The 90,928-nt window shown below is 67.7% G+C and carries 81 protein-coding genes, 1 tRNA gene, 1 other RNA gene and 2 pseudogenes; 45 read left to right on the top strand and 40 right to left on the bottom strand.

Annotated elements, in window-relative coordinates:
• Window positions 1–37 precede the first annotated feature (37 nt).
• Window positions 38–250: pseudogene (locus LI94_RS00415) on the bottom strand (TetR/AcrR family transcriptional regulator); the annotation flags it as partial.
• Between the two features lie 108 nt (window positions 251–358).
• Between LI94_RS00415 and LI94_RS00410 the strand changes: the two are divergent.
• Genes LI94_RS00410 through LI94_RS00400 form a run of 3 tightly spaced genes read left to right on the top strand, consistent with a single transcriptional unit; the run spans window position 359 to window position 3,704 of the window.
• Complete coding sequence (locus tag LI94_RS00410; RefSeq protein ID WP_046299933.1) at window positions 359–1,450, top strand: Rieske 2Fe-2S domain-containing protein; 1,092 nt, start codon at window positions 359–361, stop codon at window positions 1,448–1,450.
• Window positions 1,447–2,535, top strand: a complete 1,089-nt coding sequence (locus LI94_RS00405; protein WP_024440617.1) for a dihydrodipicolinate reductase — start codon at window positions 1,447–1,449, stop codon at window positions 2,533–2,535. The genes LI94_RS00410 and LI94_RS00405 overlap by 4 nt, the downstream gene beginning before the upstream one ends.
• A gap of 35 nt (window positions 2,536–2,570) precedes the next feature.
• Window positions 2,571–3,704: an acyl-CoA dehydrogenase family protein gene (locus tag LI94_RS00400; protein WP_046299945.1), complete on the top strand. Its 1,134-nt coding sequence runs from the start codon at window positions 2,571–2,573 to the stop codon at window positions 3,702–3,704.
• 12 nt (window positions 3,705–3,716) lie between these two features.
• Here LI94_RS00400 and LI94_RS00395 read toward each other — a convergent pair whose 3' ends face one another.
• The 4 genes from LI94_RS00395 to LI94_RS00380 all read right to left on the bottom strand — a co-directional run bounded on the left by LI94_RS00395 (window position 3,717) and on the right by LI94_RS00380 (window position 8,751).
• On the bottom strand, window positions 3,717–4,379 hold the full coding sequence (locus LI94_RS00395; RefSeq protein ID WP_046299944.1) for an MPT63 family protein: 663 nt from the start codon (window positions 4,377–4,379) through the stop codon (window positions 3,717–3,719).
• Window positions 4,380–4,523: 144 nt separating this feature from the next.
• Window positions 4,524–5,573 carry an MPT63 family protein gene (locus LI94_RS00390; protein WP_052739840.1) on the bottom strand — a complete coding sequence of 350 codons (1,050 nt, stop codon included), beginning with the start codon at window positions 5,571–5,573 and terminating at the stop codon, window positions 4,524–4,526.
• A 167-nt stretch (window positions 5,574–5,740) separates the two neighbouring features.
• The gene (locus LI94_RS00385; protein WP_046299932.1) at window positions 5,741–7,522 is read right to left on the bottom strand and encodes a serine/threonine-protein kinase; all 1,782 of its coding nucleotides are present in this window, start codon (window positions 7,520–7,522) and stop codon (window positions 5,741–5,743) included.
• 116 nt (window positions 7,523–7,638) lie between these two features.
• Window positions 7,639–8,751, bottom strand: a complete 1,113-nt coding sequence (locus LI94_RS00380) for a cellulase family glycosylhydrolase (RefSeq protein WP_024440612.1) — start codon at window positions 8,749–8,751, stop codon at window positions 7,639–7,641.
• Between the two features lie 112 nt (window positions 8,752–8,863).
• Between LI94_RS00380 and LI94_RS00375 the strand changes: the two genes are divergently transcribed.
• Complete coding sequence (locus LI94_RS00375) at window positions 8,864–9,700, top strand: SDR family oxidoreductase (RefSeq protein WP_024440611.1); 837 nt, start codon at window positions 8,864–8,866, stop codon at window positions 9,698–9,700.
• A 17-nt stretch (window positions 9,701–9,717) separates the two neighbouring features.
• The gene (locus LI94_RS00370) at window positions 9,718–11,289 is read left to right on the top strand and encodes a class I adenylate-forming enzyme family protein (protein ID WP_046299931.1); all 1,572 of its coding nucleotides are present in this window, start codon (window positions 9,718–9,720) and stop codon (window positions 11,287–11,289) included.
• Here LI94_RS00370 and LI94_RS00365 read toward each other — a convergent pair.
• Both LI94_RS00365 and LI94_RS00360 read right to left on the bottom strand, forming a co-directional pair.
• Window positions 11,280–11,990, bottom strand: a complete 711-nt coding sequence (locus tag LI94_RS00365; protein WP_052739839.1) for an ankryin — start codon at window positions 11,988–11,990, stop codon at window positions 11,280–11,282. The genes LI94_RS00370 and LI94_RS00365 overlap by 10 nt on opposite strands.
• 45 nt (window positions 11,991–12,035) lie before the next feature.
• Window positions 12,036–13,385, bottom strand: coding sequence for an HNH endonuclease signature motif containing protein (locus tag LI94_RS00360; protein WP_239651116.1), 1,350 nt, complete (start codon window positions 13,383–13,385; stop codon window positions 12,036–12,038).
• Window positions 13,386–13,665: 280 nt separating this feature from the next.
• Here LI94_RS00360 and LI94_RS00355 point away from each other — a divergent pair, with 280 nt between their 5' ends.
• From LI94_RS00355 to LI94_RS00345, 3 genes are read left to right on the top strand one after another with little or no spacing between them, the layout of a single operon-like run.
• Entirely contained in the window at window positions 13,666–16,026 is a 2,361-nt protein-coding gene (locus tag LI94_RS00355; RefSeq protein WP_046299929.1) for a Tex family protein, read from the top strand.
• 6 nt (window positions 16,027–16,032) lie between these two features.
• Complete coding sequence (locus LI94_RS00350; RefSeq protein ID WP_046299928.1) at window positions 16,033–17,424, top strand: FAD-linked oxidase C-terminal domain-containing protein; 1,392 nt, start codon at window positions 16,033–16,035, stop codon at window positions 17,422–17,424.
• A 55-nt stretch (window positions 17,425–17,479) separates the two neighbouring features.
• A complete protein-coding gene (locus tag LI94_RS00345) occupies window positions 17,480–19,039 on the top strand; it encodes an acetolactate synthase large subunit (protein ID WP_046299941.1) in 1,560 nt (519 codons plus the stop codon).
• Window positions 19,040–19,094: 55 nt separating this feature from the next.
• On the opposite strand, the gene LI94_RS00340 is transcribed toward LI94_RS00345, so the two are convergent.
• Together LI94_RS00340 and LI94_RS00335 are read right to left on the bottom strand one after the other, a co-directional pair.
• Window positions 19,095–19,754, bottom strand: a complete 660-nt coding sequence (locus LI94_RS00340) for a cutinase family protein (protein ID WP_046299940.1) — start codon at window positions 19,752–19,754, stop codon at window positions 19,095–19,097.
• A 92-nt stretch (window positions 19,755–19,846) separates the two neighbouring features.
• The gene (locus LI94_RS00335) at window positions 19,847–20,476 is read right to left on the bottom strand and encodes a cutinase family protein (protein WP_239651115.1); all 630 of its coding nucleotides are present in this window, start codon (window positions 20,474–20,476) and stop codon (window positions 19,847–19,849) included.
• A gap of 652 nt (window positions 20,477–21,128) precedes the next feature.
• On the opposite strand from LI94_RS00335, the gene LI94_RS25015 reads away from it, so the two are divergent.
• Complete coding sequence (locus tag LI94_RS25015; RefSeq protein ID WP_046299926.1) at window positions 21,129–22,658, top strand: Hsp70 family protein; 1,530 nt, start codon at window positions 21,129–21,131, stop codon at window positions 22,656–22,658.
• On the opposite strand, the gene LI94_RS00325 is transcribed toward LI94_RS25015, so the two are convergent.
• On the bottom strand, window positions 22,655–23,731 hold the full coding sequence (locus LI94_RS00325; RefSeq protein WP_046299939.1) for an SAM-dependent methyltransferase: 1,077 nt from the start codon (window positions 23,729–23,731) through the stop codon (window positions 22,655–22,657). The two genes, LI94_RS25015 and LI94_RS00325, sit on opposite strands and share 4 nt — an antisense overlap.
• Before the next feature lie 84 nt (window positions 23,732–23,815).
• On the opposite strand from LI94_RS00325, the gene LI94_RS00320 reads away from it, so the two are divergent.
• Window positions 23,816–24,532 carry an SHOCT domain-containing protein gene (locus LI94_RS00320; protein WP_239651113.1) on the top strand — a complete coding sequence of 239 codons (717 nt, stop codon included), beginning with the start codon at window positions 23,816–23,818 and terminating at the stop codon, window positions 24,530–24,532.
• 12 nt (window positions 24,533–24,544) lie between these two features.
• On the opposite strand, the gene LI94_RS00315 is transcribed toward LI94_RS00320, so the two are convergent.
• From LI94_RS00315 to LI94_RS00305, 3 genes are read right to left on the bottom strand one after another with little or no spacing between them, the layout of a single operon-like run.
• Complete coding sequence (locus tag LI94_RS00315; protein ID WP_024440598.1) at window positions 24,545–25,177, bottom strand: MBL fold metallo-hydrolase; 633 nt, start codon at window positions 25,175–25,177, stop codon at window positions 24,545–24,547.
• Entirely contained in the window at window positions 25,174–26,259 is a 1,086-nt protein-coding gene (locus LI94_RS00310) for an S-(hydroxymethyl)mycothiol dehydrogenase (RefSeq protein ID WP_046299925.1), read from the bottom strand. Before LI94_RS00310 ends, LI94_RS00315 begins: the two co-directional genes overlap by 4 nt.
• A 9-nt stretch (window positions 26,260–26,268) precedes the next feature.
• Window positions 26,269–28,074, bottom strand: a complete 1,806-nt coding sequence (locus LI94_RS00305) for an amidohydrolase family protein (RefSeq protein ID WP_024440596.1) — start codon at window positions 28,072–28,074, stop codon at window positions 26,269–26,271.
• Between the two features lie 92 nt (window positions 28,075–28,166).
• On the opposite strand from LI94_RS00305, the gene LI94_RS00300 reads away from it, so the two are divergent.
• The 4 genes from LI94_RS00300 to LI94_RS00285 all read left to right on the top strand — a co-directional run bounded on the left by LI94_RS00300 (window position 28,167) and on the right by LI94_RS00285 (window position 31,923).
• Window positions 28,167–29,249 (top strand): AraC family transcriptional regulator, encoded by a 1,083-nt coding sequence (locus tag LI94_RS00300; RefSeq protein ID WP_046299924.1) that lies wholly within the window; start codon window positions 28,167–28,169, stop codon window positions 29,247–29,249.
• A gap of 86 nt (window positions 29,250–29,335) precedes the next feature.
• Window positions 29,336–30,169, top strand: coding sequence for a serine hydrolase domain-containing protein (locus LI94_RS00295; protein WP_046299923.1), 834 nt, complete (start codon window positions 29,336–29,338; stop codon window positions 30,167–30,169).
• A 135-nt stretch (window positions 30,170–30,304) separates the two neighbouring features.
• Complete coding sequence (locus tag LI94_RS00290) at window positions 30,305–30,826, top strand: DUF3145 domain-containing protein (RefSeq protein ID WP_036457126.1); 522 nt, start codon at window positions 30,305–30,307, stop codon at window positions 30,824–30,826.
• 188 nt (window positions 30,827–31,014) lie between these two features.
• Complete coding sequence (locus LI94_RS00285) at window positions 31,015–31,923, top strand: hypothetical protein (RefSeq protein ID WP_024440592.1); 909 nt, start codon at window positions 31,015–31,017, stop codon at window positions 31,921–31,923.
• A gap of 6 nt (window positions 31,924–31,929) precedes the next feature.
• Here LI94_RS00285 and LI94_RS00280 read toward each other — a convergent pair whose 3' ends face one another.
• Together LI94_RS00280 and LI94_RS00275 are read right to left on the bottom strand one after the other, a co-directional pair.
• Window positions 31,930–32,838 (bottom strand): diacylglycerol kinase, encoded by a 909-nt coding sequence (locus LI94_RS00280; RefSeq protein ID WP_046299922.1) that lies wholly within the window; start codon window positions 32,836–32,838, stop codon window positions 31,930–31,932.
• Window positions 32,835–34,415 carry an FAD-binding oxidoreductase gene (locus LI94_RS00275; protein WP_192830876.1) on the bottom strand — a complete coding sequence of 527 codons (1,581 nt, stop codon included), beginning with the start codon at window positions 34,413–34,415 and terminating at the stop codon, window positions 32,835–32,837. Before LI94_RS00275 ends, LI94_RS00280 begins: the two co-directional genes overlap by 4 nt.
• Window positions 34,416–34,471: 56 nt before the next feature.
• Between LI94_RS00275 and LI94_RS00270 the strand changes: the two genes are divergently transcribed.
• Window positions 34,472–35,050, top strand: a complete 579-nt coding sequence (locus LI94_RS00270) for a TetR/AcrR family transcriptional regulator (protein ID WP_046299920.1) — start codon at window positions 34,472–34,474, stop codon at window positions 35,048–35,050.
• On the top strand, window positions 35,050–36,588 hold the full coding sequence (locus LI94_RS00265) for a glycerol-3-phosphate dehydrogenase/oxidase (protein WP_192830875.1): 1,539 nt from the start codon (window positions 35,050–35,052) through the stop codon (window positions 36,586–36,588). The genes LI94_RS00270 and LI94_RS00265 overlap by 1 nt, the downstream gene beginning before the upstream one ends.
• Window positions 36,589–36,681: 93 nt before the next feature.
• On the opposite strand, the gene LI94_RS00260 is transcribed toward LI94_RS00265, so the two are convergent.
• Window positions 36,682–37,560, bottom strand: coding sequence for a LysR family transcriptional regulator (locus tag LI94_RS00260; protein ID WP_046299919.1), 879 nt, complete (start codon window positions 37,558–37,560; stop codon window positions 36,682–36,684).
• Between the two features lie 107 nt (window positions 37,561–37,667).
• Here LI94_RS00260 and LI94_RS00255 point away from each other — a divergent pair, with 107 nt between their 5' ends.
• Window positions 37,668–38,417, top strand: coding sequence for an SDR family oxidoreductase (locus LI94_RS00255; protein ID WP_046299918.1), 750 nt, complete (start codon window positions 37,668–37,670; stop codon window positions 38,415–38,417).
• Between the two features lie 5 nt (window positions 38,418–38,422).
• On the opposite strand, the gene LI94_RS00250 is transcribed toward LI94_RS00255, so the two are convergent.
• From LI94_RS00250 to aceE, 7 genes are all read right to left on the bottom strand, one after another.
• Complete coding sequence (locus LI94_RS00250) at window positions 38,423–39,844, bottom strand: acyl-CoA carboxylase subunit beta (protein ID WP_024440587.1); 1,422 nt, start codon at window positions 39,842–39,844, stop codon at window positions 38,423–38,425.
• A 55-nt stretch (window positions 39,845–39,899) separates the two neighbouring features.
• A complete protein-coding gene (gene kasB, locus LI94_RS00245) occupies window positions 39,900–41,168 on the bottom strand; it encodes a 3-oxoacyl-ACP synthase KasB (protein ID WP_024440586.1) in 1,269 nt (422 codons plus the stop codon).
• Between the two features lie 32 nt (window positions 41,169–41,200).
• Window positions 41,201–42,454, bottom strand: a complete 1,254-nt coding sequence (gene kasA, locus LI94_RS00240; RefSeq protein ID WP_024440585.1) for a 3-oxoacyl-ACP synthase KasA — start codon at window positions 42,452–42,454, stop codon at window positions 41,201–41,203.
• 2 nt (window positions 42,455–42,456) lie between these two features.
• Window positions 42,457–42,756 carry a meromycolate extension acyl carrier protein AcpM gene (acpM, locus tag LI94_RS00235; RefSeq protein ID WP_024440584.1) on the bottom strand — a complete coding sequence of 100 codons (300 nt, stop codon included), beginning with the start codon at window positions 42,754–42,756 and terminating at the stop codon, window positions 42,457–42,459.
• 81 nt (window positions 42,757–42,837) lie between these two features.
• On the bottom strand, window positions 42,838–43,770 hold the full coding sequence (locus LI94_RS00230) for an ACP S-malonyltransferase (RefSeq protein ID WP_081654432.1): 933 nt from the start codon (window positions 43,768–43,770) through the stop codon (window positions 42,838–42,840).
• Between the two features lie 178 nt (window positions 43,771–43,948).
• Window positions 43,949–45,265, bottom strand: coding sequence for a PucR family transcriptional regulator (locus tag LI94_RS00225; RefSeq protein ID WP_024440582.1), 1,317 nt, complete (start codon window positions 45,263–45,265; stop codon window positions 43,949–43,951).
• Window positions 45,266–45,332: 67 nt separating this feature from the next.
• Window positions 45,333–48,122 carry a pyruvate dehydrogenase (acetyl-transferring), homodimeric type gene (aceE, locus tag LI94_RS00220; protein ID WP_046299917.1) on the bottom strand — a complete coding sequence of 930 codons (2,790 nt, stop codon included), beginning with the start codon at window positions 48,120–48,122 and terminating at the stop codon, window positions 45,333–45,335.
• A gap of 253 nt (window positions 48,123–48,375) precedes the next feature.
• Between aceE and LI94_RS00215 the strand changes: the two genes are divergently transcribed.
• From LI94_RS00215 to LI94_RS00200, 4 genes are all read left to right on the top strand, one after another.
• Entirely contained in the window at window positions 48,376–48,897 is a 522-nt protein-coding gene (locus LI94_RS00215; RefSeq protein ID WP_231383965.1) for a hypothetical protein, read from the top strand.
• A gap of 86 nt (window positions 48,898–48,983) precedes the next feature.
• Complete coding sequence (locus LI94_RS00210) at window positions 48,984–49,406, top strand: DUF3052 domain-containing protein (RefSeq protein WP_024440579.1); 423 nt, start codon at window positions 48,984–48,986, stop codon at window positions 49,404–49,406.
• Complete coding sequence (locus LI94_RS00205; RefSeq protein ID WP_024440578.1) at window positions 49,406–49,867, top strand: peroxiredoxin; 462 nt, start codon at window positions 49,406–49,408, stop codon at window positions 49,865–49,867. The genes LI94_RS00210 and LI94_RS00205 overlap by 1 nt, the downstream gene beginning before the upstream one ends.
• A gap of 46 nt (window positions 49,868–49,913) precedes the next feature.
• Window positions 49,914–49,985: transfer RNA gene (locus LI94_RS00200), tRNA-Val, on the top strand.
• A 642-nt stretch (window positions 49,986–50,627) separates the two neighbouring features.
• On the opposite strand, the gene LI94_RS00195 is transcribed toward LI94_RS00200, so the two are convergent.
• Window positions 50,628–51,218, bottom strand: coding sequence for a TetR family transcriptional regulator (locus tag LI94_RS00195; RefSeq protein ID WP_024440577.1), 591 nt, complete (start codon window positions 51,216–51,218; stop codon window positions 50,628–50,630).
• 74 nt (window positions 51,219–51,292) lie between these two features.
• Between LI94_RS00195 and LI94_RS00190 the strand changes: the two genes are divergently transcribed.
• The 9 genes from LI94_RS00190 (at window position 51,293) to LI94_RS00150 (ending at window position 59,607) form a co-directional block, all read left to right on the top strand.
• Window positions 51,293–52,123: a mycofactocin-coupled SDR family oxidoreductase gene (locus tag LI94_RS00190; protein ID WP_024440576.1), complete on the top strand. Its 831-nt coding sequence runs from the start codon at window positions 51,293–51,295 to the stop codon at window positions 52,121–52,123.
• Entirely contained in the window at window positions 52,120–52,923 is an 804-nt protein-coding gene (locus tag LI94_RS00185) for a mycofactocin-coupled SDR family oxidoreductase (RefSeq protein ID WP_024440575.1), read from the top strand. Before LI94_RS00190 ends, LI94_RS00185 begins: the two co-directional genes overlap by 4 nt.
• Entirely contained in the window at window positions 52,920–53,714 is a 795-nt protein-coding gene (locus LI94_RS00180; protein ID WP_024440574.1) for a carboxymuconolactone decarboxylase family protein, read from the top strand. Before LI94_RS00185 ends, LI94_RS00180 begins: the two co-directional genes overlap by 4 nt.
• Window positions 53,690–55,150 carry an aldehyde dehydrogenase family protein gene (locus LI94_RS00175; protein WP_046299916.1) on the top strand — a complete coding sequence of 487 codons (1,461 nt, stop codon included), beginning with the start codon at window positions 53,690–53,692 and terminating at the stop codon, window positions 55,148–55,150. The genes LI94_RS00180 and LI94_RS00175 overlap by 25 nt, the downstream gene beginning before the upstream one ends.
• A 9-nt stretch (window positions 55,151–55,159) precedes the next feature.
• Window positions 55,160–56,089: an alpha/beta hydrolase gene (locus tag LI94_RS00170; RefSeq protein WP_036457121.1), complete on the top strand. Its 930-nt coding sequence runs from the start codon at window positions 55,160–55,162 to the stop codon at window positions 56,087–56,089.
• 36 nt (window positions 56,090–56,125) lie between these two features.
• Entirely contained in the window at window positions 56,126–56,755 is a 630-nt protein-coding gene (locus tag LI94_RS00165; RefSeq protein WP_024440571.1) for a TetR family transcriptional regulator, read from the top strand.
• 113 nt (window positions 56,756–56,868) lie between these two features.
• Window positions 56,869–58,353 (top strand): aldehyde dehydrogenase family protein, encoded by a 1,485-nt coding sequence (locus LI94_RS00160; protein ID WP_024440570.1) that lies wholly within the window; start codon window positions 56,869–56,871, stop codon window positions 58,351–58,353.
• The gene (locus LI94_RS00155; RefSeq protein ID WP_024440569.1) at window positions 58,350–59,126 is read left to right on the top strand and encodes an SDR family oxidoreductase; all 777 of its coding nucleotides are present in this window, start codon (window positions 58,350–58,352) and stop codon (window positions 59,124–59,126) included. The genes LI94_RS00160 and LI94_RS00155 overlap by 4 nt, the downstream gene beginning before the upstream one ends.
• Window positions 59,127–59,139: 13 nt before the next feature.
• Window positions 59,140–59,607 (top strand): hypothetical protein, encoded by a 468-nt coding sequence (locus LI94_RS00150; RefSeq protein ID WP_024440568.1) that lies wholly within the window; start codon window positions 59,140–59,142, stop codon window positions 59,605–59,607.
• On the opposite strand, the gene LI94_RS00145 is transcribed toward LI94_RS00150, so the two are convergent.
• The 4 genes from LI94_RS00145 to LI94_RS00130 form a co-directional block, all read right to left on the bottom strand.
• Window positions 59,604–60,524 carry a TIGR03619 family F420-dependent LLM class oxidoreductase gene (locus LI94_RS00145; protein WP_024440567.1) on the bottom strand — a complete coding sequence of 307 codons (921 nt, stop codon included), beginning with the start codon at window positions 60,522–60,524 and terminating at the stop codon, window positions 59,604–59,606. The two genes, LI94_RS00150 and LI94_RS00145, sit on opposite strands and share 4 nt — an antisense overlap.
• Before the next feature lie 147 nt (window positions 60,525–60,671).
• The gene (locus LI94_RS00140; RefSeq protein ID WP_024440566.1) at window positions 60,672–62,123 is read right to left on the bottom strand and encodes an aldehyde dehydrogenase family protein; all 1,452 of its coding nucleotides are present in this window, start codon (window positions 62,121–62,123) and stop codon (window positions 60,672–60,674) included.
• A gap of 38 nt (window positions 62,124–62,161) precedes the next feature.
• Entirely contained in the window at window positions 62,162–63,442 is a 1,281-nt protein-coding gene (locus LI94_RS00135) for a cytochrome P450 (protein WP_024440565.1), read from the bottom strand.
• Window positions 63,443–63,493: 51 nt separating this feature from the next.
• On the bottom strand, window positions 63,494–63,697 hold the full coding sequence (locus tag LI94_RS00130) for a ferredoxin (protein WP_024440564.1): 204 nt from the start codon (window positions 63,695–63,697) through the stop codon (window positions 63,494–63,496).
• Between the two features lie 105 nt (window positions 63,698–63,802).
• Here LI94_RS00130 and LI94_RS00125 point away from each other — a divergent pair, with 105 nt between their 5' ends.
• The 3 genes from LI94_RS00125 (at window position 63,803) to LI94_RS00115 (ending at window position 66,052) form a co-directional block, all read left to right on the top strand.
• Window positions 63,803–64,411, top strand: coding sequence for a TetR/AcrR family transcriptional regulator (locus LI94_RS00125; protein WP_024440563.1), 609 nt, complete (start codon window positions 63,803–63,805; stop codon window positions 64,409–64,411).
• 149 nt (window positions 64,412–64,560) lie between these two features.
• The gene (locus LI94_RS00120) at window positions 64,561–65,400 is read left to right on the top strand and encodes a mycofactocin-coupled SDR family oxidoreductase (RefSeq protein ID WP_024440562.1); all 840 of its coding nucleotides are present in this window, start codon (window positions 64,561–64,563) and stop codon (window positions 65,398–65,400) included.
• Window positions 65,401–65,713: 313 nt separating this feature from the next.
• The gene (locus LI94_RS00115) at window positions 65,714–66,052 is read left to right on the top strand and encodes a helix-turn-helix transcriptional regulator (RefSeq protein ID WP_024440561.1); all 339 of its coding nucleotides are present in this window, start codon (window positions 65,714–65,716) and stop codon (window positions 66,050–66,052) included.
• Here the strand turns inward: LI94_RS00115 and LI94_RS00110 are convergent.
• Window positions 66,049–66,567, bottom strand: coding sequence for a hypothetical protein (locus tag LI94_RS00110; RefSeq protein WP_239651112.1), 519 nt, complete (start codon window positions 66,565–66,567; stop codon window positions 66,049–66,051). The two genes, LI94_RS00115 and LI94_RS00110, sit on opposite strands and share 4 nt — an antisense overlap.
• Before the next feature lie 600 nt (window positions 66,568–67,167).
• On the opposite strand from LI94_RS00110, the gene LI94_RS22935 reads away from it, so the two are divergent.
• Window positions 67,168–67,386: a hypothetical protein gene (locus tag LI94_RS22935; protein WP_152664711.1), complete on the top strand. Its 219-nt coding sequence runs from the start codon at window positions 67,168–67,170 to the stop codon at window positions 67,384–67,386.
• Between the two features lie 69 nt (window positions 67,387–67,455).
• Here LI94_RS22935 and LI94_RS00105 read toward each other — a convergent pair.
• A pseudogene (locus LI94_RS00105) lies at window positions 67,456–67,596 on the bottom strand (ArsR family transcriptional regulator); the annotation flags it as partial.
• A gap of 76 nt (window positions 67,597–67,672) precedes the next feature.
• Here LI94_RS00105 and fadD8 point away from each other — a divergent pair.
• Window positions 67,673–69,265: a fatty-acid--CoA ligase FadD8 gene (gene fadD8 / locus LI94_RS00100; protein ID WP_046299915.1), complete on the top strand. Its 1,593-nt coding sequence runs from the start codon at window positions 67,673–67,675 to the stop codon at window positions 69,263–69,265.
• Window positions 69,266–69,268: 3 nt separating this feature from the next.
• On the opposite strand, the gene LI94_RS00095 is transcribed toward fadD8, so the two are convergent.
• Genes LI94_RS00095 through LI94_RS00080 form a run of 4 tightly spaced genes read right to left on the bottom strand, consistent with a single transcriptional unit; the run spans window position 69,269 to window position 72,170 of the window.
• Window positions 69,269–70,129, bottom strand: coding sequence for an LLM class F420-dependent oxidoreductase (locus tag LI94_RS00095; RefSeq protein ID WP_024440558.1), 861 nt, complete (start codon window positions 70,127–70,129; stop codon window positions 69,269–69,271).
• 34 nt (window positions 70,130–70,163) lie between these two features.
• Window positions 70,164–71,000, bottom strand: coding sequence for an SURF1 family protein (locus LI94_RS00090; protein WP_046299914.1), 837 nt, complete (start codon window positions 70,998–71,000; stop codon window positions 70,164–70,166).
• On the bottom strand, window positions 71,000–71,494 hold the full coding sequence (locus tag LI94_RS00085; protein WP_024440556.1) for a low molecular weight protein-tyrosine-phosphatase: 495 nt from the start codon (window positions 71,492–71,494) through the stop codon (window positions 71,000–71,002). The genes LI94_RS00090 and LI94_RS00085 overlap by 1 nt, the downstream gene beginning before the upstream one ends.
• Window positions 71,487–72,170, bottom strand: a complete 684-nt coding sequence (locus LI94_RS00080) for an HAD-IA family hydrolase (protein ID WP_024440555.1) — start codon at window positions 72,168–72,170, stop codon at window positions 71,487–71,489. The genes LI94_RS00085 and LI94_RS00080 overlap by 8 nt, the downstream gene beginning before the upstream one ends.
• 61 nt (window positions 72,171–72,231) lie before the next feature.
• On the opposite strand from LI94_RS00080, the gene LI94_RS00075 reads away from it, so the two are divergent.
• The 3 genes from LI94_RS00075 to LI94_RS00065 are packed head-to-tail and all read left to right on the top strand — an operon-like array spanning window position 72,232 to window position 75,216.
• The gene (locus tag LI94_RS00075; RefSeq protein WP_046299913.1) at window positions 72,232–73,365 is read left to right on the top strand and encodes a Nif3-like dinuclear metal center hexameric protein; all 1,134 of its coding nucleotides are present in this window, start codon (window positions 72,232–72,234) and stop codon (window positions 73,363–73,365) included.
• Complete coding sequence (locus tag LI94_RS00070; protein WP_046299912.1) at window positions 73,362–74,096, top strand: C4-type zinc ribbon domain-containing protein; 735 nt, start codon at window positions 73,362–73,364, stop codon at window positions 74,094–74,096. The genes LI94_RS00075 and LI94_RS00070 overlap by 4 nt, the downstream gene beginning before the upstream one ends.
• Window positions 74,097–74,121: 25 nt before the next feature.
• Window positions 74,122–75,216, top strand: a complete 1,095-nt coding sequence (locus LI94_RS00065; RefSeq protein ID WP_046299911.1) for a bifunctional RNase H/acid phosphatase — start codon at window positions 74,122–74,124, stop codon at window positions 75,214–75,216.
• 15 nt (window positions 75,217–75,231) lie between these two features.
• On the opposite strand, the gene LI94_RS00060 is transcribed toward LI94_RS00065, so the two are convergent.
• Window positions 75,232–75,807, bottom strand: coding sequence for an XRE family transcriptional regulator (locus tag LI94_RS00060; RefSeq protein ID WP_046299910.1), 576 nt, complete (start codon window positions 75,805–75,807; stop codon window positions 75,232–75,234).
• 48 nt (window positions 75,808–75,855) lie between these two features.
• On the opposite strand from LI94_RS00060, the gene LI94_RS00055 reads away from it, so the two are divergent.
• Together LI94_RS00055 and LI94_RS00050 are read left to right on the top strand one after the other, a co-directional pair.
• Window positions 75,856–76,815 (top strand): NAD(P)/FAD-dependent oxidoreductase, encoded by a 960-nt coding sequence (locus LI94_RS00055; RefSeq protein WP_046299909.1) that lies wholly within the window; start codon window positions 75,856–75,858, stop codon window positions 76,813–76,815.
• On the top strand, window positions 76,812–77,453 hold the full coding sequence (locus LI94_RS00050; protein ID WP_082105617.1) for a class I SAM-dependent methyltransferase: 642 nt from the start codon (window positions 76,812–76,814) through the stop codon (window positions 77,451–77,453). The genes LI94_RS00055 and LI94_RS00050 overlap by 4 nt, the downstream gene beginning before the upstream one ends.
• 24 nt (window positions 77,454–77,477) lie before the next feature.
• On the opposite strand, the gene LI94_RS00045 is transcribed toward LI94_RS00050, so the two are convergent.
• Entirely contained in the window at window positions 77,478–78,191 is a 714-nt protein-coding gene (locus tag LI94_RS00045) for a 2OG-Fe(II) oxygenase (RefSeq protein WP_046299908.1), read from the bottom strand.
• A 79-nt stretch (window positions 78,192–78,270) separates the two neighbouring features.
• Between LI94_RS00045 and rnpB the strand changes: the two genes are divergently transcribed.
• An RNA gene (rnpB, locus tag LI94_RS21810) (RNase P RNA component class A) lies at window positions 78,271–78,659 on the top strand.
• Window position 78,660: 1 nt separating this feature from the next.
• On the opposite strand, the gene LI94_RS00040 is transcribed toward rnpB, so the two are convergent.
• Together LI94_RS00040 and panB are read right to left on the bottom strand one after the other, a co-directional pair.
• Window positions 78,661–80,064 (bottom strand): CYTH and CHAD domain-containing protein, encoded by a 1,404-nt coding sequence (locus tag LI94_RS00040; protein WP_046299907.1) that lies wholly within the window; start codon window positions 80,062–80,064, stop codon window positions 78,661–78,663.
• Between the two features lie 99 nt (window positions 80,065–80,163).
• On the bottom strand, window positions 80,164–81,003 hold the full coding sequence (panB, locus tag LI94_RS00035; protein ID WP_024440546.1) for a 3-methyl-2-oxobutanoate hydroxymethyltransferase: 840 nt from the start codon (window positions 81,001–81,003) through the stop codon (window positions 80,164–80,166).
• 220 nt (window positions 81,004–81,223) lie between these two features.
• Between panB and LI94_RS00030 the strand changes: the two genes are divergently transcribed.
• From LI94_RS00030 to LI94_RS00015, 4 genes are read left to right on the top strand one after another with little or no spacing between them, the layout of a single operon-like run.
• Entirely contained in the window at window positions 81,224–82,738 is a 1,515-nt protein-coding gene (locus LI94_RS00030) for an alpha/beta hydrolase (RefSeq protein WP_239651114.1), read from the top strand.
• Between the two features lie 20 nt (window positions 82,739–82,758).
• Complete coding sequence (glnA, locus tag LI94_RS00025; RefSeq protein ID WP_046299905.1) at window positions 82,759–84,099, top strand: type I glutamate--ammonia ligase; 1,341 nt, start codon at window positions 82,759–82,761, stop codon at window positions 84,097–84,099.
• A 17-nt stretch (window positions 84,100–84,116) separates the two neighbouring features.
• A complete protein-coding gene (locus LI94_RS00020) occupies window positions 84,117–87,143 on the top strand; it encodes a bifunctional [glutamine synthetase] adenylyltransferase/[glutamine synthetase]-adenylyl-L-tyrosine phosphorylase (protein ID WP_046299904.1) in 3,027 nt (1,008 codons plus the stop codon).
• A 13-nt stretch (window positions 87,144–87,156) separates the two neighbouring features.
• Window positions 87,157–87,804: a PaaI family thioesterase gene (locus LI94_RS00015; RefSeq protein WP_046299903.1), complete on the top strand. Its 648-nt coding sequence runs from the start codon at window positions 87,157–87,159 to the stop codon at window positions 87,802–87,804.
• A 13-nt stretch (window positions 87,805–87,817) separates the two neighbouring features.
• Here LI94_RS00015 and LI94_RS00010 read toward each other — a convergent pair whose 3' ends face one another.
• Together LI94_RS00010 and glnA (LI94_RS00005) are read right to left on the bottom strand one after the other, a co-directional pair.
• Window positions 87,818–89,215 carry a PE-PPE domain-containing protein gene (locus tag LI94_RS00010; protein ID WP_046299902.1) on the bottom strand — a complete coding sequence of 466 codons (1,398 nt, stop codon included), beginning with the start codon at window positions 89,213–89,215 and terminating at the stop codon, window positions 87,818–87,820.
• Window positions 89,216–89,743: 528 nt separating this feature from the next.
• Window positions 89,744–90,928, bottom strand: a 1,185-nt coding sequence (glnA, locus tag LI94_RS00005) for a type I glutamate--ammonia ligase (protein ID WP_046299901.1), incomplete at its 5' end; no start/stop codon positions are given.

Here is a 90,928-nt window from a genome sequence, read left to right as displayed (position 1 = left end):
TGCAGTATCAGTTCGGCGACGTCGACGGGTTCTGGGCGGCGGTGCGGTGCAACACCGCCGCCCAGAACCCGTCGACGTCGCCGAACTGATACTGCACCGCGCCCCAGGTGGCGCCGCTCTCCTTGGCGATCCGGCTGGCCGACACCGCGCCGGGGTCCCCGGTGGCCAGCGAGCGCACCGCGGCGTCCAGCATCGCCTCGCGGGTTGCCAGCCCCCGCTTATTGCTGCGCCGCGTCTCCGATTGAGCCATCCGGGGAATCCTAACAACGTTTACATAGTGCCCACTATGATTCTTCTTCGAGGCGCACTATGCTGCGACAGTCGGCCCGCTCGGAGACCACAGAGAGGACACGTTGACATGGCCAAACCGCCGTTGTCGATGAACCCGACAGGCTGGTTTCAAGTCGCCTGGTCCGACGAGATCGGCATCGGCGATGTTCACACCATGAAGTACTTCGGCCGGGAGATGGTGGCCTGGCGGGCTGAGTCGGGTCAGCTCACCGTGATGAACGCCTACTGCGAACACCTCGGCGCGCACCTGGGATTCGGCGGCACCGTTCACGGCGAGGTTCTGCAATGCCCGTTCCACGGCTGGCAGTGGAACTCCCAGGGCCGCAACGTCTGCATCCCATACCAGGACAAGCCCAACCGCGGCCGACGGATCACCACCTATCCGGTCACCGAACGCAACGAGTCGGTCTACATCTGGAACGACGCGCAGGGGCGCGCGCCGTTCTTCGACGCACCGGATGTCTTCGCCAGCTTCGACGATCGCAGTGCCGCCGATTACTACCCGCAACAGCGGCTGTACCGCTCGAGACTTGAGCTGCACCCGCAGTACGTGTTGGAGAACGGGGTGGACTTCGCCCACTTCAAGTACGTGCACCAGACCCCCATCGTGCCGGTCTTCACCCGGCACGATTTCGCCGAACCGGTGTCCTACGTCGACTTCACCATCACCTTCGAAGGCGACGACGGCCAGAAGATCGAGGACGTCAACAGTGGCGTGGAAGCCATCAACGGCGGCTTGGGGATTGCGGTGACCAAGAGCTGGGGGATGATCGACAACCGCACCATCTCGGCGATCACGCCCGTCGACGACTCCACCTCCGACGTCCGCTTCATGGTCTACATCGGCCGCTCACCGTCCGGCGGTTCGGCGAGGCCCGACGGAGGAGAGGCGAAGCCGGGACCGCCGCATAAACCCGGCGACCCGACGCGGGCCGAGGCGCGGGCGGCCGATTTCGGGCGTGAAGTCATCCGCCAGTTCGAACAGGACATCCACATCTGGTCGCATCAGCGCTACTCGGATCCGCCGGCGCTGGCGACCGCCGAATACGAGGGCTTCACCGCAATTCGGCAGTGGGCCAAACAGTTCTATCCCGACGGCATCGGTGGCGGTGCCGCTGAGGTCGCTGAACTCACAGCGCAGAGAGGTTCCACCGCATGAACACAACCGCCGCACCCATCCGGGTCTTCCAGGTCGCCACCGGCAACGTCGGAACCGAGATGATCCGGCGGTTCGCCGCCCGCGACGACCTCGAACTGGTGGGCGTGCACTGCTATTCGCCGGAAAAGATCGGCAAAGACACCGGCGAGCTGGCCGGGATCGCGCCCAACGGTGTCATCGCGACCGGGAGCGTCGAAGAGATCATCGCCGCCAAGCCCGACGTCCTGACGTTTCACGGGGTGTTCCCCGACGAGGACCTCTACGTCGCGATCCTGGAAGCGGGCATCAACATCGTCACCACAGCCGACTGGATCACCGGCTGGCACCGCGACACCAACCACCCCCACCCGTCGGGCAAGCCGGTGACGCAGCTGCTGGCCGAGGCGTGCGCGAAGGGCGGTGCGACCTTCTACGGCACCGGGATGAATCCGGGAGTCAATCAGATTCTGGGCGTGGTGTGTTCGGCCGATGTCGCCGAGATCGAGAACATCACCACCATCGAGTCGGTGGACGTGTCCTGCCACCATTCCAAGGACACCTGGATCGAGGTGGGCTACGGCCAGCCGGTGGATGATCCGGAGATCCCGGCCAAGCTGGAGAAGTTCACCCGGGTGTTCGCCGACAGTGTGTTGATGATGGCGGACTGCTTCGACCTGACTCTCGACGAGGTCACGTTCAGCTACGAATTGGGCGCCTGCACAAGGGACGTCGACCTGGGCTGGTACACCCTGCCCAAGGGCTCCTTGGGCGGCAACTACATCAAGTACCAGGGCATGGTCAACGGCGTGCCGCGGGTGGAGACGCACCTGGAGTGGCAGATGACGCCGTTCACCGAGCCGAACTGGAACATCAAGGGCTGCTACATCACCCGGGTCACCGGCGATCCGTGCGTCTACAACAAGCACATGATCTTTCCCAAACCCGGTGTGGACCTTTCCAACCCGGACAACTTCGCCTCGATCGGCATGACCGTGACCGGATTGCCCGCCCTCAACGCGATCAAGTCGGTGGTGGCGGCGCCACCGGGCCTGCTGACCAGTGCGGACCTGCCGCTGCGCGGATTCGCCGGGAGATTTCGCAGGTGAGCAAGCCCGGCGGCCTTGCCGCGCTGGCGCGCGGCATGCGCGAGCTGGTGGCGGCCGAGGCCGTCGCATCCGAGCAGCGTCGCACGCTGACCGATCCCATCGTCGACGAGATGTGGCGCACCGGCTTGATGTCGGCGTTCAATCCCGCCGCCGCCGGCGGCGCCGAGCCGTCGTTCGCCGAGATGATCGAGACCTGGATCGAAATGGCATGGCAGGACGGCTCATTCGGCTGGGTTGGTATCGCCAACATGCCCTCGTCGTTCGCGGCGGCCGCGTACCTGCCCGACGACGGTTTCGCTGAGGTGTTCACTTCCCACGACAATCACGTCACACTGGGCGGCCAATACTTCCCCAACGGCCAGGGCGTTGCCGTCGACGGCGGCTACCGGTTGAGCGGATCGTGGAGCTTCGGCTCGGGTATCGGCCACTCCCAATATGTGGCGGCCGGCTTCCTCCCGATGGACGACGGCGAGATGCGCTGGGTCAGCGACGGAATACCCGACATGCAGGTCGCGGTGCTCCCACGTGCGCAGATCTCCTTCAACGACGGCTGGCATGTCCAGGGGCTCAAGGGAACCGGCTCCTACGACTACAGCGCCCAGGACGTGTTCGTACCAGGGAGCCGGACCTTTCCACTGTTCTGCCGTTCCCCCCTTCGAGGAGCCTCGCCGGCAGCTCGGATGGGCCTGATGCCGGTGACCGCCGCGGGCCACGCATCCTGGGCGCTCGGTGTGGCCAAAAGCATGCTCGACGACGTGACCGAGCTGGCAGCCACCAAGTACCGGATGAGCGACATGGCGGCGTTGGCCAGCCGTCCTACGTTTCAGAAGGATCTGGCACACCACGTCGCCGCGTGGCGGGCCGCTCGCTTGCTGGTGCTCGAGGCCTTCACCACAGCCGAAACCGCCGTCGCGGCAGGCGAAGACCTGACGCCACTACTGCGGGCCGACATGCGGGTGGCAGCCGTCTACGCCACCGATACCGCCAGAAGCTGCGCCGAGTGGGCACATCTGGCGGCCGGAACCACGGCGATCCGCGAAGGCAGCCGCCTCGAGCGAGCATTCCGAGACATCTACACCGGGACCCAGCACGCGTTCATCAGCGAGAAGGTCGCCATTGACGCGGCCCAGATCTGGCTCGGGCTGATCGACGACCAGTTCGGGCTGTGAGCAGCCGCTGAATCAGGGCAGTGGTGTGCCGGAACTGCCCTCGGGCAGCGGAGTCCCCGAGCTGCCGGACGGCGGAGCCGACGGTGCGGGTTGCGCGGGCCGCGACGCCGGGGGGCGAGCCGGTGCAGCGGGGGCCCGGTTGCTGCCACCGCTCGCCGGGAGTTGAGCGCCGCCGGCGGGCGCCGGTGCCTGCGGAGCCGGGGTCACCCAGCGAATCAGGTCCGCGCCGCCGGTTTGGTACACCAGGGTGTTCGGGGCGTCGCCGGTGACGTCGAAATAGACCTTGCCGCTGGTCTTTTGGCCTTGAGTCAGGGCGGCCGGAGCGATGCCCTGCGCGGTGGGCACGGTGAACAAAGCCTGGTAGTTCTGGCCGCTGGCCGAACGGGCGCTGAGGTTGGCGACGATCGGGAAAACGGTGCCCTGGATCGCCTCGTCGGTGGCGGTGGCCTCCCACAGGGCGCCGCGGGGCTGGTAGGGGATAGCGTCCGAGCTGGGGCGCAGATCGGTGATCGTCCAGCCATGCACCCCGGGGCCTTCGGGAACGGTGCCCTGGGTGCCGATCGGGTGGGTGACAGGGGCGGGCGCCGGGTCAGGGTCCGCGCCGGCGATCCCGATGCTGAGGGCGCCCGCGGCGGCCAGTGCTCCCGCGGTCAGGGCGGTCGAGATGGACTTCATGGGACTGTCTCCTCAAATCGGCTGCATGCCGACAAATTGGTACTCAAGTACTGCATCGTAACGGGCTGGGGACCAGGCTACCCAGGAACGAGTGCGGCCCGGCTCGCGGTAGCGAGGCCGGGCCGCACTGGCGATGAACTTCGGTCAGTTCGACGTGGTCGAGCCGTTCGCGCCGTTGGCTGCCGGAGTACCGGCGGTGGCGGCCGGAATCGGCGTGCCCTGGTTTCCGGCGCCGGCCGACGTGGTGCCTTCCGAACCGGTACCCGCGGTACCAGCCGTGCCGGTCGCTTCCGTCGTCGACGCGCCGGGCGCCTCCGCGGGGAGCGGCGTACCCGAGCTGCCGGCGGCAGCCGACGCCTCGGACTGGGCCGGCGTACCCGGGGTCTGTTGCGAGGACGGCGCCGGGCCGCTGGCGGGAGCCGCCGCTTCCGCGCTGCCCGCGCCGGCCTGGGTCTGTGACCCCGAGGTGCCCGTGGCGGCCGGAACCTCCGAGTCGCTGGCCGCGGCGGAAGTGCCGCCGGCCTCGGCCGGCAGTGGGGTGCCCTGGCTGCTCGCGGGCAGCGGGGTTCCCTGGCTACCGGCGGCAGCCGGCGTGGTCTCGGTAGCGGCCGCGGCGCCCTCGGCGCCGGGCTTGGTTCCGGTGGCCGCCGGACCGGAGGCCCGCTGTGAACCGGTGGCCGCCGGGCCCGACGAACCGCCGGCCGGTGTGGTCGGCGCGGCGGGGGTCCAGACCAGCAGGTCTTGGCCGGCACCCTGGTAGACCGCGCTGTTGGGCGCGTCGCCGGTGACGTCGAAGTAGACCTTGCCGGTGGTCTTCTGGCCTTGCGTCAGGTTGGCCGGGTTCACGCCCTGCGCGGTGGCCACCCCGAACAACGCGGGGTAGGTCTGACCGCTCGCTGAGCGCGCGCCGAGGTTGGCGATCACCGGGGTGACGTTGCCCTGGATGGCCACGTCGGTGGCGGTGGCCTCCCACAGGGTGCCGCGCGGCTGGTAGGGGATGGCGTCGGAGCTGGGCCGCAGGTCACTGACGGTCCAGCCCTGGATGACACCGCCGTTCTCCACGGTGCCCTGGGTGCCGATCGGGTGGGTCGAGGGGGCGGCGTCGCCGACGTCCGCACTGGCGGTTGCGGCGGTCACGGCTCCGGCTGCGGCCAACGCGCCTGCGGCTGCCACGGCAGTAGTGAAGAACTTCATTATTGGCTGACTCCTCGGTTCGACTGGATCTCGGGCTTCCTGCGGCGGTTGGCGCTTCGCCTCTCCTTCGTCGAGCCTCGCTGAACCGCCGGGTGATGCAGTGACTCCAAGTCGAAAATCCTAACGGATTTGACAGCCGCGTTTATTGGCCTCTGCAGGATCGACGGTCAGGAGTGCGAACTCCACCAGGTGTAGAACTGCTCCAGGGTGGGCGTGTTTCGCTCAGTCCGCAGTGAGCCGATCACCAGGTTGGTGTCATTGGTCCAGACCAGCACGGGAGACCCCTGCCGCATGCCACACAGCAGTGTTCCGGCGGTCTTGTCCGGTGTGGCGGTGCGATGCCAGGCGCCCGGCGACTGGATCCGGCCCGGGCAGTTGACGACGGTGGTGGCCTGCACGGTGTTGTCGAAGCTCTGGCGCAGCGCAGTGGCGTCGGAGAACAAGGTGTAGGTCGCAGCCGGCGGACCGCCGGGGTCGGTGTTGCGGCCACACGTCACCTCGGCGATGGCCCCGCCCGACGGCGCGGATGCCGTACAGGCATCCTGGGGATAGCCCGACGGCAGCAGCTTGAGCAGGCGAGCCTGCGCCTCGGCCGAGGACACCGTCGTCGTGGGCTGACTCGCTCCCGCGGCGGTTTGCGAGGTGTCGGCGTCGGCGGCCAGTTCGTCAGAACCCGATCGGTTCGTCATCCAGGCGATCAACCCGACGACCACGATCAGCGCCGCCCCGATCCGCAGCAGCAGCCTGCGTTTGGCGGGCTCGGGGTGCAGGCGCAGTCGTCGTGACGAACTGAACCAGTCGTCGGCGGCCGTCGAGACGCGCGGCAGGCCGGGCTGCCCGGCGGGACGGCCCGCGGTCACAGGTTCGGGAATCGGGGCGGGCGGGACCGGCGGCGTGGTCGACGGCACCTCGGGTACCGCCGGCACCTCGCGCACCGGGGCCGGGGGATCCTCGGCCGCCGCAGCGGGGGGCACCGGCGGGGTGGCCGCCGCCACCTCGGCCGCCGCCACCTCGGTCGCCGCCACCGGCGGCGCGCTCGGCTGTGACGGTTCGATCAGCGGCGGGGTGGACTGCTGGCTGGTCTCATAGATCTGCAGCGTCCGGTGCTGGTCGGGCGCGCTGAGCGCCTGATAGGCCGCGGTCGCCAGCTCCGCGGCGCTGGCATAACGCTCCTGCGGGTCCTTGGCCATGCCTTTAGCGACGACCTCGTCCAAGCCGGCCGGGATGGTGGCGCCGGCAAGGCTGGGCCGCGGAATCGGTTTGTTCTGATGCGCGTTGGCCAGCATCTTGAGGCTGTCGGCGCGGTACGGCGGAGAACCCGTCAAGCACTGGTAGAGCACACATGCCAGCGCATAGACGTCGACGGCCGGCCCGAAATCACTGCCGGAGAACAGCTCCGGCGCCGCGTACTTCCAGCGGGCACCGGCGTTCTCGGCATCGGCCGCCTCGGCACCGGGGGCGCCGGCCAATCCGAAATCCACCAGATAGACGAAATCATCACTGGTCAGCAGGATGTTGCGCGGCTTGATGCCGCGGTGGATGACCCCGGCGCTGTGCGCGGCATCCAGGGCCGAGGCCGCCTGCCACACCACGTTCACCGCACGTGAGGGAGGCAGCACCCCGTTGCGCTTCAGCACCGCGGCCAGGTCGTCACCGGCCACCAGCGGCATATCGATGAACACCTGGCCGTCGAGTTCGCCGTAGTCGCGAACCGGCACCACGTGCGGTTCCTGCACCCGACCGACGACCAGCACCTCGCGCTGCAGCCACTCGCGGAACGCCGGATTCCCGCCCAACGCCGGCGCCAGCAGTTTGAGCGCGGCGGTGCGGTCCTTGTGTGTGTCGACCGCCTCGTAGACCGAACCGGTGGTGCCGCGTCCCAGCAGTTGTTTGAGAAGATAACGCCCCACCCGTGACCCAGCCCGCGGACCCGACGCGGTCTCGCTCATCACCGACTCCTCACCACGACATTGCCGCCCATGATTTCATCACTGAACCGCGCCGCTATCAGCCGGTAGCGCCAACATCGCCCGATTCCCTGGTGGCGTGCCGGGTACGTTGCCGGTCAGCGGCCGGTGAGGTTGCTGATCGTCAGGATCTCCAGATTCCGGTATGCGCGCCCGGTTGGTTGCACCAGATCGTGGAACCAGACCTGCGGCTCGGCGGTGTAGGGATTGTCCCAGGAGTCCCACGGCAGGTAGGTCTGGGTTCGCCCGGCGACGAAGCCCCAGTTGTAGGCGCCCACATTGTGGCGCTTCATGATCGGCAGAATCCCGTCGATGGTGTTGCCGCGGGTACGAGCCAGATACTCGGTGCACATTATCGGCCGGCCCAGGGGCGCCAATTCGGCGATGCGGTCACTGAATGTGGCCGGCTTGTCGTAGGAGTGGAACGTGATGACGTCGGAGCTGCCCAGTTGGGTGTTGACGATCGTGCTGCCCTGACGCGAGCCCTCCCAGATCCCACTGGTCAGCGGCTGACGCGCATCGACGGACCGGGCCCAACTGAACACCTGCGGCAGCAGGTCGCTGATGTAATCCAGCTTGTCCGACCGTTCGACGGCGCTGTATTCGCGGGCCATGTTGTCCGGCTCGTTCCACAGGTCCCAGGCCAGGATCCGTTCGTCGTACCGGAACTGGGTCATCACGCCGGTGACGTAGTCCCGCAGGGTGCGGTAGTAGTTGCGGTCACCCAGTCGGTCGGCACCGGGGCTTTGCACCCATCGCGAATTGTGGATGCCGACTCGCGGGGCCAACTGTGGCCCAGCCTTGGGGTGCGGGTCCCAGCAGGAATCGAACAGCACGAACATCGGCTTGATGCGGTGGCGGGCCGCGACCGCCACGAACTGGCCCAGACGGTACTGGAAGCCCCGCTGATCGGCGGCCCACAGCTGGTCGTGCAGGAACACCCGCACCGTGTTGAACCCCGCCGATCGGGCCCAGCCCAACTCGGAGTCGATCCGCCGCAGATCGAAGGTGCCCGGCTGAAACATCTCGAGCTGATTGACCGCGGTGGAGGTGATGTAGTTGGAGCCGACCGGCCAACCCTGCGCCTGATACCAGCGATTAACCCGGTCGATCGACCACCGGCCGGGGTCCGCGCCGGCGAGCGGGAGCCGGCTCAAAGTGGGACCAGCCGCCAGCAGAAGGGGGAGCCCCAGTGCCGTTCGACGCTTCACGAAGTGACCATAGCTTCCAATCCCGTCGGCGGGCGTTCGAACGCCCGGCCTGTCGCCGAGCAAATCGGGCGGTGACACCCGGGGCGACAGCGGCCACCTAAACTGGCCGACTATGTCGCAGCACCTGAAGGATAAAGTCGTCGTCATCACCGGTGCCGGCGGTGGATTCGGCAAACTGATCGCCGAGAAGTGCGCCGCCGCCGGAGCCCACGTGGTCGGCGTCGACATCGGCGCCGAGAACCTTGCGGCCGTCTTCGACGGGATTCGCGCGGCCGGCCTGTCGGGCACCCATCAGGTCGCCGACGTCACCGACATCGAGCAGATGAAGGCCGCCGTGCAGCACGCGGTGCAGACCTTCGGCGCGGTGGACGTCATCGTCAACAATGCCGGCGTGATGCCGCTGGCCTATTTCGCCGATCACGACAAGGCCTGGCAGCACTGGCACCGGGCGATCGACATCAACATCAAGGGCGTGGTGAACGGCATTTCGGCCGTCTACGACCAGATGATCGCCCAAGGCCGCGGCCACGTCGTCAACATCTCGTCGATCTACGGCAACGCCGGTGTGGCCGGCTCGGGGGTCTACAGCGCGACCAAGGCCGCGGTCGCCGTCCTGTCGGACTCGCTGCGCAGCGAGGCGAAGGGGAAGATCAAGGTGACCACGGTCAAGCCGACCGGTGTGCTGGGCACCAATCTCGGCAGCGGCGTGGTCAACGGCTCCGCGATCATGGGCATCGTGGGATCACGCGGTGAGAGCTACATGCGGTCGGTCACCGCGTTCGCCGAGGGCACCTTGGAGCCTGAGCAGACCGACATCGACTCGGTGAAGTACTGGCTGATCACCCCCGAAGACCTCGCCGAGGCGGTGGTGCACGTCATCGACCAGCCCTGGGGCATCAGTATCAGTGACATCACCGTGCGAGCGAGCGGCGAAGACTACATCTACTGACTGATCGGAGGCGGCCCGTGCCTCACTGGGATACACCGGCTTACACCGCCGTCGAGGCCGCCCGGTATCACGCCGTCGGTTGGTGGTCGCAGACCACGCTGTCGGATGCGGTGCGCCGCAACGCCCGACGATTCCCTGCCCGGGACGCTTATCTGGACTATCTCGGCGCGGGCTTGACGTGGCAGGAATTCGACACCGCGGCAGACGCATTGGCGGCGCGGCTGGCCGGAGCCGGAGTGCGCACCGGAGACCGGATCGCGGTATGGCATCGCGACGCCGTGGCCATCCATGTGCTGTTCGTGGCGATCGAGCGCTGCGGGGCGATCGTGGTCGGTATCGGTGCCCGGGCCGGAACTCGTGAGGTGGCTGCGATTCTGGCCGCTTCGCAGGTCCGGCTACTGATCACCGATGAGCAGCGGCACGCCACCGCGGCAGGACTCGAGATCGCGACGGTGAGCATCGATGAACTGCAGGCTGCCGCCGAAATCGGGGTACCGGGTCCGCAACTCGGCGCCGATGACGTCTTCTTGATCAACTCCACCTCCGGCACCACCGGACTGCCCAAGTGTGTGGTGCACACCCAGAACCGTTGGCACTACTTTCACCAGCTGGCCGTCGCCAACGGGCGGTTGAGTCACGACGACGTCTTCCTGCCCGTCATTCCCACGCCGTTCGGCTTCGGGCTCTGGACCAGCCACACCACTCCGATCCACCTCGGCGCCACGGCAATCCTGTTGGACCGCTTCACCGCGGCCGCGACCTGTGCCGCGATAGCTCGTCATCGGGTCACCGTATTGTGCTGTGTCAGCACTCAATTGACCATGATGATGGCGGATCCGGCCAGCCGCGAGTTCGACTTGAGCTCGTTGCGGGTGGTGTTCACCGGCGGCGAGGCGTTGCCCTACCGGCCGGCCGCGGAGTTCGAGGAGCTGACCGGCGCGAAAATCCTGCAGTTCTACGGATCCAATGAGACCGGCGTGCTCAGCGCCACCACGCTCGACGACACGTTGCAGCGGCGGTTGCGCACCGGTGGGCGCATCGTGCCCGAGATGGCGGTCCGGTTGTTCGGCGGCGAGGACGGCAACACCGACGTGACCGACACCGGCCGGGGGCAGCCCGCCTGCCGTGGCCCGGCCACCAGCCTCGGCTATCTCAACGGAGTTGATCACGACAAGCTGTTCACCGCCGACGGCTGGATGCGGATGGGCGACATCTGCGAGATCGACGCCGACGGCTATCTCAGCGTCACCGGCCGGACGTCGGATTTCATTCTGCGCGGCGGCAAGAACATCAGCGCCGCCCAGGTCGAAGACGCGGTGATGACCCATCCGGCGATCGCGGTGGCCGCCGCGGTGCCGATGCGCGACGAGGTGTTCGGCGAGAAGGTGTGCGTCTACGCCGAACTCGCGGAGGTGGCGCGCGCGGGCGCCGGCACCTTGGAATTGGCCGAGCTTGTCGAACACCTGCTGGCGCTCGGGGTGTCCAAAGAGCTGTTGCCGGAACGCCTTGTCGTCATCGACGAGTTGCCGCGCTCATCCGGCGGCAAGATCGCCAAGGGACAGTTGCGCGAGATCAGCGGTCACTCGTAGCCTTCGTAAACCTGCGACGGCCCCTCGGGTGTGATGAGGTAGCCGACCGTCGCGACGTGCACATCGCCGACCGGGTCGAGTTCTCGATAACCGCCGATCACTTCGATGTCGTTATCGTGCAGACCGATCCGAAACCCGCCCCACAGGTAGGGCACCGGGAACCACAGTTGTTTTCCGGGCAGTTCGTGCAGCACCTCGACCGGGGGATAGCGGAGCATCTGGCGCAGGTCGCCGCCGCGAAACAGGTGTTGGATCAGGTCGTCGAGCACGGTGGTGAGCTGGGTGTTGAGCGCGGCGATCCGGTCGTGGTCGAGTGCGGCCGGGGGAGGCTTGAGCACCTCCAGCAGTTCGGCCGACCGTTGGTGCTCGACGGCCAGGTCATAGGCGGTGCGACCGGCGGCATCCGGTTGCGAGCGCAGCGCACCCTGCTCGATCAGCCAGGTCGCCACGTCGGGAGACGCGCCGTGCCAGCCGGCCTGATGCAGCACCGTCAGCCAGGTCTTGCCGCCGGGCCGCCACGACTTGATATCGACCACGTGATCACCGCGGTCGAGTTCCCGGATCACCGTGCTCCACTTGCCCCGCTTGGCCATGTCGGCCAGATACAACGCGGCTTGCGCCTGCCGGTTGCCCAGCAGCGAGCGGTCCATCACGCCCGGCCACAGCGGTGCGTTGTTGCGGATCTCGGCGTAGGTCGTCACGGTGCCATCTTCTCGCGGTTCGGGCCGCGATACCTGAGGTCGCGGCTATGGATCTGGGCCGTCGTCGAGATCGTCGTCGAGCAGTTCCTCCGGGTGATGCAGGTGGTTGATGCGTGGTGGGCTGGTGCCGTCGGTCCAGGCCAGTCGACCTTGCTCGGTGACCACGGTCTCTAGATCGCCACGGGTGGCACCGCCGTGGTCGCCGCCGCAGGCGAAGTAGAGCTCGTCGGCGTCGGTGCGCCCGCCGCGTGCCCAGTCGGTCGAATGGTGAACCTCGCAGTGGTAGCCGGGCTCCGGACAGTTCGGTCTGGTGCAACCGCGGTCGCGGGCGTGGCAGATGATCCGGTGATCCAGGGTGGCGATCCGTTTACTGCGGCCCAGATACAGCGGCCGCTCGGAGTGGTTGTCGAAGACCGCCAGGTAGTGAATCGAGTTGGCTGCCATGCGGATCAGATCACGCATCGGTAGGCGGCTGCCGCCACCGGTGCGGGCAGGTCCCGGCATCGGGATCTCCGGGTTGGCCATGGCGCGGGCCGCCTGGTCGAGGTCGGCGAGTTTGGTGGTGACGATGACCGTCACCGGTACACCGCGGTGAGTGCCCATCGCACCGGACTCGATGCCATGGCGCAGGGCCAGCTTCAGTGCGTCGTGGTCGCGTTGCCCCGACGAGCGGGTATCGCGTTCTTGAGCGCCCTCGGGCTGGCGGTGGCCGGGGCGAACCGCGGCGGTGACTGTCTCGAGGTAGGCGCGGGTTTCGGGGTCGATACAGCCGGACAGTGAGCTCATCCCGTCGGGGCCTTGGCGGCCCAGGACGAGATTGCGCCGCCGTGCCCGGTCTTCGTCGGTGAAGTTGCCGTCGGGATTGAGGTGATCGGCGATCGCGTGCCCTATCGCGGTCACGAAGGCGGCGTCCTGCTCGGAGGCGTGGCGCACCAGGGTGCGTTCGGCGGCCGCGCGATCGGCCGGTGCGACCTTCGCGGGCAGTTCGTCGAGGGCCTTGGTGACCGCCTTGATGTGGTCGTCACCGATACGGCCGTCCTCGACAGCGGCGGCGACTTCGGCAAGCTCCGGCGGGGCCGGCGGTCCGGTCAGGTTGCGCCGCGGCCGGATCCGGGCGGCGACGCGGAATCGGCGTCGGACCTCGGCCCGGGTGATACGCAGGCGCGACCACAGCAGGTCCGTGATCTTGGTGTCAGCGGGCAGTCGGGGGTCCTCGGCGCCGTCGGCGGGGTCGGCGATCTCGCCGAAGATGCGGTAGGACAAGCCGCGATTGACGCGGTGCTGAGTTTCGAGGTGTTCGGCGACTTCCACGCGAAACGCATTGCCGACCAGGTCGGTGTCAGCGCCACGGAGCCGGGCCTGGGCGTCGTCGATCAGAGCCAGGTCCGCGCGGATGGCCGCACGGGCGGCTGCGGCGGGAGGAAGGACCTGATCGGACACGCCTCCAATGTATCGAACAGATGTTCGAATATCGGAGGTCAAATTGTTGTCTGTGGATGAATCGGGCAACTGTGGATAGAGCCGGCCGTCGAGTGCTTCACCGGTTGTAATCCTGTCGGTACCGATGTTCGGCCGAGGCCGACGTGGACGGCATCGTAGCCGCCCTTCGCGCAGTGAAAAGTCGCGCCGTGCCGCACCCAGGAACTGTCAGCGGCGTTCGGTAGGGTCCGTCGGCGTGACCGCGAACGTGACCCTCAAACCGGTGAATGCCCGCCTTGCCGACGAACTGGAAGTAGCCGAACGGCAGGTCGCGGCGGCCGTCGCGCTACTCGACGAGGGGGCGACGGTGCCGTTCATCGCCCGCTACCGCAAAGAGGTCACCGGCAGCCTCAACGACGGGCAGCTGCGCACCCTGGAAGAGCGGCTGCGCTACCTGCGTGAGCTCGACGACCGTCGGGCCGCGGTGCTGTCCTCAATCGAGGAGCAGGGCAAGCTCACCGACGAGCTCAGGGCCGCGCTGTTGTCGGCCGACACCAAGGCCCGCGTGGAAGACATCTACCTGCCCTACAAGCCCAAGCGCCGCACCAAGGCGCAGATCGCGCGCGAGGCGGGCCTGGAGCCCTTGGCCGACCGGCTGCTCGCCGACCCCACCCTGGACCCCCAGCAGCTCGCTGCGGAGTACACCGGAGAGGCGGTCGCCGACACCGCGGCCGCACTGGAGGGTGCGCGCGCGATTCTGGTCGAACGTGCCGCCGAGGACGCCGAATTGGTGGGCGCGGTCCGGGAGAAGTTCTGGTCGGCAGGGTCACTGCGGACCATGCCGCGCTCCGAAGAGGCAGCGAAAAGTGCTGCGGCACAAAAATTCCGGGACTACTTCGAGTTCAGTGAAGCGTTGGAGACCATGCCGTCGCACCGGGTGCTGGCCGTGTTGCGCGGCGAGAAGGAAGACGCCCTGGCGCTGGCCTTCGACGGTGGCGACAACGAGCCCTACCAGGCGATGGTCGCCAAATCGCTGGGCGTGAACATGACCGCGCCCGGCCCGGCCACGCCCTGGCTGGCCGACACCGTGCGGTGGGCATGGGACACCCGACTGGCGTTCTCGGCGGCCGTCGAGGCCCGGATGCGGTTGCGCCAGCGTGCCGAGCAGGACGCGGTGGCGGTGTTCGCCAAGAACCTCAAAGACCTGTTGTTGGCGGCGCCGGCGGGCAACCGCACCACACTCGGTCTCGACCCGGGCTTTCGTACCGGGGTGAAGGTCGCCGTCGTCGACGGCACCGGCAAGGTCGTCGACACCTGCGCGATCTTCCCGCACCAACCGCAGAAGCAGTGGGATCAGGCCAAGGCGGCGCTGGCCGCACTGGTGGCCCGCCATGGTGTGGACCTGATCGCGGTCGGCAACGGCACCGCGTCGCGCGAGACCGACGCCTTGGCCGCCGAGTTGATCGCCGACCTCAAGGCGGCCGGCGCCCCGGCACCGGTCAAGGCGATGGTCAGTGAGGCCGGCGCGTCGGTGTACTCGGCGTCGGCCTATGCCGCCCATGAGCTTCCCGACCTGGACGTGACGCTGCGCGGGGCGGTGTCGATCGCGCGACGGTTGCAGGATCCGTTGGCCGAACTGGTCAAGATCGAACCGAAGTCGATCGGCGTCGGCCAGTACCAGCACGACGTGACACCGGGAACCCTGGCGCGCAGCCTCGATGCGGTGGTCGAGGACGCGGTGAACGCCGTGGGTGTGGACCTCAACACCGCCTCGGCCCCGCTGCTGGCCAAGGTGTCAGGGGTGTCGGAGTCGCTGGCCGAAGCGATCGTGGCGCACCGCGACCAGGCCGGGCCCTTCCGCAACCGGGCCGCCCTGCTCGACGTGCCACGGTTGGGCCCCAAGGCATTCGAGCAGTGCGCCGGGTTCCTGCGCATCCGCGACGGCGACGACCCGCTGGATTCCTCGGGGGTGCATCCCGAGGCCTACCCGGTGGTCCGGCGCATCCTGGACCGCGCGGGCGTCTCGCTGGCCGAGATCATCGGCGACGAACGAACGCTGCGATCGCTGCAACCCGGCGACTTCGCCGACGACCGGTTCGGGGTACCGACCGTCACCGACATCCTCGCTGAACTGGAGAAGCCCGGTCGGGACCCGCGGCCGGCGTTCTCCACCGCGACGTTCGCCGCGGGCGTGGAGAAGGTGGCCGACCTCAAGGTGGGCATGGTGCTGGAAGGGGTGGTCACCAACGTCGCTGCCTTCGGAGCTTTCGTCGATGTCGGGGTGCACCAGGACGGTCTGGTGCACGTCTCGGCCATGGCGGACCGCTTCGTCTCCGACCCGCACGAGGTGGTGCGCTCCGGTCAGGTGGTGAAGGTCAAAGTCGTCGATGTCGACGTCGACCGCCAGCGCATCGGGCTGACCCTGCGGCTGGGGGACAAGCCGGCGAACAAGCCCGCCGCATCCTCCCGGGGCCCGGGTGCCAAACCGGCTGCGCGCAGTGACAACGCCAAGCAGAATCGTGGGCGGCGTCCCGGCAACAGTGCCGGGCGTCGGGATGCGGCACCGGCAGGCGGGTCGATGGCTCAGGCGTTGCGTGACGCCGGATTTGGAAAGTAGGGACGGATGGCCACGGTAGACAGCTCATCCCTTGCGGCCGCGCGCAAGTTCGCCGACATCGTCGGGGCCGGCGCACTGCTGACCGGCGAGCAGATCGGCCCCGACTACGCCCACGACGAGGCGCTGGTCGGAGCACCGGTGACACCGAGCTACGTCGCCCGCCCGCAGACCGCCGAGCAGGTTGCGGCGTTGCTGGCCGCGGCAACCGAGGCGAAAGTTCCGGTGACCGCCCGCGGTTCGGGCACCGGCATGTCGGCCGGCGCGCGGCCGTGCCCCGACGGACTGCTGATCTCCTTCGAGCGGATGAACGCGATCCTGGAGATCGACACCGACAATCAGGTTGCGGTGGTGCAACCCGGCGTCACGTTGGCCGACCTCGACACCGCCACGGCCGAGGCGGGGCTGATGTACACCGTCTTCCCCGGGGAGCTGTCCGCCAGCGTTGGAGGCAACGTAGGTACCAACGCCGGCGGTATGCGCGCGGTCAAATACGGGGTGACGCGGCATAATGTGCTCGGCCTGCAGGCCGCGTTGCCGACCGGCGAGCTGATCCGCACCGGTGGGCGAATCACGAAGCTGTCCACCGGTTATGACCTGACTCAGCTGATCATCGGCTCGGAGGGCACCTGCGCGCTGGCTACCGAGGTCACCGTGCGGCTCTACCCTCGGCTCGGGCACTCCGCCACATTGTTGGCGCCGTTCCGCGATCTGCCCGCGGTGATGCGCGCCGTTCCCGCGGTGGTGCGCAGCGGAGTGGACCCGGTGATCCTCGAATACGTCGACAAGCTCACCCTGGCGGCGATCAGCTACTCGCAGAACCTGAACCTGGGGATCCCCGACGCGGTGCGTGAGAGCGCCGAGGCCTACCTGGTGGTGGGGGTGGAGAACCGAGACCGTGAGCGCCTCGAAGACGACGTGGCCATGCTGGGCGAACTGCTCGCCACGCTCGGCGCCGAGGATGTCTATGTGCTGGAGGGCAATTCAGCGCATGCCCTGATCGAGGCCCGCGAGAAGGCGTTCTGGACGGCCAAGGCCGCCGGTGCCCACGACGTCATCGACGTGGTGGTCCCGCGAGCCGAGATGCACCAGTTCCTCACCAAGGCACAGGGATTCGCCCAGGCGGCCGGGGCCGGTGTGGTCGGCTGCGGGCATGCCGGTGACGGCAACGTCCACCTGGCGGTGTTCTGCGCAGACGACGAGGTCCGCCACCGGCTGCTGCACGACATCTTCGCGGCCGCGATGGACCTCGGCGGTGCCATCTCCGGTGAGCACGGTCTGGGACGCGTCAAGACGCAGCATTTCCTGGAGCTGGAGGACCCGACAAAGATTGCGCTGATGCGCCGGATCAAGGAGGCCTTCGACCCCGCCGGGATCCTCAATCCGGGCGTGCTTCTATAGGCGGAAGATCGCGCCCATCCCGCGTACTTCGGTGCCCATGAAGAAAGGCAACCACATGACTAACGGAGCACAGGCCCTGATCGCCACCCTGGTCGACAGCGGAGTGCAGGTCTGCTTCGCCAACCCCGGTACCTCGGAGATGCATTTCGTGGCCGCCCTGGACTCGGTGCCGCAGATGCGCGGGGTGCTGTGCCTGTTCGAAGGTGTGGTGACCGGAGCCGCTGACGGGTACGCCCGGGTGGCCGCAAAGCCGGCCGCCACCCTGCTGCACCTGGGGCCCGGCCTGGGTAATGGCCTGGCCAACCTGCACAACGCCCGCCGCGCGCACGTGCCGGTGGTCAACGTCATCGGGGACCACGCCACCTACCACAAGAAGTACGACGCACCGCTGGAATCCGACATCGAGCCCCTGACCGACTGGACTCACGGCTGGGTGCGCCGCACCAACTCCGGTGACGACCTCGGGCGCGATGCCGCCGAAGCGGTCGCAGAGTCGATGGCCAGCCCGGCGAAGGTGGCCAACCTGATTCTGCCCGCCGACATCTCCTGGGAAGACGGGGCGCAGGCGGCCGGACCGGTCGAACCGGTTCCCGCGGCCGCCCCCGACGCACAGGCCGTCTCCGACGTCGCCGCGGTGCTGGGCAGCGGCGAGCCGGTGGCGATCCTGATCGGCGGGCCCGCTGTCGCCGATGTGCGCGCATTGGAGGCCACCGATCGGATCGTCGCCGCAACCGGGGCGCGTGCTCTGGTCGAGACCTTCCCGGCCCGGCTCGTCCGCGGGGCAGGGGTCCCGGCGATCGACCGGCTTGGTTACCTGGCCGAGCAGGCCGCGTTCCAACTCGACGGCATCAAGCACCTGGTGGTGGCCGGCACCCGGGCTCCGGTGTCGTTCTTCGCCTATCCCGGCAAGGCCAGCGACCTGGTTCCCGAGGGCTGCGTCGTGCACAACCTGGCCGGCCTCGAGACCGACGTGGTGGCCGCGCTGGAACAGTTGGCCGAAGCGGTGGCTGCCGGGGTGCAGCCGCGGCCCGCGCCCGCGGCCGTCCCCGACCTGCCGAGCGGTCAGCTGACCCCGCAGAACTGGGTGCAGGTGATCGGCGCGCTGCTGCCCGACAACGCGATCATCTCCGACGAGTCCAACACCTCGGGCCTGATGCTGCCCGCGGCCACCGCCGGGTCACCACGCCACGACGTGCTCACGCTCACCGGCGGGGCGATCGGGCAGGGGCTGCCGGTCGCGCTGGGTGCGGCCGTGGCCGCACCGGACCGGCCGGTGATCGCGCTGCAGGCCGACGGCAGTGCGGCCTACACCATCTCCGCGCTGTGGACGATGGCCCGCGAGAACCTGAACGTCACCACGGTGCTGATCAACAACAGCTCGTATGCGATCCTGCGCCTGGAGCTGGCCCGGGTGGGCGCTGAGGGAGGCGGCCCGAAAGCTAACGATCTGCTCGACCTGTCGCGGCCGAACATGGACTTCGCGAAGATCGCCGAGGGCTTCGGGGTGCCGGCCACGGTGGCCACCACCTGCGAGGAACTCGCCGAACAGTTCCGCCGCGCCGTCGCAGAACCGGGGCCGCATCTGATCGATGCGCGCATCCCGACCCTGTTCTGACCGAACGACGCCGCCTTGAACCCGTGCCGGCCGGTGCCGGTCCGGCCGAGCGGTTCTAGTTGACGCTCTGGCTGGCCGTGAGCCGGCTCGCCACGAATGTCGCGGCCTCCACGGTCTTGCCATCCTGCACGTACATCAGGTGCGGGACGACGCTGCCGCTGTCTTCGCAGTAGATGTCGCCGGTCAGGCAGAAGTCGATGGTTTTCGGGCGGTAGGACGAGGCGAGGACCGGCAGGGGACCGCCCCACAACGAGGTGGAGTACGGGCTCGACGGCGGGCCGAACAGGGCCACCGCGACCACGTGGTTGGCGACCGGCGCCGGCAGGGCATTACTGGACATTGCGATGACGCTGGCGCCCTGGGAGTATCCGCCGAGCACGAGCTTGGTCTTGGGGCAGTTGGCGACCGTCGCCTGAATGTGGGCGGTGGCGTCACTCTCGCCGAGCACCGCGCTGTTGCGGTAGTCGGTGCTCGCCGGGTACTCGACCGGGTAGACGTTGAGGTTGACGCCCGCCAGCTGCTCCTGCAACGAGCCGACGAAAGCGTCACCGACGTCACCGAGCCCGACGGGCTGACCGGAGCCGCGGGCGAACACCACTTCGGCGTCCGGGCAAGGCTCTGCGGTTGCGAGGGGAAGGCCGGCCGGCGCGGCCACCAAGGCTCCGGTGAGCGTCACCGCGGCAGCGAAGGTGCGAACAGTGTTACGCAAAGTCATCCTCAAATGCTGACATGTCTCGCTGGTGCCACTGGCCTGCGGGTCACCGATCAGCAAACCGCAAAGTCGGCCGCGTGGAGCGAAAACGGAGGTTAAAGCCGGTTTGCCGCGTACGCCGCGCCCTCGTCCGCGATGCCATCGTAGGCGCCGGGAGCGTGCGCTGAGAAGTTCAGTCCCTCGGAGCAGACCGGGTCCTCGGGCGCACACAGCTGGATGGTCTTGGCGGTGTATGCCGGGCCGATGACCAGGGGCGGTTGGCCGAGGAAATTCATCGCCCGCTCGTTCGGCGTGCCGAAGAGCACCACAGCGGCGACGTGGTCAGCCACTTCCGGGGGCATCGGCCGTGGTATGTCGACCCCTTCCACCCCGTCCGGGATGACGCTAGCGGTCGAGAAACCCATCACTGCGGCGCCCTGCGAGAAGCCGCCGAGCACCATCTTGGTCTTGGGGCAATTCGCCGCGGTGGCCTCGATGTGCGCGGTGGTGTCACGGATGCCCTGAATGCCGGTCGGCCAGTCGTTGGTGGCCGGGTAGTCGATGGCGTAGACGTCGACGGGCCGCTCGGGCAGCCGGTTCCGTAGTGAGTTGACAAATGCTTGCCCGGTCTCACCGAGGCCGACTTCCTCGCCAGTGCCTCTAGCAAACAAAACTTGGACATCGGGACAGGGATCCGCGAAGGCGGGGGGAGGGGTGGCGACGGTGCTGTGCAGCAGCCAAGTCAGGGCCAGAACAACACCGAGGGAGCGAAGGATCCGTCGTGGGTTCACCGGTACATGGTGGCATACGAAGCGCCCCGTGTGCAGCAGACACCCCAGGCAGTGAACATATTCGGTGGTAGCTGACCGAACCTCGTGGACCATGCTGAGTAGCTCATATCCAGGATCTGAGTCGCAACTGAGATAGGTTCAGAAGCGGCTTCCGGTTACCGGCTTGTGACCGTCGGGTGTCAGCGAGATGACCGCCGGCAATGCCTCCCGAGCAAACTTTGAAGCCAGGCTCGACAGGGAGTGCGTGCAGTGAATCCCCAGCATCGACGCGATCAGCGCGCCGACTGACACGTCGCAGAGCCAACCCGTGAGCAGTCCGGCGGCCCGGCCCGGCGCCGAACGCTCGGTAGGGGCTGCCCACCGCGGCACCCCCCGGCAACGCCCCGGCCACGCTCGCGGAAGCGCCGGCGTCGCGGCACCGGGCAACGCCAAGGGGCGGTGGCCCAGCGCTCGCATACGACCAGATGCCGAATGTCGGCCGCAGCGCTCGGCGCGACTTCTCCGGCGCACCAACAGCGCTGCAATACCGGATATATCGAACATTCATCGATAAAATTGCGCGGACCGGTGCGCTCTGACCGCCGGATGACACCGTGGATGGGACAGCATGGCGCAAGAGACAGGCCCCGCGTTGGGGATGTCCGTCGGGGCGACCACATTAGCGGCGGTTACCGCCGATCGCGCGATCACCCGTCGGCCCGTGCTGACGCTGTTCCGGGATCGGCCCTCCCAGATCGGCATGCCGTCGGAGAACTCCGCAGTGAGTTCCGAACTGCACGACCGTGGACTCGTAGTGACCGATTTCGTGGATCGCGTCGGCGGCGGCGGGCCCGTGGTGGCGAGCGACGGATCGACCCACCGTGCCGAGCAACTGCTCGCAGATGGATTGCACGCCTTGGCGTATGCGGTGACCGAGGGACGTCCCATCCCGCCCGCGGTAGCGGTCACCTACCCCGCGCATTGGTCACGCGACGCCGTCGGGGCGCTGCGCACCGCGCTGGCACGGGTTTCGGAATGGGCGCAGCATCCGGTGTCGCTGGTCTCCGACGCGACGGCTGCTTTGACTGCGCTGCAAGCGAATCCGGGCCTGCCCGAGCACGGGATCATCGCGGTGTGCGACTTCGGGGGGAGCGGAACCAACGTCACCCTCGTCGACGCGGAGCGCGGTTTCGAACCGATCAGTGCCACCCGGCGCAGCACCGTCTTCTCCGGCGACGTGATCGACCAGGCGTTGCTGGATCACGTGGTGGCCGATCTGGGTGGCAACGGCGACGGGCCTCCGACGGTGGGGTCGCTGACCCGGCTGCGCAGCCAGTGCCGTGACGCCAAGGAGCAACTGTCATCTGAGACGGTGGCCGAACTCGCGGGGTTCCACGGCGGCGTATGGCTGACCCGTGTCGAACTCGACGAGGCGCTGCGCCAGCCGCTCGAGGGCTTTTTCACCGTCCTGCAGAACACCTTGGCCGACAACGAAATCGGTCCCGATGCGCTGTCGGCGATCGTCTCCGTCGGCGGCGGAGCGAACATGCCGTCGGTCACGACCGGTCTGTCGCAACGCTTCGGGGTCGCCGTAATCAGCTCGCCGCGACCACAGTTGACGGCGGCGATCGGGGCCGCGCTGAGCGTTGCCGGCAATGTGGTGGCCGTTCCGAAGAAGGCGCCGCCGCCCGTGGCGCCGCCGCCGTTCCCGGAGTCGGTGCCGCCACCGGAGCATGCTCCACCACCGGTGCCCGACAGCGTCCCCGAGGCGGGGTTGCAACCGTTGGTGACTCCGCCGCCGCCGGCGAGCCCGGCACCCGCCGCGCCGCCGCAGCTCGCCGCGCCGGAACCCGAAGTGATCGGTGGCGGGCGTGGCGTGGAGTGGTATCGAAGGCCGGTCCCGGTGGTGCTCTTGGCTGCGCTGGTCGCGATGTTGCTGGGTACGGTTGCCGTTTTGGTGCTGCGGCGTGCCGCCGACACCGGACCGGGCACCAGCGAGCTGACGACGGTCTCGTCGTCGACGACGACCACCTCACCGCCAGCGACCTTCGAGCCGCCCCCGGCGTTCGCTCCCAGCCCCGAACCGATTCCGCCGACCGTGCCCGAGATTCCCGAGAGCTCGCCGTCGGAAACCGCCGAGATCCCCGTCAGCCCTTAGCGCTGCCTGGCAAGAACGATCAATGCCAGCGGGATCTGCACCTGCTCGGGGTGGCTCGCGAGCCGGGCGGCGACGCCGGCTTCCAAGTGACGCACGAAGTCGGCTGCGCGCGGATCGTCGGGGCCGCCGGCCAAGGCAGAGGCCAGCGTGGGGAAGACGGCGGCGCTGACGAAGGCGGCCCAGTGGGTGCCGAGCGCAGCCGCGTCGCCATCCAGCAGGTATCGGTCCCAGAACCGGTCCTCGGCGTCGAACACCTCCAGCCGCTCGATCGTCAGCGACTCGAACCGCCCGGCAGGGGCGAACGGCGCACGAAGTTCCTTCTCAGTGCGGCCGAGCACCGGAATCGACATGCGGGCCACTTCATCCCGCGTCAGTGTGCCGTCGTGCACCTGCTCGTCCAGGACCGCGACGATCGCATCGAGCAGCGGCTGGTAGCCCGATCGGCCGGCAGCGTCCACTGCGGCGGTCAACACCAGCAGCTTGCCGCCCGGACTCAACTCCCGGCCGCGGAACGCCACGAAGTCATGCCAATCCTGCGCGGCCTGGCGGGCGTAGGCGCGCCGCGCGTCGTCGTCGTCAGTGTGCGCGACATGGACGTGATCGGAGAACTCGGGCAGCTCCGCGGCGGTCCGGCGCAGCCACATGGTCGACCAGGACGTCCAGCCCAGATTGACGCTCTGCGAGGGCAGAATCTGGCTGTAGAACGAGCGTCCTACCGCCGAGGGGAAGCTGGCGGTGTCCCTGCGGACATAGCTGTCGGGATCGTCAGCCAGCGTCGTGAACAGCGCCGTGAAGTCGTTGTCCGGCAGGTCGGTATGGACCACCAACACGGCATGGTCGGTCCGGGTTCGCCGTCGGAACGCGGCGATGGCGGCCCCGATCGGAAGCAGTGAGTTGTAACCGGTGGCGGCCCCGTAGTCGGCGACGACGATCGGCCGCGGGGCGGCGGGCAGCGGAACCGTCGCCGCGAGCTGTGCGAAAACACCGGTCGCATGGGCCAGCCCGGCCGCCTGCAAGCGACTCGAGGGAGCGCCGCCGGGCTCGGGGCGGACGACGATACTCGACTCTGGCATGGCCACCTCCGACCCCGGCGAAACCGTCATCGATATCCACCACTGACCGTAGCGGCATCGGCAATCCGTGGCACACTTCCGTAAGTGGGCGCACAACGGGCGATCGGGCGCATTCCGCTCGTGGTGACAGCCGGCCTGATGACCATTGGGGTGATCGGCTTCGTGGTCGCGCTGATTCTCAACGTCTTTGTGCTGGACCGCTACGACGCTTATGGCGAAGTGCCGATCCCGGGCTCGGGCAGAGTGCATCTGCCGGCGGGTGAGGTGACGGTCAATCTTCACACCCGGGTCATCTCAAGTCCCACTGGCGGCGGACTGCCGGTCCCACCGATCAGCGTGACGGTGACACCACCGGATGGGGTGCCCGATCCGGAGTTCGAGGAAAGCATCGGGATGACCACCACGGTCAACAACGACAGCCGGCGCCGGTTGTGGCGGATAAACGTGGCCGAGGCCGGTGACTACCAGATCGTCACCGATGGGCAGGTCGGCGCCTACATCGCTCCGCGGCTGGCCTTCGGAAAACCTGCCGGCCACTCGGCGCTGCTGTGGGTGTTTCCGGTGATCTTCGTCCTGGGGCTGGTGAATCTGATCGCACGCCGGCTGTGGGCGGCGCCCCGTCGAAGCCCGTCGGTGGAGACGACCGACACGGGAGCAGACGTCAGCCACGGTCGGTTCGTTCCGGAGGGCGAGGGGATCCGGATCGCGCAGCTCAAAACGATAACGGCGCTGCGTGATTCGGGAGCGCTGACCGAGCAGGAGTTCGCCGAAGAGAAGCGGCGAATCCTGCGCGGGCACTGAGCTCGGTGGCGCTTAGTGGCCGCGCGCCACCCACTCGTCGTAATGGACCAGTTCGTCACCGATACGCGTGCTGTCGCCGTGCCCGGTGTAGACCACCGTGTCGGCCGGCAGTGCGCCGAGCCGCTCGGAGATCGACGCCAAGATCGTCGGGAAGTCCGAGAACGATCGGCCGGTCGCCCCCGGGCCGCCGCAGAACAAGGTGTCACCGCTGAACACCGCGCCCAGGTCCGGTACATGCCAGCACACCGAGCCCGGTGAGTGGCCGGGGGTGTGCAGCGCCCGCAATTCCAAGCCCCCGACAGTGAGCGTGTCGCCGTCGGCAACCGCCCGAAAGTCACTGTCCGGGTGCGTCATCTGCCACAGCATGTCGTCGCCGGGGTGTAGCAGCACCGGCGCGTCGAGCGCTCGACCCAGCTCCGGTGCCACCGTGATGTGGTCGTTGTGGCCGTGCGTGCACACCACCGCCACCACGTTGCGCCCGCCGACGGCTTCGACGATCGGGGCGGCGTCGTGAGCTGCGTCGAAGACCACCACATCGGAATCGTCACCGACGATCCAGATGTTGTTGTCGACTTCCCAACTGCCGCCGTCGAGTTCGAATGTGCCGTGGGTGATGACCCGCTGAATCGGACTGGCTGCGGTCATAGCACCACGACCGACCGCAGCACCTCGCCGCCGTGCATCCGCCCGAACGCCTTCTCCACATCGTTCAGCCCGATGCGTTCGGAGACGAACTTGTCCAGCGGAAGCCGGCCCTGCAGGTAGAGGCTGATCAGGGTGGGGAAGTCGCGCTCGGGCAGGCAGTCGCCGTACCAGGAGGACTTCAGCGAACCGCCGCGAGAGAAGAAGTCGATCAGCGGCATCTCCAGCTGCATCTCCGGGGTCGGAACGCCGACCAGCACTACGGTTCCGGCCAAGTCGCGCGCGTAGAACGCCTGCTTCCAGGTCTCCGGGCGCCCGACGGCGTCGATCACCACATCGGCGCCGAAGCCGTCGGTGAGATCCTGGATGGTCTCCACCGGGTCGAGCTCGCGGGCATTGATGGTGTGGGTGGCGCCGAAGTCACGCGCCCAGTTCAGCTTGGTGTTGTCGGTGTCGACCGCGATGATGCGCCGGGCCCCCACCAGGGCTGCCCCGGCGATCGCGGCGTCGCCGACACCGCCGCACCCGATCACCGCGACGGTGTCATCGCGGGTGACGCCACCAGTGTTGATCGCCGCACCCAGACCGGCCATCACGCCGCAGCCCAGCAGTCCGGCCACCGCGGGGTCAGCGCTGGGATCGACCTTGGTGCACTGACCTTCGTGCACCAGGGTCTTGTCGGCGAACGCCCCGATGCCCAGCGCCGGGGTGAGCTCGGTGCCGTCGGTCAGCGTCATGGGAACCGAGGCGTTGAAGGTGTCGAAGCATAGGTGCGGGCGACCGCGCTTGCAGGCGCGGCACTGTCCGCACACCGCGCGCCAGTTCAGGATCACGAAATCACCGGGCGCCACCGCGGTGACCGCCGAGCCCACCGACTCGACCGTGCCGGAGGCCTCGTGGCCCAGCAGGAACGGGTAGCTGTCGTTGATACCGCCGTCGCGGTAGGTCAGGTCGGTGTGGCACACCCCGCAGGCGGTGATGGCGACGACGACGTCGTTGGCACCGGGGTCGGGGATGACGATGTCGGTCACCTCGACCGGCTTGCCCTTTTCGCGGGAGATCACACCGCGCACTGTCTGACTCATGGGGCCACCCTATGTTGCCGGTGTGGCGTCCGGTGCGCTGGCTTGCGCGGCCGGCACGCCCGCGGCCGGGGTGCGGGTGTCGGCCCGCAGAAAGCTTCCGGTGCGTTGCGTGCCGAGCACGCTGGTGGGCTGACCGTCGAGGACCACTGCCCGGCCGGAGATGAACACGGCGCTGACGGCTTTGTCGTTGCGATTGACCATCCGGGACATCCCGCCGTAGGGCTCGAAGGATTCCTCGGCGTAGGCGTCCAGGGTGTCGTCGAGGTGCGCGGGGTCGATGACCACCACGTCGGCGCGGTCACCGACGCGCAGGTGACCGGCGTCGACCCGGTACCAGTCGGCGAGTTCACCGGTCAGCCGGTGCACCGCCTGCTCGACGGACAAGAACGACTGACCGGCCTGCTGGGCGTCGAGGACGTGGCGCAGCAACCGCAGGCCCATGTTGTAGAACGCCATATTGCGCAGGTGCGCGCCCGCGTCCGAGAAACCCATCTGGATGCCGGGTTCGGCGGCGAGTGTTTTGAGCACCTCGGGTCGGTCGTTGGAGATCGTGGTGTGCCAGCGCAGGGCGGTGCCGTGTTCGAGGACGAGGTCGAGGAAGGCATCGACGGGGTGCACTCCGCCGCGCTCAATTCCGACCTGCCCGAAGGACTTTCCGATCACCGAGGCGTCCGGGCAGGCGACGATCTCGGCATCGAAGAAGTCGCGGTGCCACACCCGCGGTCCATACTTGTTCTCGTAGTCCTTGCGGAAGCGTCGCCGGTAAGCCTCGTCCCGCATCAACTTGTCCCGCTCGAGTGACTCGCGCAGATGCAGTGCCTCGGCGCCCGAGCCGAACTCTTCGAAGATCACCAGATCGATGCCGTCGGCGTACACCTCGAACGGCACCGGCAGATGCTGCCAGCGGAAATTGGCGCCCAACTTATTGAGCAGGCGTGATGTTTTGATGATGGTCGGGATCGCCAGGCGGTTGCTCTTGACGTCGGCGGCGGCCAGCAGAGTGGTTTTGAGCGGCCGCCGGAATATTCCCAGGGCCTGGGCCAGCTGTGACACCACATCGAACGGGTTCTTGACGTCCGGACCCGCCTGCAGGATTCGTCCGCTGCGGCGCAGCTTGGACTTGAGCCGGCGCAACTCCTTGGGCTTGGCGTACGTCGACGGCAACGTCCGCGAGCGGCAGACCTCGCCGTCCATCTTGTCGAAAAGCAGCTGTTGGGAGGACATTCCGACGAATCCTGCCTGCAGTGCCTCGTCCAACATCTGTTCCATGCGGGCCTGCTCGGCCGCGGTGGGCCGCTCATCGGAGCGGGTGGCGCGGTCCAATCCCATGGTCGCGGCGCGCATGTCGGAATGTCCGATAAGCGCCGTCACATTGGGGCCGAGCGGCAGCTTCTCCAGGCTGGCGATGTAGTCCGCACAACTCGACCAGGTCTTGTGCGCATCGATGGTGTCGACCACGTACTGGCGCGGGATGGCCTCGACCCGGCCGAACAGGTCGCCGGCGTCCTGGCCGTCGACGTGGATGGTGGACAGCGAGCACGAGCCCACCAGCACCGTGGTCACGCCGTGTCGCACCGACTCCGACAGCGCGGGGGCAAGCAGTATCTCGACGTCGTAGTGCGTGTGGATGTCGAGCAGTCCGGGCGTCACCCATTTGCCGGCCGCGTCGATCACCTGGTCGCAGCCCGACTCGTCGAGTGGTTCGGCCGAGATGGCGGCGACGTGTCCGTCGCGGATGCCGATATTGCGGATCGCCGACGGCGCCCCGGTGCCGTCGAACCACCGACCGCCACGGATCACGGTGTCAAAGCTCACGGGTATTCCTTTCCGCCGAATGCCGTTCCAGCATGTCTCGCAGGGCGGGCGAAGTCTTGACATCTGCGGACATTTCTTTGATATTTGCGGACATGTCGGTGGTGCGCGGCACCGCACTGTCCGGATACCCGGAGCTGGTCACCGAGCTCGGCGGTGATCCCGTGGCACTGCTGCGAGCAGCCGGGATACCGGACGGCTCGGTCGGAGCCCACGACGTATTCGTGCCGTACCGCGCGTTGATCCTGGCCATCGAGGGCGCAGCGAACGCGACCGTCTGCCCGGATTTCGGGCGCCGGCTGGCCCTCCGTCAAGACATCGGCATCTTCGGGCCGCTGGGTGTGGCCGCACGCACCGCGGCCACCGTCGGCGGCGGCTTCTCGATCGTGGAGCGGTTCTTGTCCGCCTACAGCCCGGCGATCGCGGCGCGCATCATGCCGGGCGCCCGGGCCGGCGGTTCAGCGAGGCTCGACGTAGGGGAGGGGAAGCCGGGACCGCCGCAGGCACCAGGCGAATCGTTCTATGCGTTCGAGGTCCTCATCGAGCGCTCCCCGCCGCATCCGCAGACCACCGAGCTGTCGCTGGGAGTGTCGCTGGGGATCATGCGGATGATGTTCGACGCTCCGTATGCGCCGCTGTCCGTGCACCTACCGCACGAAGCGCTCACCCCGGTACGCGACTATGTGGCCTACTTCGGCTGCCGCCCCTATTTCGCGCAGCCGGTCGCCGGTTTCACCATCCGTACCGTCGATCTGGACCGCCCCCTGCACCGGGACGACCAAGCGCATGAGGCGATGGTGCGCTATCTCAGCGGCATCACCGCAGAGTCGCCGGGCATCGCGGGCTCGGTCCGCGCGATGGCGCTGCAGCTGTTGCCCACCGGCGCCGTGAGCCTGGAGCTGATCGCCGGCCAGCTGGGCCTGCACCCCAAGACGCTGCATCGGCGGCTGGCCGCCGAGGAGACTACGTTTGCGGCACTGGTCGACGGCGTCCGCCGCGATGCCGCCCATCGCTATCTGCACGACACCGACATCAGCCTGGCGCACCTGACCCGCGAACTCGGCTACGCCGAGCAGAGCGTGCTCAGCCGGTCCTGCCGGCGTTGGTTCGGGTGCAGCGCGACCACCCACCGCAAGGCGGTCCGTGCGGCGACCGGGTTCGACGGCCCCGGTGGCTGATGGCGGTGACCTGACCCCTGGGAGCGGGAGGTGCCCCCCTCGCCCGGCTTCGCCGCGCTCGCAGTCCCCGCTTAGGCTGACCAGCGATGTCCGCCGCAGACGCTCTCGCCGCCCTCGACGACTGGCCGGTCGGTCACGCGGCCGCCGCCGTGATCGGCCCGAACGGGGTGTTGGCCACCCACGGCGATACCGCGCGGCCGTTCTACCTCGCGTCGGTGACCAAACCCCTGGTGGCGCGGGCGGTGCAGGTCGCGGTGGAGGAGGGGGCCGTCGAACTCGACACCCCGGCCGGGCCGCCGGGCGCCACGGTGCGGCATCTGCTGGCGCACGCTTCCGGGCTCTCGGCGGACTCTGATCGGGTGCTGGCCAAACCCGGCACGCGGCGGGTGTACTCCAACCACGGCTTCGCGGTGCTGGCCGAAGCCGTGCAGCAGGCGTCCGGGATCGAATTCGGCCGCTACCTGGCCGAGGCGGTGTTCGAGCCACTGGGCATGACGGCCAGCCGGCTGACGGGGGGAGCGCCGGCGGCTGGATTCGGCGGTACCTCCACCGTCGCGGACCTGGCCGCCTTCGCCGGCGACCTGCTGACGCCGGTCACGGTGTCGCCGCAGCTCCACGCCGAGGCCACCCGCGTGCAGTTTCCCGGCCTGGACGGGGTGTTGCCGGGCTATGGGCCGCAGCGACCGAACGACTGGGGGCTGGGCTTTGAGATCCGGGACGGCAAAACACCGCACTGGACCGGGGCCGGCAACTCGGCGCGGACCTTCGGCCACTTCGGCCAGTCAGGCACGCTGATCTGGGCTGATCCGGCCATCAAGCGGGCGCTGGTGGTGCTCACCGACCGCGACTTCGGGGACTGGGTCACCGGCCGATGGCCGGCGCTGTCCGACGCCGTGGTAGCCGCGGCCAGCCGGGACTAGCCAACAGGCGTCACACAAGGCACAATAGACACATACAACACTGAATACACTCCCGTTTCTGCAGCAACATTGCTCAAGCTCGGTCCCACCAGGTCGTTGGGGAAGACGTCCCTCGTGGATCCGAAGGAGCAACTGATGCGCGCGACGAATCAATTCGCCGACGTGACCAGCGGCGTGGTGTACATCCATGCCTCGCCCGCGGCGGTGTGCCCGCATGTCGAGTGGGCACTGACCTCGGCTTTGGGTGCCCGCAACGGCCAGGCCAAGCTCAACTGGACGCCGCAACCGGCCATGCCAGGACAGCTGCGAGCCGTGGTCAACTGGGTCGGTCCGGTGGGGACCGGCGCCCAACTGGCCAGCGCGCTACGCTCCTGGTCGGTGTTGCGCTTTGAGGTCACCGAGGACCCCAGCGCCGGAGTCGACGGCCAGCGGTTCAGCCACACGCCGCAGCTCGGCCTGTGGAGCGGGACGATGAGTGCCAACGGTGACGTGATGGTCGGGGAGAACCGCCTGCGCACGCTGATGGCCGCCGGGGCGGACGCGCTGGCCGCGGAGCTCGAGACGGTGCTGGGCACCGCTTGGGATGAGGCCCTGGAGGCCTACCGTGACGGTGGCGACGGCGCAGAGGTGTCTTGGCTCAGCCGTGGTGTGGGGTAGCTCACAGGATTCGCTCAACTCGCCGATAGTTTTTTCTTAGGGTAGACTCGCTCGCGCGTTGCTCCTGTAGGCGCGCGTTGTTCCTGTTGTCTCCCGTTGTTCCTGTTGTCTCGGCCTGTGCTCAGCGCCTGCGCTGTTCCATCGAGGCGTATTCGGTGCGCGCTGTTTCTCGGTGTCAAGGAGAGATCATGTCGGCCCTGACGCGCTCGGTCGCGATCGCCAATGTGCCGTTGGTGGCCGCCGGGTTGATCACCGCCAGCTCGGCCGCACCCGAGATCATCACCACGCCAGGTGTTGCCACGTCAGGTGTCGCCGTGCAGTTGACCGCTGACGGAGACCTGGCCAACGTGCCGCTGAACCTGCTCTACGCCATCATCAACATCCCGGCCAACGCCCTGAAGGCCATCGACGCATTCGCCTACGCGCAGTTCTTCAGCGGCCCGTGGTTCGTCCCGAGCGCGACGAACATCTGGGGCATCGACCTCGGCGACCCGCAGCGAATCCAGGCAGTGGTCGACATGCTGATCCCGATTCCGGCGTTCTCGAAGCCGTTGGGTGAGCAGTTGATCGGCTTTCTGCAGGCCCAAATACCGAGCCACACTGCGTGCGACACCATGTTCTGCAGCCTCGAAGGTTGGCTGGCGCTGTTGCAGGGCTACGGGCGGGTGCCGATCTCGGAACTCCTGAACGGCTACACCTTCCCGACAGAGGGCCCGACCATCACCGACCCGCACGGTGCGGTCGAGGGTGCGTTGGGTTTCCCCGGTACGACTATCGGTTCGGACGGCTCGGACGTCTACCCGTGGGCCGGCACGACGTTCACCTTGGATCTCGGCAAACCGTGGGCGGATCTCTGGGCCAGTTTGACTGCCGACCCATCGGAGCACCCGCTGGTGCCGATGCCGAACATCTTCCAGGTGCTGATCGACTTCGCGACGTCGTGGTCGGTGATGCTGAATCCGTTCCTGCCCGGCGGCACCTACATCCCGGCTTTCCCATGGCTGGACACGGCCGCCCCGGCGGCTGCCGACTTCACCACCTGGGTTGACGAGGTGGTCGGTCAGCTCGGCGACCTGTGGAGTTCGCTGATCTCGTGAGAGCGATCAGGGCGCACGCAGTATCTGCAGTGCACCGGGCACCGCCGACACCGTCACCGGCAGCGGGGCCACGTAGTCGCCATCGGCGTAGGCGTTGATCCCCGGGCACTCCACCCGGATCGACTTCGCCCGCCGCGTGCTCACCTCGTCGAGCAGCACATGGGTGCCTTTGAACACGGTGGGGAACAGGCGAATCAGCTTGGTCCGCGACCCCGAGTGCACCATGGTGACGTCTAGCAAGCCGTCGCCATGATCGGCGCCCGGACAGATCAACATGCCGCCGCCGTAGCTGCGGGTGTTGCCGAACGCCGCCAGCGTCAGCTCGATGTCCAGCGGCGCACCGTCATCGAAGGTCAGCCGGAACGGCAGCAGTCGCAGCTTGGACATCTCCGCGACCATGGCGAGGTTGTAGCGCATCCGGCCGTGCGGCCAGCGCATCCGGTTGACGCGGTCGCTCACCAGCGAATCGAATCCGGCGGCCATCACGGTGCCGAACCAGCACACCGCGCCGCCGTCTTCGACGATGCGTCCCAGATCGATCGTCTCGGTCTGTCCTTCGGCGACGACGTCGGCGGCCGCCTCGGGATCGCCGGTGGGCAAACCGTATTCGCGGGCGTGGTCGTTGCCGGTGCCGGCCGGAATGATCCCCAGCGGCACCTCACCGAGCGCCAATGACTGCAATGCCAGCGAGATGACGCCGTCGCCGCCGGCCACCACCACGGCGTCCGTTCCGGCGGCCAGGGCCTCATCAAGGAGCTGCCGTGCGTGGTGAGCATCTGAGCCGACGATGTGGTTGACGTTGACGCCGAGCTGCTGGAACCGCGCCAGCGCCCGCTCGGCGGCATGCCGGGCGTTGCCGTGCCCGGCCGCCGGGTTGGTCAGCAGCGTGATCCGGCTGATCTGGCGCGACGTCATGGAATCAGTTTGCCGGGGTTGAGGATTCCGGCCGGGTCCAGCGTGGCTTTGACCGCTCGCAGCACCTGCACGCCCAGTTCTCCCACCTCTTCGCCCATCCACGGCCGATGATCGGCGCCGACGGCGTGGTGGTGGGTGATGGTTCCGCCTGCCCGCATGATCGCGTCGCCCGCAGCGACTTTCGCCGCCTGCCACTGTTCGATGGGATTGCCGCGCTGACCCGCCACCACGGTGAAGTACAGCGATGCGCCGGTCGGGTAGACGTGCGAGATGTGGCACAACACCAGGGCGGGTGTCCCGCTGTCGCCCAGTGAGGTGGTCAGTGCTTCGGTGACCGCTGTCTTGAGGGTGGGCACGCGCGCCCAGTCGGTGGCGGTCTCCAGCGTTTCGCACAGCGCGCCGGCGGCCAGCAGCGAATCTCGCAGGTAGGGCGCGGAGAATCGGCCGTGTTCCCAAGCCCGCGCCGGCTCTTCGCCCAGTGACGTGCCGCCGTGCGCGGCCAGTACCGCCCGGGTCTCGGCATGCCGGCTCTCGGTGTGCTCGGCCGTCCCTTCGAACAGGGTGATCGCCAGGCAGCCACCGGTGATCTGTTGCTCGCCGATCTGCTCGGTGGTGGCCAGGTTCACGCCCGTCTCGGCTTCGTCGGACAGCCGGATCACGGTCGGTCCGGTGCCGGTCTGGGTGACCGCGCGCAGTGCCGCTGCGCCGGTGGCGAAGTCGGGGAACGACCACGCCTCATAGCGGGTGGTTGCCGGCGCCGGATGCACCCGCACCCGCACCCGGGTGATGACACCGAACACGCCCTCCGACCCCAGCAGGAGCTGGCGCAGGTCCGGCCCGGCGGCCGAGGCGGGGGCGCGGCCCAGGTCCAGCACGCCGGCCGGGGTGATCATCCGCAGGCCACGCACCATGTCGTCGAATCGGCCGTAGCCGGCCGAGTCCTGACCCGATGAGCGGGTGGCGGCGTAGCCGCCCAGGGTGGCGAACTGAAAGCTCTGCGGAAAATGGCCCAACGAGAAGCCGCGCTCGCCGAGCAACCGCTCGGCGTCGGGCCCGGTCACTCCGGCGCCGAATTCCGCTTCCCCGGAGACCTCGTCGAGGTTGAGTAGGTGATCGAACCGGCGCAGATCCAGGCACAGCACGGCGGAGAAGTCGCCGCGGATCGGGTCGAGCCCGCCGACGACACTGGTGCCGCCGCCGAACGGAACCACCGCGATGGCGTGCTGGCTGCAGTAGCTCAACACCGCCGCGACTTCGTCGTCGCTGCCGGGCAACAGCACCGCGTCGGGCGCATCCTGGGTGGCGGAACTATTGCGCCGCAGCAGATCCAGGGTGGACTTGCCTCCGGCGTGCAGTAGTCGTGCGGTGTGATCGGTGCGGCAGAAGCCAGCGCCGACGATCGCCGCCAACGCGGCGTGGTCAGCTTCGGTCAATGCCGACGGCGTGAGCGACACCTGGTTCGGATCGCGCTCCGGGGAGCTCGTGCCGTCCACCCCCAGGGCGGCCTTGAGCAGTTGACGGATGCCGTCGCTCAAAGGCTTGGCCGCTGCCGGATCCCCCCAGGCGTTCCACTTCATCGGCGGGGTCAGGGCATCCTGGGTATCGGCCTGCGTCATGCGTTACAGTATTACATATGCTGTCAACTAGTAATGACGAGCAGGTGGAGGTCGGGGAGCGCATCCTCGATGCCGCCGCGAGCTGCCTGCTCGCATTGGGCATGGAGCGGGTGACCCTGGCGGCCATTGCGCGGCGTGCCGGGGTGAGTCGCCCAACGGTGTACCGGCGGTGGTCGGACAGCCGCTCGGTGATCGCGGCGCTGCTGACCGCACGGATCACCGCGGCGTGGACCGAGCTCGAGCAACCGGGAACCGGGCGTGAGGCGCTGGTGAAGCGCATCGTCGCGGTTGCGGCGCGGCTGCGCCATGACGAGGTGGTGATGCGGGTGCTGCACCACGCACCGGATCTGGCGATGGTCTACATCGCCCAGCGGATGGGGGCCAGCCAGCGGCGGCTGATCGACCTGGTGGCCGGCGAACTCGGCGGCGCCCAGGCCGCCGGCAGCGTGCGAGCCGGCGACCCGCGTGAACTTGCCGCGATGTGTCTGCTGATCACCCAATCGGCGATCCAGTCCGCGCAAGTCGTCGCGCCGATCCTCGACGAGGACGCGCTCTCCGTCGAACTGGCCTACACACTGAACAGGTATCTCTCCTGATGCCCGATAACGCCGCGCTCAACTCCGCCCGCCGCACTGCCGAACTGACCGCGCTGGCCGACGGCGCACCGGTTGACATCGTCGTGATCGGCGCGGGTATCACCGGCGCCGGCATTGCCCTGGACGCGGCCACCCGCGGGCTACGGGTGGTGTGCGTGGACAAGCAAGACCTGGCGTTCGGCACCAGCCGGTGGAGCTCCAAACTGGTTCACGGCGGACTGCGCTACCTGGCGACCGGCAATGTGGGCATCGCGCGGCGCAGCGCGATCGAACGCGGAATCCTGATGACCCGCAACGCGCCGCACCTGGTGCGGGCGATGCCGCAACTAGTCCCGCTACTGGGGTCGATGCCGCGACGGGATCGGGCCCTGGTGCGCACCGGATTTCTCGCCGGGGATGCGCTGCGCCGGTTGGCGGGCACACCGGCGACGGTGTTGCCCCGCTCGCGACGGGTCTCGGCCGAGCATGCCGTGGCGCTGGCGCCCACCGTGCGCCGCGACGGCCTCGACGGCGGCCTGCTGGCCTACGACGGGCAATTGATCGACGACGCCCGGCTGGTCACGGCGGTCGCCCGCACCGCGGCCCAGCACGGCGCGACGATCCTGACCTACGTGGCCGCATCGCACGCCACCGGCGACACGGTTCGGCTGACCGATCAGGTCTCGGGTGAGTCCTTCGACGTCACCGCCCGGGCGGTGATCAACGCGACGGGCGTCTGGGCCGCCGACATCGATGCGGCACTGCGGCTGCGGCCGAGCCGCGGAACGCACCTGGTGTTCGACGCGGCCGCCTTCGGCAATCCGACCGCTGCGCTGACCGTGCCGATTCCTGGCGAGCTCAACCGGTTCGTGTTCGCTATGCCCGAGCAGCTCGACCGGGTGTATCTGGGCCTCACCGACGAAGAGGCGCCCGGGCCGATTCCCGACGTGCCGCAACCCACCTCGGCGGAGATCTCGTTCCTGTTGGACACCGTCAATACCGCGCTGGGCACCGCCTTGAGCACGGCCGACGTCCGCGGCGCCTACGCCGGGCTGCGACCGCTCATCGATACCGGAGCAGGCCGCACCGCGGACGTCTCGCGTAATCACGCTGTCATCGAATCGCAGGCGGGTGTCTTCAGCGTGATCGGGGGCAAGCTGACCGAGTACCGGCACATGGCCGAAGACGTGCTGGACCGGGCCGTGCGCCAGCGGGCGCTGCCGGCCGGGCCGTGTCGCACGCGGGACTTGCCGCTGATCGGTGCACCCGAGAACCCGGGAGCTTACGTTCCGTTGACGGCTGCTCTTCCCAAGTCGCTGGTGCTGCGCTACGGCCGGGAGGCAGCCAATGTGTTGGCCGCCGCCACCTGCGAGCGGCCCGCAGAGGCGGTGGCCGAGGGCATCGACGTGATCCGTGCCGAGTTCGAGTATGCCGTCAGCCACGAGGGTGCGCTGACCGTCGAGGACATCGTGGACCGACGGACCCGGATCGGACTGGTGGCCGAAGACCGCGACCGCGTCGTTGAGGTGGCGCGCGAGTTTGTCGCGGCCGCCGATTGAGTTGAGCTGCAACGCCGAAGCTCGGAGTGTCGGCTTTCGGGACCCAGTACGTCATCGTATGGCGCCATTGCCGGTGGTGATCGCACTGGTTGGCTAAGGGCGGCCACGCAGAATGAGATCCCGCACCGCTGAACTGGTGTGGGGCTGCCACAGCGCCTGCAGGGGCACCAGCAGCGGCTCGTCGAGGTCGACCACGGAGACGGCGCCGTCGAGGGCCGGGCCGGGCGGTGCGGTGACGAACGCGACGGCGCGCTCGGTCAAGGCCGCCGTCTCGGGCGGGCAGCCTTGCACCCGGCTGACCCGATACTGCGGCTCGAACCCGGCACGCCGGCAGGCGTTGATCAGAAAGTCGCTGTAATAGGAGGCTCCCGGCGGCGCCCAGAGCGCGATCAGTTCGTCGGCGAGGTCGGCGATCCGGATAGCGGAGCGTGCGGCCAGTGGGTGATCGGCGGGTACGGCGGCGCGCAGCGGGTCGTAGCCGATCACCGCGCCGGCCAGCAGTTCCTGGGGCACCACGGCGCGGCGCAGCGCCAACTGCACGGCACCGTCGCGCACCCCGGCGGTGAGCAGGTCGGGAAACAGCTGCACGACCGTGAACGACGTGTCTGGCGAGGCGGCGATCGCCGCGTCGATCAGGACGTAGACGTCGTGATTGCTGATCGCAGGGGAGTGGCCGACCACGAATTCATCCGGTTGAGCGCTGGCCGCGGCGCGCGTGTGTGCCGTCAGGGTTCTCGCCGCCGCCAACAGCGAGCGGCCCTCTTCCATTAGGGTCTGTCCGGCCGGGGTCAACGTGATGCGGCGCCCGGAGCGCACCAGCAGCGTCACGCCGATTTCCTTCTCCAGCTGGTGCACCGAATGCGACAGTGCCTGCTGCGACAGGTGCAGCTCCTTGGCCGCGCTGGTGAAGCCGGCGAACTCGGCGACGGCGATGAAGTGGGTCAAGCGGCGCAGGTCCGGGACCGAGAACATCAGCTCATGCTATCCACAAACAAAGCTTGTCGATTGCGCGTATAACACTGTTTTTCATTTGTGTATTGCCCGATTAGTTTCGTGTTCAGACATAGGAGGGGACATCCATGAGTGATTTGACCGGAAAGTCGGCAGTGGTGGCCGCGGGGGCCAAGAACCTCGGCGGGCTGATCAGCACCACACTGGCCTCACACGGCGTCAACGTCGCGGTGCACTACAACAGCGACAGCTCCGAGCCCGACGCCGACAAGACCGTGGCAGCGGTGCAGGACGCCGGCGCCAAGGCGATCAAGGTGCAGGGCGACCTGACCGTTCCGGACAATGTCACCGCCCTCTTCGACGCTGCGGCCAACGCGTTCGGCGGCCTGGACTTCGCGGTCAACACCGTCGGCAAAGTGTTGCGGAAACCGATGTTGGAGACCACCGAGGCCGAGTACGACGCGATGTTCGACATCAACGCCAAGTCCGCGTACTTCTTCTTGCAGGAGGCCGGCAAGCGCCTCAACGACAACGGTTCGGTGGTGACGATCGTGACCGCGCTGCTGGGGGCGTTCACCGACGGATACTCCACCTACGCGGGCTCCAAGAGCCCGGTGGAGCACTTCACCCGGGCGGCGGCCAAAGAGTTCGGGACCCGGGGAATCAATGTCAACAGCGTCGCGCCCGGCCCGATGGACACCCCGTTCTTCTACCCGCAGGAGACACCGGAGCGCGTCGAGTTCCACAAGTCGCAGGCCATGGGCAACCGGTTGACCCGGGTCGAGGACATCGCGCCGCTGGTGGTGTTCCTGCTCGACGGCGGCCACTGGATCACCGGACAGACCGTCTTCGCCAACGGCGGCTACACCACCCGGTGAGCCGCTTACAGCGGGATGTTCTTGTGGCGGCCGCGACGGGCGGGTGCTTCAGCCAATGCCTGGGTGATCTTGCCGCGGGTGTGTGAGGGGTCGATCTTCTCGTCGACCACACCGATGTCGATGGCGCTGTCCACGCCACCGGCGATCCGCTCGTGCTCGGCGGCCAGCTCCTCGTGCAGCGCCTCGCGCTCGTGGTCGGGCGCTGCGGCCAGCTTCTTCTTGTGCAGGATGCCGACCGCGGCCTTGGCGCCCATCACCGCGACCTCGGCGTCCGGCCAGGCGAACACCTTGGTAGCGCCCAACGACCGCGAATTCATCGCAATGTAAGCCCCGCCGTAGGTCTTGCGGGTCACCAGCGTGACGCGGGGGACGGTGGCCTCACCGAACGCGTGCAGCAACTTGGCACCGCGGCGCACCACGCCACCCCATTCCTGGCCGACACCCGGCAGGTAGCCCGGCACGTCGACGATCACGATCAGCGGAATCCCGAACGCGTCGCACAACCGCACGAAACGTGCCGCCTTCTCGGCGCTCTCGGAGTTCAGGCAGCCGCCCAGCCGCAGCGGGTTGTTGGCCAGCACGCCGACGGTGCGACCGGACAGCCGACCCAGTCCGACGACCATGGACGGCGCCCACTTGGCCTGGAACTCATCGAACGGAGCGTCCGAGTCGAGCAGCCCGTTCACCAGGGGGTGCACGTCGTAGGCGCGTCGCGCCGACTCCGGCAGCAGCGCGTGCAGGTCGATCTCGCCCGCCTCGGCCTTATTGCGGTCGAAATGGCCCTGCTGGCAGAACAACCCGACCAGGCGGCGGCCCCGCTCGTAGGCGTCGAGCTCGTCGTCGGCGACGATGTGGCACACGCCGGACTTCTTGTGGTGGGTGTCGGGGCCGCCCAGCGCGGCCATGTCCACGTCCTCACCGGTGACGCTGCGCACCACGTCGGGGCCGGTGACGAACACCCGGCCCTCCGGTGCCATCACGATGACGTCGGTCAGGGCCGGGCCGTAGGCGGCGCCGCCGGCGGCGAAACCGACTACCACCGAGATCTGCGGGACGAATCCGGACGCCCGGATCATGGCCTCGAAGACGCGTCCGACCGCGTGCAGGGCTCGGACGCCCTCGGCCAGCCGGGCACCGCCGGAGTGCCACAGTCCCACGATCGGGCTCTGCTCGGCGATCGCGGTGTCGTATGCGTTGACGATGTGGTCGCAGCCCTCGATGCCCATCGCACCGCCCATGACGGTGCCGTCAGTGCAGAACGCGATGGTGCGCACTCCGTTGACGGTGCCGCCCGCGGCCAGCACGCCGGAGCGGTCACGCTCGTGCAGCAATTCCACGGTGCCGTCGTCGAAGAACGTCGACAGACGCAGCAGGGGATCGCGCGGGTCGAGCGATTCGCCCACCGTTTCGGGAGCCATAGTCGTCATCGCGCCTCTCCTTGATTTTTGATCGCGGGTCTCGCTTCTGGTCCCTCTACGGCCTTCAGTACCGGCCGAAGACGAGTGCGACGTTGTGCCCGCCGAACCCGAATGAGTTGTTGATCGCGTACTCGTAATTGCCCGGGCGCGGTTCGCCCGCGACCACATCCAGGTCGATCTCGGGGTCGAGGTTCTCCATGTTCCGGGTCGGCGGGATGACCTGTTCACGCAGGGCCATCACCGTCAGGATTGACTCGACCGCACCGACCGCGCCGACGGAGTGGCCGAGCGCCGCCTTGGGTGCGTACACCGCGGCGTTGCCGCCGTGCGGGCCCAAAGCGAGGTTGATCGCGTGGCCTTCTGCCACGTCACCCACCGTGGTTCCGGTGGCGTGCGCATTGACGTGGGTGATGTCGCCGGGTGTCAGGCCGGCGGCCTGGATCGCCCGTGTCATCGCCCGACCCGCGCTCTGGCCGTCGGGGTCTGGCGCGACGATGTGGTAGCCGTCCGAGGTGATCGAGGCACCCATGATCCGGGCGAGGATGTTGGCCCCGCGCGCCTTGGCGTGCTCCTCGGTCTCGATCACCATCAGTGCGCCGCCCTCGCCGAACACGAACCCGTTGCGGTCGCGGTCGAACGGGCGGCAGGCGCCCTCCGGGTCGTCATTGGTGGTGGACAGCACGATGCGCATCTGGGCGAACCCCGCGATCGGCACTGCTTCGATCCGGGTCTCCACACCGCCGCAGATCGCCATGTCGGCCTCGCCGAGCACGATCTGTTGCCACGCGTGGGCGATGCCCTCGGAGCCGGACGCGCAGGCCGAGATCGGGGTGATCACCCCGGCCTTCGCCTGACGGTCCAGCCCGACCGCAGCGGCCGCTCCGTTGGGCATGTACTTCTGCACGACCAACGGCGAGACCGCCTTCAGGCCGCGTTCGCGCATACCGTCATAGGCCCAGACGAGCTCCTCGGAAGAGCCCATCCCGGTACCGACCGACACCATCAGGCGCCGCGTGTCCACTTCGGGTGAGCCGGCGTGCTCCCAGGCACGCCGGCTCAGCACCAAAGCCATCTTCTGCAGGTAGGAAAGCCGACGCAGCTCGGTCCGGCTCAGCCCCTCGTCGAATGACTCCGGGGCTTCGACGAGGTGCCCGCCGATGCGAACCGGCAGGTCATACTCCTCGACGAATGAGTCGGTGAGCTTGCGTATGCCGCTCTGGCCGTCGAGCAGCTTCTTCCAGGTGTTCTCCCCGTCCGCGGCCAGTGCCGTCGTCATGGCGTAGCCGGTGACGACGACGTTGGGGAGACCCTTTCCCGTTGCCAGCGTTGACATGGCTGTTGCGAACTTCCCTCTCTGATCCGGTGTCAGTACCGCCCGAAGGCGAGCGCGACGTTGTGCCCACCAAACCCGAATGAATTGTTGATGGCGTACTTGTAGTCGCCGTAACGAGGCTCGCCCGCCACGATGTCCAGATCGATCTCGGGGTCCGGCGTCTCGTAGTTCAGCGTCGGCGGGATGACCCCGTCACGCAGCGAGAGCACCGTCAACACCGACTCCAGCGCACCGACCGCCCCAATGGAGTGGCCCAGCGCCGACTTGGGTGCGTAGACCGCGGCGTGCTGGCAACCGGCTTCCCGGATCGCGTTCGCCTCGGCGGTGTCACCGATCGGAGTCGCCGTTCCGTGCGCGTTGATGTGGTCGACGTCCTTGGCGGACAGACCCGCCAACTCCAGCGACCGCGTCATCGCACGGCCCGCCCGCTTGCCATCGGGTCCGGGAGCCACCATGTGGAAGGCGTCGGAGGTGATACCGGCGCCCATCAACCGGGCCAGCGGCTTGGCGCCGCGTGCCTTGGCGTGCTCTTCGGTCTCGATGATCATCAGCGCGCCGGCTTCACCGAAGACGAAGCCGTCCCGGTCCTTGTCGAACGGCCGCGACGCACCCTCGGGGTCGTCGTTGCGGGTCGACATCGCGCGCATCATCGAGAAGGTGGCGATCGGCAGCGCCTCGATGCCGCCTTCGACACCACCGCAGACCGCGAAGTCCGCGTCGCCCATGACGATCTGACGCCACGCGTGCGCAATCGCCTCCGAGCCCGACGAACAGGCCGACACCGGGGTGATGACCCCGGCGCGAGCGCCGAGCTGCAGACCGACCACTGCGGCCGCACCGTTGGGCATGATCATCTGAACGGCCAGCGGCGACACTTTGCGAGGGCCGCCCTCGTTCATCAGGTCATAGGTCTCGACGATCTTCTCGCCGCCACCGAGTCCGGTGCCGACGACGACGGTGAAACGGTCCGGGTCGACCTCTGGCGATCCGGCGTTCTCCCACAACCGCCCGGCGAGCAGCTTGGCCATCCGCTGGACATAGGACATCCGTCGCAGGTCCAGCCGGCCCATGTGGTCGTCGACCGGGTCCTTGAGGTGTCCGCCGATCTTGACCGGCAGATCCCACTTGGAGACGAAATCGTCCTCAAGCACATGAATGCCGCTCTCGCCGGCGAGCAGGCCCTTCCACGTGCTCTCGATGTCCGCGCCGATTGAAGTGGTGGCCTCAACGGCGGTTACCACGACATTCGGGTAACCGCCGTTGGCCGTAGAAGGCTGAGAGGACACGATTAGCTCTCGGAACCGAACTTCTCGCGCAGCGCGGCGGCGGCCTCGGGGTTCTCGGCCTCGAGCTTCTGGATGTAGCCCACCACGTCACCGACGGTGCGCAGGCCGGCGAGGTCCTCGTCCGGGATCTTCACGCCGTACTTGTCTTCGGTCTGAACCGCGATCTCCACCATCGACAGCGAGTCAATGTCCAGGTCGTCGACGAAGGACTTCTCGACGGTGACCTCGCTCGGCTCGATACCGGTCACCTCTTCGATGATCTCGGCGAGACCGGCGATGATTTCTTCCTGACTAGCAGGCACTGTGTTTCCCTTCGGTTGGATCCGCACGGGGTGTGCGGCGTGATTACTGCGTATCTGGTTGTGCAGGGTTGGAAGCGGACTCTAGAACGCGGGCAGTCCGTCCAGATCTGCGGGGGACTTGACGGCGTGCGTCGGGGTCCCCCGAAGTTCGCGTTTCGCGATGCCGGCCAGCGTGCCGGCGGGCGGAAACTCCACGATCGCGGTGACCTCGCGGGCGCGGAGCGTCTCGGTGCACAGGTCCCAGCGCACCGGCCGGGTCAGCTGCGCCACCAGGTGCTCCAACGCCTCCGCGGCCGACGTCACCGGCTGCCCGTCGCGGTTGGACAACAGGATAGCGCTGGGCTCGGAAACCCCGGCGGCGCTGACCTGCTCGACGGCGGCGGTATAGGCCTCCAGCGCCGGTGCCATGTACTGGGTGTGGAATGCCCCCGCGGTGGCCAGCTTGCGGACCCGGGCCTTGGCGGGCGGGTCTTCGGCGAGCTTGTCCAGCGCGGGCAGCGGGCCGGCCGCCACGATCTGGCCGACGGCGTTGCGGTTGGCCGGGGTCAGGTCGAGCTGCTCGAGGCGGGTCAGGACCTCGGCCTCGTCGCCGCCGAGCACCGCCGCCATGCCGGTCGGCTCGAGTGCGCAGGCCTTTGCCATCTCGCGGCCGCGGGTGGCGGCCAGCATGACGGCGTCGTCGGGGGAGATGACGCCGGCGATCGCGTAGGCGGCGATCTCACCGACGGAGTGGCCGGCCACGATCACGTCGCTGCCACTCACCGGGCCGTTGCGTCGTTCGACCAACTCGGCGTAGGCCAGCAGGGTCGCCGCCACCACCAGCGGCTGGGTGACCGCGGTGTCGGTGATCTCCTCGGCGGTCGCGGTGGTGCCCAGTGCGACCAGGTCCAAGCCGGCGATCTCCGACCAGGCGGCCAACCGCTCGCGGGCGGCATCGGCGCCGGCCGACTCCAGCCACGGCGCGAGCATGCCGGGGGTCTGAGATCCCTGTCCGGGAGCGAGCAACGCAATCACGTCTTTAAGAGAACATTGTGAAGCGCGATTTGCAGGATGTCCTAGATTATGAACATTGTCTTATGTTTTTGTGGAGACCCTACAAACCTGCCGTTCGATGCGACGTGTTCGATACCGAACTGCGACAAATGTCCGCCGTGGGTGTGCGCCTGTAGGTGTCCGGACTACCGCCGGCGGCTCACCCATCCGGGCTGACCTGAGGTTCATCGGGACGGCCGGACGACAGCGGCGGGGCCGCGTAGGTGACGTCTGCACTGCTGAAACTGGCGTGCTGCGCTTGGTTGGCCAGCCGCCCGACCGTGGCGGCAACCCGCAGGACATAGGCGTCGCGCGGCACGGCCGGATCGCGTCCGGTGAAGTCGGCGATCCGCTTGAGCCGGTAACGGACGGTATTTGGATGAACGAACAACTTGCGGGCGCAGGCCTCGATCGCGCCACCACAGTCCAGATAGGCGTCCAGCGTCTCGGTGAGCGTGGGCCCGGCCTCGGCAAGCGGCCGCATCACATCGGTGTGCAGGGCCGCGATCGCCGACGCGTCGCCGATCAGCGCCCGCTCCGGAAGCAGCTCGCGAGCCAGCACCGGTCGCGGTGCCCCGGTCCAGCCCACGACGGCGTTCATCCCCGAGATCGCCTCGCTGGCACTGTGATAGGCGGCGGTCAACATCGGCGCCGTCGGTCCGATCACCACCGGACCGTCGGAGAAGGCACCGAGCAGGTCGGCGAGGAACTTCTGGGTGGGCGTCAGCGGACCCGACACGATGGCCACCAGCCAGGTGCCGTGCACGTCGGTCAGCGCCGCCCGGCCGTGACGCTCGGCGACGTCGCGGACGTCTTGGCTGGCTTTCTGTCCGGCGAGAGCATCCGGACCCGGCGGAGCGGTGCCCACCACGACGGTGGCCGGGGCGGTGGTATCCCAGTTCAGCGCGGCCGCCCGGCTCAACAACTCCGGGCCGGTGTCCCCGCGAACCACGGCGTCCACCACGCTGGCCTCCATCCGGGAGTCCCAGGTGCCCCGGGCCTCCGCGGCGTCGGCGTAGGCGGAGGCCGCGGTGAACGCCAGATCCCGGCTGTACTTGAGGATGCCCACCGTCAGCGCGGTCACCTGCTCCTCGGAGCGGGCCAGCAGTGGCACGACCTCCTCGAAGAACTCCATGGTGACCCGCACCATGTCCACGGTGTGGCGCAGCGCGATGTGGCGGGTCAGATCCTGCGGCACCAGTGCGAACGCCTGCGCGGTGTGGCTGACATTGCCGTGCGGGTCGCGCATCCACTCGGCGAAGTTGACCACGGCGGTCTGCACCACCAATTGGACGCTGGCTCGCTGGGAGGCCTCCAAGTCGGCGAAGAACGGCAACCGCTCGCCCATCACGGCATCAGCCTGGGTGGCCAGGCGGCCCGAGTAGTTCTTCAGTCGGCGCAGGATGGCGTCCGGGACGGCGCTGAGCTGGTCCAGGGTGGAGCGCGGTAGGACCGGAACCGCCGGGTTGTCAGTCATCCCTAAAAGCTACGCCCATTTTCTGGCCACAACTGACAACCCGGCGGTCACCGAGGCTCAAGCCTCTCTAGGCCACCCCGGAATCCGACGTCTGCTCCGGGGCGGCCAACACGTCGTCGATCTGGTACTGCGTCGCCGCGCTCACCGCAACGGATGCGTCGATGGCCCCGTCGCGGCCCAGCGCCGCCAGCACCGCCACCACCACCGACTCGGCGTCGGTGTTGAAGTAGCGCCGCGCGGCCGGCCGGGTATCGGAGAACCCGAACCCGTCGGTGCCCAGGGTGACGTAATTGCCGGGCACCCACGGCCGGATCTGCTCGGGTACCGCACGCATCCAGTCCGACACCGCGACGACCGGGCCGGTGGCGTCTGCCAGTGCCTGGGTCACATATGGCACCGCGGCCGGGCGGTCCGGGTGCCGCAGCCGCTCGCGTTCGATGGTTACACCGTCTCGGTTGAGCTCACCCCAGCTGGTCACCGACCACACGTCGGCGGCCACATCCCAGTCGGCGGCCAACAGGTCGGCGGCCCGCAACGACTCGGGCACCGCCACCCCCGAGGCCAGGATCTGCGCGGTGTTCGACCGCGGTTCGGCGGCCTTGCGGAAACGGTAGATGCCGCGCAGCAGCCCTTCCGGATCGAAACCGTCGGGTTCGGCCGGCTGCACGTAGGGCTCGTTGTAGAGCGTGACGTAGAAGTACACGTTCTCCGGGTCCGGGCCGTACATGCGGTGCAGGCCGCTTTCGATGATGTGGGCGACCTCGTAGGCGAACGCGGGATCGTAGGAGACCACCGCCGGGTTGGTGGACGCCAACAGCAGTGAGTGGCCGTCGGCGTGTTGCAGCCCCTCGCCGGTCAGCGTGGTGCGTCCCGCGGTGGCCCCCAGCACGAAACCTCGTGCCATCTGATCGGCAGCCGCCCACAGGCCGTCGCCGGTGCGCTGGAAGCCGAACATCGAATAGAAGATGTAGATCGGCACCATCGGCTCGTCGTGGGTGGCGTACGACGTCCCGACCGCGGTGAACGAGGCGGTCGAACCGGCCTCGTTGATGCCCTCGTGCAGGATCTGGCCGACTTCGCTTTCCTTGTAGGCCAGCATCAGGTCGGCATCCACCGAGGTGTAGAGCTGGCCGTTGCGGTTGTAGATCTTCAACGACGGGAACCACGAATCCATCCCGAACGTGCGGGCCTCGTCGGGGATGATCGGCACCAGACGCGGGCCTAACTGCTTGTCCCGCAACAACTCTTTGAACACCCGCACGGTCGCCATGGTGGTGGCGACCTCCTGGTTGCCCGAACCCTTCTTGACCGCCGCGTAGACCTCCGAGCCCGGCAGCTGCAACGCTTTGGCCTGGGTGCGACGGTGCGGCACGAAGCCGCCCAGGGCGCGGCGCCGATCCAGCAGGTAACGGATCTCGGGGGCGTTCTCGCCGGGGTGGTAGTACGGCGGCAGGTAGGGGTTCTCCTCGAGTTCGGAGTCCGGGATCGGAATCCGCATCTCGTCGCGGAAGTCCTTGAGGTCCTGCAGCCGGAACTTCTTCATCTGGTGGGTGGCGTTACGGCCGGCGAAGTAGCTGCCCAGGCTGTAGCCCTTGATGGTCTTGGCCAGGATGACGGTGGGCTGGCCCTTGTGTTCGACGGCTGCGCGGTAGGCGGCGTGGACCTTGCGGTAGTCGTGCCCGCCGCGCTTGAGGTGCCAGATGTCCTGATCGGACAGGTTCTGTACCAGCGCCTTGGTGCGCGGGTCGCGGCCGAAGAAGTGCTCCCGCACGTAGCCGCCGTCATTGGCCTTGTAGGTCTGGTAGTCGCCGTCGGGGGTGACGTTCATCAGGTTCACCAGGGCACCGTCGCGGTCGGCGTGCAGCAGGGCATCCCACTCGCGGCCCCACACCACCTTGATGACGTTCCAGCCCGCGCCCCGGAAGAACGATTCCAGCTCCTGGATGATCTTGCCGTTGCCGCGCACCGGGCCGTCCAGGCGCTGCAGGTTGCAGTTGACCACGAACGTCAGGTTGTCCAGGCCCTCCAGCGCGCCGACGTGCAGTAGCCCGCGGCTCTCCGGCTCGTCCATCTCACCGTCGCCCAAGAAGCACCACACGTGCTGATCGGAGGTGTCCTTGATGCCGCGGTCATGCAGGTAGTGGTTGAACCGGGCCTGGTAGATCGCGTTCATCGGGCCCAGGCCCATCGACACCGTGGGGAACTCCCAGAAGTCCGGCATCAGCCGCGGATGCGGGTAGGAGGGCAGGCCGCCGCCCGGATGGCTGTGCTCCTGGCGGAAACCGTCGAGATCGTGGGGGCTCAGCCGGCCCTCCAGGAAGGCGCGCGCATAGATGCCGGGGGAGGCGTGGCCCTGGATGAACACCTGGTCGCCACCACCGGGGTGGTCCTTGCCGCGGAAGAAGTGGTTGAAGCCGACCTCATACAGCGTCGACGACGACGCGTAGGTCGAGATGTGCCCGCCGACGCCCACTCCGGGGCGCTGCGCGCGGTGCACCATCACCGCCGCGTTCCAGCGAATCCAGCTGCGGTAGCGGCGCTCGGTTTCCTCGTCGCCGGGGAACCAGGGCTCCAGTTCGGTCGGGATGGTGTTGACGTAGTCGGTGGAGGTCAGTGCGGGGATCGCCACCCGCTGCTCGCCGGCGCGTTCGAGCAATCGCAACATCAGGTAGCGGGCGCGGGCCGGGCCGGACCGGGCCAGCAGTTCGTCGAAGGACTCCAGCCACTCGGAGGTCTCGTCGGAGTCGATGTCGGGGAGGTAGGACGCCACCCCCTCGCGGATCACCCGGACCCGATCGCATTCGGTTGTGCTGCTTGGCTTTTTGGCCAGATCCTGATCTACGGCCTCAGTGGTCAACGCATTGCTCCTTGGTTCGGAGGGCAAGATGTGCCTCCCGGCTTGTGGCCAGGATGACACCGACCGATCGATTCGTCGGTCTCGTCTTTTCTATCGTGCCTCACCGGACACCCGCCCGCCGGTGGGCGAGTGCCGCGGGGTGGGCTGATCTCGGCCTGGTGGCAGGTACGCGGTAACGTCTGAAGTTGTGCTGACCCGACGGCTGACTGCCTCGCGCGCCCAGACGCGGCGACACGCTCGGGTAGGCGCGTCGGTGGCCGGTGTGGTGGCGGCATTGGCGATGGGTGTCGTCGGCTGTACCAGCATCATCGGCGGCAACCCGCAAGCCGACACCTCCGAAGCCCCGGCCTACCGCTCCTCGGTGTCGGCGTCGGTGTCGGCCTCGGAGGCCACCTCCAGCATTCGTGAGACCCAGCGCCAGCAGTCGATGACCACCCAGGCGGTCCGCGGCGCGTGCGGCCGATTCGCCTCCAGCAGCAGCGACGCCGTCGACGTGGTGAACAAGTACGTCGAGGCGTTCAACAACGGTGGCGATATCTCCGGCACCGCCGGGCCGGCGGTGGAGGCACTCAACCACAGCGCCGACGAGGTCGCCGCCGCGATCAACGAGAAGTTGTCGCAGGAGATGACCGACGCGTTCAACACCTACGCGCAGGCCGCCCGCGGTGTGGCGACCGCGATTTCATCCAAGGCGCCGGTGTCGGTGTACAACGCGCGCAAGGACGAGCTCAACCGGGCCCGGGACAAGGGAATGCAGCTGTGCAAGGCGTTCTGAGCCCCCGCTCGCACTGTCAAGCACAGCGAGCTGTGCAACGATGATTCACATCACACATAGCGCTGACGATCGAAGGAGGTCACACGGTGGTCGCGGCGGATAACGCCCCGAGCTTCGCCCGCAAACTGGGCATCGAGAGCAAGCAGTTGATCCAGGAGTTCGGCTGGGACGAGGACGCCGACGACGACATCCGTGTCGACGTTGAAGAGGCCGCCGGCAGCGAACTTCTCGACGAGGACACCGATGAGGTGGTCGATGTCGTGCTGCTCTGGTGGCGTGACGGCGATGGTGATCTGGTGGACACCCTGATGGATGCGATCACCGCCTTGGCCGACGACGGGGTGATCTGGGTGTTGACGCCCAAGACCGGTCGTTCCGGCCACGTGCAGCCCGCCGAGATCGCCGAAGCTGCGCCGACCGCCGGCCTGATGCCGACGTCGTCGGTCAACCTGGGGGACTGGAGCGCCAGTCGCCTGGTGCAGCCCAAGTCCCGCGCGGGGAAGCGTTGATGCTGGAAGTCGGCGCGCAGGCCCCTGACTTCACCCTCAAGGACCAGAACCAGCAGCAGGTGACGCTGAGCAGCTTCCGGGGCGACAAGAACGTTCTGGTGGTGTTCTTCCCGCTGGCCTTCACCGGCATCTGCCAGGGCGAACTGGATCAGCTGCGCGACCATCTGCCCAGCTACGTCAATGACGACAGCGTGGCGCTGGCGATCTCGGTCGGCCCGCCGCCCACCCACAAGATCTGGGCGACCGAGAGTGGGTTCCTGTTCCCGGTGCTCTCGGATTTCTGGCCACATGGCGCCGTCAGCGAGGCCTACGGGGTGTTCAACTCCGACACCGGCTTTCCCAACCGCGGCACGTTCGTCATCGACAAGTCCGGGGTCATCCGGTTCGCCGAGATGAAGCAGCCCGGCGAGGCGCGCGACCAGCAGCTCTGGCTCGACGCCCTGGGCGCGCTCAAGTCCTGATCGTTTTGGGCCTGGGGTACCGGTCCGGGTAACCTGCCCGGGGCAGGGGCGCGTAGCTCAGTGGTAGAGCTCTGGTTTTACACACCAGCGGTCGGCGGTTCGATACCGTCCGCGCCCACAGGTATAACTGCACTTCAAGGCCCTTTGGGAGTTTGCTGAACAAGCGCCTTTGCGCCCCTGTGTCCCCCGCGTGGGCCCCGCCGTGCTGCTACAGGTGAAACGGTTGAGACGCTGGGAGACGGCGCTTGGACGCTGACCTGCACGGATGCCTCTTCTCGAGGCGCCGTTTCTGGTTGGCGCTAGACCTCTACACCAGCGCTCGGGGGTTCGGGGATCCTCTCCGGCCGCCAAAGTCATTGCAGGTCAACGGCTTGATTTCCGCAGCTCTGGGTCGAGTTCGGGCGCTGGATCTGGAGGCGCAGTATCCCGAGAATGTCCGAGAGCAATTGCGCGCATGTCTGCCTGGCGGCAGGAGGCGAGTGTTAGCTGTGCGGGTCTCCCGTTGGGGTCTGCGAGTGACCCCGAAAACATCGTGACTGCGACGTCCAGAACTCGGTAATCATTGTCGACGATGGGCAGGAACCGCCATTTGTCGAATGTCGTCCACGGGTGCGACACAACGAATCCATCAGGTCACCGTGTTGCTCGCTGAGCGCAATGGTTGGTCTTGGCGTGATGCCAGTGTGCGTTTCATCCGAGTAGTGCACCTCGCCCCGAGTTGAGGAGGTTGCGGGTCGCCGGGGACTGACCCTAATTCGGGTCAGGTCGCCGTTCGGGTGTTCTCGGACGACTCGCATCCGCGGGTCAGCCAGTAGACCGTGCGGTCGAGGATGGGCAGGATGTCGGTGACCGCGATCTCCCCGGTTGCATACCGCCCGAGGAGTCCGTAGATGACGCTGGAGATGACGTCGGTGAAGTCTTCGACGAAGTCGGCGTCGACGCCGTCGAAGATCTCCCGGCCGGCCGGCGCTACCACGTCGAGGCCGAACCGAAAGAGCTTCTGTCCGTTGGGAGATGACCGCACTCGGTAGTAGGCCGCGAGCATCGCCGGGTGGCGTTCCCAGGGTTCGAAGATGGCGCGGAACAACTGCATCAAGGATTCGTAGAGCGACGCACCGGGAGCGGCGGTGGGCAGATCGGCGTAGCGGTTCTGCTGTGTCCAATACTCGAGCGCGCCGAGGATCAGGTCGTCGCGGGTGGGGTAGCGCTTGTAGATGGTCGCCAGGGACGTCTTCGCCCGCCGGGCGACCTCGCGGAGCTGAACGGCGTCGTAGCCCTCGGTTTCGAGGATGCCGACGACGACGTCGAGCAGCCGGTCGCCCTCGAGTTCTGTCGCTACGGCTTCGCTCATCCCTTGCCCTCCTGTGTGTAACGTGGTTACAGTACCGCCTGTAACTTGGTTACTGGGCAATGAAGCGAGGAGCAATGGGTTCACTGGACGGAAAAGTCGCCTTCATCACGGGCGCGGCGCGCGGGCAGGGCCGCAGCCATGCGGTCCGGCTGGCGAGCGAGGGTGCGAACATCATCGGGGTCGACATCTGCGCCGACATCGCGGCCAACGGCTATCCGATGGCCTCGCGTGACGAGCTCGACGAAACGGTGACGCTGGTCGAGGCGGCGGGCGGAAAGATGCTTGCCACCGTTGCCGATGTCCGGGACTTCTACGCGCTGAAGTCCGCAGTGGATGCTGGCGTGGAGCAGTTCGGCCGGCTGGACATCGTGTGCGCCAATGCCGGGATCGCACCGACGGCGTTCCGGGAGACCAGCATCGAGGAAGACCTCGACATGTGGACCGCCGTCATCGACGTCAACCTGGTCGGCTCCTTCCATACCGCCAAGGCGGCGATCCCGCATTTGATCGCCGGGGAGCGGGGCGGGGCGATCGTGTTCACCAGTTCGACTGCCGGGTTGAAGGGCTTCGGTGGTTCACAGGGCGGCGGCCTGGGGTATGCGGCGTCCAAGCACGGCATTGTCGGGCTGATGCGCACGCTGGCGAATGCCTTGGCGCCCTATAGTATTCGGGTGAACACCGTGCATCCGACGGCGGTCAACACCATGATGGCCACCAACCCGCAGATGACTGCGTTCTTGGAGGCCTACCCCGACGGGGGGCCGCACCTGCAGAATCCGATGCCGGTCGGCATGCTGGAACCGGAAGACATCAGCGCCGCGATCGCCTACCTGGTGTCCGACGCCGCCCAGTACGTCACCGGGGTCACGTTCCCCGTGGACGCCGGCTTCTGCAACAAGCTGTGACCGGCCGGGTCGAGGGCAAGAAGGTCCTTGTCACCGGGGCTGCCCGCGGGATGGGCCGCAGCCACGCCGTGCGGCTGGCCCAAGAGGGCGCCGACCTGATCCTCGTGGACATCTGCGAATCCCTACCCGTCATCGAATACCCTTTGGCCACAACCGAAGAACTGTCCGAGACTGCCCGGCTGGTTACCGAACAGGGGCGTCGTGCGGTCACCCACGTCGTCGATGTGCGCGACCTGGAGGCCTTGACCGCGGCGGTGGACGACGGGGTGGCCCAACTAGGGGGACTGGACGCCTCGGTGGCCAACGCCGGGGTGCTGACCGGCGGCACCTGGGACACCACCACCGCCGAGCAGTGGCGCACCGTCGTCGACGTCAACCTGATCGGCAGCTGGAACACCTGCCGGGCCGCCATCCCGCACCTGGTGGAACACGGCGGCAGCCTGGTCAACATCAGTTCGGCGGCCGGTGTCAAGGGTTCACCGCTGCACACGCCGTACACGGCGTCCAAACACGGAGTCGTCGGGATGAGCAAGGCGTTGGCCAATGAGCTTGCTGCGGTGAACATCCGGGTGAACACCGTGCACCCGACCGGGGTCCCGACCGGGATGCAGCCGACGACGTTGCACACCCTGCTGCACGAGACCCGGGCCGATCTGGGTCCCATCTTCCAGAACGCATTGCCCATTGTGATGGCCGAGGCCGTCGACATCAGCAATGCGGTGCTGTTCCTGATCTCCGATGAGGCCCGGTATGTCACCGGCCTGGAGTTCAAAGTCGATGCGGGAGTGACGATTCGATGACTGACCGTTTGGAGCGGGGCCGCCAGGCCTTTGCCGACATCATGACGGTGCCGGCCCCCGAAGACACCTCGCCGGCCACCGTGAACCTGCTGGACTTCGTGTTCGCCGAAGTGTGGCAGCGGCCCGGCCTGACCCGACGGGAGCGCCGGTTTGTCACGCTACCGTGTGTGGCGGCCGCCGATGCCGATCAACCCCTGCGCGACCACGTGTACGCCGCTCTCAACAGCGGCGACCTGTCGATCGTCGAAATGCAGGAAACCGTGCTGCATTTCGCCGTCTACGCGGGATGGCCGAAAGCGTCCTGGTTCAACATGGTCGTCGACGAACAGTGGGAGCGGGTCAACCGGGAACGTGGACTACCGGTGCCGGATGCCGTACCGCTGTTGCCGCTAACGACACCCAGTGACCCGGAGGCCCGCATCGCCGGCGGTGAACAGGCGTTCAAGGACGTCAACTGCCTGGAGTACGCGCCGACGCGGAACAACCCGTTCCACGGCGCCGGCATCCTGAATTTCGTGTTCGGCGAGATGTGGCAGCGGCCCGGCCTCGGCATGAAGGAACGGCGGCTGATCACCGTCGCCTGCGTTGCTTTCCAGGACGCCGCCTATCCGATCCTGAGCCACGTCTATGCCGCGCTGAAGAGTCGCGACGTGTCCTTCGACGAGATGGACGAACTGGCATTGCATTTCGCCGCACACTACGGCTGGCCGAAAGGTTCACACCTCAACCAGGTGATCGCCGAGCAGAAGCAGCGCGTGACCCAGGAATGGGCCGACGAGGCGGCCTCGTGACGCACGCCGTCGGGTTGCTCATCGGTGACGACCGGGTCACCGCGACATCGGTACATGAGCACGTCTACCCGGCGACCGGGGTCCCGAACGCGGTGGTCGCGTTGGCCGGTGCCGCCGAGATCGACCGCGCGGTCGCCGTCGCCGGGGAAGCGCAGCGGCAGTGGATGGCACTGTCGGTGGACCATCGCCGCGACGCGCTGATCCATCTCGCCGACGTCGTGCATGAACACCTGGCCGAACTGGCCGAACTCAACACCCGCGACTACGGGGTGCCGATCTCCTACGCCGGCAACGGGATTCTGCTGGAACAGTTCCTGCGCCACTTCGCCGGCTATGTCGACAAACCCCATGGGACCAGCACTCCGGTCAGCGGCAGCGCTGACCTCAACCTCATCGAACGCGAACCGTACGGGGTGGTCGGCGTCATCGCCCCGTGGAACGGAGCCCTCGTCGTCGCCGCGTCGTGTGTGGCGCCGGCGCTGGCCGCGGGAAACGCCGTGGTGTTCAAACCGTCGGAACTGGCACCCCTGGCCGCACTGCGGTTCGGGGAACTGTGCCTGGAAGCCGGCCTGCCGCCCGGGCTGGTGAATGTCGTGCCCGCCGCCGCCGAGGGGGGAGAGGCCCTGGTGCGTCATCCGGGGATCGGCAAGATCCACTTCACCGGCGGTGAGCACACCGCACGCACCGTCCTGCGGACGGCTGCCGAGAACCTCACCCCGGTGGTCACCGAACTCGGTGGCAAGTCGGCCAACATCGTCTTCGCCGACGCCGACCTCGACACCGCCGCCGTACATTCCGCGCACCAGGGCCCGCTGATGCAGTCCGGACAGAGCTGCGCGTGCGCCAGTCGCATCCTGGTCCACGGCAGCGTCTACGACGCCTTCACCCAGCGCTTCCTCGCCGTGATCGCCGCCGCACGCGTCGGCGACCCGCTGAACCCCGCCACCACCTTCGGGCCCGTCATCTCCAAGGCCGCGGCCGATCGTATCCTCGCTGCGGTCGACGGTGCCGTAGCAGACGGCGCCGGACAATTGCTCACCGGCGGTCACCGGATCGCCGAAGGTGAACTCGCACACGGCTATTACCTGGAACCGACGGTCTTCGGCGATGTCGACAACAGCTCGGTACTGGCGCAGACCGAGACCTTCGGCCCCGTCGTTTCCTTGATCCGGTTCAGCGATGACGCCGAGGCCGTGCGGATCGCCAACGACACTCGATATGGTCTGAATGCCTTCGTGCACACCCGCGACCTGACCCGCGCGCACACCGTCGCGCGTCAACTACAGGCCGGGTCGATCTGGATCAACCAGGGCAGCCGAATATCTCCGCAGGGACCTTACGGCGGTTACAAGCACAGCGGCGCCGGACGCACCGGCGGCCTGGAAGGGTTGCAGGAATTCCAGCAGGTCAAGAACATTCGGATCGGGCTGGCTTGAGTACAGGTGGTGACCATCTGGCACCGGCTGGCCGCACGGGAATTCCACCCCGAGTTGCGGCGGTACGCCCGCTACCTACCCCGTACGCTCGTCACGCCGCTGACGGTCACCGTCTTCCGCCGGCTTCCCCGCCGGGCGAAATGCCGGCCCGGAACCTCCGTGCACGTCCTGCCCTCGGGCATCGGTGTGCGCGTACACCGGCCACCGGAGCGGCGGCAGGATCGCGGTGGCGCGCTGCTGTGGATCCACGGCGGCGGTTACGTGCTCGGGAACGCGGCCATGGACGACACCCTGTGCCGCCGGATGGCAACCGAACTGGACATCCCGGTCTGTGCCGTCGACTACCGGTTGGCCCCAGAACACCCGTATCCGGCGGCACTGGACGACTGCTACGAGGCGTTGTGCTGGCTGGCCGCGCAACCCGGCGTCGACGGCTCCCGACTAGCAGTCGCCGGTGCGAGCGCGGGTGGTGGTCTGGCCGCGGCCGTGGCGCTGCGGGCGCGTGACCGGGGTGAGATCACTGTGGCCGCCCAGGTGCTTATCTATCCCATGCTCGACGACCGCTGCGCGAGTGGGGAGGACCCCGTGGCCGGGCTGCGCAGGCTGTGGAACGCCGCGAGCAGCACATTGGGGTGGCGCGCTTATCTCGGCGGGGTTGACCCCGTGACGGCGGTGCCGGCCCGGCGCGGTGACCTGTGCGGCCTCGCGCCGACGTGGATCGGTGTCGGCAACCTGGATGTGCTGCACGACGAGGCATGTGCCTACGCGGAGCGCCTACGCGAGGCCGGAGTCGAGTGTCACCTCGAAGTCGTCCCCGGCGGTTTCCACGGTTTCGACGCCGTCGCCCCGAAAACGCTTGTTGCCAACCAGTTCTTCGCCAGTCAGATGACCATGATTCGAACCCGTCTGAAGATCGGCGGTCCCGATGGCGATACCTAGTCCGGACCTCGCCCCTCGGGCTAGACTCTCGGGCTCATGCGACGAAAGCCGAACCCGCAGCAGCGACGACGTGAGTTGTGCGATGCGGCGATCCGGTTATTGGCCGATGACGGCCTCAAAGGGGTCAGCCACCTGAAAGTCGATCGGAAAGCGGGCGTACCCGACGGCAGCGCGTCGTTCTATTTCCGGACCCGTTCAGCGCTGTTGCATGCCGTGGCCGAACGCGTCGCCGACCTCGATCTGAAGGATTTGGCTGCCGCGACGGCCATACCCGAGGACTCGGGATCGAGCGCGTCGGGCCTGGCCACGCTGGTGGTGCGCTCGGGCACCGGGGTACGGCGCATCCGGGCCAAAGCCCGCAATGAACTTGCCCTCGAGGCCGCCCGCGATCCGGTGCTCGCGGAGAAACTGCGGGGCAACGACGACCGATTCTTCGGACTGATCCGGGAGGCGGTTGTGCGACTCCAGCCTGACGGCGCAGATGCCGCCGCCGTGGACGAGCAGACCTACGCGGTGATGATGTTCATCAGCGGCGTGATGCTGACCCGGTCCAGCGGTGAAACCGGGACGCGCACAGCCGAAGAGCTGGATGCGATCATCTCGGGCATCGTGGCCGGCGTCGGTGCGGTTGGGGATCAACCCCGGTCTCGTCCTGACCAACGCTGACTACCGCGGCCTTGCCATATCGCTCTACATAAGTAGAGTGTTAGGCACGTCACCTCTAGCATGCCGAGGTGCTCGCGGCCATCGGGCCGGCCAGGCGGGAAGGAATGTCAGGGATGACGACTGTGCACAGCGAGACCGGGGTGTTGGCCGGTGATGAGCGGATGTTGATCGATGGGGTGTTGGAGCACACCGGTGGTGGTGCGACGTTTGAGGTGGTGCATCCGGCGACCGAGGAGGTGGCCGGTGTGGCCGCCGACGGCTCGGTGGAGGACATGGCCCGGGCGGTGGGTGCGGCGCGGCGTGCGTTCGACACCACCGACTGGTCGATGGATGTGGAGTTCCGGTTTCACTGTTTGATGCAGTTGCATGCGGCGTTGGAGCGCAACGCCGAGCGGTTGCGGCGGATCCTGATCACCGAGGTGGGGTGTCCGGTCAGCGTCACCGGTTCGCAGATCGAGTCGCCGATCCATGAGGTCAAGCACTGGGCCGAGTACGGCCGCGACTTCGCCTACACGGTGGACACCGGGCTGCATGACACGCCGCTGGGGCCGGCGCGGCGGTTGTCGCATTTCGAGCCGCTCGGTGTGGTGGGGGCGATCACGCCGTGGAATGTGCCGTTCTACCTGAACATCGCCGAGACGGTGCCGGCGTTGATGGCGGGCAACACGGTGGTGCTCAAGCCGGCGCAGTTGACGCCGTGGTCGGGCAGCGAGTTGGGCCGGATCGTGGCCGAGGAGACCGACATCCCGGCCGGGGTGTTCAACGTGGTGACCTCGAACGCCAACGAGGTGGGTGCGGCGCTGAGCGCGGATCCGCGGGTGGACATGATCACCTTCACCGGGTCGACAGCCACGGGCCGGGCGATCCTGGCCGCCGGTGCGCCGACGGTGAAGAAGACCCTGTTGGAGCTCGGTGGCAAGTCGGCGCACATCGTGCTCGACGATGCCGATTTCTCGAGTTCGTTGCCGTTGGCGGCCATGATGGCGTGTGTGATGTCGGGGCAGTCGTGCATTCTGCCGTCGCGGATTCTGTTGCCGCGCAGCCGCTATGACGAGGGTCTGGAGATCCTGAAGACGTCGATGGAGAACTTCCCGGTCGGTGATCCGTGGACGCCGGGGATCATGCAGGGCCCGCAGATCAGTGAGGGCCAGCGGCAGAAGGTGCTCGGGTTGATCCAGAGCGGGATCGAGTCGGGGGCGCGGCTGGTCACCGGTGGCGGCATCCCGGAGAGCCTGCCGGTGGGCTATTACACGCAGGCGACGTTGTTGGCCGACGTGGATCCGGATTCGCAGATCGCGCAGGAGGAGATCTTCGGGCCGGTGCTGACCGTCACGCCGTACGAGGGTGACGACGAGGCGGTGGCGATCGCCAACAACACCATTTATGGCCTGTCCGGCGAAGTTTCGAGCGTGGACGTCGATCGGGCGCTGCGCGTTGCCCAACGGATGCGGACGGGCAACGTGAGCATCAACGCCAAGAGTCACTTCGGCATCGACAGCCCGTTCGGCGGCACTGGTCAGTCCGGCCTGGGCTACCGCAACGGCGACCTCGGCTATCAGGAGTACCTGCACATCAAAACCATCGGCCTACCCGAATGAGCGAGCTCGATCTTGCGGGTCGCCGGGTCCTGGTCACCGGCGCCGGTCAGGGCGTCGGCCGCGGCTTGGCGGACGCCTTCGCCGCCGCGGGAGCCGAAATCCTGGTCAACGATCTGCGTGCCGAACGCGCCCAGGCGGTGGTCGATGAGATTCGCGCCGGTGGTGCGGCGGCGCAGGCGGTTCCGTTCGACGTCACCGATTACGCCGCCGTCACCGCCGCGATCAGCGCGGCGGGCCCGGTCGATGTCCTGGTCAACAACGCCGGGAATGCGGGTGCCGAGGGGTTCGCGAACCGGGCGAAGTTCGCCGACACAGAGCCGGGCGACTGGGAGGCGTTCCTTCGGGTGAACCTGTACGGCGTCCTGCATTGCACCCGTGCGGTGCTGCCGGGGATGGTTGCCAACCAGTGGGGCCGCATTCTGACGATCGTGTCGGATGCCGGCCGTACGGGGGACCCTGGCGGTGCGGTGTACGGGGCGGCGAAGGCCGGAGCGGCCGGCCTGACCCGGTCGGTGGCGCTGGAGAACGGCCGCTACAACGTCACCGCCAACAACATCTCGCTGGGCACCATGCGCACCCCGCTGACCGAGGCGCTGTGGGCCGAGCACGCCGATTCTCCGCAGGCCAAGGCGATCCTGGCGAACTACGCCATTCGCCGCCCGGGATCACCCGATGACGTCGCCCAGTTGGCGCTCACATTGGCCAGTGAGCACGGCGCCTGGATCACCGGGCAGACGATCTGTGTCAACGGCGGCTACTCGATGGCCCTGTAGGAAAGCGGCGCTGATGCAGCTACGGGAGTGGATCGAAGGTCGCTGCGGCGAATTCGGTTCTGACCGTGCACCGGCGGTGCTGGCGACCGGCGGCAGTGCCGACAGGTTGGTCCGGTTGTGTTGGGAGGCGCCGCCGGCAGGTCCGCCGGTATTGACGGTGCGGGCGGACACGGTGGCCGACGCGGTGTGGTCGGCCGGCGGCTTGATCTGCGACGGTGCGCTCAGTGGGTGGGAGGTTGTGGTGCAAACCGCGGACCGGTCGAGTCCGTGCGCCCTGCGCATCCTGGGAGCCGCTGTGATGCTCCCCGATCCGGACGACGACTGTTGGACACCGCTGCCGTCGGGAAGAGATGACAGCGAACTACGCCATGTCCCGAGTGCCGCGGCAATGGCATTCAAGGCTCGGGCAACCGAGCTGGTTCACCCCGGCGGCTGTGCGCCGGGCGTGGAGACATTCCGTGTGATCGCCGAGTTGCCCTAGGGCAGCTGGGTTTTGACTTCTTCGATTAGCCACTGGCTGTAATCGAGGTATTCCTCCACGCCGCTCAATGGCGGAAGCGGCACTGCGCTGACGGTGACGCCCTGTTCGGTCAGCCAGCCGAGTTTGTCGACGATCTCCGCGGCGCTCATCCCCGGGCGGGCGTGCGGATCATCCTGGACCGCGTGTCCCTCGCCGACCCGGTTGGTGCCCAGTCCGTGGACCACGTCGAAGTCGCGGCCGTTGTAGCCCGGCTGCGATTTGATGAACGCGACGCGCTCGGCGATCTTCTCCGGCGGGGTCAGGAAGGACCACCATCCGGTGGCGTACTTCGCGGCGCGTTGCAGGGCGGCGTCGGCGTCGCCGCCGATCCAGATCGGAAGATGCGGCTTTTGAACGGGTTTGGGTTCGAACGCGACATCGTCGAACGAAATGTACTTTCCCTGGAACTGTGGCGACTCGGCGGTCCACAACTCGACGATCGCGGCGAGGTACTCGTCGGCGATGCGGCCGCGTTCCCGGAACGGCACGCCGAGGAGATCGAACTCGCGCTCGAGCCAACCGACCCCGAAGGTGACCATCATCCGGCCGCTACTGAGCCAATCCGCCGTCGCCAAGGCCTTGGCCAGGACGATCGGGTTCTGCAACGGCAGCACCGTGATACAGGAATTCAACAGGATCCGCTCGGTCGCGCCGGCCAGGTAGGCCTGTGCGACCGTCGAATGGAAGTAATGCGGCCCGGACAGTTCGACATGCTCGGACGGAATGATGAAATGCTCCGGCACCGCGACCATGTCGTATCCGAGCGCATCGGCGTGCTTGACCATCCGCGTCTGATCTGCGCCGGTGACCTGCGCCTCCCACGGCTGCATGGTGGCCTTGAGTCGCAGCATGTGTGGCAGGTTGAAGAGCAGTCTCATGTCGGGATCTTCTCCTCAGCGGTAGTGCAGGTGCGCAGTTACTCACTACGAATATAGAGTAATAACGGCAGCGCCGAGCAAGAACGGCACCCCGTATCCCACTGTCTTGCAGGAGCTCCCGCGCCAACTCCTGGAACTCGGTTCGACTTAGAGCTGAACGTAGACGCTCTTGTTCTTCATGAATGATTCGACGCCGTCGCGGCCCCATTCGTAGCCCCAGCCGGATTGTTTCCAGCCGCCGAAGGGCATCGAGTGGTCGAACACCATCTGGCAGTTGACGGTAACTGTTCCGGATTCCAGGCGCTTGGCCAACCGGTGGGCCCGGCCGACGTCCTTGGTCCACACCGTTGCCGCCAGACCGTAGTCGGAGTCGTTCGCCAGAGCGACGACTTGGTCGTCGTCGTCGAACGGCAGGATCGGGACGACGGGCCCGAAGATCTCCTGCTGGTACAGGCGCATCGTGGGATCCACATCGGTCAGTACCGTCGGATGCACGAAGTAGCCCTTGCGATCGAGGCGGTGCCCCCCGGTCACCAGCTCGACGCCGTCGCGCTTGCCTTCGTCGATGAACCCCAGCACGCGGGTCAGCTGCTTCTGGCTGATCAGCGGTCCGATCAGCGCCTCCTCGGCCGGACCGCCCAGCGTGACCGTGTTGGCCAGGTTCGCGACACCTTCGAGGACGCGCTCATAGACGTTGCGGTGGGCGAAGATTCGCGATCCGCAGATGCAGCCCTGGCCGGAGTGGATGAAGATCCCCATCGCGGCCATCAGGATGGCGGTGTCGAGGTCGGCGTCGTCGTAGATCAACACGGGCGACTTGCCGCCGAGTTCGAGTGTGACGCGTTTGAGGTTGCCGCTGGCGGCCTGCACGATGCGTTTGCCGACTTCGGTGGAGCCGGTGAAGGCGACCTTCTCGATGCCGGGGTGTTCGCTGATCGCGGCGCCGGCGGTGTGTCCGTAGCCGGTTACCAGGTTCACCACGCCGTCGGGGACTCCCGCCTGGGTGAGGAGTTTGTCGATCACGATCGCTGAAAGCGGGGTTTCCTCGGCGGGTTTCACGACGCTGCTGCAGCCGGCGGCGAGTGCGGGCGCCAGCTTGGTGCAGGCGTTGAACACCGGTCCGTTCCACGGGAAGATCAGCCCCACCACCCCGTACGGTTGTTTGAGGGTGTAGCCGTGCATGTTCGAGTCGACGCCGGTGATCCCACCGGTCTGCTGCACATCGTGGGCGATGCCGTTGAGCTTGGTGCACCAGCCGGCGTAGTAGCGGAAGATCTCCGCGCTCGTTCCCATGATCGCCCGGGCCTGCATCAGCGGCATGCCGGTGTTGCGGGAATCGATGTCGGCCAGCTCGTCGGCGTGCTCGTCGATCAGGTCGGCAATACGTCCGAGCACCTTCGCCCGTTCCGATCCCGGTTTCTGGTGCCACACACCGGATTCGAAGCTGGCCCGGGCCCGGGCGACAGCGTCATCGACCGCCGCCGCGCCGCCATCGGTGAATTCACCGATCTGCTCCTCGCTGACCGGGTCGATGATCGGGATCATGTCGCCGGTGCCGGGCCGCTGACGGAGCTCGTCGAGGACAGCCTGAAACGCCATGTAGGACAACCTTTCGGTCTTGAGAGAGTCGGGCTGAGCTACCGAGCCCGGTCGAACTCGATGTGCAGTTCGGTCAGGCCGCGCAGCAGGAAGGTGGGTTCGTAGGCGTAGTTGCGGTGACCGGTCGGGCCGTGGAAATCCGCGTCGATGCGGATCTCGCTCATCCGGTCGAGCAGGCGGCGGACGGTGATCTGTCCCTCGACGCGGGCCAGGGGTGCGCCGGCGCAGGTGTGGATGCCGCGGCCGAAGGCGATGTGCTCGCGAACGTTTTTGCGGTCGGGCCGGAATTCGTGCGGGTTCTCGAACTTGCGCGGGTCGCGGTTGGCCGCGCCCAGGCACAGCATCACGATGGTGCCGGCCGGCAGATGCACCCCGCCGAGTTCGGTCGTGTGCCGGACCAGTCGGAAATCGACCTTCGTCGGCGCGTGCATCCGCAGCGCTTCCTCGATGAACGTCGGTATGCCATCAGGGTTTTCGCGCAGCCGCTGCTGATAATCGGGGTTATCGCCGAGCACCTGCACAGAGGCCGACAGCAGTTTGGTGACGGTTTCCTGCCCAGCGGCGAACAGGAACGTCGCGGGCTTGACGAGTTCGGAGAGGTCCGGGGTCGACCCGTCCGGGTAGAGCGCGGACGCCATGCCCGAGAGCACGTCGTCGCGCGGTTCGGCGCGGCGGGCTGCGAGATAGCCAGCGAACCGGTCGTCGAGATACTTCAAGGGATCCAGGCCGACTGCCTCACCGTCGAGGGCGCCGACCCGGTTGCCTTCCGGGCGTTCGGCGCCCAGGGCGGCGAGGAACTCGGGGCGATCCTCTTCTGGCACGCCGAGCAGGTCGATGATCGCCGAAGTGGCAAAGGGTTTGGCGTACTCGGACAGGAACTCGCATTTCCCGTTGTCGATGAACTGGTCGATCTGCTGATCGACCAGCTGCCACATGAAGTCCTCGTTCTCCTTCAGGCGCCGCGGGGTCAGTAGCTTGCTCAACAGTGAACGCGCCTTCTCATGAGCGGGCGGGTCCATGACGACCATGTGCTCGTGGATCGGGAACAGATGGCGGTGTGCCTCGATCTGTGCGCTGATGTCATCACCCTCGGGGGTGAACGGCAGCGGCGGGAACGGCCCACCGATCGCGTTGACCGCCGAGAAGGTCTCATGATCCTTGAACGCTGCCATCACCTCCTGGTAGCCGGTGACCGCGACGACGCCCTGATGCGGCTCCCGGAACACCGGGTTCTGCTCACGCAGGGCATCGAAGTACGCGTAGGGATCCTGCGCGAGTGCCGGATCGGAGAAGAAGTCGACGAAGGCGAGGTCGGTCATGGACGGGCTGTCCTTTCATGGAAGAAACCGGCGGGAGGGAGGGGCTGAGTCTCAGGTCTCGACGATGCTGATGGCACCGCGTGGGCAGGCATCGATGGCCGCGTGGACCAGATCCCACTGCTCCGCCGACGGCTGCTGGACGCAGGTCGCGACGTCATCGTCGCCCAGATCGAACAACTCCGGGGCTGACTCGAGGCACAGCGCGTGCCCTTCGCACAGGTGCGGATCGACGACCACGCGCCGGGAAACGCTCACCGCTCGCCCACCTCTACTGATCGACTGACCAAATTGCTAGAATGCTGCATGTCTACCATCCGGCGGGATTGCCGGTCAAGCAACCAGCCGACGGGGGAATGCTGAATGGCGGTACCGCGCAAGGCCCGTAGCACCGACGGCGGTGCACGCACCCGATTGATCGAGGCCACCGCCAAACTTATGCTCGATGAGGGTTATGCCGCGGCCACCTCGCGGCGGATCGCCGCCGAAGCCGGCGTCAAGCAGGCCCTGGTCTACTACTACTTCCCGTCGATGGACGATCTGTTCGTCGAAGTGCTCCGCTCCGGCGCCGAGGTTTCGCTGGCCCGGATGCGGGATGCGCTCAACGCCGACGATCCGTTGCTCACGCTGTGGACGATGAATTCCGATGACCGGCTGACAGTCCTGAATACCGAGTTCATGGCACTGGCCAATCACCGCAAGGCGATTCGCGCGGAACTGAAGACCTACGCCGAACGGGTCCGTGATATCGAGACTGCCGCCGTCGCGGTCGCGCTGCGCGCCCGGGGAATCGACACCAAACTCTATCCACCCATCGCGATCTCGATGCTCATCGCCCAAACCGGCCGCAGCCTGTGCAACGAGGACGCCGTCGGCGTCACTCTGGGGCACGCCGAACTGCGCGAGTTCGTCGAACGACAACTCCAGCTGCTCACACAACACCAGTTCGATCACGCCAACCCCGCCACCTGACCCAAGCTCTGCCTCAGCCGGATTGGGCTCCCGCTATTGACAGCTGGCCCATCACCTGCCATCGTTCCTGATCGATCGACAAAGTTGATCGACACGAATGACGCACCGTCCGAGCTGCCGTTCGGGCGATCCGAGAATCGAGGTATTCCGTGAGTGGACGCGTAGCAGGCAAGGTTGCCTTCGTCACCGGCGCCGCCCGAGGGCAGGGGCGGAGCCACGCGGTCCGGCTGGCCGAGGAAGGCGCCGACATCATCGCGGTCGACATCTGCGGCCCCATCACCCCGGACAGCCAGATCGCGCCGTCCAATCCCGACGACCTCGCCCAGACCGTGGACCTGGTCAAGAACCTCGGCCGCCGGATCGTCACCGCCCAGGTCGACGTCCGCGATTACGACACGCTCAAGGCGGCACTCGACAACGGCGTCGAGCAACTCGGGCGACTCGACATCGTCGTCGCCAACGCCGGCATCGGCAACGGCGGCGAAACGCTGGACAAGACCAGCGAATCCGACTGGGACGACATGATCGGCGTCAACCTCTCCGGCGTCTGGAAGACCGTCAAAGCCGCTGTGCCACATCTGATCGCCGGTGGAAACGGCGGATCGATCATCATGACCAGCTCGGTCGGCGGTCTGAAGCCCTACCCCAACACCGGTCACTACATCGCCGCCAAGCACGGCGTGATCGGCCTGATGCGCACCTTCGCCGTCGAACTCGGCCAGCATTTCATCCGCGTCAACGCGGTTTGCCCCACCAACGTGAACACTCCGATGTTCATGAACGAGGGCACCATGAAACTGTTCCGTCCGGACCTGGAGAACCCGGGCCCGGATGATCTCGCAGTGGCGGCTCAGTTCATGCACACCCTGCCCATCGGCTGGGTCGAACCGGTCGACATCAGCAACGCCGTGCTGTTCCTGGCCTCCGACGAATCCCGCTACATCACCGGCTTGCCCGTCACCGTCGACGCCGGCAGCATGCTCAAGTAACGGTCCGAAACGGCGCATCGTTCTGCCCGCCACGCGGCGCACGACATCGTTAGGCGTTCTCGGCGGTTGTTCCGGCGTCCGTAGCCGTTGCCTCCGGTGACTAGTCTGGGGATTATCGGCGTAAACAGGGCTGACCAAGAACAAAACGGAGGAGTCCTGGAAGGATGCCGACGTCCTGTTCGCGCCTTCGCCCGTGCTTGAAGGTTGACACCACCCCGACCGGCGGTTCAACCCTTCCGCACCCTGGCCGAAGCGTGGCATTTATGTTACGCTTTCGGTTGTCTGTCGCACGGCCGAAAGAGAGGTGATCCCCATGAACGACGTGTTCAGCACGTTGCTTGAGATCGAGGGTAACGACCCCGAGTTCGCCCGTGCGTACGCCGCCGAGTCGGCCCGGATCGAGGCGATCGATTCGATCATCAACGCGCTCGACGAGGCGCGAGGGACGGAAAAGCTCAGTAAGGCGGCACTGGCTCGAGCGATCGGCGCTGACCCGAGCACCGTGCGGCGACTGCTGTCGTCGGAGTCGGTGAACCCCACGCTCAGCACCATCGCCGAGGTCGCAGCAGCGCTAGGCATGAAGGTGACACTCACGCCGATGTCGGAGGACGAGCGCACCCGTATCACCGCACCCATGCGGGCCTGCGCCTAGTTCACTCCCTTCGCGGCGCGGATGTCGTCGTCGGTGGCGAGCGACCTCGGTTTGCGCCGCAGGTACTCGTCTCCCAGCGCCCGCACCTCGGCGTAACGCTTATCGGACAGGGTCGTGCGGTACGGCTTTGCTGCACCGTCGGTCACCGTAAGCAACGGCAAGGTTGTCCTCGCTCCGTCGTAGTCGAGAAGGCAGAACAGCCGGTAGTGCCACTTGCCGTTCGGCGTTTTTGAGGTGACACGCGCCTCGAAATAGCCGGTCATGTCTGCGTGCAACGCCTCCCATTGCCCACCTCCGGCAAACCGCTTCGGCGGCGCCTTCGCCACGGCGGCCAAGGTCGCGAGCAGGCGTGCCCGAACGTTCGAGGGGAATCCCAACAGCGCATCCAAACCGGGCGAGCTCTGCGTCGCGTCGTCGTCGCGGTGCCGCTTGAAGAACGCCACCGTGTGCGTGGCATCCGACGACAGGGGCTCCACCGTCGGCGCGGCTTCCCGAGGCGGTTTGTGGCGACTCACCGTTTCATCTCATCACCTGCCGACGACACCCCTATGTACGGCCGAGACGTCGGCCAGTCTGCTGCCGGCGGTCAGCGGAAGCCACCCGATTCGTTCGCCCATATCTATGTCCGCGGCGGCCCCCCGACGTAATCGGTAGGGCAGTGGCATAAGGGCCGTGGTGCGCCACACAATGAGGCATGCGGAACGGGACAGCAGTCGACCACGGATTGCCGCGTTCCGTGTCGGGGGAGTGCGTATGGAACTCGTCATCGTGCCGACGCAGGCTCGACCGCACCCGCGCGAACAAGTTGGGGTATGCACAAATCGGTGGCCGGTTTGCTGGCGTCCTGGAGTTTGCTGACGTCGCGTCCGGCCGAAGTGCCCCAGGAGCCCACATCCGCCAAGCCAGTGGGTTCCCAGTGGGCTCCGACACGCTGCAACAGGGGGTGATGACAGAGACTCTATGGGACGTGGAAAGTGGCTTGACCTGCTCGAATGAGACGGGGTGAGACGCCATTCCACGGTTTCCGGATGTTTTACACACCAGCGGTCGGCGGTTCGATACCGTCCGCGCCCACCAGTTGTTTGACACCGCGGCAGACCGTCAATGCGGTGAGCATGACAACCTCTCCGACACCGGACGAACCCACTCCACCGTCGCCGCCCGTTCCACCTGACCGGGCACCGACCGGCCAATGGGGAGTGTCGCCGTCGACCAGCCCGCAGCTGACACCATCTGGCCGCTCCGCCAAGCCGCCCGGCGTACGCGCGACGCTGTGGGCGGCACTGCTGGTGCTGATCGGTGTCATCGCCCTGCTGATCGTGCTCTCGGCCTAAAGCGCTGCCCGGAGCTCTGCGGAGCGCTCAGTGCGACATGGGTGGCTCATCTTCTTTCAATGGCGCGCTGCTCTCCATGCTGTCGCAAATCGTGGTGCCCTCGCGGCGGGTGCGCACCAGCCGCGCCATCCGCAGTTTCACCGGGTGTTGTGACGCCGATGGCGCCGGCTTGCCGACGTGCTCGGCGAGTTCGTTGACCGACATCTCCCGGCTCGTCCCAGCGGCCGATGGGGCGGTCGGTAATGTCCAGCGGGCAAGTTTTCAGCGCTCTAGCGGAGGTAACTCGATGTCGACGCAGTCACTGCGCCAGCCCATTCACTCCGGGCATCTCACCGTGGGCGCCCTCAAGCGCAACAGGGACAAGCCGGTGCTGTTCCTCGGTGACACCACCTTGACCGGGGGTCAGCTCGCCGAGCGCATCAGCCAATACATCCAGGCGTTCGAGGAACTCGGAGCTGACGCGACCGGGCTGTTGTCGCTGAACCGTCCCGAGGTGCTGATGATCATCGGCGCCGGGCAGATCCGGGGATACCGGCGCACGGCCCTGCACCCGCTGGGGTCGCTGGACGACCACGCCTACGTGCTGGCCGACGCCGAGGTCAGCACGCTGATCATCGACCCCACACCGGCCTTCGTGGAGCGCGCCCTCGGCCTGCTGGAGAAGGTGCCGACGTTGCGCCAGGTGCTGACCATCGGGCCGGTGCCCGCGGAGCTGGAGGGCAAGGCCGTCGATCTCGCCGCGGAGGCGGCCAAGTACGACCCGCAGCCCCTAGCGGCCTCCGACCTTGCCCCCGACCACATCGGCGGTCTCACCTACACCGGCGGGACCACCGGTAAGCCCAAGGGCGTCATCGGCACCGTGTCGTCCATCACCGCGATGACCACCACGCAGCTCGCCGAGTGGGAATGGCCGGAGCACCCCAAGTTCTTGATGTGCACCCCGCTTTCGCACGCCGGCGCGGCGTTCTTCGTGCCGACGATCATCAAGGGCGGCCAATTGGTGGTGCTGACCAAATTCGACCCGGCCGAGGTGCTGCGGGTGATCGAGGAGCAGAAGATCACCGCCACCATGCTGGTGCCGTCGATGATCTACGCGCTGATGGATCACCCGGACTCGCACACCCGCGACCTGTCGTCACTCGAGACGGTGTACTACGGCGCCTCGGCGATGAACCCGGTCCGGCTGCAGGAGGCCATCGACCGGTTCGGGCCGATCTTCGCCCAGTACTACGGCCAGTCCGAGGCGCCGATGGTGATCACCTACCTGGCCAAGGGGGACCACGACCAGAAGCGGCTCACCTCCTGCGGGCGCCCCACCCTGTTCGCCCGGGTCGCGCTGCTGGACGACGACGGCAACCCGGTGCCCCAGGGTGAGGTCGGCGAGATCTGCGTGTCCGGGCCCCTGCTGTCCGGCGGCTATTGGAAGCTTCCGGAGGCCACCGCCGAAACCTTCAGGGACGGCTGGATGCACACCGGCGACCTGGCCCGCGAGGATGAAGACGGCTTCTACTTCATCGTCGACCGCACCAAGGACATGATCGTCACTGGCGGTTTCAATGTGTTCCCCCGCGAGGTCGAGGACGTTATCGCCGAGCACCCGTCGGTGGCCCAGGTGTGCGTGATCGGCACCCCCGACGAGAAGTGGGGTGAGGCCGTAACCGCGGTGGTGGTGCTGCGTCCGGGTGCGGCCAGCGATGCCGATGCGGTAGCCACGATGACCGCCGAGATCCAGTCCGCGGTCAAGGAACGTAAGGGTTCGGTCCAGTCGCCCAAGCAGGTGATCGTCGCAGAATCGGTGCCGGTGACGGCGTTGGGCAAGCCGGACAAGAAGGCGGTGCGCGCCCAGTTCTGGTCCGGCGCGGACCGTTCCGTCGGCTGAGGTTCAGCGCAGCGCTGCGGCCAGCTGCCGCCACTGCTCCCGCGGGAAGGCCCGCGGGTCCGCATCCAGCAGCTGGACGCAGACGTGGTCGGCCCCGGCGGCCTGGTGCTCGGCGACCCGGCTGAGCACGGACTCCGGGGATCCCCAGGCGATGATCGCGTCGAAAAGCCGATCGCTGACGCCGGCGATGTCGTCCTCGGAGAAGCCGGACCGCAGCAGGTTGTTGGCGTAGTTGGGCAGCGCCAAATAGGAGCTCAGCCACTTGGTGCCGATCGCGCGTGCCTCGTCGCGGCTGGCGCACAGGATCGCGGTCTGCTCGGGCAGCAGCAACGGCCCGTCGCCCAGCTGCTCGCGGGCGAACCGGGTGTGCTCGGGGGTGGTCAGGTAGGGGTGGGCGCCGCGGCTACGGGCGCCGGCCAAGTCGAGCATTTTGGGGCCCAGTGCCGCGAGCACCCGCGACTCGACCGGCACCGGCGCGTCGGCGGCGTCGAGCCCGTCGAGAAACTCGCTCATGGCGCGCAGCGGGCGGCGGTAGCGCCCCGGATCGCCGGCGTCGATCAGCGGGGCGTGGCTGACCCCGATGCCGAGCAGGAACCGATCACCGTGTGCCGCGGTCAGCGCAGCGTAGGACGCCGCGACGTCGGCCGGGCTATGCATCCACAGGTTTAGGATGCCGGTGGCGATGATTGCGTTGCGGGTGGCCGCCAGCAGGTTGGCCACCGCGTCGAACACCGGACCGCCGACGTCGGGTATCCACAGCACCCCGAAACCCAGTTCCTCTAATTCGGCGGCCGCCTCGGCGGCCTCGCCCTGATCGCCGTAGCGCAGCGGCGCACTCCAGATCCCGACACCGGAAATGTTCACCATGGCCCCAGGATGGCACAGCGCGGTCGGAGGCCTACCGGCGCCGGCCGTATCGGTCGGCGAGCTTCTGCTCGACGGTCATCGGCGGCGCGGGCTCGTCCTCGCCCGCCTCGGGTTGTGTCGCGGCGCGCTCCGCCCGGCGTGCCCGCAGCTCGGCGAACGCGAAGTACCCCAGACCTATTGGCGCCAGGATTCCGAACGCGATCCACTGAATGCCGTAGGACAGGAACGGGCCGGCATCCCGGCGCGGCAGCGCGATCACACCCAAGCCACCGGGCTGGTCTTCGACAAGCTGCAGGTAGGACCCGGTCAGCTCGACGCCGGTCACCTCCGCGACCTGTTCGGTGTTGATCGAGTACACCTGGCGAAACCCGTTCTCGGTGAACGGGTTCTTGCCCGGTATGGCGCCCTGGGAGTCGCGCAGCCGCGCGGTGATGGTGACCTCGGCGGCAGGCGGTGCCGCAATGTCCGGTAGCCGCGAACCGCCGTCGTCGGTGCGCACGAAGCCGCGATTCACCAACACGGTCGGCCCGCCTTTGACCGTGAACGGTGCCAGTACCTCCACCGCGGGCACTCCGTCGATAGACCGCAACCGCACCAGCACCTGCTTGTCGGCCAGATAGTGCCCGGTGGCGGTCACCGGCCGCCACTGCTCGTCCGGCGCAAACGAATCCTGGTGCGGCAGCAGCGTGCTCACCGGCACGGGCTCGGCGGTCAGTGCGTGTTCGAGTTGGCTGTTCGCGCGAGAGGTGGTGGTGTTCTTGCCCAGTTGCCACGGCGCCAGCACGGTGAAACACAGGTAGGCGAAGCCCAGCACCACCGCCGCCAGAGCCAGCCAGCTCGGGCGCAACAGGAAGGCCAGGCGGCGCATCAGCCGCTCTCGCCCAACGCCAGCTGCCCGTCGACCCAGGCGTGCAGGCCCGGCAGGGCTGCCGCGATGACGGTGAACGCCTGCACGAAGTCGTCATGACCGCCGTAGTAGGGGTCGTCGACGTCGGGCACGGCGGCTCCTGAACGTGGGTCGAAGGACCGCAGCATCCGGATCCGCTCGGCCGGAATACCCAGCCCCCGCAGCAGCCCGACATGGTTGCGTCCCAGCGCCACCACCAGGTCCGCGGCCTCATGCTCGGGTCCGACCTGGGCGGCACGGTGCTCCACCGGATAGCCGTTGTCGCGCAGCACCCGGTTGGTGCGCTCGTCGGCGCCCTTGCCCACGTGCCAGTCCGCCGTCCCGGCGCTGGTCACCCGCACGGTGCCGCCCAGTCCACGCTGCGCGAGCTGGTGGGCGAACATCTTCTCGGCCATCGGCGAGCGGCAGATGTTGCCGGTGCAGACGAACGTGACATGCAGCATCGGCTCAGACACCGAGTACCTCCCGTAGTTCGGTGACGGTCTGCACGCGGGCGAGGGGACCGTCGGGGGAATCCAGACCGGCATCGGCGGTCTCGGCATAGTCGGTCTGGCCGTAGCCCCAGCCGACCAGCACCGTGTCGATACCGTGCGCGGCCGCACCGTCGACATCGTGGCGCCGATCGCCCACCATCAGCACCCGCGCGGGCAGCGGCGCCAGCTGAGCCAGCGCGTGGGCCACCACGTCGGACTTCGCGGCCCGGGAGCCGTCGACACTGGCGCCGGCGACCACCTCGAAATAGCCGTCGAGCCCGAAATGCGCGAGGATCTTGCGCGCGGTCGGCTCCACCTTGGAGGTGGCCACGGCCAGCCGAACCCCGGCGGCCCGCAGGTCGCGCAGCAGCGCGGCGATGCCGTCGAACATGGTGTTCATCTGCCATCCGCGGCTGGTGTAGTCGGCGCGGTAGGCGGCGACCGCGGCTTCGGTGTGCTCGCCGAGGCCCATCGCGGCCAGCGTGTGGTGCATCGGCGGCCCGACCAGCCGCGCAGCCAGATCCCCCTCGGGAATCGGCGCACCGATGTGCTCCAGCGCGTGCCGGAAGCTGGCGACGATCCCGGCCGCGGAGTCGGTCAAGGTGCCGTCGAGGTCGAAGATGACCAATTCGGCGGCGGCGGTGCTCGTGCGCGTCACGGTCCCATTGTCCCCGACGTGCGCGGAGAGCTCGCCGGGTGGCGCACTACTGTCTTGCAGTGTGACCGCGCGGTTGGCTGACGTCATTGACGTACTGGATGCGGCCTACCCGCCCGGGCTGGCCCACTCCTGGGACTCGGTCGGGCTGGTCTGCGGTGACCCCGGCGACCCGGTGAGTTCGGTGACGATCGCGGTCGACGCCACCTCGGCGGTGGTCGACGAGGTGCCCGACGGCGGTCTGCTGCTGGCCCACCATCCGCTGCTGCTGCGCGGGGTGGACACCGTGGCGGCCAGCACCCCCAAGGGCTCGCTGATCCACCGGTTGATCCGGACCGGTCGGGCGCTGTTCACCGCTCACACCAATGCCGACGCCGCCGCGCCCGGGGTCTCCGACGCGCTGGCAGCGGCACTCGGGCTGACGGTGGAGTCCGTGCTCGACCCGGCCGCCGGCAAACCCGACACCGACAAATGGGTGATCTACACCCCCGCAGAGCACGCCGAGGCGGTCCGGGCCGCGGTGTTCGCGGCCGGCGCGGGTCATATCGGTGACTACGCGCAGTGCAGTTGGAGTGTGCCGGGCACCGGCCAGTTCCTGCCCGGCGACGGCGCGACGCCGTCGATCGGACGAGTGGGTGAGGTCGAGCGCGTTCCCGAGGACCGGATCGAAGTGGTGGCGCCGGCGCGGGCCCGTGGGGCGATTCACGCGGCGCTGCTGGCTGCCCATCCCTACGAAGAACCGGCGTTCGACATCTTTACGGTGCAGCCGCTGCCCGCCGGAGTCGGGATCGGCCGGGTGGGTAGCCTGGCGACCCCGGAGCCGTTGAGCGCGTTCGTCGCCCGCGTCGCTGCGGGGCTGCCGGCCACCTCCTGGGGTGTGCGCGCCTCGGGAGACCCTGACTTGCGGGTCTCGCGGGTGGCGGTCTGCGGCGGCGCCGGCGATTCCCTGCTCGATGCGGCGGCCGCCGCCGACGCTCAGGTGTACGTCACCGCCGACCTGCGTCACCATCCGGCTGACGAGCATTCCCGACGGTCTGCGATGGCGCTGGTCGACGTGGCCCACTGGGCCAGTGAATACCCGTGGTGCGGGCAGGCGGCCGATATACTCCGCTCCCATTTCGGTGCGACGCTGCCGGTGCGTGTCAGCACGCTGCGCACCGACCCCTGGAATCTCGCGCATGAAGGAGACCGGTCATGAAGGCTGCTGTAGCTCAACAACGTTCGTTGCTGGAATTGTTGGAGCTGGATGCCGAGCTGGCCCGGAACGCGCACCGCGCCAAGAATCTTCCCGAGCAGCAGGACCGCGAGCGTCTCCAGGCCGAGCACACCGCGGCCGCCGACCGGCTAGCCGCGCTGGAGTTGGCCCTGGAGGACTTGGACGCCCAAGCCGGTCGTTTCGAGTCGGAGATCGACGCGGTGCGCCAGCGCGAGGACCGCGACCGCGCCCTGCTGGACTCCGGGCAGGCCAGCCCCAAGCAGGTGGTCGACCTGCAGCATGAGCTCGAGACACTGCAGAAGCGCCAGTCCAGCTTGGAGGACTCGCTGCTGGAGTTGATGGAGCAGCGTGAGCAACTGCAGACCCAGACGAACGCGGAAGCGGCCGTGATCGAAGGCCTGGCCGCTGATCTGGCCCGGTTACAGGAGGCGGTGGACACCGCGCTGGCCGAGATCGAGACCACCAGTGGGCAGCGCGCGGCCACCCGCGACGAGTTGGCCGCCACGATTGACGCCGAGTTGTTGGCACTCTATGAACGGCAGCGGGCGTCCGGTGGGGTCGGTGCCGGACCGTTGCGCGGGGGACAGTGCGGCGCCTGCCGGATCGAGATCGACCGCGGTGAGCTGGCCCGGATCTCCGCAGCGGCCCCCGAGGAGGTGTTGCGGTGCCCCGAGTGCAGCGCGATCCTGCTGCGGGTCAAAGACTTCGGTTAGCGCGCTGGCCGGTGAAGGTGGGGGGATGAAAGTCGTAGTTGAAGCCGACGGTGGATCGCGCGGGAATCCGGGCCCGGCCGGCTACGGGGCGGTGGTGTGGTCGGCCGATCGCTCCTCGCTGCTCGCCGAGGCCAACGAGTCCATCGGTGTTGCCACCAACAACGTTGCCGAATACCGGGGCCTGGTCGCGGGGTTGACCGAGGCGGCCCGGCTGGGCGCCGCCGAGGTCGGGGTGTTCATGGACTCCAAGCTGGTGGTCGAACAGATGGCCGGCCGGTGGAAGGTCAAAAATCCGGACCTGATCACGCTGCATCGGCAGGCCCGCGAGCTGGCGTCGAAGTTCGACCATGTCCGCTACACCTGGATTCCGCGGGAGAAGAACTCCCATGCTGACCGGCTGGCCAACGAGGCCATGGATGCCGCTGCCGGAATCGACAGCCCGGCACCGAAGCCGGTGGCGACGGCGCCCGCGCCTGCCCCGACAGCTCCCGGCTGGACCGGCGCGACGGGCACCGCGACTCGGCTGCTGTTGCTGCGGCACGGGCAGACCGAACTGTCGGTGAATCGGCGCTACTCCGGACGCGGCAACCCGCCGCTGACCGACACCGGCCGGCAACAGGCCGATGCGGCCGCGCGCTACCTGGCCCGGCACGGCGGCATCGCCGCGGTCATCAGCTCGCCGCTGCAACGCTGCCGCGACACCGCCGAGGCGGCGGCGCGACTGCTGCGGTTGGACGTGACCATCGATGAGGACCTGACCGAAACCGACTTCGGTGCCTGGGAGGGGCTGACCTTCGCCGAGGCCGCCGAACGCGACCCCGAACTGCACCGGCGCTGGCTCAAGGACACCGCTACCCAGCCCCCCGGCGGGGAGAGCTTCGACGCCGTACAGCAGCGGGTGCAGGCCGCGCGCGACCGAATCGTCGCCGACCATGCCGGCACCACCGTGCTGGTGGTGTCACACGTGACACCGATCAAGACGGTGCTGCGTCTGGCGCTCGATGCCGGCCCAGCGATCTTGTACCGGCTGCACCTGGACCTGGCATCGCTGAGCATCGCCGAGTTCTTTCGTGACGGGCCCGCGTCGGTGCGGCTGGTGAATCAGACGGCCTACCTGTAGCCGCCGGCCCGCCCGTCAGCCGTGCAGGTGCACGCGCTCGCCGTGGGTTCCGAAGATCACGATGGCCTCGGCTGGACCGTCGACGGCGCCGAACCAATGCGGTGTCCAGGTCGAGAATTCGACCGCCTCACCGGGTCCGATCAGGAAATCGTCGTCGCCCAGCACCAACCGGATGCGACCGGACAACATGTACAGCCACTCGTGGCCTTCGTGCACCGGCAATTCGGTGGGCCGTCGGCGGCGCATGCCGACCCGGATCTTGAAGGCGTGCAGACCCCCGGCCGGGCCGTGCCGGGTCAGCGGCCAATAGGTGATGCCGTTGTGGCTGTGCGAGGTACCACGCACTCGCGGGTCCTGGTGTTGCGGCGCGCGCAGCAACTCGTCGGTGCTGACCGACAGTGCCTCGGCCAGCCGGGGCAGATGGTCCAATGCCAGGCGTCGCTTGCCCGATTCCAGCCTGCTCAATGTCGAGACGTCGATACCGGCGCGCGTCGCCACGTCCTCGAGGGTCAGCCCCTGCTGGGTACGTAGCTCACGCAATCGACGCCGCACCCGTAGATCGACGCCGCTTTCCTCAGCATTTGCCTGCATAGCAAATTAGCTTGCCAGTCCCTGACGTGGGCCTGCAAGCTCGGAAGCATGAGCGAAATCTGGGATTGCATCGTGGTGGGCGGCGGCGCGGCCGGACTCAGCGCCGGTCTGGTGTTGGGCCGCGCCCGGCGTAATACCCTGCTGATCGACGCGGGCCAGCAGAGCAACCGCAGCGCGCACGGAATCGGCGGCCTGCTGGGCCATGACGGCCGCCCGCCGGTCGAGCTCTATCGGTTCGGCCGCGACGAACTCGCCTCCTACGGTGTGCAGATCCGCGCCGGTGAAGTGGTAGACATCGAAAGCGTCGATGGCGAGTTCCTGGTGCGACTACTCGGCGGTCGCCTAGAACGAACACGCCGTGTGCTGCTGGCCACCGGAATGGCCTACCTGCCACCGGATCTCCCCGGCATCGCGCAGCTCTGGGGCCGTTCGGTGTTTCACTGCCCGTTCTGCCACGGCTGGGAAGTGCGGGATCTTCCGTTGGCGGTGCTGGCCGACGGTGCCCGGGCCGTTCACTTAGCGCTGCTGCTGCGGTGCTGGAGCGACGACATCGTGGTTCTCACGAACGGTCCGACCGAGCTCGACGCGGACGAGCGCACCCGACTGGCCAAAGCCGGCGTCCGGGTCGACGAGCGGCCGGTGGCAGCGCTGGACGCTCAGGACGGTGAGCTGTCGGCGGTGGTGTTCGCTGACGGTGATCGGTTGCCCAGGCGCGGACTTCTGGTCGCGGCGGCCCTGCGGCAGCGCGATCAGCTGGCTGAGCGCCTCGGTGTGGCAGTCGCGGAGCCTGGTCCCGTGGCGCATGACCCGGTCGGTGTCGATCCGTTGTGCCGCACCTCGATTCCCGGGGTGTTCGCCGCGGGGGATCTGGCGGGGGAGATGCCACAGGTGGCCGCTGCGATCGCGGCGGGCTCCCGCGCCGCGGCGGCGGTGGTGCAGAGCCTGGCCGCCGACGACTACGGATTGCCGTTGCCGCCAGTCATGAACGGAAGGAACACAGACCGATGACCGACGCCGTGCGCGACCCGCGCGAATTCTGGGACGAGTTCTACGGTGGCAATGATCCGGTGTGGAGCGGACGGGTCAACGTCCAGCTCGCCGAGATCACCGCGGATCTGGCGCCGGGCCGGGCACTGGATCTGGGCTGCGGTGAGGGCGCCGACGCGATCTGGCTGGCCGAAGACGGCTGGCAGGTGGTGGCGGTCGATGTCTCGGCCAACGCGCTGGAACGGGCCTGCGCCGCTGCTCAAGAGCGCCAGGTGATCTCGCGCATCCGCTTCGAGCGCCACGACCTGTCCACCAGCTTCCCCGCCGGCCGATTCGACCTGGTGTCGGCGCAGTTCCTGCACTCGCCGGTGCCACTGGAACGCGAAGCAGTGCTGCGCCGGGCGGCTGACGCCGTGGCGGTGGGCGGGCGACTACTGATAGTGGACCATGCCGCCGCGCCGCCGTGGGCCGGCCAGCACGTGCACGAGCATCACTTCGCCACGGCCGAAGAGGTACTGGCCGGGCTTCGACTCGATGACGCGCGGTGGGAGCTGCTGCGGCTCGGGACTGCCGAGCGCGACGCGGTCGGACCCGACGGCCAGACCGGCGTGCTGACCGACAACGTGATCATGCTGCGGCGCACCGGTCCCACGCGTTAAGCGGCGTCTTTCAAGCGGCGTCTCTCAAGCGGCGTCGTGAAAGATCAGCCCCAGTGTGTAGCGCTCACCGGAGCGGATCGGCGAGACGCCGTGGCGCACCGGCGCCGTGGACCAGCCGCGGGTGGAGCGCACCGGCCGATCGCGGGTGGTGAACACGTAGCCGTGCCCCTGCGGCAACTGCACGGCCACGCCGCGAGACTGCGCACGCGGGCGCTGCTTGACCAGCAGGAACTCACCCCCGGTGTAGTCGGCGGCCGGATCGCTGAGGTTGATCACCACCTGTAGCGGAAACACCAACTCGCCGTAGAGGTCCCGGTGCAGGGCATTCCAGTCACCCGGGCCGTAGTGCAACATCAGGGCGGTCGGTTTGGTCTGGCCGGCACGGTGGCACTGCTCCAGCCACTCGTCGAAATCGTCAGGCCACGGCGTCGCGCGGCCCAGCCGGGTAGCCCAGTCCCGGGCGATCGGCACCAGATGCGGATACAGGGCCCGCTTCAGCGCATCGACGGGTGCAGGTGCCGGTGCCGCGAAATACCGGTACTGCCCGGACCCGTAGCGATGACGCTGCATGTCGACGGTGGCGCGGAAGCGCTCGTCGTCGGCGTAGCAACGCCGCAACCGCGCGGCCTCGGTGACCGTCAGCAGCCGGGGCAGCAGCGCGCCGCCGCACTCGTCGAGCTCGGCGGCCACGGCGTCCCAGTCGCCGGCACCCACCCGCCGCTCCCAGCGTGTCGTCATCCCTAGAGTGTGCGCCAGCCGTGCGGGGTGATGCCGGCTGGTCTGCGCCCAGGCTTGCCGGTACGGTGATCAGCGCGGACGAGTTGGCCGGGCGGCCGCGGCACGCGTAAAAGCGGGTCGAGGAAAGTCCGGACTTCACAGAGCAGGGTGATTGCTAACAGCAATCCGAGGTGACTCGCGGGACAGTGCCACAGAAAACAGACCGCCACCGCAAGGTGGTAAGGGTGAAACGGTGCGGTAAGAGCGCACCAGCGTTCCGGGTGACCGGGACGGCTCGGTAAACCCCACCCGAAGCAAGGCCAAGAAGGCCGCATTTCGGTGCGGTCGCGCAGGTGTTTGAGGGCTGCTCGCCCGAATCTGCGGGTAGGCCGCTTGAGGTACCCGGCGACGGTGTGCCCAGATGGATGGTCGCCGCCGCATCGCTTCGGCGGTGCGGGACAGAATCCGGCTTACAGGCCAACTCGTCCGCCTACATCGCCCGCTTCAGCTTGCGCAGCGCGGGCCGCAACGCCGCCCGACTCCGCGCGGCAAGGTCTGCCTCGCGGGCATACAGCAGTCCGTAAGTGAAGGTGTCCTCGCCGGCAGCCGCCGCGGCATCGGCCTGTTGCAGCAGATTTTTCCGGCTGACCACGCTGTCCTGGTGGTCGCCGAGCACGCTCTGAATCGTCTTCGCCCGCTTGGCGATCTTCTTCTTATTCGCTGCCGCGGCGGCGTAGCGCAGTCGCTTGGCGGCCTTGCGGATCCGGTGCAGTGCCGCGTCGCGGTCGGCGGCCTTCTTGGCAGCCTTCACCGCCTTGCGCAGCCGCCGGTAGGCGACGTCTACCGTGGCGTACCGCTCGGCGGCCGGCGCGCTGACCAGATCGTCGAGGCCGTCGAGCAGCCGGAAATACCGCGGGGAGCGCAGCGCGGCCAGGCTGCGGCGTCGTCCCGTCTGGTAGCGACGCAGCGAACCGCCGACCAGCCGTTCGCCCACCGGCCCGCGGACCAGTTCTGGGGTCAGCTCATCGAGTGCCTGCTGATAGCGCTGGGCCAGGACCTCCGCGTCGCGGGCGACACCGAGGACCGATCCCAGTTCCTGCAGTTCATCGAGCAGCGGCGCGTGGGCAGCCTCCTCGCCCTGCAACAGGCTGCGGATCCGCCGGATCGTCACCCGCATCTGATGAATGGAGTCGTCGGCGTCGGCGCGCACTGCGCGATCCCACACCAGCAACTGCTCGATCTGCTCGGCCAGCGCCCGATGCAGACGGTCGGTCGGGTGCGCGGGCACCGCCGGCGCGCCGAGCACCCTGGCCAGTTTGGAGCCGTAGCCGGCCGGCCTGGCTCCGGTGTCGCGCAGCCGGTTACTCAGCCGGTCCAGCAGCTTGAGGTCCCCGCTGCCCAGTTCCAGTTCCCATTCCCGCCAGTGCTGTTCGCCGTCATCGCCGGCCGACGCGGTGACCTGGTCGTCGCAGAACTCGGCCAGCACCTCGCCCTGTTCGTCGCGCAGCACCACCACACCGCGGGCGGTACGGATTCGGGCCACCGGTGCCAGCGGCCTATCCCGCACGATCGCCCGCACCACGTCGAGCAGTTCGTCCGGGACCTCCGGGCCCAGGGGCGCGCGCACCTCGGTGCGGGTGTCCGGCCCGGCAGGAAGTTTCAGGTGCCAGCCGGCGTCGGGACCTCCGGTACGCCGGCGCAACGTGACTCGCCGGGCCGCCAGGTCGTGTCCGGGTGTATCGAAGTACACGGCCGCAAGGTCTTGTGCCGGCAGCTGCTCAACCTGGGCGACCCCGGCGATGCCGTCGAAGGACGGCGAGATCGCCGCTGCGTCAACGTCGAACTTGCGCTCCACCTCACGAAGCCGAGAGGTGCTCGGGTCGGTTGCAGACACGGCATTCAGCCTGTCACATCCGGACCGCCCGGACACGGCGGTTTAGCGAGGCTCGCCGGAGGCGAGGCGACGCTGGAACCGCCGCATGAACATGGCGTTCTAGAAGCAGTGCTCCTCGGCCGGGAAAGTGCCCGCCGCCACCTCGGCGGCGTACTGCTCTGCGGCGCGGCGCAACTCGCCGCCCACGTCGCCGAAGCGCTTGACGAATCGGGCGGTTTTGCCGGTGGTCATCCCGGCCATGTCCTGCCACACCAGAACCTGGGCGTCGCAGTTGGGTCCGGCGCCGATCCCGACGGTGGGAATGGTCAGCTTGCCGGTGATCTGGGTGGCCAACTCGGCGGGCACCATCTCCATCACCACCGCGAACGCACCTGCTTCGGCCACCGCGATCGCGTCGTGAACGGTCTGCTCGGCAGCGTCACCGCGCCCCTGCACCCGGAAACCGCCCAGGGTGTTGACGCTCTGCGGGGTGAACCCGATATGCGCCATCACCGGGATGCCGGCCGCGGACAGCGTCGCGATCTGGTCGGCCACCCGCTCGCCGCCCTCCAGTTTGACCGCGTGCGCGCCACCCTCCTTCATGAACCGGGTAGCGGTGGCCAATGCCGCCGCCGGCCCGCCTTCGTAGGAGCCGAACGGCAGGTCGGCGACCACCAGCGCATGCGGGGCGCCGCGCACCACCGCGCGCACCAGCGGGATCAGCTCGTCGATGGTGACCGGAACCGTGCTGTCGTAGCCGTAGACCACATTGGCCGCCGAGTCGCCGACCAGCAGCACCGGGATTCCGGCGTCGTCGAAGACGCGAGCCGAGGAGTAGTCGTAGGCGGTCAGCATCCCCCATTTGCGGCCCTCGTTTTTCATCTGCAGCAGATGATGAACGCGGGTCTTCGGTGCGACGCGGACAGGATCAGGCGAAGAGCCATAAACGTGCTCAGACATCGTTGTCCCTCGAATTGTTCGGGTCGATCCTCGAAGCCCATAACTCGGGTCCCCGGGTCGTCTGACATGCCCAGTGTGCCATCTGTGGCCGCACAGCTGAACCTCCCGCTGCAGTGGATTTCCTCACACCGCCACACGCGCAGCGCAGCAGGTGGCCGGGCTTGCACCGGCGTGCATGGCACCATGTGGTGTCATGAGCTCGCCGACGCGCCGCAATGGGATGACGCGCACCGCCCTGACCTGCTTCGCGATAGCGATGGTGGCATTCACCGTCGGCAGCTGCACCCGAATGGTCCCGGGCCACGCGCTGTTGGCCGTGCCGCGAGTCGGTCAACCGGTCCAGTGGGACAAGTGCCGGTTCACCGCCGATACCAACATCAAAGTGCCCGCCGACGCCCAGTGCGGGTTCATCGGTGTTCCGGTGGACTACTCCAAGCCGCAGGGCGCCGTCGCCCGGCTGGCCATGATCCGATTCCCGGCCACCAAGGACAAGATCGGCTCGCTGGTGATCAACCCGGGCGGGCCGGGGGAGTCCGGAATCGAAACCGCGGTGGGCCTGGTCGGCTCGCTGCCGCGTCAGGTCCGTGAGCAATTCGATCTGGTCGGGTTCGACCCGCGCGGGGTGGCGTCATCACGGCCGGCGGTGTGGTGCAACTCCGACAAGGAGAACGACCGGCTGCGGGCGCTGAACCAGGTCGACTACAGCCCCGAGGGTGTGGCGCGCATCGAGAACGAGACCAAGGAATACGTCGAACGCTGCCTGGACAAGACCGGTAAGGAATTCCTGGCCAACGTCGGTACCGTCAACGTCGCCCGCGACCTCGACGCGATCCGCGCCGGATTGGGTGATGACAAGCTGACCTACCTCGGCTATTCCTACGGCACCCGGATCGGCGCCGCCTACGCCGAGGCCTACCCCCAGAACGTGCGCGCGATGATTCTGGACGGCGCGGTGGACCCCAATGCCGACCCGATCGAAGAGGACCTGCGCCAGGCGGAGGCCTTCCAGGGCGCGTTCGACGACTTCGCCGCCGACTGCGCCAAAGAGGATGACTGCCCGCTGGGCACCGACCCGGCCAAAGCCGTCGACGTCTACCACAGTCTGGTCGACCCGCTGGTGGACAAGCCCGCCAAGACCAAGGACCCGCGCGGTCTGAGCTACAGCGACGCGATCGTCGGCACCATCATGGCGCTGTATTCGCCGACGTTCTGGACGCACCTCAACGACGGCCTGTCCGATCTGGCCGGCGGCCGGGGCGACATCATGCTGAGCCTGGCCGACCTGTACATGCGCCGCGACGCCAACGGTCACTACACCAACGCCACGGATGCCCGGGTCGCGGTCAACTGCGTCGACCAGCCGCCGATCACCGACCGCGCCAAGGTAATTGACGAAGACCGGCGTTCCCGCGAGGTGGCGCCATTCATGAGCTACGGGAAGTTCACCGGCGACGCCCCGCTGGGCACCTGCGCCTTCTGGCCAGTGCCCCCGACCTCCGAGCCGCATACCCTCTCGGTGCCGGACCTGCCGCCGACGATGGTGGTCTCCACGACCCGTGACCCGGCCACTCCGTACCAAGCCGGTGTGGACCTGGCCAAGCAGCTGGGCGGGGGTCTGCTGACGTTCAACGGAACCCAGCACACGGTCGTATTCCAGGGCAACGAATGCGTGGATCGGTTCGCCGCGCGGTACTTGGTCGACGGCACGTTGCCGCCAACCGATGCGAAGTGCTGAGCGCTGATACGCTTCGCGGTATGGACCGTCAGAAGGAGTTTGTGCTCCGCACGCTGGAGGAACGCGACATCCGTTTCGTCCGGCTCTGGTTCACCGATGTACTCGGTTATCTGAAATCAGTCGCGATCGCCCCGGCAGAGCTCGAGGGCGCCTTCGACGAAGGCGTTGGCTTCGACGGCTCGGCGATCGAGGGCTTCGCCCGGGTCTTCGAATCCGACATGGTCGCCCACCCGGATCCGTCGACCTTCCAGCTGCTGCCATGGGTGTCTGACACCGGCCGGCAGTACTCGGCGCGGATGTTCTGCGACATCACCATGCCCGACGGTTCGCCGGCCTGGGCGTCGTCGCGTCATGTGTTGCGCCGGCAGCTGGCCAAGGCCGGGGAACTGGGTTTCGCCTGCTACGTGCACCCCGAGATCGAATTCTTCCTGCTGGAGCCCGGTCCCTACGACGGGAGCACCCCGGTTCCGGCCGACGACGCCGGCTACTTCGACCAGTCGATCCATGGTTCGGCCGCCAACTTCCGCCGACACGCGATCGATGCGCTGGAGTCGATGGGCATCTCGGTGGAGTACAGCCATCACGAGAACGCTCCGGGGCAGCAGGAGATCGACCTGCGCTACGCCGACGCGCTGTCCATGGCCGACAACGTGATGACGTTCCGCTACCTGATCAAGGAGATCGCGCTCAAGGAAGGCGTCCGGGCGTCGTTCATGCCCAAGCCGTTCCGCGAGCACGCCGGTTCGGCCATGCACACCCATATGAGTCTGTTCGAGGGCGAAGTCAACGCCTTCCACAGCCCCGACGACCCGCTGCAGCTGTCGGCCACCGCCAAGTCGTTCATCGCCGGAATTCTCGAGCACGCCAACGAGATCAGCGCCGTCACCAATCAGTGGGTGAACTCCTACAAGCGCCTGATCCACGGCGGGGAAGCACCCACCGCGGCGTCCTGGGGCGCCTCCAACCGCTCGGCCCTGGTGCGGGTCCCGATGTACAGCCCGCACAAGACGTCGTCGCGGCGCATCGAGGTACGCAGCCCGGACTCGGCATGCAACCCCTACCTGGCCTTCGCGGTGCTGTTGGCCGCCGGCCTGCGTGGGGTGGAGCAGGGTTACGAGCTCGGTCCCGAAGCCGAGGACAACGTCTGGGCGCTGACTCCCGAGGAGCGCCGGGCGATGGGCTACAAGGAACTGCCCGGCACCCTGGAGCGCGCGCTGAGCGAGATGGAGAACTCCGAGCTGGTCGCGGAAGCGTTGGGGGAGCAGGTCTTCGATTTCTTCCTGCGTAACAAGCGCCAGGAGTGGGCGAACTACCGCAGCCACGTGACCCCCTACGAGCTGCAGAACTACCTGTCGCTGTAGCAGCCTCCCAAAGCCTCATGGCCTATCCCGGAGCTCAGCGCCGCAAGCTGCCCAGCGTCGGGCGCCTCGGTCTGGTCGACCGGTACGCCGCAGCCGACCTGACCGCACTGGGTTGGTACAGCGCATACACCCAACCGCACGTCGACGTGCTCTGGGCGCTGTCGCGCGCTCCCGACGCTGATGTCGCGCTGCGCACCCTGGTCCGGCTGTCCGAAGCACCGGGTATCGACTGGGCCGAGCTGAGCGCAGCGCTCATGACCGACCGGGGACTTCGCGGGCGGCTGTTCGCGGTACTGGGATCCTCACTGACGCTGGGGGATCACCTGATCACCCATCCCGAGACCTGGAAGTTGCTGGCCAGCCCGGTCGACTCCGACGACTACACGATCACGCTGCCGTCAGCGGCCGAACTGCGCGCGATGTTCACCGACTGCGTTGCGGCAACCACGGACGGCACCTACATCGACCGGCTGCGGTCGCTGTATCGCGACCGGATGCTGGTGTTGGCGTCGATAGACCTGGCGCCCACCGTCGAGAACCTGCCCGTCCTCCCCTTCGTGCCGGTCGGCGAGCATCTGGCCGACCTGGCCGACGCCGCGTTGGCGGCCGCGCTGCAGGTGGCCGAACTGCAGATCTGCGGCCCCGATGCCGGTGCCGACGTGCCGCGGATCGCCGTCATCGCCATGGGCAAATGCGGTGCGCGGGAGTTGAATTACGTCAGCGACGTGGACGTCATCTTCGTCGCCGAAGAAGCCGACACGGTGAGCACGCGAGTCGCCGGTGAGTTGATGCGGGTGGCCGGGGAGGCGTTCTTCGAAGTGGACGCCGGCCTGCGGCCCGAGGGCCGGCACGGCGCGCTGGTGCGAACCCTGGAATCGCACGTCGCCTACTACCAACGGTGGGCCAAGACCTGGGAGTTCCAAGCGCTGCTCAAGGCGCGCGCGGCGGTCGGCGACGCCGAATTGGGCCGGGCCTACATCGACGCGTTGCTGCCGATGGTCTGGACCGCATGCGAGCGTGAGGATTTCGTCACCGACGTGCAGGCGATGCGCCGCCGGGTGGCGCAGCTGGTGCCCGCCGAGATCCGGACCCGCGAGATCAAGCTGGGCTCCGGGGGACTGCGCGATGTGGAGTTCGCCGTGCAGCTGCTGCAGCTGGTGCACGGCCGCAGTGATGAGTCATTGCATGTGGCCTCCACGGTCGATGCGCTGGCGGCCTTGGGTGCCGGCGGCTACATCGGCCGGGAGGATTCCGCCGACCTCACCGCCTCCTATGAGTTCCTGCGACTCCTGGAACACCGCCTGCAGCTGCAGCGGCTCAAGCGCACCCACATGCTCCCGCCGCCCGACGACGACGAGGCGCTGCGCTGGCTGGCCCGCTCCGCCCATGTCCGCCCGGACGGCCGTCATGATGCCCTGGGCGTCCTTCGTGCAGAGCTCAAGGCCCAGAACCGGCGGGTGTCGCGGCTACACGCCAAGCTCTTCTACCAGCCATTGCTGGAGGCTGTCGGCCCAGCGGGACTGGAACTGGCCGGTGGGTTGACTCCCGGTGCCGCGGAACGGCAGCTGGCGGCACTCGGTTACGAGGCGCCGCACAACGCACTGACCCACCTGGGTGCGCTGACCAACGAGAGTGGTCGCCGGGGTCGGGTCCAGGCGGTGCTGCTGCCCACCCTGCTGTATTGGCTGTCGGACACGCCCAACCCCGACGCCGGGCTGTTGGCCTACCGGCGGCTCAGCGAGGCGATGGCGCAGCAGCGCTGGTATCTGAGCACCCTGCGCGACAGCAGCGCGGTGGCCAAGCGGCTGATGCGGGTGCTGGGCACCTCGGCCTACATCCCGGAACTGTTGATGCGCTCACCCGACGTCATCCAGGCCTACGGCGACGGACCGACCGGCCCCAAGCTGCTCGACACCGACTCGGATGCGGTGTCGCGGGCGCTGATCGCCTCGGCCGGCCGCTACCCCGACCCGGTGCGCGCGATCGCGTCGGCCCGCAGTCTGCGGCGCCACGAACTGGCCCGCATCGCCTCGGCGGACCTGCTGGGCATGCTGGACGTCATCGATGTCTGTCGGGCACTGACCGCGGTGTGGGTAGCGGTGTTGCAGGCCGCTTTGGACGCGATCATCCGGGTCAACCTGTCCGGCTCGCCCGACACAGACGCGCAGCAGGCACCGGCGAAGATCGCGGTGATCGGGATGGGCCGACTCGGCGGGCGCGAACTGGGCTACGGCTCGGATGCCGACGTCATGTTCGTCTGCGAGGCCAACGAGAACGTGCCGGGCGTGAGTGACGCCGACGCGGTGCGGTGGGCCACGTCGATCGCCGAGCAGGTCCGGGCGCTGCTGGGCACCGTCAGCGCCGATCCGCCACTGCAGGTCGACATCAATCTGCGCCCGGAGGGCCGCAATGGGCCGCCGGTGCGCACGCTGGCCTCCTACGCGGCCTACTACGACCAGTGGGCGCAGCCGTGGGAGATCCAGGCGCTGCTGCGGGCGCACTGCGTCGCCGGTGACGCGGAGCTGGGTGACCGGTTCCTGCGGATGGTCGACGCCACCCGCTATCCGCCCGGGGGCGTGTCCACCGACGCGGTGCGGGAGATTCGACGGGTCAAGGCGCGTGTCGACGCCGAACGACTGCCGCGCGGCGCCGACCCCAATACGCACACCAAACTGGGTCGGGGCGGTCTGGCCGACGTCGAGTGGACCGTGCAGCTGCTGCAGTTGCGCCACGCCCACCGTGTTCCGGCGCTGCACAACACCTCTACGCTGGAAACCCTGGATGCCATCGCCGCTGCCGGGCTGCTCGAAGAGGACGAGGTGGACCGGCTCCGGCAGGCCTGGCTGACCGCCACCCGTGCCCGCAACGCGCTGGTGCTGGTCCGTGGCAAACCGACCGACCAACTGCCCGGGCCGGGCCGCGCGCTGAACGCGGTGGCGGTGGCCGCCGGCTGGCCCGGCGGCGACGGCGGTGAGTTCTTGGACAACTACCTCCGGGTGACACGGCGCGCGAAGGTCGTCGCGCGCAAGGTGTTCGGAGACTGAAGGAGGGTCTGGCGTGGTGGATTTCAGGGCTCACTCGAACGTGCCGACGATCAGCGTCGACGAGAGCGATCAGCTGTCGCAGCGCTACGGACCGCTGGCCCAGGCGGTCCGCGACCTGATTGACGCCACGATCCGCACCCAGGCCGACGACGCGACGACCCGTGAGGTGACCGCCCAGGTGCAGCAGCTGACCGAGCAGCTGCGCGGCGGAACCCTCAGCGAGTCACCGGGACTGCGCTATGTCGTCGAGGGGCGGCCGCTGGCGTGGGGCAATGCCGTGGTGGGCCTGCGTAACCCGATCGCTCCGCCGCTGGTGATCCAGCACGGGGAGAACGGCCACTGCTGGAGCGACTTTCACCTGGGAACCGCCTACGAGGGCCCGCCGTCGCTGGTCCACGGCGGGGTGAGCGCGCTGGTCCTCGACCATGTGCTCGGTGAGGCGGCCAGCGATGGCCTGACCAAGCCGCGCTACACCGGCACGATCACGGTGAAGTATCTGCGCGGAACGCCCCTGGGGCCGTTGCACGCCGAAGCCTCCATCTACCGCAGGGAAGGCGTGAAAACCTATGCCCGCGGCTACATCTCGGACGCCAACGGGATCACCGTGGAGGCCGACGGGGTCTTCATCACACCGTCCTGGGCCCGCGACGGAGTCGAGTGACCCGCGACGGCGGTCAGAAGGAGATAAACGCCGACGCCAGGCTCAAGGCGCCGATTCCGAGTCCGGTGGTGATCAAGCCGACGTCAGCGGCGAGCGGCATCATCAGGGCATCGAGTAAGTCGCCAGAGGCGATCTCCTGCGCGAACAGGCTGACGTTGTAGGCCGGAAGTGTGGTCAGCAGGGCATTGACCAGATCGGCGATCGGCAGCAGGGCCGCATAGCCCCGTGCCAGGCCCGCGGAGAAGTCGTTGACCACATCGGCGAAGCCGCCGAGGGCATCCGCGCTGCTTGCCAAGGCTTCGGGCAGGCTCGGTAGCGAGCCAAGACCGCTGATGAAGTCCTGCCAGCCCTGCTGAACCCCGTCACCCAGCGCCGTGAGGACCTCGCCCAGATCGAGGTCCGGGAACACCCCGAATGGTGTCGACAGGTCGGCCGGACCCGGGTCCCAGCCGTGATCGATGTTGCCGTAGCCCAGGTTGACCAACACGCGTAGCGCCGGCTGCAGCAGATCGGCCAGCGGGTCGCCCAGGATCGGCAGGAAACGCAGCGGCTCCAGCAACGGCAGATTCTCGGTGGGGATCATGAAGTAATCGGTGTTGCCGCCGTAGCCGTCCGACACCGGCATCAGGACGGCCTGGGCGATCTGCTCGTCGGACAGATTGGGGATGGTGCTGTGCACGAAAGCGATCCCCATGACCGCGTTGAGAACGGACAGGAAGTTGAGCGGGTAACGCGGGAAGTCCGAGAAGCCGTCGTATTCCATGTTGTACATAGCGGTGTCCCACGGGGTTTCCGACGGGGTAGCCCCGCTGAACGTCACGCCCATACTGGGAACGGTCAACGGCGGCAGGCTCGGGTCTCCGAAGCGGGAGAGCAGACCTCCGTTGGGGTTGCTGGGATCGACCAACAGCACGAACGAGAGCTGATCGGACGTCGGGATCTGATCAGCCGGCAGCGCCAGCAGATTGCGCATCTCCAGTCCGGCCAGCGTTGCGCTCTGCGAGGCGCCGACCACGACGAGGTCGTGGCCCAAGGCGAGCCGCTCCTTGATGGTGGCGTCCAAGATTTGCACACCCTGTGCCAGGGACTGGTCGAGTACCAGAGACTTGGTACCGGTGATCGGATACAGGCCCTCCGGGGTGAAGAGGGGATGAACCGAGTCGAACGGGAAGATCGGCTGGCCGGGGAAGATCGGCGGGGAGGGCGTGAGGTAGCGCGAGGTGACGGCGTCGATGACTGCTTGGCTGGGGATCGGCATACCACTGCCGCCCATGCCCCACGCCTCGGTGTCGAGCAGGACCACCTGTGCGGAGACCGACTTGAGTCCTTGGGCCGCCACACTCGCGGGTAGGGCGGGACTGGCGATCAGCAGCGGCGCGAGGGCCAGCGGGAGCAATCTACGGTCAGCCATGGGCGGTTCCTTTCATGGAAATCAGGCCCGTTTCGGTGGAAGATTACTGATCTCGCGATAAATTACAACGGATCAGTTCTAAGTTCAATCACATGTTTTGGTGGTTGGTAACGGCCGTTACCGGCGCATCTCTCTTGGCGGGTAGACCCGCCCCGGCAAAGGTCTGTGGCGGAATCGGCGGGGTCGCGGTGGGTCGGCTGGTGACCCTGCGGGGTGCGCGGTGTGGGAATCAAATCCCCTGTCCGTGAGCAGCTTTCGGCAATCGACGCAATCGGCATCCATGCTGTCCCGGCTCTTTCGGGACAGGCTAGTGCGCCTTCGCCAACTCCCGGCAAATACACAGAATTGCGCGGGTAATTCGCGGTCAGGCGTGCTCGTTGTTGGGTGGGTCGGGATCGCCTTTGAGGAGTTCTTCTCCGGTGGTGGGCGTGGTTGACCTGTGGTGGGGTGGTGCCGTAGGTCCAGCCGAGGCGTCCGGTGGTGGTCGGTGTGGTCGTGCGGATAGCCAGTCAGGCCAGCCAGCCCGACTCAGCAGTCGTAGTACAGCGCGAACTCGTACGGGTGCGGCCGCACGCTGATCGGGGTGATCTCGTGGTCGCGCTTGTAGCGGATCCAGTTCTCAATGAGGTCCGGGGTGAACACGCCGCCTTCGGTGAGGTATTCGTGGTCGGCCTCGAGGTTGTCCATCACCTCGGCCAGGGTGGTGGGGGCCTGCGGGATGTTGGCAGCCTCGTCCGGCGGCAGTTCGTAGAGGTCCTTGTCCACCGGTGCGGCCGGTTCGATCTTGTTCTTGATGCCGTCGATGCCGGCCATCAGCATGGCTGCGAACGCCAGGTAGGGGTTGCTGGAGGAGTCCGGGCAGCGGAACTCCAGCCGCTTGGCCTTCGGATTGGTGCCGGTGATCGGGATGCGTACACAGGCTGAGCGGTTGCGCTGGCTGTAGACCAGGTTGATCGGCGCCTCGTAGTGCGGCACCAGTCGCTTGAAGGAGTTGATGGTGGGGTTGGTGAACGCCAGCAGGGAGGGCGCGTGGTGCAAGATGCCGCCGATGCAGTGCCGGGCAATGTCCGACAGTCCGGCGTAGCCGGCCTCGTCATAGAACAGTGGCTGGCCGGCCTTCCACAGCGACAGGTGAACATGCATGCCGGAGCCGTTGTCGCCGAACAGGGGCTTGGGCATGAACGTGACGGTCTTGCCGTTAGCCCAGGCGGTGTTCTTGATGATGTATTTGAACAGCATGACGTCGTCGGCGGCGTGCAGCAGGGTGTTGAACTTGTAGTTGATCTCCGCCTGCCCGCCGGAGCCGCATTCGTGGTGGCCGCGCTCCAAGGTGAAGCCGGCGTTGGCCAGGTTGGTGGTCATGGTGTCGCGAAGGTCGACGTACTGGTCGTTGGGGGCGACGGGGAAGTAGCCGCCCTTGGGGCGGGTCTTGTATCCGCGGTTGGCCCGTCCGTCGGCCTCGGTCGGCGAGCCGGTGTTCCACCAGCCCGAATCCGAGTCGACCTCGTAGAAGGTGCCGTTCATCTGCGAGTCGAATCGCACCGAGTCGAAGATGTAGAACTCGGCTTCGGCGCCGAAGTAGGCGGTGTCGGCGATACCGGTGCTGGTGAGGTAGTTCTCGGCTTTGCGGGCGATGTTGCGCGGGTCGCGGGAGTAGGGCTCGCGGGTGAACGGGTCGTGGACGAAGAAGTTGAGGTTCAACGTCTTTGCGGC

The organism is Mycobacterium sp. UM_Kg27, from assembly GCF_000972905.1.
Taxonomy (GTDB): Bacteria; Actinomycetota; Actinomycetes; order Mycobacteriales; family Mycobacteriaceae; genus Mycobacterium.
The sequence above is the reverse complement of the archived record's forward strand: the minus strand, read 5'-3'. Positions and strand labels throughout refer to the sequence as shown.

Bases quoted from the DNA above. Each gene is read 5' to 3' on its own strand.
- LI94_RS00410 (WP_046299933.1), top strand. From the start codon at position 359: ATGGCCAAACCGCCGTTGTCGATGAACCCGACAGGCTGGTTTCAAGTC.
- LI94_RS00405 (WP_024440617.1), top strand. From the start codon at position 1,447: ATGAACACAACCGCCGCACCCATCCGGGTCTTCCAGGTCGCCACCGGC.
- LI94_RS00400 (WP_046299945.1), top strand. From the start codon at position 2,571: ATGCGCGAGCTGGTGGCGGCCGAGGCCGTCGCATCCGAGCAGCGTCGC.
- LI94_RS00395 (WP_046299944.1), bottom strand. From the start codon at position 4,379: ATGAAGTCCATCTCGACCGCCCTGACCGCGGGAGCACTGGCCGCCGCG.
- LI94_RS00390 (WP_052739840.1), bottom strand. From the start codon at position 5,573: ATGAAGTTCTTCACTACTGCCGTGGCAGCCGCAGGCGCGTTGGCCGCA.
- LI94_RS00385 (WP_046299932.1), bottom strand. From the start codon at position 7,522: ATGAGCGAGACCGCGTCGGGTCCGCGGGCTGGGTCACGGGTGGGGCGT.
- LI94_RS00375 (WP_024440611.1), top strand. From the start codon at position 8,864: ATGTCGCAGCACCTGAAGGATAAAGTCGTCGTCATCACCGGTGCCGGC.
- LI94_RS00350 (WP_046299928.1), top strand. From the start codon at position 16,033: ATGGCCACGGTAGACAGCTCATCCCTTGCGGCCGCGCGCAAGTTCGCC.
- LI94_RS00345 (WP_046299941.1), top strand. From the start codon at position 17,480: ATGACTAACGGAGCACAGGCCCTGATCGCCACCCTGGTCGACAGCGGA.
- LI94_RS00340 (WP_046299940.1), bottom strand. From the start codon at position 19,754: ATGACTTTGCGTAACACTGTTCGCACCTTCGCTGCCGCGGTGACGCTC.
- LI94_RS25015 (WP_046299926.1), top strand. From the start codon at position 21,129: ATGGCGCAAGAGACAGGCCCCGCGTTGGGGATGTCCGTCGGGGCGACC.
- LI94_RS00325 (WP_046299939.1), bottom strand. From the start codon at position 23,731: ATGCCAGAGTCGAGTATCGTCGTCCGCCCCGAGCCCGGCGGCGCTCCC.
- LI94_RS00315 (WP_024440598.1), bottom strand. From the start codon at position 25,177: ATGACCGCAGCCAGTCCGATTCAGCGGGTCATCACCCACGGCACATTC.
- LI94_RS00310 (WP_046299925.1), bottom strand. From the start codon at position 26,259: ATGAGTCAGACAGTGCGCGGTGTGATCTCCCGCGAAAAGGGCAAGCCG.
- LI94_RS00300 (WP_046299924.1), top strand. From the start codon at position 28,167: ATGTCGGTGGTGCGCGGCACCGCACTGTCCGGATACCCGGAGCTGGTC.
- LI94_RS00295 (WP_046299923.1), top strand. From the start codon at position 29,336: ATGTCCGCCGCAGACGCTCTCGCCGCCCTCGACGACTGGCCGGTCGGT.
- LI94_RS00290 (WP_036457126.1), top strand. From the start codon at position 30,305: ATGCGCGCGACGAATCAATTCGCCGACGTGACCAGCGGCGTGGTGTAC.
- LI94_RS00285 (WP_024440592.1), top strand. From the start codon at position 31,015: ATGTCGGCCCTGACGCGCTCGGTCGCGATCGCCAATGTGCCGTTGGTG.
- LI94_RS00280 (WP_046299922.1), bottom strand. From the start codon at position 32,838: ATGACGTCGCGCCAGATCAGCCGGATCACGCTGCTGACCAACCCGGCG.
- LI94_RS00275 (WP_192830876.1), bottom strand. From the start codon at position 34,415: ATGAAGTGGAACGCCTGGGGGGATCCGGCAGCGGCCAAGCCTTTGAGC.
- LI94_RS00270 (WP_046299920.1), top strand. From the start codon at position 34,472: ATGCTGTCAACTAGTAATGACGAGCAGGTGGAGGTCGGGGAGCGCATC.
- LI94_RS00265 (WP_192830875.1), top strand. From the start codon at position 35,050: ATGCCCGATAACGCCGCGCTCAACTCCGCCCGCCGCACTGCCGAACTG.
- LI94_RS00260 (WP_046299919.1), bottom strand. From the start codon at position 37,560: ATGTTCTCGGTCCCGGACCTGCGCCGCTTGACCCACTTCATCGCCGTC.
- LI94_RS00255 (WP_046299918.1), top strand. From the start codon at position 37,668: ATGAGTGATTTGACCGGAAAGTCGGCAGTGGTGGCCGCGGGGGCCAAG.
- LI94_RS00250 (WP_024440587.1), bottom strand. From the start codon at position 39,844: ATGACGACTATGGCTCCCGAAACGGTGGGCGAATCGCTCGACCCGCGC.
- kasB (WP_024440586.1), bottom strand. From the start codon at position 41,168: ATGTCAACGCTGGCAACGGGAAAGGGTCTCCCCAACGTCGTCGTCACC.
- LI94_RS00225 (WP_024440582.1), bottom strand. From the start codon at position 45,265: ATGACTGACAACCCGGCGGTTCCGGTCCTACCGCGCTCCACCCTGGAC.
- LI94_RS00205 (WP_024440578.1), top strand. From the start codon at position 49,406: ATGCTGGAAGTCGGCGCGCAGGCCCCTGACTTCACCCTCAAGGACCAG.
- LI94_RS00195 (WP_024440577.1), bottom strand. From the start codon at position 51,218: ATGAGCGAAGCCGTAGCGACAGAACTCGAGGGCGACCGGCTGCTCGAC.
- LI94_RS00190 (WP_024440576.1), top strand. From the start codon at position 51,293: ATGGGTTCACTGGACGGAAAAGTCGCCTTCATCACGGGCGCGGCGCGC.
- LI94_RS00180 (WP_024440574.1), top strand. From the start codon at position 52,920: ATGACTGACCGTTTGGAGCGGGGCCGCCAGGCCTTTGCCGACATCATG.
- LI94_RS00175 (WP_046299916.1), top strand. From the start codon at position 53,690: ATGGGCCGACGAGGCGGCCTCGTGACGCACGCCGTCGGGTTGCTCATC.
- LI94_RS00165 (WP_024440571.1), top strand. From the start codon at position 56,126: ATGCGACGAAAGCCGAACCCGCAGCAGCGACGACGTGAGTTGTGCGAT.
- LI94_RS00160 (WP_024440570.1), top strand. From the start codon at position 56,869: ATGACGACTGTGCACAGCGAGACCGGGGTGTTGGCCGGTGATGAGCGG.
- LI94_RS00155 (WP_024440569.1), top strand. From the start codon at position 58,350: ATGAGCGAGCTCGATCTTGCGGGTCGCCGGGTCCTGGTCACCGGCGCC.
- LI94_RS00150 (WP_024440568.1), top strand. From the start codon at position 59,140: ATGCAGCTACGGGAGTGGATCGAAGGTCGCTGCGGCGAATTCGGTTCT.
- LI94_RS00145 (WP_024440567.1), bottom strand. From the start codon at position 60,524: ATGAGACTGCTCTTCAACCTGCCACACATGCTGCGACTCAAGGCCACC.
- LI94_RS00140 (WP_024440566.1), bottom strand. From the start codon at position 62,123: ATGGCGTTTCAGGCTGTCCTCGACGAGCTCCGTCAGCGGCCCGGCACC.
- LI94_RS00135 (WP_024440565.1), bottom strand. From the start codon at position 63,442: ATGACCGACCTCGCCTTCGTCGACTTCTTCTCCGATCCGGCACTCGCG.
- LI94_RS00125 (WP_024440563.1), top strand. From the start codon at position 63,803: ATGGCGGTACCGCGCAAGGCCCGTAGCACCGACGGCGGTGCACGCACC.
- LI94_RS00115 (WP_024440561.1), top strand. From the start codon at position 65,714: ATGAACGACGTGTTCAGCACGTTGCTTGAGATCGAGGGTAACGACCCC.
- LI94_RS22935 (WP_152664711.1), top strand. From the start codon at position 67,168: ATGACAACCTCTCCGACACCGGACGAACCCACTCCACCGTCGCCGCCC.
- fadD8 (WP_046299915.1), top strand. From the start codon at position 67,673: ATGTCGACGCAGTCACTGCGCCAGCCCATTCACTCCGGGCATCTCACC.
- LI94_RS00090 (WP_046299914.1), bottom strand. From the start codon at position 71,000: ATGCGCCGCCTGGCCTTCCTGTTGCGCCCGAGCTGGCTGGCTCTGGCG.
- LI94_RS00070 (WP_046299912.1), top strand. From the start codon at position 73,362: ATGAAGGCTGCTGTAGCTCAACAACGTTCGTTGCTGGAATTGTTGGAG.
- LI94_RS00065 (WP_046299911.1), top strand. From the start codon at position 74,122: ATGAAAGTCGTAGTTGAAGCCGACGGTGGATCGCGCGGGAATCCGGGC.
- LI94_RS00060 (WP_046299910.1), bottom strand. From the start codon at position 75,807: ATGCAGGCAAATGCTGAGGAAAGCGGCGTCGATCTACGGGTGCGGCGT.
- LI94_RS00055 (WP_046299909.1), top strand. From the start codon at position 75,856: ATGAGCGAAATCTGGGATTGCATCGTGGTGGGCGGCGGCGCGGCCGGA.
- LI94_RS00050 (WP_082105617.1), top strand. From the start codon at position 76,812: ATGACCGACGCCGTGCGCGACCCGCGCGAATTCTGGGACGAGTTCTAC.
- LI94_RS00045 (WP_046299908.1), bottom strand. From the start codon at position 78,191: ATGACGACACGCTGGGAGCGGCGGGTGGGTGCCGGCGACTGGGACGCC.
- panB (WP_024440546.1), bottom strand. From the start codon at position 81,003: ATGTCTGAGCACGTTTATGGCTCTTCGCCTGATCCTGTCCGCGTCGCA.
- LI94_RS00030 (WP_239651114.1), top strand. From the start codon at position 81,224: ATGACGCGCACCGCCCTGACCTGCTTCGCGATAGCGATGGTGGCATTC.
- glnA (WP_046299905.1), top strand. From the start codon at position 82,759: ATGGACCGTCAGAAGGAGTTTGTGCTCCGCACGCTGGAGGAACGCGAC.
- LI94_RS00020 (WP_046299904.1), top strand. From the start codon at position 84,117: ATGGCCTATCCCGGAGCTCAGCGCCGCAAGCTGCCCAGCGTCGGGCGC.
- LI94_RS00010 (WP_046299902.1), bottom strand. From the start codon at position 89,215: ATGGCTGACCGTAGATTGCTCCCGCTGGCCCTCGCGCCGCTGCTGATC.